Raw genomic sequence first — 115,343 nt, 5'->3', positions numbered from 1 at the left:
GATTTACCGCTGTAGACATTATTAAGCGAGTCGCTCAAATAAACAGGATATTCTTCATCATCAGAATACCTGCCATTGGTTGTATAAATATCATAGAACCTTTGCCTGAATTCATTTTCATATTTACCATTAATGGTATTAACCGTTGGTTTTTGCACCATTCCGATATATGAATTAAAGCTAATACTCCTCGAATTGCCCGAAGCCGCTTTTGAGGTTAACACGATAACACCGTTTACTCCCCTGGGCCCATAGATGGATGATCCTGCCAAATCGCTCAATACCTCTACAGATGCAATGTTATTGAGATCAATTCCGGCAAGGAGATTAGTGGCTGGGCCAATTCTGTTAAAATCGTACTGTTGGATATCGAAGGCAAAAGGGTGCTCTCCGATTAAGGGGATTCCATCCAATACCACCAATGGCTGTACGGCATATACATCTTTCTTTGAAAGCAGTGGCATAGCAGCACCCCTGATGATCATGTTCTGAATAGAACCAGGTTCGCCTGATGGTTCTTGTACGTATAAGCCCGCATAATTACCTTTCAGGCTTTGCTGTAAGGTAATGGCCGGAAACAGTGAAAGATCTTTAACATCTTTCTGTACACCTCCCGATAATTTACGGTAAATTGTTTTGAGTTTAATTTGTTCTAAACTGTCTTTCCTTAAAGAGTCTTTTGGCGATACATACTTAATTTTAGTTGTATCCTGCAGAACAAAAAGATTGGTTGTTAGGCCTTTATGAACTTTTTTGCCTGCCGAAAAAACAGGTAAAACGTTTAATGTAAACGCGGCAAAAAAGACAAGGCACGCCCATAAGTATCGCATAGTTAATGGATCTTTTAATTGGTAAAAAAATGATTTCTAAAACTTATTTTTTCGGAAACGGCATGGTATGTCCCAGGTTAGAGAGACAGGTACTTCGGTAGTAATAGTTAGGGGTTCTCATAAAATTTAGCATTTGGTTAACTCAAATATATACTATACTAAAACGTTTTAATAACAAATTGTCATTTTTATGAAATTTTTATAAAACATCACAATAATATTTAATTCTATTAATTTAATTGTCAAATAGACAGGTAAAAAAGTAAATATTATCAGAATACCTTAAAAAATTAACACCCTATAAAACAGTCTATAAGGGAATTTTTCGCCAACAATAACAATAAATCGCACAATTTTATGTTGCTATTTTCCTAAAGAACTTAAACGTTTTAGTAAAAACACGAAACGCAGATAAGGCAGTAAAGATTAAACCGGCAATAATTGTTTAGGGATGGGAATAGCCACTACCCTATTATACCTTATAAGATTAGCTTCGATACCATGGTATTTTTACACCGTAAAACAGGAGGTTAAAATTAATTTATTTTTCGGTGGCCACCCGATAGGTTGGATCTTCTATAATGTTTACCTCTATTATCTGATCTGCATTTTTCAGTAAGCGTTTACAGTCGTCGCTCAGGTGCTTTAATTGGAGTTTCTTATCAACCAACCGGTAGCGTTCGGTTAGCTTATTGAGCGCATCAATACCCGACATATCAAAAACACGGCTGTGCTTAAAATCAATTATAATATGTTGAGGATCATGAGCCACATCAAAAAGCTCATTAAAATTAGCAATCGATCCAAAAAACAAGGGGCCGAATATTTCGTAGGTCTTTACACCACTGTCGTCGATATGTTTAGTGGCACGTATCCGTTTAGAACTTTCCCAGGCGAAAACAAGTGCCGAAATAATTACGCCTATTAATACCGCAAGCGCAAGGTTATGCAGCCAAACTGTAATCACAGCCACCAGAATCCCAATAATAATATCCTGTGTAGGCATTTTATTAATCACTTTAAAGCTCATCCATTCAAAAGTGCCAATGGCCACCATCATCATTACACCAACCAAGGCGGCCATGGGCACACGATCGATTACCGGAGCGCCTATCAAGATAATAAGCAATATAGTTAAGGCAGCAATAATGCCCGATAACCTCGCCCTCGCACCTGCCGAGAGGTTAACCAGTGTTTGGGCAATCATTGGGCAGCCGCCCATACCCGTAAAAAAGCCATTTGCAATATTGGCAATTCCCTGAGCAATACTTTCCCTGTTCCTATCCCCTTTGGTTTCTGTAATTTCATCAACCAGGTTTAAGGTGAGCAGGCCCTCCGTTAAGCCTACACCTGCCATAATGAGTGAATAAGGAAAAATGATCTTCAGCATATCCAGACTCAACGGCACTTCCGGAATATGAAAGGGAGGAAAACCTCCATTTACTGAAGCAATATCCTTAACCAGTTTGGTATCAATTCCAAAACATAAAACGATAAGAAAAACCACAATAATAGCCACCAGTGAGGATGGAATGGCTTTGGTTATTTTAGGGAGAATGATCACTATTGCAACAGTGAGTAATACCAAAGCCAACATGATATATAAAGGAGTGCCGCTCAACCATTCTACTCTGCCGTTAACAAGGGTTTTGAACTGTTCCAGTTGCGACATGAAAATGATAACTGCCAAACCGTTAACAAAGCCGAACATTACGGGCTGCGGAACCAGTCTGACAAATTTTCCAAGCTTAAACAGCCCCACCATAATCTGAATTACCCCTGCCAAAGCCACTGCTGCAAAAACATATTCTATACCCTGGGTTTTCATTAAGGCGATGAGCACAATTACTGTTGCACCTGCCCCACCAGAAATCAAACCTGGCCTGCCACCTAAAACAGCCGTAACCAAGCCCATAATAAAAGCAGCGTATAAACCTGTTAAAGGAGGAAAACCCGCCAGGATAGCAAATGATAACGATTCGGGGATCATTGTCATAGCCACCGTTAAGCCTGCAAGAATTTCAGTTTTATAATTTATTTTCTTAGAAAAATCGAAAAGTTGCAGGTAGGGCTTCATCAGTTAAATTATTTGCAATTGCAAATATCCAATTTTATTGGAACATTAATTCTATAATAAAAATGAAGACTGAATAAGTCAGCATGAGCAGGCAAAAAATATTTATAAATGGGTTACAAATCCTGATTAATGATAATTCCAGATCTGAAAACTAACTCGGGATAACTTTTTTGCGTTTAAGTTCGTCAAACAGATCAAAAAACATTTTTTCAGTATCGATATACTCGTGGAAGCCCAATCGCCTTGCTTTGGTACCGTCAGAGAAAAAATCGTAATCCCAGGAAAAAACAAAGTCGCCAAAAGCCCAGGAAGATACTTCTTCATAACTGTGTTTGGCTAGGTTATGTTTTTCTTGCATCTGTATCCACAAAGCCTTTTTATCGGCCATTACGGTTTGCAAAGGCATTTGAAGTGGAGGTGCAGTATCCATTTTAAAATAAGCTGCAATTTTAGGCCAAAGATCATTCCAGCGGATCAGATCACCATTGGTGATATTAAAAGCTTGATTGGCACATGCCGGGTTAGTAGCCGCCCATACTGTTGCTTTTGCCAATAATCCAGCATCTGTAATATCTAAAAGCTTATCGTAAGCCCCTACTTTGCCAGGAAAACGCAAAGGCAAAGCCAGTTCTTTCGATAGGGATGCATAAACTGCAATTACGGAAACTAAATTCATCGGATTGCCCAATGCGGTACCCGCAACTACAGATGGCCGAAGCGCAGACCATTTCCATTTTTTACCTTTTTGCTGTGCCTCAAGAAACTGTTGCTGATCTACATTAAATTCTGGAGGCATATGTCCACCGTCGCTTTCTTTTGCTGGTGTTTTAAAAGGACCATAATGCGCCCCGTATACTTTATAGCCCTGCATTAAACTGATGTGCTGTAAGTTTTTTGCAATACTTTCCATAACATTAACCACGTTTACAAGCATCGCCAAATTAGGCGCAACCAGCTCCGCCCATGTAGGTTTATCTTGATACGCGGCATAAAAAATATGTGTTACCGTAGTTAAAGGGCTCAATTGTTCCTTACTGTCTTCTGGGTCGAGCAGGTTTACAGAAATGTACGTGGTTTTATCTGTATCGAGCCCGCCCCGACGCGATAAACCGATAATATCCCAATCGCCAAGACTTTCTAAATGGCTGATTAAATTACTGCCAATTACGCCATTTGCACCCACAACTAATGCTGTTTTACTGTTATTCATCTCTTTTGATTTAAATTGATTCATGTAAAGCAAAGATCCTGACAAACCAGAGATATGTTTTTGTAAAATAGTATGATAGATTTGTATAAATCTATGATGAAGCGATACGTCCAATTTCAACCAATTGTTATTTCAGCATTTGAAGTAAGTAAATGGCAGCACCCTGTACACCAGCACAACCATTACGAACTGATATACATTAAAAATGGATCTGGCCATCATATCATTAACGAAATTCCAATTGTTTACGAAAAAGGGAATCTCTTCCTAATTGGTCCGGATGATGACCATCGTTTCGAAATTGATGAAAAAACACATTTCATTTACATCAAGTTTACTGATCTATACATCCATCAAAAAGAGGTTAACCCAAGGGGCTTGCAATACCTGGAATACCTGATCAAAAGCCGGGAAACACATTTTCTAAGTTTTAACTTTACTGCCGATGATCAGTTGATTGTTGAAAACATCATTGCGCTCATCCTATCACTCAACATAAACATGTTGCAAAATGAAGCTTTAATCTGGACACAGATCTTAATGCTCTCCACTATTATGCAACGCAATATGCCCGAAATTAAAAGCAGTGCACAACGATCAAAAGACATTCAAGCCATTTTCTGTTACCTGCACAAATATATTTACCAGCCTAAAAATTTAAAGGCGAATGTAATGGCAAGACACTTTAATCTTTCAGAAGACTATATAGGGCCCTATTTTAAAAGAAATACAGGCATAACCTTACGCCAGTATATCCACAATTATCGTCAGCATTTAATTCAACAGCGAATAGAAAGCGGAAGATTTGGACTGAAACAAATTGCCATAGAATTTGGCCTTGTTGATGAAAGCCACGTGAGTAAACTGTTGCGAAAATTCTGAAGAGAGGAAAGATGAATTAGTCTGAAGTCGGGAGTCAGAAGTCCGAAGTCTATTGCACGAAAGAAACAAAACATGCCTTGGTACCCTCTGCGCTCATCTTCTAGATCTGCGGGACAAACAAATATTTATAACCGATTGCAAATCCCTGGTGCTTAGGAGACTGTATCATAAATATAGAATTGTCATCCTGTCCAAAGGACTCCTGTGGAGAGCCTGTCGAAGGACCTGTTTAAATATCTAGAAAGGCGTTTCGACTACTTGTCCCGATTCTTCGGGAAGCTCAACGTGACAAATTCGAATGGAATTACAAATATGATATAGCCTCCAATGAGCGGTAATTTTATTTAAAACAAAATTTTAACATTTCCCGAAAAACCTAATTCGATAAAACTTCCTGTCGACCATTTAATTTCGAGTGGACCCCCTGCATCTTTTACGGTTTCTTTACTCACATCCTTCCCGGTTCCATAATTGATCTGCGCAAAGGGATTTTTATCAATATTCAGCACTAAAAGCAACCGGCTACCTTTTTGCAGTTGCTTACTGAATGTTCTCGACCGGTAAAAAGGTATCGTTTCTAACTTCCCAGGCTTAAGCAAATTCCTTTTGCTCATATCATGTGCGTAGCTGGCTCTACCTAAATAATAAGAGAGCTGAAAATATTCACCTGAGGGCGTAACTTCGTACAGGACCAGGCCTACATCCATATCTTTTTTGTTGATGACGGCCTTAAGCTGCCCCTCTAGTGTACCTGATACTGAAATGGCCTGATTAAATGGCTTCGTGATAAAAAACAGCCCATTGGATCTGTCAATTTCTTTTTTAACGATCGGATTAGGGTAATAATCATTGTAGAAGGCAGTTCTATCTGCCAAATCGACCTGCTGATGCATAAAAACTTGTTCAGCTGGCTTTTGCTCCGATAGCAGCATTGTTCCGTTTATACTATCTAAATAAAACCTAACACGGTGATCTTCCATTTTTGACAATGAAGGAGCATGCTTCCACTTATTTGCGCCCATTACCTCATAGTTGATCTTATCTTTTAACAGTGCAGGTTTCTTTCCGCCTTTAAGAATATAATCAAGCCATTGGAAGGTAATTTCGCGGGTATTGATCAGGGCAACTGAATCTACTTCATAACCTCTCAGCTTGGCTACACCACCTATCTGCGATCCAAAATGATCATAAGGGCCTATAATTAAATAATGTTCGGCTGATGGATTATACTTGTAATGTTCGCGCAGGTATTCTAATGCCGAAATTTGCCCATCATCGTAATAACCGGTAATGCTGAGCACGGGAATATTGATGTGTTTAAAATCTTTGCCATAGGGCACCATCGACTGCCAGTAGGCATCGTAATCGGGGTGACTAAGCCATTTCTGCAACATCGGGTTTGGTGTACCATCAATGCTGTCGATCTTATTGTAGGCGGCCCCACTTTCCCACCAGTTATTCCGCATCCTGCGCCAACGGGCATTATCGTTATTCACAGCATCATCGGTGTATTTGTTATTGGTGATGTAAAATGCCCACTGATAATTGGCTGCTAAAAAAACATTATTTTCCATGGGTAAGCCAAGCCCTGGAATTGCCGCTACATAGGGTACAATGGTTTTAAGCGCCGGATGCAGGTATTTGGCCGCTGCCCATTGTGCAAAACCGGAATAACTTCCGCCATACATGCCCACGCTGCCATTACTCCAAGGCTGGCTAATGATCCAATCGATAACCGCATTTACATCCTGCGCTTCATGTTCGTAAGGCGCTGGCTGATCAGGGCTCAGTCGTTTTCCTCTCGCATCGGCCACAATGCCTACGTAGCCATGATCGGCGGCATACTTGGCTTCCATCAGACTTTTATCGGTATTGGAGTAGATAAAATAAAACAATGTGGAAGGCAATTTCTGCTGCACACCTTTTTTCCTCACCACTACAGCTGATAGCGTAATGCCGTATTTTGTTTTAATCATCACGCTATCGTTGATGATATAATTAGTGCTATCGGGTAAGGTTAGTTTTTGCTGTGCAAAGGTTTCAATGCCCATTAAGAGGCATAGCACAGCCATACCCAGTTTTACTAAGTTTATTTTCATAATCAAGAAATTATAGTTTATATTTTAATGAGGCTCCTTAATTTAACAGCCTGCCGTTCTGATATTCTGATTAAATTCCCCGTTTTAAGTTCTACAAACATCCCCTCATCATCTTTTTTTATCGAGCTGATATAGTCGAGGTTAAATAATATACTTCTGCCGGCCCTAAAAAATCTTTCACAATCGGGATTTTCTTCGAGTTTGTTTAAGGAGGTTTTGAGCAACACCTGCTCTTGCCCGAAAAAGAGCCGTGCGTAATTATCTACCGACTCAATCAAGTACACATCTTTCCATTTAATGAGGTGGTATTTGCTCCTATCCTTTACAAAAACAGCTGCGTCATTCGCACCGATCTTTTCTATAGTTTTATCCATTGCACTTTTAAAGCGTTCTTCCCGTACAGGTTTCATGAGGTAATCCAAGGCGCTTACTTCAAAAGCCTGCACCGCATAGCTGTCGAAAGCGGTTACAAAAATCACCTGTGGAACATGTACCAAATTCTCCAACAGGTCGAAACCCGAACGGCCAGGCATCTGTATATCCAAAAAAATCAGGTCAGGTTTTAAAAGTCCGATAAGCTGTTCTGCTTCATCAGCATTGGCAGCCTCACCCAATATCGTAACATCTGGATAGCTTTTTAACATCCTTATCAATTCCTGCCTTGCGCCACGTTCATCATCAATAATCAGCGACCTAATATTTCTCATCTCATTGGGATTTTAATTTCGGCGCAAACCTTTTGCTCCATTTCATACAGACTGAAAGATGCATGATGCTGATAACTCAGGTTGAGCCGTTCTTTCAGGTTCTGCAGTCCTATACCTGCCACCGTTTTATCCTGTTCTAACTTGCCAGGGTTTAAAACACAGATGCTTACCAATCCATGCTGTTCGTGAATGATTACTTCGATCTTTCCACCCTGCTTTTCTAATGCAATGCCATGTTTTACCGCATTTTCGACTAATGTTTGAATGCAAAGGCGTGGCACCATCAATCCAGAGAGCGAAATATCGATATCCAAATCGTATTGTAATCTTTCTTCCATCCTCAACCCTTCCAGCTCCAGGTAATCTCTCACCAGGTCTACTTCTTCATTTAATCTGATCAGCATGGCATTGCCTTTATACAATCCACTGCGCAACAGTTCGCTTAGGAGGTCGATTGCCCTGCCAGCAGCATCGGGGCGGGTGTACACCAAAGACTTTATGTTATTGAGTGCATTGAACAAAAAATGAGGATTTAACTGCGCAGAAAGATTATCCAGTTGCGATTGTTTAAAGCTAAGTTCCAGTCTGGCGTTTTCTACCGATAACCGCATTTCTCTTTTTGCATAATGATAAAGGTGGTAGGCCAAAAGCCATATGGCCATTAAACGGATACCGGTAACAAAAATACCTGTGGCATTTAAACTAAAAAAATCAATAAAGGTCTGTGGTGGATGGCTAAGAAACAACAACCTCACCTGATATAGTTTACTCACAGTAACAATGGTAAAAAAAATACCCATTACCGGAATTACGATCAACATCCTCCAGATCAGTTTCTCGAGTGCCAGGTCTTGCCAACGGTTTTTATTTGCAAAATTACGGTACAAGTGCGTAATGAATATATATATCACCACATCCGTAACAAACTGTACAACAGCCATATCGAGCCTGAAATGGCTAGCAGTAGACCAGCCTTGAAAAGCCCAATACAGCGCAGCCACCGACCAACCAATGAGTTGGCATTTCCAGTAAAGTGATATGTAAGGTTGCTTTTCCAAAATGTTCTGCTTGAAACAAAGCAACGAATACTAATTTTAAGAAAAAAGATAAAGTACAGGAACGTAGGCCTTTGGGGGATGAGTGGTTTTTCTAGTCGGGAGTCCGAAGTCTATCGTGCAAAACAAATAGACACGCCTTTGTGCCTAAAGGATGGAAATAGTCCGGAGTCCGAAGCCTATCGTGCCAAAGAAACAAAATATGTGCCCTCTGCATTCATCTTCTAGATCTGCGGGACAAATAAATAGCTAAAACGGATTGCAAATCCGTAGCGCTTAGGTCTTGATTGCAAAATCTGACCAACAATAGGCCTAACTTTGGGCTCTCTGCGCCCCTCTTAGCGTCCTTTGCGGTTAAAACATCAATTTAGCAACTGCTTTTTAAAGGTATTCGGGCTAACACCCACCTCTTTTTTAAATAAACGTGAGAAGTAAGAGAGGTTCTCAAATCCCAATGCATAAGCAATCTCCGAAACCGACCTATCTTCACCGATCAAACGGTTTTTTGCTTCAGATATCAGGTAAATATGGATATGTTCTAAAGCGGTTTTTCCACTTTCCTGTTTTAAAACATCTGTTAAATAACCTGCCGAAATGTTTAAACGCGCTGCCATATCATGCACTGATGGCAAACCTTTAGTAGCCAGTAATCCATTAGCAACATATTTATTTATTTCTTCATTAAACCTGGTTACTGTTTTGCCCGAAATTTCTGTCCGGTTAAGAAATTGTCTTTTGTAAAAACGTTGACTATACTTTAGCAAAGTATCTACATTGGCCAAAATCAATTCGCGACTATATTCATCCTGGTTGTTTCGGTATTCGGTTTCAATTTTATGATACAGCTCCCATACTGTGCTTTCTTCACTGGGCGAGAGATGCAGCGCTTCGTTGGTTTCGTAATCGAAGTAATGGTATTTTTTGATGGTATCATGCAACATATGTCCATTCAGAAAATCTCCGTGAATAAAAATCAAAAAACCGTCTTCATCCAGCTCCAGGTTTTTCATTTCGATTACCTGATGAGGTTTAAAGAACATCATCGAACCACACTCATGGTCGTATTTTGTACGTCCATAAAGGATATGACCCGCAATAATCTTTTTAAAACCGATCATATAGAAATCGCTCGTAAACTCCCGGTCGCCCATGGTACACATGTGGTCACATTTGTAAATGCTAAACAACGGATTCTCCGGTGGCGGAAATGCATTTTCTCTATGTAATTCGGCCAAGTTCTTATAGTGTTTCATCCCTTTGAACGGTAATTAACCACAAGCTACACAATTACCCCGTACAGCTTGTAGTTAAAGGTTTTAAATGATTTATTAATGACCGTGCGCATTGATCGCCACTTCAGCCCATTCATCAAATTCGGCCAAACGTTCTGCATAAACCTGTTTAACACCTGGGAGAGCCACTTTACCCAACAAGAAGTGTAAAGGAGGTTTAGGACTGTCGATCAATGCCAATACGGCGGATACCGTTGCTTCTGGTTTGCCCCAACTATCGGGTGTTGAAGCATCAAAAAATGCTTTTTTAACTGGAGCATATGCTTCTAACGGCGCTGTTTGGAAAGCTGAAGCACCCGACCAATCGGTAGAAAAACCATTTGGTTCGATTAAACTTACATTAATGCCAAAACCTTTTACTTCCTGTGCCAGCGTTTCACTTAAGCCATTTACAGCATATTTAGATGCGTTGTATAAACCCAGCACAGGAAAACTTACCAAGCCCAGGAAGCTCGAGACCTGGATAATGTGCCCGGCTTGTTGTTCGCGCATTACCGGAACAATAGCCTGTGTTACCCACAATAATCCGAAAAAGTTTGTTTCCATTTGTGCACGGGCCTGTTGCTCGGTGGTTTCCTCTATCGCACCAAACAAACCAAATCCCGCATTATTGATCAATACATCAATGCGGCCAAAGTGTTGCTTAACTTTTTCAACTACGGCAAAACAGGCATCTCTATCGTTTACATCCAATTGAAGCGGAAACACAGCATCGCCATAAGCTTCTACCAAATCATTTAAATCTGCTGTATTTCTTGCAGTTGCAGCTACTTTATCGCCGCGCTCTAAAAGGGCTTTTGCCCAGATTTTACCAAAACCACGTGAGGCACCGGTAATTAAAATTATTTTCGACATTTTTTTCTTTGTTAAATACTGATAACAAAGGTATTGCGGAGCGCTAAAACTGATTTATACAAAACACGGGACTATTAGCACATTTTAAGGTTTAGCTAAATTTGTGCTAATATTTAAGAATAACCAAAGTATTGAGGCATAAGGATTAGGTAATTATTGCATTGCCAAATCAGGATTTTCAATAACCAAGCGCTTAAATTAGCGCATGGCACAAAACTTTCAATATCTTGTAGCGTCTATCGGTATCTTTACGTTTCATGAGAAACCATTAATCTAAAAACCACTCACCTATGAAAAATCTACTTTTTCTTTTTGTAGCCTTTGCACTTGTTTCTTGCAAAAAATCGGAAAGATATGGTCCGCTGAACTTAAAAAACGGACAGGAAGTTGAACTGCTGGTAAGCCCTCGTTATGCTGCAGATAATGATGTGCTTTTGAAGTTGCCAGGCAATGTAGATGCCGGTGCTTCGTTATGGGGTTTTGATCAAAGGGAACCTGGTTATTCTTACCGCGTTAAAGCCAGATTCAACCGCGATAAAGAGCCACTTCAAGACGGACCTGAATACTATTTTATTTTTGAAAATATAATTAGCAAAGAGCAATACAAAGGAACGGAGTCTTTTCCTGTTCAACTGATTACTTCATATGTACCTGGCGGACCAGTAATAAGACTAAGCAAAACAGGAAATGACTATTATCTCATTCCTGATAAATTGCAACTCACTTATGCAAATAGCACGGTTCAGAACGAACTTGAAGAAATCTGGCTAAATGCACAGGAAATCCGTGCAAACTGGCAAAAAGGGCAACAGCCAAAATGGAAGGCCATTAAAGCAACAGTGATACAGGATCCGCAGAAATTTGGGAAGGCCTACCTGGTACAACAGATACAATTCATTGATTAACAGAAAATACAAAAGGAGAATGTTCTAAGCGCATTCTCCTTTTGCTTTTAAGTAAAACCGAAGATTTACATTAGCTAGATATTGTTACTAAAGATTCATTTTCAATTAATTAAACGTGCTGCATTTCACTCCAAAAGGTTAAGGGCGGATCTTTTGCGGCAAGGGCAAATCACTTTCCAATCTTTCGTCCTTACCCCCCACAGAAGATACCAAACCAACTGACTTTAGCTGTGTTCAGTATGCATGTGCCCGTTCGGCTTTTTCATATCACATTTCGTTTAACTTAAATATATTTTTCATCAGCAACCACTTTTCTCCAGGCTTTGCCAAGGGTAATGCCTGCTGATATTTCCACATGAGTTCTTCCCACTCTTTCACCTTAGGGTTAGCAATATCCATAGCTGTCTTTTTTTCAAAACTGAAATTATCATCAGTTTCCATGATCATGAACAAACGGTTTGAAATGCGGTATATCTCCATTTCCAAAACCCCTGATTCGACAATACTCCGCTTAATTTCAGGCCAACCATTAAGGTGATAAGTTTCATACTCCGCTATGAGTTTTGGATCATCAACGAGATCCAGTGCCAAACAATATCTTTTCATCTTTCACTTTAAATGTAAGCGGCTCTCCCTATTTTTTGAATTCTATTTTGAAACCAGTTACCAACCAGGCCGGATAATCTGCGGGTTTGCTAATTACGAGGGCATCATCTTCCTGCACCCACTTTAATTTACTTTTACTGCCCAGCATCGTAACCGAAGTGATGGGCTTTTCCAGGTATTTCGATCTGCGCCCAAGTAAGGTCATTCTAATGCTTTCATTTGGCACATTTAAACAGAAAGCAAAAAGATTGTCCGCCCTTGTGGTATACCTGATGTCTGTCGATTGATATTCACCTGAATCGGTTAAACCACCAAAATGGCCCTTTTTCTGGTTTGATTTAATGGTAGAAGGGCCTTCTCCATATACTTTCCATGGTCTCGATGCATAAATACCTTCTCCATTCAATTTGGTCCAGTCGCCAATTTCTGTAACAATTTTTACAACATCAGGCTCCAGGTCTCCCTCTGGAGTCTGTACAACATTGATCAAAAGATTTCCGTTTTTACTTACAATATCGATCAAAAGCTGGGCGATTTCATTTGCACTTTTATATTTCTGACCGGTTCTATAATACCAATCTCCTATCGAAGTATCGGTTTGCCACGGAAATGGGCTGATCGAATCCAATACGCCGCGTTCTACATCTTGTGCCCATTTACCTTCAGATGGCTCTTTTGGCGTATATACTGCCTCCAGTTTGCCTTTATTTTTGGCCATATCCTCATTGTAATAGTGCGCAACCATTGTACGCCCTATATCTTCAAAAGGAAGTTTACTATCCGAATATAGCAGGTCGGGATGATAATTATCGATCAGTTCGTTAACATTTTCCAACCATTGTTTATGCCAGCCCGGATTATTGGTCAGCCACTCTTTCATATCGGCCGAATCAGCAGGTAGATGATAAAGATCAGCATATTTCGGATCGTGCCCATCATAGGCAATGCCTGCAAATTGCCCTGTTTTGTCTGCGCCATGACTTGGCTGAAACCAGTTAAAACTGGCCGCGAGATGCTCGGAAACGCCAAAACGGAGCCCTTCTTTTTTAGCTGCTTTTTGCCATAAACCCACAATATCTTTTTTTGGCCCCATATTTACCGAGTTCCATTTATGGATTTTGGAGTTCCATAGAAAGAAATTATCATGATGCGAGCCCATGGTTACAAAATATTTGGCACCGGCCTTTTTATATAAGGCCATCAACTGCTCAGGGTTCCATTTCTCTGCTTTCCATAAAGCGATAATATCTTTGTATCCAAATTTAGATGGTGTACCATAGGTTGCCACGTGGTACTTATTCTGCGCACTGCCCTGAACATACATGTTCTTCGCATACCAATCTCCCTGTCTGGGAACTGCCTGAGGCCCCCAATGCGACCAGATTCCAAACTTGGCATCTCTGAACCAGTCTGGATATTTATACTGCTTTAAGGATTCATCTGTAGGTTTAAAAATCCCCTGTTCTACCTTATCCGTTTTTCGTTGTGCCTTGAGGTTTAAACCCAGGGAACACGCCATAAGACCAACTAATACTATTTTTTTCATCTTCCTTATATTTGGTTTTAATCAAAAATAGGTAACTCATCCGCTCAATTCTTGAAATAAATAGACTATTTGTTGTAAAAATCCGACATTTAAGATATGATAAAAAAACATTACAGCGCACCTTTTCCTTGCTGAACTGTAGATTATGAACTCAGCCCCGCCGATTGATTTATTCAGAAATTGCAAATCAAATCCGTCTTTATTCTCTTTCTTAATTTCAAATCCACCCAAGAACACTGACATGTGGCCGCATACCTATAAAACCAACTATATAGGATAACAGATGGGTGGTTAAATGGATGATGGACCTAAAAGGATTACTTAAAAAGATCTCTCCATTTCGTTTCACTTCAGTCGAGATGACGATCAAATACTGCGTTCTTTGCGTTTCACTTCGCTGTCTTTGCGGTTAAAAAACTGATGATATTAAATCTTTTGGTCTGCATAGGCAGCATCATAGAGATGGTTTGGCTTTAAATAGATCACATCATTTTGAAAATCAAAAACCGTATTGAATCTTTTCAGAATATCGGTTCCCAGATAATGAACGTTAACGCCTGGCATGGGTTTATTTTGCTCCATAACCTGAGCTGGAACATTTTTCAATTCAAAATTACCAATCTTCAAACTTTGCAGTTTTACCGTGGTTACCGGTACCTCGTTACCCCTTATACCACGCATAATTACCTTTTTGATCACTTCCATTTTCTCTGTTGGAAAGCGCATTTCCCGCAGCAAATCGTTATCAAGCATGGCCGTACGCTGATAACCTAAATCGAAGAAAAACAGGTTTTTATTTTTGGTTCCGCTTTGCGAAATTTCGCTCTCTATAAAAGGTTTGTTTTTGATATAAGTAATCTTAAACCTGGTGTATTGTTTATCCCGTAAAATCTGCTTGGGCATGGTAGAATGCACCATCATTTTATTCTGATCATAATCCAACGCTAGAATCATACCGTCGAATATATCCCAGCCAAGCAAACCATCGGTCTCATTACCAGCCAATTCAATATCATAAATTTTGCTCTTATAGGTATGACTCCCAATTTTGATATCATAATCAGTGTTATAAAGCTTGGGCTTAGATTTAACTTTTTGCTTAAGTGCAGCGGTAGTAAGATCTACTTCGGTAGCGCCTGAATCGAAGTTCAATAAAAGGGAATCAGTTTTGTTGAAAACCACCGGTAAAAAGTTCGTATTGTATTTATTCACAAAAAAAGGAATTGAATCGTGCACTTCGGGCGAAATTTTGCTGAAGTTTTTTAGCTCAGGACACACAATCTTGGTTCGGCAGGAATCTTTGCCGTTCAACAAAACAATAAATTCTTTTTGCTCCCCAGGTCCTATTCTAAACACGATAGAATCTATATCCGTTTTGAATTTTATGTTTATTGATTTGGTTATTTTACCAGTTGTAAACACATCTAATTTTATCTTGGGATTGATGTACCAGTTCGATGATGCCTTGTACGCTTCGTAGAATTTTGCCTGACCAACTCCGGCTTTAACAACTGGTAATTTCTTTTGAGCGAAAGTATAAAAGGGAAGTAGGATTGTTAAAATGAGTAATATTTGTTTCATGAGCGACTAATAGATTTGGTGGTTTAAGGCTTGCATTTAGTGGTGACCATCGGAAACCGGAACTAAAGATAAAAAGAATTCACATAAGTCGCGTTTAACCCCTTAACTTGTCGTTTTTGCACATTAATACCCAAATAGCTTTGCTATACCTTTGAGTAAACTAAATTAGAAAACAATATGGCAACTCAAATTTTTGTGAACCTGGCTGTTAACGACCTTAATAAGTCGGTGGAGTTTTTCACCAAGCTCGGTTATACTTTTAACCCGCAATTTACCGACGAGAAAGCAACCTGCATGATCATCAGCGATACCATTTATGTCATGCTGCTCACCAGAACCTTTTTCCAGACTTTTACCCAAAAAGAAATCATCGATGCCCACAAAGCAATAGAAACTTCCATTGCCTTATCGGCCGATAGTAAAGATGCGGTTAACGAAATGGTAAATAACGCGGTAGCTGCTGGCGCCACCATACCGAATCCGGCTACCGATTATGGCTTTATGTACCAACATAGTTTCGACGATCTTGATGGCCACCATTGGGAATATGTATGGATGGATCCAAACGGTGCACCTGAGCACCAGGAGTAATTTATATTTAACGTTAATAAAAAGGGCAAGCAACGTTTTTTTGTGCTTGCCCTTACTCTCGACACATGGGGCAATTTACTATTGCAATATCCCAATGCATCAATCTAATCCTGAACAACAGGATGAGTATCCCGTTCAGCAGGCAGCGTAAACATCCTCTGAGAGAACTGTAAGCAGAAACTCAAATTTGTATGCGCTAATATTTGGCCAAATAAATTTACTTTTACTATCGGAAATGGTGGTTTTCTTTTGTAACTAAACCTAAATTTTTGTGCCCTATTTTTTAACGCTTTGGACAGATATGGATACCTATCGCTTCCGTTTTAATAACAGCAAGAAAACCTCAACTATTCTGTTTTGGTTTTTCACCACCTTACTAACGATTACTGTTTCACTAACAATCATCGCTTTACTGCCAGATCCGCATCCACTTTTCCCGGCCTGGCTATTGTTGATCTTCTTGCCATTAATGTTTACGGCTATTTACAAGCTGTTTAAAGCAGCATCCGCAAGGCGGTCGACAGAAACTATTTCACTAAGTAATGAAGGCTTTACCAGTTCTTGTTTCGGTTCTGTTTTGTTTTCGGAGATACGCTCCATCCAGGTTCCGGCCCGAGAAATAGCATTGTTAGGAGGAAAGCAGTATGACTATTATAAACAAACTGATGCCGATCCTCCGACGCTCGTATTTGCAATCACGGTTAGCCACGGCAACACCTTAAACTGGGTATTAGGTGAGTGGGGCAGCCTTTACAATTCAAAAGAAGACTTTTCTGTTTTCTTTAACTTTCTAACAGCGCTGACCGACCAACTGTATCAACTTTATCACGCTGACGAACCACATAACAGCTATTTGAAAATTCTTGACGAAAAAGGTTTTTGGGAAAAGGGAGGTTAAATTAGACTTCTCGCCCAGCCCTAAACGTAAAAAACCCACAACTTTCGTTGCGGGTTTTGGCTCCCTCTGCTGGGCTCGAACCAGCGACCCTCTGATTAACAGTCAGATGCTCTAACCAGCTGAGCTAAGAAGGAATACTGGTCATTCCCTAAAACGAGGTTTGTTTACACTTTGCAGCTCAACACCCTTGTTCGTTTTGGGAGTGCAATATTAGCGCTTTTAAACTATTTATGCAAAAATTAATTTAATTATTATTTAAGAAAACGATCCTCCCTTTATGGCGGAGGGTCGTTTTGCAAATTTTAAACTGAATATCAGATCGTTAACAATTATGGTTTAACAATCCACGGCGCCAGATTAATATCGTCAGTTCCGTTATATTGGCGAAGTAAAGCCTGTTTTAGGTTTTCGCCATTGGTTGTTCTTTCAATATTAGGGTACTGAAAACGCTTAGGAATCCTGTTACTATTACCTACGCCCGGACCTAAATCGAAAGTTGGCACACCTGTTCGGCGGTACTGATAGTAAGCTTCGAAACCCGAATTACGGAAATAAGCCAGGTATTTCTGTGTCAGGATCTGCTTTAAACCATCGGCTGTATTACCGGCATATTTAACCGCAGCCTGCGAATAATAATCGCTTTCGAAAGAGAAATTAACATTAAAATTTTCAAATTCGCCCAGCTTCCCGTCCTTTTTTAAGAAGGTGACCACATTAACACCGTCTTTAATACCATAGAAACCAATAGAAGCCTGAATTCCTTTTTTATACCAGCTTTCGGCATCGCCAGTAGCCCAACCGCGGTTAATGCCCTCTGCTTTGATAAAACAAAGCTCAGGATAAGCAATGATAAAGGTATTTTCTGCTGTATAACCACTATAATAGCGATAACGGCCAATCAGCGAATACAGTCCCTTCTGTACCTTATCCAACATTAGCCCCTGATCTTCACCTGTAGGCGCACCAATAAAATTGCGATAATCGGTAATGGCATAACCGTTAGCTTCTGCTATCCCCCTTGCTGGCTCGGCTACCATATAGGCCCGGGGATCTTTAAGGCTCGAAAGCGTATTTAAATAAGTACCCGCCATATTGTAACGCAAGGCATCATTACCAAAATTATCTTTATTGTTCGGATACTTGTTAAAACTCTCGTTGTACACAAACTGCAGGTTATCGGCCATACTCTCCATAACCGGATATTTGGTCGGGTTGCCCAATACCGCAGCAAATTGTTGTTTTACCTGTAAGTCGGCATCATCCGCTTTTGTGCTCAAATTGATCAAAGTCCGTAATTTAAAAGTATTCACCACCTTTTGCCAGGCTACCAGGTCATTTTTAAGGTAGATATCGCCTTTTAATTCTTTGTTGCCCGCAGTAATTAAAGCCGATAAATCGTTGTTCGATTCTTCTAACCAGGTTAACGATTGTTTAAAAATATCTTTTTGGGTATCGTACTTTGGTGTTAAGTTGGCGAAACCTTTTAAGGCATCTGTCATCGGTAAATCGCCTACTTTCAAACTCATTTTCACAAAATAATACGCTTTAAAGAATTTAGCCAGCGCCAGGTAAGGTTTAGCCACTGCACCGCCTAAACGGTTAGCTTCCTCTTCCATTTTCACCACATTTTTCAAAGTCGTGTAATCTAACGAAGCGCCTGTCCAATCGTAGTTATTGGTTGCGTAATAGAAATAGTTGGCGGCCGTGTACTGGTTCCACCTTTCTGAGCCCGAAAAAGGTGCTTCGTACATATCGAACAAGATGCCGTTCAATAACAAGTTTGGCGGAACGGTTTCGGCCTGGTTCGGATTTTTAAAATTTTCTTCAAATTCTTTCTTACATCCGCCGCACACTGCAACGATGATGAAGAGGAACAGGATTTTATATATTGATTTCATGTTATAGCGATTAAAAAGTAACATTAAGGTTAAAACCTATACTTCTGGTAGTTGGTGTTTGCAGCGTAGAAGTACCTTCTCTGCCTGAGTACTGATCTACATCTACATCGTTATAAGTAGAATTGATAAAGTACAGGAGATTACGCCCTACTACCGAAATATTGGCCGATTTGATAAACGTGCGCTCCAATAATTTCTTAGGCAATTGGTAGCCAAAGGTTACTTCACGCAATTTGGCATAGGTACGACTCATCATGGTGTTTTCTTTGGCACCATAAAAAACGCCCAGATAATCCTGTAATAACTGCGGAGTGGTATTTGGTGCAAAAGTTAGGTCGCCATAATTGGTAATTACACCCGTAACCGGATCGAAATTGAGTTTACCGTTATTGGCAACCACCACACCATCGCCTACCCAGGTGCCTTTATAAGTTGGATCGTTTACACGCAGGTAATCCTGGTATCTGGCTTCACCCATTTTACCCTGGATGGTTTCGATCTGACGACCGCCCTGGAACGATTTTAACCTCACATAATCTTGCATCACCCCACCCACTTTACCATCTAACTGGAAACTGAAAGAGAAATTCTCATACCTGAATTTATTGCCAATGCTCCATACCCAGTTTGGATCGGCATGCCCTAGCAGCTGGTTAACAGGTAACGAAATCGGCGTTCCGCTTGAAGTATGAATCACCTGCCCACTTGGTGTTTTAGCTAAAACAGAACCGTAAATATTATCGATACGATCGCCGGTTTTAAAGAATTGATCAACTGAGGTTTCTCCTGGGGCAAGCTCTTTGTAAATCTGTTTATAGGTAGACCAGTTGATCATTACATCCCAGCCAAATTTATCGGTCATGATTGGTGCGCCTGATAAACTTAATTCCACACCACTATTTTGTGTTTTACGGCCGTTGATGGTATTAGTTTGGTAACCTGTAGCTGCTGAGATATTTTGTCTGATAATTTTCGGTCCATCGATATACCTGAAATACGTAGCTTCGAAACCTAACCTGTTCTTAAGGAACTTCAGATCGATACCACCTTCGTAATTGGTTCTGCTCTGCGCTTTTACCGCGTTCAGGTCGATAAGGTTGTTGGTATAATAGGCACCTGTTTGGTTATTATAGGTTGGCCTGATGCTGTATGGCGAAGAAAGGCCATAACCAGGGCCACCATATGATGAAGTATATTCTGCACCATAACCAATTGGATAAGTTTGCAGTGGTGTTGCACCGATAAATTCCTGTGTGCCCAAACCCGGGTCTTTAACGTTGGCATATGATGCCCTTACTTTTGCAAATGAAATAAAAGCAGGCATTTTTACATAATCGGAAATTACCGAGCTTAATGAAACCGAAGGATAGAAGGCTGAATTATTGCCTGGAGGAAGTGCAGAGTTTTTATCTACACGGCCAGTGGTATTGATATTCAGATACTTTTTAAAGCTCAAATCTACTGAGTAAAACGCACTTAATACCAACATTTTAGAGTTAAAATCGAATGCTTTTACCGGGTTTTTAGAGTTCGAGAAGTTATATACATTCGGAACGTTTAAATAATCAGTTGTGGTAAAGCTCGAGTTGTAACTGAAGTTACGGGCATTACCACCACCAAAAGCACTGATTTCGAATAAATCGCCAACGTTTTTGTTGTATTTCAAAATTAACTGCGTATTGTTTTCGAACATGCTGCGACGGTCTTCCCTGTAATCGCCTAGGCCTTCTTCACGTCCGTATGGGTGAGCAGAAAATGGCATTTTCTCTGTCCTTAACTGATCGTAGGTCGAAATCTGCGTTTTTAACAATACATCCAGTCCTTTGGTTACATTATAGTTTAAAGAGGCATAACCGTTAATATCGTTCTTTTTATGCCCGCGCAGCCATTCGTACGACATAAAATAAGGATTGTGGTAACGTTGGTATTCTGCATAGATAGACTGGATGCCTTCTTTGCCCGGCTGCCAGTAGTTTTTCATGTCATCGATGTTCCAATCGGCACCGCCCCAAAGGGTCATGTTATAAATCACACTGTTCGGTCCATAGTTTACATCCGGAATATTATCAGAAAACTGGCGACTGTAATTAATGTAGGCCTCGGCCCTTAATTTCGGACTGATGTTATACGAACCACTTACATTAAAATTGTTGATATTTAATTGTGTGTTCGGTATAATTCCTTTTTGATAATTATTGGAAATAGAAACCCTTAAATTATACTTATCTGTTGCAGAAGATAAGGCAACGTTGTTTGCAGAAAGCAATCCGGTTTGGATAAAACGCTTTAAGTTATCCTTTCCACGGGCAACCCATGGCGTACCCTGGCGCACGCCGTTTATAACCGGACTATCATATTGAGGAATCAACTGACCGTCGAATTTTGGCCCCCAGATATCATAATCGCCATCATTTAAGCCACCACCTTTTCCATCACCAAAAGCATAGGCACTGTGCTCACCTGGCCCGTACTCATCCTGGCTTTTCGGCAAAGCGATAAAGCCTTTGTTAAACTGCGTGCTCGAATTTAGTTCTACGGTAAAACCTTTATCGCTCAGTTTACCTTTTTTAGTGGTGATTAATAATGCACCATTATAAGCCTGATAACCATAAAGTGCTGCTGCTGCCGGGCCTTTAAGCACGGTATAAGTGTCGATATCGTCGGGATTGATGTTCCAGGTATCCGAATTGATGGGCACCCCATCTACCACGACCAAATTAACATCGTTACCACGAAGGTAAAGCGATGAACGCCCCAAAAGCTCTGAGGATACACCAACAGTTAAACCGGCAACCTTACCCACCAATCCGTTTACCGGATTAGCTTCCCTGGCTTTTACCAGATCTGCTCCTTTTACTTCCTGAATGGCATAACCCAGGTTTCTTTTCTCTTTACGGATACCGAGGGCGGTAACCACTACCTCGTTTAAATTTTTCGAGTCTGTTTTTAAAGTTACGGTCAGGTTTGTGCCCGTAACCTGAACTTCTTGCGGAAGAAATCCGATCGAACTAAAAACAAGTGTTTCGCCTGTTTTGGCATCGAGGGTAAAGCGTCCCGATAAATCGGTAGAAGTAGCTTTTTTAGTTCCCTTTATCAGTACGCTAACGCCCGGGACCGGCTGTTGCGCATCGTCTTTAACCAAACCGGCAATTTTGGTTTGCGCCCAGGTAAAATAAGGCGTGAGGCATAATAGCAGCAAAACTATCATGCACATCTTCATCTTGTAGAGATGTTTCATTTATCTATAATTTTTTTAGGTTTTATAGATGCAATGATAAGATGTACATGTTAGCCTAATGCCAACTTTTAGTTAACAAAAACCATTATTTTTGTTTAGTATTTGTTAACTAAATATTTTCTTAATACTTTCTGCGGCATAACCTGCACTAGCAGTCATTCCTTTGCCACCAATAGCTGTACGTATATGGATGCGATTGTCGAGATCGTATGTTACAATATGTTTTGTTGCATGCTGCGGATAAAATCCAGCCCAGGTACTTTGCAGTTTGCGCACATCGAAATCAACTATCCGGGCGGCTTCTTCGAGCATGAGTTCATTAATGTGGTGATTTAAATCGAAACCAAGATCATCGAAATGGTTTACATCGGCATAGATATGCGAATCGCCAATAATAATTGTATTATCTGCAGCCTTTTTAAACAGGATATGGATACCCCATTTTTTCAGCTCTTCGTAATGCTCAGGCGTTTTAATGCTTTTGAACGAAGGGCAATAGTGCTCAAAACTTTCGTAACGCCTTGTGGTAAGCCCGGTTAAAATATTACCTGCTAAAGCTACTTCTGGCATAGGTATACTGCGCATCATCTGCAGTTTACTAACCACAATACCGCTCTCGCTAAATAGTTCGGGATAAAGCAATTTAAACTCGTAACCGTTACAGATAATGGCTTTCTCTGCCGTAAAAAGCGTGGTATTGTTTCTTAAACCTACTTCAACACCAGTACCTTTGCTTTCGCAGGCAGTAACCGGACTGTTGTATTTAAGCGTGTATTGTGCAAACTTAGCCTGCATATATTCATGCAGACGGTAGATCATCTGATCTGGTGCTACACTAATTTCCTGAGGGAAAAAGATGGCTTCTTTGGCATAAGAAGATTTAATAGCAGGATATTTCTTTAAAACCGCATCCTGATTAAGCAATTCGGTTTCGTAACCGATGGTATCGTAATGTGCTTTCAGCTCATGGATCAAGGTCTGCTCATCGTTATCTGATGCGATGTACACACTGCCGTTTTGCTGCACGGAAATATCGAATTCCTGCTGGATAGATTTATAAATATCTAATCCTGCAACACCGTATTCGAACCATTCGGCTTCCATACCCGAGGGTACCACCTGACCAAAATTGCGCACAGTAGCGCCTACCGGAAAATTGTCTTTTTCGAGCTGCAGTACCGATTTGCCCGAAAGTAAAGCATGATAAGCATGGAATGTTCCTAAAATCCCTCCACCAATTACAATAAGATCGAAATGTTTATTCATTGTTTAATTTTTTTTGTGAGATGCTATTAAAAATCATCTTCGTTAATGTTGTTTTTATCACGTTATCTTCCATTATTCCAATTATTAGAATGGTCGTCATCTCGACTGGAACACAGTGGAATGGAGAGATCTATTGAAGCAGATTTAGCTTCGCTGAGCACTTTGTGGTTCTCGACTGCGTTGCACCCGATAGCTATCGGGTCCGCTCGAAATGACGATGAAGCAAGCCATTTCATTCCCCTGTTAAAACCATTTTTCCCCTTGCCTGCATCTTTTTATTTGTAACCAAAGTCTTTCTTCTAAAATAGATCAACGAAAGTATACTGCACACCCCACCAATTAATGGTATGGCAAACAAACACTGTTTAAAAAAGTGCATCCAACTGGTACCCGTTTCGCCAAACTCATGAAACAGCAGTATCGAAAAACTACCTACGTAGCCAATTGAATCGGCCACATACATAATAAAACCGATATTGCTTTTATAGTGAAAATTGGCAATCATCCGTTCAAAGAAAATGGCGTTATAGGGAATGTAGGCCATATACAGCCCCATCCCCAGTAAAGCCATCCAGCTAACAGGCCCTATGTACCCCCTATCGAAAAAGAATGTACTTACGCCGATCAGCAAACAGCCTGAAATAATCATGATGTGGATTACGGTAAAAGCTTTGAGGTTATCTTTAATCAAGATCAAAAGCCCCATCATCACCAATACCACAACCGAAATCAGGGTATCAATCTGCGTGTAGATATGGTTGTTATGAATACCTAAGCCATTCCAGATTTCTACTTCGAAATTATCGCGCATATCGCGGATACAGGTAAGCAGCACGTAGATGATAATGGTTAAGATGATACCCGGCAAAAATTTGGTGATAAACTTTCTGCGCTGTTTCGCATCCATCGGCACCCGCTTGGTACGTAACTCCTGATCTTCTTTTGAAGGCGGCGGAATAACCTCCAGGCAAAAAACAAACAGGAAAAGCGGAAGCAGAAAAACCAGTCCGGTAAGAAAAGGCATCCAATAATCGCTTACCGAAGCAAACGACATCAGCGTTCGGGCTACCGTTTTAACAAAACCTGAGGCAAATATTAAACTGATCGACATTAATGCACCCATAAATTCGGTTGTTTTCCTTCCTTCCAAATAGCTGAATACCAAACCCCAGATCATCCCCAAAGGGAAACCATTGAGGAAAAGAAATACAATATTGTAAGGAGCAGGTACCAAAGCAAATCCAAGCAGGGCAAGCCAGGAAAAAAGAATCAGAAAAATGATGCTCCGCGCCCGGTTACTTTTCCCCGATTCGGAAATAAAACGGATACCATAAAACTTACTTAATGTGTAACCTACCATTTGTGCAATAACCAACCAGACTTTATAATCGATATGCAGAAATTCCTGGTGCTCAAAAGTAGCAGAGGCAAAAGCTTTACGAAAGGCATAAATGCTGGTATAACAACCAAACGCTGCTATACCACCAAGCATTGTAATTAACCAATAAGGCCAATTGAGTGCTTTTTTGCGGGCAAGATGAAGTAAACTCATCCTAATATCTGCTTAAGTTGTTTATTATACCGAACACCACTAATTTGACTGACATATGTATTTTATCTAAAAACACAATAGTAAACATTGTTTATTATTAGTAAACAATATCAAGATTATCAAATTGTTAAGTTTTATCGCATAGGGCTTGTTTTATTTCGCAAAAGCTTCCAGTACCGGCCTTCCCCTCCAACTCTGCGGTTGTTGCAACCCCATTAACCAGGCTAGTGTTGCGGCGGTATCGTAGGTAACAATCGCATCTTTTAATTCGTGGTTTTTACGAACGCCAGGGCCTGAGATAATCCACGGAATCTGCACTTCATCGAGCGATTTACCACCATGGCCTTTACCTTTACCACCGTGATCGGCAGTAACCAGGATAACAGTTTCATCGGCTATGCCTGCATCGTTAACTGCTTTTAGAATCTTACCGATCCGCTGATCTACCAACTCCAGTTGTTTATAATAAGCCGGTGTACGGTGACCGATTGAATGCCCCGTACCATCAGGTTCGTCTAAATGCAGGAAGGTAAAATAAGGTTTTTCTTTTTTGATAATCGCAACAGTAGTATCCGTGCAAAAATCATCTTTATCGTTTCCGCTAACGATGATGTTTACTGCTTCTTTTTCAAATAAATAACCAATACCGCTCCAGCTATACACAATAGCTGTTTTAGCCTGTTTTTTTTGATCTCTGATTACACTAAATATCCCAGGGAACAAACCATAAGATGTTTTGGTAACAGATGGAATTTCGGGCACTTTACTGTCCCATTCGGTATAACCATGTTCAGTTGGCCCAGCACCCATTAACAGGGAAGCCCAGTTTACAGCACTGGAAGATGGCAATACACAGCGTGCCTGTGTAGTCCACGAGCCGTTGGCCATTAATGCCTTAAGATGAGGCATATTCGCCTCTGGCAAAGCGTAACCACCAAAACCATCACAACCAATTAAGATTACGTGTTTAATTTTTTTAGATTGTGCCTGCGCAAATACACATAAACAAAGTAACAATAAAGTACTTTTCAAAAATCTTTTCATATTCATATTTTCTATTACCAAACCTAAGATTGGTTTATAAAGATGAAAATAAATATTTGTTAAGTATTAATAAACTTTGTTTAACAAAATGTTACTCAAAAAAATAAATTACCAGCATTAGCGCTTTGCTATCGCCAACGTTAACCGGGGTATGTGAAAGCCTTCCATCGAAAAGCATGGAGTCTCCTTTTTCGAGTATAATTTTCTTTTTCGAAAACTGGTACTCTACCTTACCTTCTATCATGTATTTAAATTCGAAAGCTTCGGTTTTCACCATTGGGCGATGCGCATTCACTTCGAGCTCGAGCAACACAAAATCGGCAGTCGAAAATTTAATGTTCTTGGTTAAAATACGCGAGTAGTTAAAGCCTGTGGCCTGTTCCTTTTCGAACTTCTGGTACTGATCTTTTCGTTTCACCAGAACGGGGGCATCTTTTTTATGAAAATTGATATCCTTAAAAAAACTGTTCAGATCTATCTGCAGACTTTTAATAATATCCATTAATACCATTAAAGACGGAATGGTACGGCTATTTTCGATTTGAGAGATCAGTCCTTTACTTACCTCTGCTTTATTCGCAAGCTCCTGAACGGTAATACCCAGTTCTTTACGTCTTTCTTTAATTTTAAGGCTAATCTGTAAAAGAATTTCTTCTTGCATATGCTAAAATCGTGTTAATAACGCTAATGTATTATTTTATTCCTACAATCGAAATCAACAATCGCATTAGTTACCGAATTACATTTTTTAACATGCTTATAAAAACAAATCGCCGCCTTAATAAAGACGGCGATCGCAAAAATTTAACGGTAATGTCCGGGTACCCAATACCGACCGCCATGAGGGCCAATATTATAATGCCCGCGCACCCAATGTGCCCTTGGTGCACGCGCGCTTACCACGCATGCACTAAAATTAACCGCCATAACCAATAAGAGCAATGCATTTACAATCCTTTTCATAACCTAACCTTTTAAATTGAAAAATAAATCAAGCTTTATGCTGTGTGTTTTATTTTGACGCTTGGGTAAAAGAAAAGTTTAATTGGCATTGCTTTTACTCATAAAGTTAACCTCATGCTGAACTTGTTTCAGCATCTTTTTATTTCAAATAAGACCCTGAAATAAATTCAGGGTGACGCTGCACAGAAAAACGGCCTGACCATACTGGCCAGACCGCTTCATTTATATATTTAAAAAAGATTAGAAACTATATCTCAATCCCAATTGCATCTGGTAACGTGAGGCAAAGAAATCTTTTGAATAAGAGGTTACATCTTTCTGTGCAAAAGTATACACCGGATATGTTGTTGGTGTACCTGCAGTTGCCACCTTAATGCCTACACTAGCCATTGAGTTATAGGTATTAGGAGAGAAATACTGAATTCCCCAGTCTTTATTTACCAAATTGGTCAGGTTAATAATATCGTAAGTTAGGGTAAGTACATGTGGGTGCTTTCCTTTTGCCACCTGAATATCCTGAGCGAAACGGAAATCGGCCTGAACATTCCAAGGGGTGCGTGCGCCGTTACGCTCTGTAAAATCACCGCGACGGGTGCTCAGATATTTATCCCCGTTAATATAGTTATCAAATGCAGCAGCCTGCGCAATACCATCAGGTGTACTTGCAAAGAACTTGGCAGTTTCTCCTACAGCCGGAATGTACATCAAACTTACAGTTTGACCAGTTCCATTGATCCTGGTATTTACTAAACCCAATGAATATGGCGAACCCGACTGGCCGCTGAAGAATAAGGAGAAGTTAGACACATATTTACCGTTTTTAGCCCAATCTAACCTGTAATTGATGGTCGAAATAATCCTGTTACGGATATCAAAATTAGAATAAGCCAAGCCTGGGTTATTTGGACTAAGGGCCTGGTTTAACTGCCAGTTAGATTCCATTGAATTACGGATGCCATTGGCAATATCTTTCGATCGTCCGTAGGTATAAGCCACCATCATATCTAAACCCATAGGAAGTGATTTACTTACCTGTGCTGTTAAACTGTATTTGTATCCTTTATCTGTATTTGATAAAAGGTAAGCATTGGTATATAAAGGATTAATTTTAGTACCTGAATAAATCGGCATCTGTTTCTGTGTATCGTAAACCATGTATTTTGGATTATCTACATAGTTGATCTGTTGAAACTGCACATCTTTGATCACCTGGCTAAAAATTCCTTCCAATGTAAATTTCCACTGGTCATCAGTTTTATAATCGAAAGCCAAATTACTTCTCCAGGCTTTAGGCATTTTAAAGTTATTATCAACCAAATCTACCTGCGTAGCGCCACTTGCATCTTTAACATTTATGCCCTGGTTAGTTACATAACCTGCTTCGCCATTACCGGTTAAAGCATCTTTAATCGGATCGGAACCCGCAACCGGTTTCACGATTTTGCTAGGATCAGCATTTGTATAAACATACGATTTATCAAAAGCCCCGTAGTTAACTCCGTTATTGTAATAGGCATAACCTATCCATGCAAAAGGAACACGACTTGTAAATAAACCGGTACCGCCACGCATAACCAAACTTTGGTTACCTAATACATCGAAGTTAAAACCAACACGTGGAGAAATCTGTATTTTGTTCAGGAATTTTCCGGTAATTGATGATGGCTGCGTATAAGTATAAGTTGTACCATAGTTAGGATCAACCGGAGAGTTTGTTGTTTTTGAACTTAATGATGGCATATCAGGCAAGTTTGCCATATCAAAACGCAAACCCGGTGTTAATTTAAAACGATCGCCGATACGGATTTCGTCCTGACCATACACACTGTACATGTTCACATTAAATTCTGCAGTTGGGTTTGCAATGATGTTATCACGGCTGTTATCATCATAGTTATAGCTGGTACGTACCCTATTTGGCTGATTAGCCAGGAAATCGGCAACACTGCTATAAGCCACACGGCCATTCCATGAGTTTACAAAGCCATAATTGATTTTATAAAATTCGTTGTGTGTACCAACGGTAAAAGTATGGTTACCGGTGCTGTACGTAAAGTTATCGGTAAATTCGAAAGTGTTCTGTTTCATATTGAAGATACTTGCCTCACGATCGGTACCTAAAAACAATGTTCCACTGTTCGAAGCAATCTCAATCTGTGGCAAAGCCGGATTAGAAAGCGGATCACGATAATCGTGAACAGTAGAATAACCCACAATTAAGTTATTGGTAGCTGAATTGCCAAAACGGGTTTTCAGATCTGCAACAGTTGAAGTTTGATTGTTGTTCTGTTTAAAATCGATACCGCCAAACCTGAAATTAGACTGATCTCTTTCTAAGTTTGTTGCTTTCGAAATGATGGTGTTATTTCTGATGGTTAACTGGGTGCGCTCACTGATGTTCCAATCTAAGCGGTTAAAGAATTTGTTAGACTGCGAATAGATATTGTAATCGCCAAACGAACCTGCATCAACACCATAAGCTGTTTTCATGCGATCAGAAATCTGCTGTGCCTCAGTTAAGGTAAGCAATTTCATGTCAGACGATCCTGCACCTAAAATTACCGGATCCTGACGGCGGGTAATCTCTTCGTTGGTAAAGAAGAACAATTTATCCTTTATAATCGGGAAACCCACACGGAAACCGGTTTGATAATCGTGAAAAGCTGAAGGTTCTTTGCTGTTATCGCCAATTTTGTTTCTACCGATCAGTGAAGCGTTACGGCCATAACCATAAACCGATCCTACAACCTCATTTGTACCACCACGCGTAACGGCGTTAATACTACCACCTAAAAAGTTACCGACTTTAACATCATAAGGAGAAAGCAAAACAGTAACATCCTGGATCGCATCAAGTGAAACCGGGTTGGTACGTGTACTGCTTCCCGGCATGCCAGAGCTTCCGCTCTGACCACCTAATGAAGGACTAAAACCAATGGCATCATTGTTAATCGCACCATCAATGGTCACGTTGTTATACCTGAAGTTGGTACCGCCAAAGGTATTGTCTTTACTGCCCTGAGGGGTTACGCGGGTAACGTCCTGCAAACTGCGGTTCATAGTTGGCAAAGTTTTAATCTGACCTTCGCCAATACTGGTACCTGCACCAGATTTTGTTCCGCCTTTTTGGCCTTTAACACTTACTTCGGCCAATTGGTTGCCCTGCTCCTGAAGATCGATATCGAGCTTTACGTCGTTACCCAGAGTTAAATAAATATTTTCTTTAACCACCGGACTATAACCCACAAAGGTTATGGTGATTTTGTACGGCCCGCCCGGGTTTAAGTTACCAATGCGGTAAAGGCCGTTCTCATTTGACGAACCTTTAGATACCGTACCTGTTGGAACGTGTATCATTACAATGGTTGCCCCTGGGATGATACCCTTATTATCCTTAATCTTTCCATTAATACTAGATGTTGTAACCTGTGCCTGAGCAAATGCGACCAAGAGCAGCAGAATACTTACTAGGGATAGTATGCGTGATTTCATTTTCTGTTATTTTATTTTTATGCAAAACAACAGTCCTAATGTTAATTAAATATTAACAATAAATTAAGTTTAACATTACGTTAACAATATGAAAATCAGAATAATACAATAAGAAAACAATTCCTTAACAACCAATATTTCAGGCCGGAATATGATGAAGAATAGAAAGCCCAAAGATGAAAACGAAAGATGAAGATTTAATGAAGTTTGGGATAGTCCAAAGTCCAAAGTCGATTAAACGGCCATGCGTTTGGAGCCAGGCGTTTAACAATGATAACCGACTTCAATTAACAATAGAACAAATTTCTTCTCCCTGTTAACTAATGAACTAATGACAAATGAACTAATAAAACCTATATATTATCTTTGCAGGCATGACAATTAGATTAGCCGTAACAGCAGATATTCCGAAAATAATGCACCTGGTAAGTAAAGTTGTACCCTTAATGCGTGCTGCAGGGAATTTCCAGTGGGGAGATGATTATCCGAACCCAGGAGTATTCACCAGCGATATTACCATCGGTCAGTTATGGGTAGCTGAGCTGGAAGAGCAGGTTGTTGGTGTTTCTGCAATTACTACAGATCAAGATCCCGAGTATGCTGATGCAGGTTGGGATATTAACGAAAAAGCCATTGTTACACACCGTTTAGCAGTAGACCCTGATTGCCAGGGCATGGGTATCGCCAGGGCTTTGATGAACCAGGCCGAGGCGGTAGCAAAAGCTTCGGGTATTTCCATCTTAAGGGTGGATACCAATAGCGAAAATATGGCCACCCAGGCGCTTTTCCCGAAGCTCGGCTATCAGTTTAGTGGTGAAATTAGCTTGGCTAAACGACCTGGCCTCCGTTTCTTTTGTTATCAAAAATTATTGTAATTATTAGCTTAAACTTTTAACAAACCACGAAACCCTCTTGCGGCATAATACGATTGTGCGCCATTGTGATACACGAACACATGATCGTAGCGGCGATCACCGAAAAGGGCACCACCTAATTTTCTGATTTCGGGAGGAGTAACAATCCAACTCGATGTTTTGATATCGAATTTTCCAAGTTGCTGCAAAAACCGGTACTGTTCTTCTGTTAAGAGTTCTACACCCATTGCAGCAGCCATATCAACCGCATTATTTTCCGGCTGGTGCTCTTTTCTCGATTCCAGCCCTTCCAAATCATAACAAATACTTCTACGGCCTTTAGGGCTTTCTGCCGAACAATCGTAAAAAATATATTCGCCCGTTTTTTTATCATAATCAACAACATCAGGTTCGCCGCCGGTTATTTCCATTTCATCGAGTATCCATAGTTTTTCGGGCTGGGCAACTAACCTTTCTTCTACTTTAACCCATTCAATACCTTTATGGCGGTCCATGTTTTTCTCAAAACGGGCTTTTAAAGTATGGAGGAGTTCTTCTGCTTGCACTGCCAGCAACTCTTTTTTATTGTTATTTATTTTACTCATCAGTTTATTTTGGTTAAAATCCTTCGACTATAAATAGTTTTGAAGCGCAATGCCTGTATTAAACACTAAGTTTCTTCCCGTTTTCTGCTTTTACGCTTCGCTTCCTCGTACCTCGTTGCTGCAGGGTAACGCTTCAACCGGGGCTAAATGGCTATGGCAGTTTTTCATTTTGGGGCTTGCAGGGCGCACAAACCCTTGCTCCTAAACCGGATTGCAGCGAACACGAAGTGTAACGGAGTAAAGCGAAAAGCCGGACTGAGGGCCTCCAAGAAACACAAACCGCTCATTTCCTAATTTCAAAAAACACTAATCTACCTGGGGCACAATGCCTTTACACTACATTAAAAGATCCTTCGACTACGCTCAGGATGACAAACCAATAGTGATAACATCCGACACCACAAAATAGGGAACGATTAGTCATTCAATCCTTTGCCACTTAATATCTGCGGCAGAAATTTTTCCACCCTTGCCTCACGGGTTTTAGCTTGCTTGGGTACCGAAAAATGAAGCAGATAAGCCCTTTGACGGCCAGGCGTTAAGGCTTCGAATGCCGTTTTTAAATCTGGAATATGATCCAATTTACTTTGAAACTCAGCCGGAATCTTATATTCGGTAGTTTTCTTCAGTTCTACTTTCAAACCAGCTTTTTCCGCTTCAATGGCTTCATAAAGATAAGTCTTCAAAATGGGTTTCAGTTCCACTATTTCGAGAGCGTTGATAAAGCGCGCCTGTCTTGCTGATTGTACATTCTTTGTCTGCTGGATCAAGATCCCTGCGGCATCATTCAATAAAACGCCCTTGAAAAACAAAAATGCGCAGTATTCTTTAAAATCATGTATTAAAACGATGTTGCTGTTGTGCCAGGTATAACAGGGCACTCCCCATTTTAATTCTTCGGTAAGCCCACAATCTAAGGCAATTGCCCGCAGCAGCAACAGTTCTTCCTGCCATTTTTTTGCTTTGTTAAAATAAAAATCAACTTTTGGATTCGTTTTCATATCAGTCGAATTTGTTTATTCCTTTGCCCTGTTCCTTCCTTATGGTTTCAGCGTCTGTATCATAAATATAGAATTGTCATCCTGAGCTTGTCGAAGGACATATTTTAAATGCCTTACAAGGCGTTTCGACAGGCTCAACGTGACAAATTCAATTGAATTACAAATATGATACAGCCTCTTTTCTATCTGAAGGCCTAAAATACCACGACACTATAGTTAACACAAGTAGCAACGTTGGCCCGAAGTATGCAGAAGTACTAGTATCGCCAATTGCAATGTGCGAAAAAACAGCACCAGACATGGCAAAGAAAAAACCTGCATAAGCCCATTCTTTCAATAAAGTAAATTTAGGAATTAACACCGCAACAACGCCCAAAATTTTCCAAATCCCCAATATAGTCAGAAAATAAAGCGGATACCCCAATTGCATAAACAATGCCACTTCTTCTTTCATTTTTATCAGCTGTACTATTCCTGTTGATAACATGCCTAACGATAGCCAAACGGTGGCTATCCAATAGATAATTTTGTTTCTCTTTGTCATAATGTGTTATTTTAATTGATTTACAATGTTTTGCAAACGGTTATGTGCCATATTAATACCCTGAGCAAAAGGCAAGGCGAGTATTTGATTTCTTAATGCTACCGATCTGTAAATCACATGCATAGTAAGTTTACTACGATCATCGGTTAGTTTTTCGAAGGTTAAAAACTCAAGCTGAACGCCAAAAGGTGTCTGCTCCATTTCGAATGTCCGCGTTATTTTTTCATCAGGCAAAAACTCGTGTATCACGCCGGTGGCTACAAACGCTACGTTCCCTTTAGCATCAGCCGTTTCGAACTGGTAACTGCCGTACTTTTTGTTTTCAAGTTTCAACACTTTCGTTCCCATCCATTGTGCTATAATTTCAGGCTCAACATAAGCCTTAAAAAGCAATGCTACAGGTAGATCAAATTCTCTGGTAATGATTATTTCCTGTTTGCCATTTTCGGCATCAATTTTTGTTTTCTGCTCCATGTTACGCTATTTGCTTGGTTTATAGTTTTTCATGATATCTTCTAATTTATTAAACCTGTCGTCCCACATTTTGCGGAACGGCTCAATAAAATCAGCAATTTCTTTCATTTTTTTTGCGTTAGTGTGGTAATGAATTTCTCTGCCGTTTTGTTTTTGCTCTAACAACTCGCACTCGGTAAGGATCTGCAGGTGCTTTGAAACAGTTGGCCTTGCGGTGTCGAAATTGGTAGCTATTGCTCCGGCCGTCATAGACTGCGAGGCCACCAACAACAGTATCGCCCTTCTTGTAGGGTCGGCAATGGCCTGAAATACATCTCTTCTTAAATTCATTATGTAGCTATTTGACTACAAATATAAATGTAGTCATTTAACTACGCAAGTTTTTATAAAAGTTTTTTTTATAAAGCTTTCTTCAACAGACCGTCATAAGTTTGGCTTCTTCCGTCATATCCATTAAAACACCAGGATCCTGCTTGTTAAATTGAATATATTTGAACCAGATGCAGTTTACGCAACAAGCAAACTGCGCATAGAAGATAAAGCCTAAAACGAACCTTAAACGATATGAAAACGTATAAAATATACCAGATAGATGCTTTTACAAAGGAGAGATTTAGCGGAAATCCGGCGGGCGTAGTTGTAGATGCCGATGGGCTGACTGATGCTCAAATGCAACAGATTGCCAAAGAATTAAACAATTCTGAAACAGCCTTTCTTTTTTCTCCCGACGACAATGATTCTGATGGCTTAATCAGGTATTTTACACCAACATCGGAAGTTCCCATTTGTGGCCACGCTACAATTGCCGCGATGTATGCAAAAGCTATTGAATACAATTTAGACGCTTGTATTTTGAAATATAAAACCAAGGTTGGCACACTTCCTTTTGAGATCGTCAAAAAAAATGAGGATTACCAAATTATAATGACCCAAGGTAAATTTGAACTCAGCCCGATATTCGATCCCGCTACCACTCAACAAATATTATCAGCGCTAGGACTTCATTATAACGATATTGATGAAAGATGCCCGGTCCAGATTGCTTCTACAGGACATTCAAAAGTGATGATCGGGATAAAAAGCAGAGAAAAGCTGAACAATCTTACCCCTGATTACAATAATTTGATTGACCGAAGTAAACAGATTAATTGCAATGGCTATTTTGTATTCACATTTGACTCGGATGATGATGACATATTAACCTACGGAAGAATGTTTGCCCCTGCAATCGGAATAAATGAAGATCCGGTTACAGGTAATGCAAACGGACCATTAGGCGGATACCTTATACAAAATAAAATTGTTGATTTTAAGGATAGCCTCTTCGAATTCAATGGTAAACAAGGAGAAAAGATAAACAGGCTCGGAATGATAAGCGTTAGTGTCGGAATTGAAAATGGTCTACCCTCGCTAATTAAGATAAAAGGTGATGCTACGGTTGTTTTTAAAACTGAAATTAAAATATAACAATTAAAGGCTTTAAACATTTCAGCATAAATTTCGCCTACCCCCCCTCTAAACGCAAAAAGCCCACAACTTTCGTTGCGGGCTTTGGCTCCCTCTGCTGGGCTTCCCGGCGAATCGGGATCTACTCCCCAGCGACCCTCTGATTAATCCCGATGTATCGGGACGCTAACCAGCTGAGCTAATTCACTCAAATCATTAATTTCTAAAACATTTTTTTTCAATTATTAATCGGCTCTAGGATTAACGAGAATTATCTAGAAAAAAATAATTGATTAATTTAATTATTGCAAAAATGTTAAAGATTAGAAGTGAGCTTATTATTCTGAAGAATATGAATTAGGTATCTGGTATAAAAACTATTGTTCCACAAAAAATTGAGCGGTCATGAAAGATTAAAAGTCTTTAATAAGTGATTATTGGAGCAAGAACTTTAAACAGTTTTTATTTATAAATTTGATGTATAAATATGCTATAAATGTTCGCGATTTTCCAAAAATACCTTACCGATAAGATAGAGCTTTCCAACGACGAAATGCAATTAATTGAATCCGTTTGCAAAGTAAAAAAGCTCCGCAAAAAACAATTTCTTTTTCAGGAAGGCGATATTTGGCATTACAATGCATTTATCTGTAGAGGATTGGTAAAAACATTTTCTATCGCCGAGAATGGCACAGAATATATCATCAATTTTGCTCCCGAAAATTATTGGACAGGCGATCGCGAAAGCCTTACTAATGGAACTCCGTCTCGCTTAAATATTGATGCAATAGAACCCACCGAATTACTTCTGATCGAAAAGACTGATTTTGAAAAATTATGTTCACAAATTCCACAGCTTAATCAAATGGTGAATCAGATCATTCAGAAAAGTTTTATTGTTTCTCAAAACAGAATTTTGGCTAATATCAGTTTTACCGCAGAGGAAAAATATCAGAATTTCCTTGAAAAATACCCTCATATCGTTAACCGAATTCCTCAGCATATGATTGCTTCTTACATCGGCATTACTCCAGAAACCCTTACCAGACTCCGCAGGAACATGGTGAAGAAATAAAAATCGTCCAATTCATTGACATTTGTTTGCTATTTTTTCAAGCTTTTGTCAATGGAAAACAATCCCCTGTGACTGCATTTTTGTCTTATTAAAATAACAATCAAAATTTAATAAAATGAATAAGACAGTTTTCATCACAGGAACAAGTACAGGATTTGGCAAATTGACTGCAGCTACTCTTGCCAACGCCGGTTATACCGTAATTGCAGGAATGCGTGGCATCAACGAAAAAAATAAAACGGTTGCAAAAGAACTCAGTTCAAAACCTAATATTGAAGTAGTAGAAATAGACGTTACAGATAATTCTTCCGTAACCAACGCTTTTGAGAGAACACTTGAAAAATATGGCAAAATTGATGTATTGGTCAATAATGCAGCCGTTTCCGGATTCGGATTATTGGAAGCTTACAGTTTGGATAAAATCCGCCAGATGTTTGAAGTTAATTTTTATGGAGTGATCAGAACTTATCAGGCAGTTCTACCTTCTATGAGAGAACATAAAAGCGGGTTGATTATTAATATAACTTCTGGAGCAAGTGCACACACTTCACCTTTTATGGTTCCTTATTTTGCTTCAAAATTTGGAGTGGAAAGTATTACAGAAGGTTTACAAGATGAATTAAAACAGTTCAATATTGATAATGTTTCCATCCAGCCAGGCGTTTATCCAACCGAAATGAACACAGGTGAAAAAGCAGGAGTTAATTCAGATAAACCTCAAATTTCTGATGCCTATAATCCGGTTGCAACAGAACAGTTTAATGCTATTGGTGCAGCGTTATTTGGAAAAATGAAAGAATTCAATATGAATCCTCAAACCATTGCAGATGGAATTCTGGAATTGATACAAATGAAAGAAGGTTCTCGTCCATTGCGCTTTCCATTAGATGCTGTTGCTCAGGGAACAGATTTAGAGTTCATCAATGCAAGAGCCGAACTTAAAGCTAAATGGCTTGCAAAATACAGCGAATAATTAGAACTTTAAATAATAACTAAAGGTTGGGATATTTTTATTCCAGCCTTTTTTGATTTTAAAATTTTCTCAATGCTATTTTTTTTAGGAGCTTAATCCCGCTTTCCACTATATCTTTTGATCCGCTTTGCTCCACAAAAGGATGCCGTTGCAATCGGGGCTAGAACAATGCTTAATATTAAAAATCATCCATTTCATTGACATTTGTTTGCTTTTTTTTCAAGCTTTTATCAATGGTAGAAGACATTGAAATGTTAGAAATTTGCTTCATCAAACAACAAAAAAATTAAAAAGATGAACAATTTAAAAAAACAAATCAAAGTAAATCTAACTGCAATTGCAAGCGCTATATTATTGTCAACTTCTGTTTCTCAAGTTAAAGCACAGCAAGATGTGGGAATTCTTGGTGTAGATCACATAGGAATTAATGTTCCGAATATGAATCAGGCGGTGAGATTTTTTAAAGATGTATTGGGATTTTCTCCTGTTACTACTTTAGGGCCAATTGCATTGGATGATGCCTGGAAAAAAATAAATCATATGCAGACTGCAACAGGTCCGGTTACAATAAAAATGGTAAAAGCAGGAACTGGTGCCAACATCGAATTATTCGAATATAAAGATAACAAAGGCAGCAATCTACAACCTGGCGGAGACGATATAGGAGCAAGCCATATCGCTTTTTATACTGATGACATCAAGCAAAGTGTTAATTATTTAAAAAGCAAAGGCGTTCAGTTTTTGGGAGAACCTTTTTTAACACCATCCGGAGATACACAAGGAGAGAGCTGGGTATATTTTACAACACCCTGGGGTTCTAAAATGGAACTGGTTTCATATCCAAACGGAAAAGGCTACGAAAAAAATAATCCCGCAACAATCTTATGGTCTCCTAAAAATCCTTCAGAAAAATCAAATACTTCTAAAAATATGAAAACATTATCAGAATCAGAAATCCGTTCATTAGTCGATTTACACTTGGCAATTTGGAACGAGAGAGACATAACAAAACGTGAAAAATTAATGAAAGAAGTCTATGCAGACAACATCGAAATGGTTGACAGTCATTTTATCGCAGTCGGGCATAAAGAAATCAACGGGTTTGTTGATGATTTGCAAAAGAAAAGTCCAAACTCAAGATTTACTCATATCAAAGCGATAGACGTTAATCATAACATTCCAAGATTGTATTGGCAAAACGGCACTCTTGAAAAGCCAAATGCCGTAACCGGAATGGATCTTTTTGTTTTCGAAAACGGAAAAGCAATTAAACTTTATGTTTTTGTGGACAAATAACCAAATTAAATTACACCTCAAAATAACAATTAACAATTTTTAAAAAATCAATTATGAAAGCTTCAGTAATCAATCAAAATTCAGAGAACGAAAAATTAATCCGTGAGTTATACAGAATCGCAGAAGAACAGGATACACAAGGCTTTGTTGACCTTTTTGCAGGAGACGGATATTTCTGGGATGTATCTGCAGGAACTAAATATTACGGACAAGACATTGGGAAAACAGTAGATATTTATGCAACAGCTTTCCCGGATATGCACAGAGAATTGTATGACTTGTATGTTTTAGAAAATGAAAATACAGTGGTGGTAGAATTATCTTTAAATGGGACTCACAAAGGCCCGCTTCAGTTACCTTCAGGAACGATTCCGGCTACAAACAAAATAATGCAGACACCTTGTTGTGATGTTTTCAAAATCGAAAATGGGAAGATAAAATCGTTCCATTGTTACACTGCAGCAACCATACTTTTGGGTCAGTTAGGAATTCTTTAATTTAAAATAAATCAAGGTAATTGAATATTAACTCCCTTGATTTTAATAAATTATAAATCATGAAAAACATTATAGATCTTTTAAATTGGCGATACGCAGTCAAAAGAATGACAGGCGAAAAAGTTTCGGAAGAGCTGATCAATACGATTTTAGAAGCAGCACATCTCGCCCCATCAGGAATCGGATTACAGCCTTACGAAATTTTCGTCATCAGCAATCCTGAAATCAAAAAGCAGATTCTGCCGATTGCAATGAATCAAGCTCCGGTTGTTGAATCTTCACATCTTTTAGTTTTCACAGTTTGGGACGAATATACAAAGGAAAGGATAGACCACGTTTTTGATCATTTAATTTCAAAACGAAACGCTGAATCTGCATCTTACGAAAGACAAAGGCACTTTGCTAAAGCGTTTTTCGGAAATATGAGCATTGAAGAAAATTTTCATCACGCAGCCAAACAGGCAAATATTGCTTTAGGATTGGCAATGGTTGCTGCCGCATCACAAGGAATTGATACAACGCCAATGGAAGGTTTCGATCCTGCCGGTCTTGATGAGTTTCTTAGCTTACCTTCAAAAGGCCTAAGAAGTTAATGCTTTTGGCAGTCGGTTATCGTGACGACGAAAACGACTGGAATTTGAAGAATGAAAAAGTACGCAAACCGATGGAAGAATTTGTGACTTTTTTTTTATGATAAATTACCACTAATAAAGAGAGCCATTAAAAATGTGTATTTTAGTAAAAGCGTCCACCCTATACCACACTATCCAGTCATCTGGGGCTTTATCTTTTTAGAGCCTTTCCGCTTCAGCGTTATGATCCGGATGCTATGGTTCCAAAGGCTATACGCTCCAAAGCAGCTCTTTTGCTCCTCAAAAAGCCCAGACCACTTCCAAAAGCAGCAGCCAGTTAGTTTATTTCTTTTCTGAACACGCGTTTAAACTCTATAATGGCAGCAAAACCTGCAATCCTATTGAATCTAACAGCATCGGACCCAAAAAAGCCGAGAATATAAATTATAATCTATTCGCTTAGAAGGCATTAGCAAAGCAAGTTTGAGAATTTTAGAGGCTTTGCACAGTATGGGTGCAGACACTGGGCTCGAACCAAAAATCGGCCTTTATTTACAGTATGCAACGATTTGAAAATCAGCTAAAAACAAAAATACCCTTCACGATATCGTGAAGGGCATTGGCTCCCTCTGCTGGGCTCCCTTCGTCTGCACTCAGGATAAACTTCTCGCCCAGTCCTAAATGCAAAAAAGCCCACAACTTTCGTTGCGGGCTTTGCTCCCTCTGCTGGGCTCGAACCAGCGACCCTCTGATTAACAGTCAGATGCTCTAACCAGCTGAGCTAAGAAGGAGTACTGGTCGTTTCCTAAAACGAGGTTCTTTGCACTATACAGCACACATACCCTTGTTCGTTTTGGGAATGCAATATTAGGGCTTTTAAATTATTTATGCAATATTTGCAGTGAAAAATTTTAAAAAAAAATCAACACATAGATATGAGCCTGATAATCATAGGTACTGTAGCTTTTGATGCTATTGAAACTCCTTTCGGAAAAACAGATAAAATTGTAGGTGGAGCAGCAACTTACGCAAGTTTAGCGGCGTCCTACTTTTATAATAAAGCAAAAATTGTAGCAGTAGTAGGTGATGATTTTCATCAATCAGACATTAACACCTTCACCACACACGGTATTGATACCGAAGGACTACAGATTAAAGCAGGTGAAAAATCATTTTTCTGGTCTGGAAAATACCATAACGACATGAATAGCCGCGATACTTTAATTACGGAATTGAATGTACTGGAAAATTTCGACCCGATTATCCCGGAGAGCTATCAAGACTGCGAATACCTGATGTTAGGAAACCTAACCCCACAGGTGCAGCAAACGGTAATTAAACGCCTTAAAAACCGCCCGAAATTAATCGTAATGGACACCATGAACTTCTGGATGGATATTATGATGGATGATTTACTGGAAACCATTAAAATGGTAGATGTACTAACGATCAATGATGCCGAAGCGCGTCAGTTATCGGGCGAATACTCATTGGTTAAAGCTGCTAAAAAAATCCTTGCCATGGGACCAAAATATCTGATCATTAAAAAAGGCGAGCATGGTGCATTGTTATTCCATGAAGATCAGATTTTCTCCGCTCCGGCTTTGCCTTTGGCAGAAGTATTTGATCCAACTGGTGCCGGCGATACTTTTGCAGGAGGCTTTATCGGTTATTTGGCTAAAGTGGGTACAATCAACTTCAATAACATGAAAAACGCGATCATTTATGGCTCTGCACTGGCTTCTTTCTGCGTAGAGAAATTTGGAACGGAAAGGTTATTAAATTTAACCGATGAAGAAGTGGCAGCAAGAATCCAGGAATTTGTAAGCTTAAGTGCTTTCACTATAGAAGTATAGTAAGTTATACGGTTTGCAGTTTTAATTGCAAATAAACGAACCGCAGATTTAGAGGTACATTTCTTTATATCTGCGGTTTTTTATTTACAGGGGATCGTCATTCCCATAAGCGTAATAACGAGCTTTCTATTAATATCTTTCCAATGCAAAGAAGCTGAGAAATCTGTTTAAATAGATTATGCAAACTGAAAATTGCAAATTGAGAACCAACCTAAAACCCAGCCGCTGAAGGTTGTTTATTCCTCAAGTTAATTACTGTTCTACTAATTACGGGTTGCAAAACAATAAGAATAATGCTTAAGAAACACAATACTGCAATCCATTCGTAATAGCTTACACAAAACTGCAGAAAGGTCTGTTTTTGCACAGCCTTATTCAGCAAACCAATTGCCACTTTACCAGCCTCATCGCGTGGCATTCCCCTACTGCTCAAGGCAGATTGGTACATTTTTATTCTTTCAGGCAGGTTAAAATCCACCAATGTAAGTGTATTACGCAAGGCGTCGTTATGTTGCCCTTTGAAATAAAGTTGGTAAAAATTGATGAAAGCTAAACTTAAACTAAAAGTAGAAAAACGCACGAAAACACCTACCGATGATGCAGATTGGCTCATATTCTCTGGCACGGACGACATAATAAACATCACAATCGGCGACATGACCATCCCCGCCCCCACCCCCTGCATAAACAAGGGCAAGTAAAAGTTATCTGTTCCGGCCTCACTGGCAAACAGTTGGCACATCCAGAAGAAAAATACAAAAAGAAATGCAAAACCAGTTATCCACAGTACCCGTAAATGTTTCTGGCGGATAAGAAAGCGGATCGCGATTATTGATCCTACCATTACCCCAGCGATATTAAAGACCATGATTTCATTGGCATGCAGCGAATCCATACTCAAAACGTTAATAAAGTATGAGGAAGTTAAACTGAAAGCTCCACGGATAATATACAGAATAACCAAAAAGACAATCCCGATGGCAAAATTCCGCGACCTGAAAATACTCAGATCAACCGCCGGCCTTTTCAAGGTTTGCTGCCTGGCTATCGAAACCACAAACAAAAACAGAATGGCAAAAATGGAGTACAGAATACTCGAATCATCCAACCAATCGTATTGTTGCCCATAAACAAGTACATAGGCAATTAACACCAGCATTGTTGCGAAGAGTACAAAACTCATCCAGTCTATTTTGTACAAAGGTGTTTTGCGTAAAATATGTACCCTGTTCATGATACTAAAAAGCAGGATGGCACTAGGCAAAAAACAAAATATGATCGCTTTGTACACCACATTATATTCAAAATTCTCGACAATAGGCACGGAGAACAGGGCGGTAACGGGCGATACACACAAAATCATTCCGTAAAAAATGGTATAGCCGGTTTCTTTTGCGTACTCCGATTTTAGCCTGCTAAATAGCAAGTTGAGCGAAATGCTGGTTAGACCGCAGTTTATGATGCCCTGTAAAAACCTTAAGGCAAAAATCAGCCAGATTTCGCGCGTTTGGTAACACCAATAAGCAATCAGGATTTCTAAAATAATACAGATCAAGAGGTAATCTTTAGTAACCACGCGGGCAAAAAAACGTCGCTCTACTACCGCGAAACTGGCCACTGCTGCATAAAACATCAATAACGAAAACTGAATATCAGAAGCACTTGCGCCATAATAACCTGCAGCTGCTGTGCCATCGGCGGTTGACAATGCAAAAAGCAATACCGAAGATAAAAGCACCGCAAAAACGCTCAGTATTACTAGCCACTCGGGTACTCTTGCTTTAAAGATGGTCAAATGATCAGTCATTTTTCCCGTCTCTTTTCACTTTAACGCTTGCACTCATTCCTGCACTCAACAAATCGACATCACGACCCTGTTTATCTAAGCGAATACGCACAGGGATACGTTGCGCAATTTTCACAAAGTTCCCGGTCGCATTATCTGGCGGCAGTAACGAAAACCTCGATCCCGTAGCAGCAGAAAGCGATTCAATTTCGCCCATAAACGATTGTCCCGGAAAAGCATCAACTTCAACATTTACCATTTCGCCAACATGCATTTTCGCAATCTGGGTCTCCTTAAAGTTAGCCACCACCCATTTCCCTGCGCTTCTGTCTACAATATAGGCAATGGTTTGGCCGGTTTGAACCAATTGACCTGCCTGAATGGTTCTTCTACCCATTTTACCATCATAAGGCGCTAAAATAACCGTGTAAGAGGTGTTTAGGTTATTCCTTTTCATAATAGCTTGTCTTCTTTTTATTTCAGATTGCAACACATCACTTTGCGCTTTAATGTCGTTTATCCTCGAAATAGCAGTAGCATAATCTTCTTTAGCCGCCTGGTATTCTGCCTGCGCCACCTGCAACAAACTTTCTATGGTTTCTAGCTGTTGGCGAGTAGCCGATTCAGCATCGAACAGTTTTTTATAACGGTTATACTCGGTCTGCTGTTTCCAGAGTTTGGCTTTGGCGGCAGCAATTTTAGCTTCAGCAACAAGTGCAGTGCTCTGGGCGGTTTTAATGTTGCTCTGCTGCACAGAAACCTGTGCCTGGGCATTTAATAAAGATGCCGAGGCCTCATCCTCCTGAACGGTATAGTCATTATCGTCTATCAAAACCAGCGTATCGCCTTTTTTCACATCCCCATTCTCCTCAAACTTTACATCTTTGATATAACCGCTCACCCTTGCCGTTACCGGATTAATATATTCATCCACCTGAGCATCGTTGGTTTCTTCATATTTAATATAGCCAAAGAGCGTTTTCCCACCCCATATCACCAACACCACCAACACGATGAGCGATATTATGGTGGTGATTCTACTGATGATTTTATCGGCTTTAGTTTGTTTCTGTGTGTTCATTTTATAAGTTTCCTACAGCTTTTTGTAATTGATAATATTGTATTTTGGCATTCACTTTTGCAGTGGTGAGTTCGAACCTCGATTGCAATAATTGGGTTTCGGCATCCAGCAGATCGGTTAAAAGCGCCAACTGATTGAAATAGGTATTCTGCACAATGCGGTAACTTTCGGCAGCCTGTTTAATATTTTCTTCAGCCAGGGCAATACGTTGTACCGATTCTTTGTAAAGGATGTAATTTTTCTGCACTTCCAATCGGATATGATCTTTCACATCTTGATCTTCAACCTCCTGCTGATACACCCTGATCTCCGCTTCTTTTACCTTGTGTTGATTGGTGTACCAGGATGAGATCGGGATTTTAAGTTTCAATCCTACCATACCTGTACCGTAAAGTGAAAGTGCATAAGGGTAAAACTGGATCTGCGGATAAGCAAAAGCGTACTCGCCAAAGAAACCCAGAGAAGGCATAATGTTCGATTTCACATTTTTCAGTTTCAGCTTGGCCAAAGCCTGCTCTTTTTCCGAAATCTGTATTTTATAAGATGATGCTTTGGCATCGTTAAAATATTCGTCAACCTGTTTTAGCGCAATGGCATCTGTTTCATTGTCCAAAATTTGTGGATTCAGCGGTGCATCATCTGTTCTCCCGATCAAGATATTGAGTTTCTGTTTCGCAATTTTAATGCTGTTGTTAATTTCGGTTAATAGCATACGTTGTTTAGAAAGGCGCAACTCAGCCCTTAACACATCACTTTTTAATATCGTACCGTTTTTATAGAGCTGATTGATTTCAGCCAGCTGCTTTTCGCCGTCGCGGATGTCTTGTTCCAATAAAACCTGATAGGAGATATTCCTGAAAACATCATAAAAATAAACCGCTGCAGTATAATGAATTTCCTGCTTGCTCTGCCCCTTTTGTATCCTACTCAATTCACTTTCTACTTTCGATGTATTAATTTCGGCTGTGGTTTTCCCTCCGTTATAAATATTGAAATAGGCATCAGCACCAGCTTTGTAATAAGTGGGCACCACCGGAAACTGGCCAGGTGTATGAAACAATCCGTTTTCGTAAATCGGCAAGGGAAAAACGTGCGCATAAATACCTTCAGCAGCCACCTCTGGTAGTCTCTCTGACTTGCTCACCTTTACATGCATATCAGTTGCCTGCACATTGAAGCCCTGTATTTGAATCTTTTTATTATTGCTATCTGCTAATGCCCAAATCTGGTTGATGGTAAAATTGCTTTGATCTGGAACAGCTTGTGCATGAACAAAAATTGATGATAAAAGAAAAAGTATACACAACCAAAAGCTTCTTTTATTCTTGTTGAAATTCATATCTGTTAATTAATGATGCAAATTTCGATACAGATTTGTTACTTTGTTTTATCTAAACCGACAGATATTTATTCAAACCAGCCAAATGATAAAAGTTAGCAACGAAGACCTTTTATTTGCAATCGACGAAAAACCAGAAACCATGTATGTTTGGCATAGCAGGTTCGAAGACCGATTTCAAGACCATACGCATTTAAAAGGACAGCTCACATATGTAGAGGGTGGCATCATTTTTCTATACACTAAGGAGAAATCTTATTTCCTCCCCGCCCGGCATTACGTTTGGATTCCGGCAGGCGTCGAGCACCATTTACAGCACCGTTACCACGCGGCAATTGTGCGGAATATTTATTTCGATACCCATACAGATGAAGAAAATCCATTTTATAAACAGATTGGGATTTATCCTGTAAATAACCTTTTGCTCGAGATGTTTCTCTTTTCTGAGCGCTGGAACGGCAATATTGTACCACAGACCAAAGAATACGATTTTTTAAATACGCTTAAAAACATTCTACCCGTAGTAAGCGAACACCCACTCCCTATAGCACTCCCAACCACCGATAACCAGCGACTAAGACCTGTATTAAAGCACATTGTAGAAGGGCTAGCCGATGATGGTATGAGTTTAGAAAGTGTGGGCAAGGCCACAGGCTTTAGCGAACGTACATTATCTAGATTATTTCAATCGGCTTTAGATACCTCTTTCTTTCAGTACCTAAAACTGGCCAGAATGATAAAAGCTATGGAAAAATTATTGGAAAGCGATGCCACCATTAGCGAAATTGCCTATCAGGTGGGTTATAACAGCATCTCTTCTTTCAGCAACACATTTTATAAAATGGTGGGCAAAAGGCCCTCGGAGTTTAAAGCGCTAAAGCAATCAACCCTGACTAAAATTAATTTGGTGTAGCCAGTATAGCAATCGGTATAAATTTCTCAAAAACAGCTTCAGTGTGGGGTGCATCGGGCAGTTCGTCTGTTAAATCCTGTCCGGCCCAGTGCTCATAATGTTTACCGTTCCGCCACAGCCTGCTATCGGTCATATCGTAGATTAAACCTTTATAAGCCACCCATATTTGAGGTTTATCCTGTCCGTTGCGTAAAGCGAGTTGCTGTTTGGTATAGCTGGGTAAATCCATTTAATTAATTTCGGGTTGAAGATAATTAAAAAAGATTGTCATTCGACTATGCTCAGGATGACATCCTTTTTACTGAAGCCATTGTCAGTCTGAGCGGAGTCGAAGACCTTTACACTGGAGATTTCAATTTATTATTCCCATTTGGAGCGCAAGGCCTGTAAAAAGCACCAAGTTTCTTCCCGTTTTCCACTTTTACGCTTCGCTGCCTCGTACCTCGTTGCTGCAGGGTAACGCTGTAACCGGGGCTGGGTGGCCACGACAGCATTTCATTTGTACGGCTGCACGGTGCACAAACCCCTGTTCTTAAACCCGATTGGCGCAAACACGAAGTGCAACGGAGTAAAGCATAAAGCGAGACTGCCAGCCTCCAAGAACCACAGCCCAATCATTTTCTAATCTAAAAACATTAATATTATTTGGAGCGCCTGGCCTGTAAAAAACACCAAGTTTCTTCCCGTTTTCCACTTTTACGCTTCGCTGCCTCGTACCTCGTTGCTGCAGGGTAACGCTGCAACTGGGGCCAGGTGGCCACAGCAGTATTTCATTTGTACGGCTGCACGGTGCACAAACCCTTGTTTCTAAACCCGACTGGAGCGAACACGAAGTGCAACGGAGTAAAGCATAAGGCGGGACTGCCAGCCTCCAAGTACCGCAGCCCAATCATTTTCTAATCTAAAACACTAATATTATTTGGAGCGCCTGGCCTGTAAAAAACACCAAGTTTCTTCCCGTTTTCCGCTTTTACGCTTCGCTTCCTCGTGCCTCGTTGCTGCAGGGTAACGCTGCAACCGGGGCTAAGTGGCCACAGCAGTATTTCATTTGTATGGCTGCACGGTGCACAACCCCTTGTTCTTAAACCCGATTGCAATGAAAAGCGGGACTGAACCCTGCCAAGAGCTACTAAACATACGTTCCCCCAAAAAAACAATTTTATTTTAGGCCTGGCTTTTACCACCCTTGCTTTTAAAAACTTCGTACAGGTAAATATTCATCAACAACAAGCCCATTAAATAAAAATGATCTTCGAAAGGGATAGTCCCCACCCTAAAGCCCAAGTTCTGCTGATTGTTGTACAACACAACCGGAATGGAAGTTAAAAATCCATTAACGATATAAAATGGGATAAGTGAAACCAGATAAGCCCTGTAGAACCTGTACATAAACCTGAACTCCACATTTACATACTCTACATAAGCCAGCACCATAAATAAAAAGCCAAAATTGATCAGTGTATACCACCTGTTATAACCAAAAAATAAAATGGCCACGCAAAGCCCCAGGAACAGGTTACTTAATGCAAGGCTATACTTTTGCAGGTCGTTTTTTGGGAAATAGGCATTCAAACATTCGTAAATGAACACACAGGCATAAGGAACCGTTAAAAAGAATAACATCTCTTCTAGAGGCAGCCCCATAAGATTTATACCGATTAGATAATCCGGATTAAAAGACCACACTTTGAGTTTGGTAAACAGGATATCCCAAATTAAAAATACCAGACCTGTAATTAATATCGAAGGCCATACAAACTTCCATTTGCTAAAAAAATGAACCTTTTTATCGAAAGATAAAACCAGGGGAAAGAAAATTACAGCAAGATTGATAAGTAGATAGGTATAATTCATTTAAAGATATTTTGTCAAAATTTTAACTTCAGCTGGCGTACATTTTTTACTATCGATCATAAATTTAGCTACATTTTTAACCAGTTCACGATCGGCTAGACCAAAATTTTCATTTTGATAATGTTTAAGGATCTCTTTTTTATCCTGAGCTAGATCTTTACTAAAGCCGAGAAAAGAAGGCGTATAAAACTCAATAGAAAACCGCATGAAGCGAATCTCCATATTTTCTTTATCCATATCAATCGCTTTTTGCATGGTTTTGAGCGATCGGCCCACATACTTGATCTTGTTATACGGATTCCATGAGTGCTTAGCCTTAAGCGCCTCTAACGTTCCGGTGTAACCAGTAATTAACGCGGTTTTATTGGTCAGCTTGTCTAACTTGGTAAACAATGAGTCGGTTAGCTTCGAGTTTTCTACCGCTTTAACCATATTCGTTTTTAATATCGCAATTTCTTGGGTAGATAACTGGGCGTAAGTAATATGGCTTGCTGCAAATAGCAGAAAAAATATAATTCGTAATTTAATCATGAGTTTGAGCAAAGGTAAGAAAAGCTAAGCTCATTTGCTCCAATTGTCATCCGGAGTGCAACGAAGGATCTCTAACCGATGAAATAAAGAACCTAGACCACCTTACCTTCAAAGCTATAGACTCACTTAAGTAACTGCTTACGAAAAACAGATTCTTCACGGCGTTCAGAATGACAAAACACTTTAGTTAAAATCATAAAAACATTTATTTTTAACAATGGCTCATAATTATTTCGTTTACATCTTAATCAATAAAAACAAAACCGTGGTTTATCCCGGAGTAACAAACGATCTGGAAGCAAGACTTAGACACATATCGAGAATAAAGAAAATAAATTTGCTTTTACTTATAAATACAATTGCCACTACCTGGTTTATTTTGAGCGGTTTGAACACATTGAATATGCTATTGAACGCGAAAAAGAAATAAAAGGCTGGACAAGAGCTAAAAAGAATGCGTTAATTGAATTTGAAAACAAAAATTGGGATTTTCTTAATGATATGATTGTTGAAGAATAAATCATTTGTTGATCTTGGCGCCATAGTGTCATCCTGAGCATAGCGAGGGATCTCCAACTGATGAAATACAGTTACCCAAACTATCGATTGAATCATGCTCCCATAAAGATTACTTCTAACAAAAGAAAATTCTTCACTGCGTTCAGAATAACAAAAAACAAAAACAAAACGCAATAAAATTCCTTTATTTACACCATGGAGAAAAAACCCAGGATTACCATTATCGGTGCTGGCTTTGCAGGTTTGGCTGCAGCAGCTTTATTGGCTAAAGATGGTTGTGATGTTACGGTGATCGAAAAAAACGAAATGGCCGGTGGCAGGGCCAGAACCTGGCAAAAAGACGGTTTCCTTTTCGACATGGGCCCAAGCTGGTACTGGATGCCTGATGTTTTTGAAAGCTATTACAATATCTTTAATAAAACCGCTTCCGATTTTTATGAGCTTAAAAGATTAAGTCCTTCTTACCGCATTTATTTTGGCAAACAGGACACTATTGATGTTCCTGCAACATTAGATGATTTATATGCTTTATTTGAAAAACTAGAGCCAGGAAGCAGCAAAAACCTAAAACATTTTCTTGATCAGGCGAAATACAAGTACGATGTAGGCATGAATGAGTATGTTTTTAAGCCTTCGCACAGTGTGATGGAATATTTCGACCCCAGATTGGCTGTTAGCGGCATCAAACTGCAGCTTTTGGGCAATATGCGGAAACATGTTTACCGGTTATTCAAGAATGAGCGCTTGAGGAAACTTTTAGAGTTCCCGGTTTTATTTTTAGGGGCCACGCCACAAAACACACCTGCTTTATACAGCTTGATGAACTATGCCGACCTGGTTTTAGGCACCTGGTACCCAACGGGGGGTATGCACAAAATTGTAATGGCCATGCAAAAAATTGCAGAAGAGCAGGGTGTAAAATTTATTTTCGATACCGAAGTAACCAAAATAGAAGTTAAAAATAATATTGCAGAGGCTGTAATTACCAATAAAGGCAATTTTAAAAGCGATTTTGTGGTGGGCAATGCCGATTATCACCATATCGATCAACATCTTTTTGATAAACCTTACCGCAATTACAGTAAAAAGTATTGGGACAAAAGAACCATGGCTCCTTCCTGCCTTTTATTTTATATCGGATTAAATAAAAAACTAGACAATATATTACACCACAATTTATTCTTTGATGAGGATTTCGATCAACATGCCGAAGAAATCTACACCAATCCACAATGGCCATCAAAACCCCTATTTTATGCATGTTGTCCTTCCGTAACCGATCCAACCGTAGCACCGGAGGGTTGCGAGAACCTTTTCTTTTTAATTCCGGTAGCACCTGATTTAGCAGATAGCGAAAGTAAAAGGGAAGAATACTTTAATTTATTGATTGAACGCTTTAAAGATTTAACCGGAAACGATATTGGCGAAAATATTTTGTTTAAGCGCAGTTATGCCATGAATGATTTTGTGGAAGATTACCATGCCTTTAAAGGAAATGCGTATGGATTAGCAAACACTTTGAAACAGACGGCTTTTTTAAAACCGAAGATGAAAAGTAAGGTAACAAATTTTTTATACACCGGACAATTAACCGTTCCGGGGCCTGGTGTACCACCTGCAATCATCTCTGGGCAAGTGGTAGCAAAAGAAATAAAAAAAAAGTTAAAAAAAGCTTGACAAATTTAAAATTTCCCTTATCTTTATAACCACAAAACAAAAACACTGCAAAAAAGCTTCAAAACGCATAATCGTTCGGGGTTTGCATTTGTTTCGAAATAAGAGAGAAGGCGAATTGTTGAAAGAAAAAATAAGAATCAACTAACCAAATATATGATAAGCAAAAAGGCCTGAATTTTCAGGCCTTTTGCTTTTTACGGTGTTTTGGAAATAACTTGCTTAGAAAATTTAAAGTATCCTTTCCTCAAATTACGATTTAGATAAAAACACTAATCGTCTCGACTGTAGTGCAGCGAAATGGAGAGATCTATTAAATAGATTTCTCGAACAAAAAAGGCCCAGATAAATCTGAGCCTCTAGTTTTTCGATGGATGTATCTTAAGCCACTTCTGTACTGGCAATTTCTTTAGAATAGGTTTTTAAATATTTTTTAAGAATACCTCTTGCTACGTGGATACGCGTTTTTACTGTTCCAATCGGAATAGCTAACATATCTGCAATTTCGTGGTACTTATACCCTTCAAAATAACGGATAAAAGGCACATAATACTCTTCAGGCAATTGCGAAAGGGCTTTATCAATATCGCCTAACACAAATTTACTCTCTGCCTGATTTTTAGTTGCACTATAAGAAAGATTTGCAGAAGATATATCTTCACTCTGTGTAATTAAAGTATTTGTTTTCACCAGTCGGCGATAGTTGTTAATGAAAGTATTTTTCATGATGGTAAACAACCAGCCTTTTAAATTCGTACCCTCTTTAAACTTATTGTAATAAGTGATCGCTTTCAGCATGGTATCCTGAACCAAATCATTTGCGTCTTCTGCGTCTTTAGTAAAATTTAAAGCATAAGATCTAAGTGATACCGAGTGATGATTAACCAGATGATTGAATTCAAATTTTGTCATGATATTTAGCTTTAGGTAGATAAAAAACAAATAAATTATTGTTCGTTCGCATAAACCTAAACAAACTTAGTACCAAAATTTTCTGGCATGGTGTTAAAAGCGTGCAACTACATAAGGGCAGGCTTTCGTCACAGAATATTTACTTCTTTTTCTAAAGTGACTCCAAAAGTAGACTTTACACTGTCTATAATCTGTTCAGAAAAATTATACACTTCTGTGCCAGTCGCATGTCCGTGGTTAACCAAAACCAAAGCCTGGTTTTTCCAGGTACCTGTTTGGCCAACCACTTTACCCTTCCAGCCACATTGCTCAATTAACCAGCCGGCCGCCAATTTAATTTTATCATCAGCTGTAGGATAGTGTACCACATCGGGGTGTTTCGCCACAATATCAGCAAATTCATATTTTTCGATCACTGGATTTTTAAAGAAACTACCTGCGTTACCAATAGTAGACGGATCGGGCAGTTTGCTTACTCGGATATGTGATACAGCGGCAGAAACATCGGCAATATCCGGGTTTTCGATCCCTCTGTTCAGCAGCTCGGTTTCAATGGCACCATAGGAGGTATTAATTTTCGCTTCCGCCGATAAACGGAAAGTAACGGATGTAATAATATACTGGCCTTTCAACTCACCTTTGAAAATACTTTCGCGGTAACCGAAATGGCAATCATCATAAGTAAAGGTTTTAATTTTCCCGGTTTTGATCTCAAAAGCGCTACAGCTTTCGAAAACATCTTTAAGCTCTACCCCATAAGCACCAATATTCTGTATTGGCGATGCACCCACTGTACCAGGGATCAGGCTTAAATTCTCTACACCAGCAAAATGATGTCCAACGCAGTAGTTCACAAAATCGTTCCATACTTCACCAGCACCGGCTGTTACCAATACTTTATCATCAAACGTTTTGGATTCGATGCCTTTGATGCTGATTTTAACAACCAATCCCTTATAATCCTGAGTAAATAACACATTACTTCCCCCACCAATAACTAAGAGCTTTTGAGATTTTACGATTTCGTTTTTAAACAGCCTGGCTAAATCTGCTTCAGAAAATATCTCGGCAAAGTAGCTTGCCTTAACATCGATACCAAACGAATTATATGGTTTTAACGAAATATTTTCCTGGATTTGAAGCATATTGATTCTGGGTTATGCTGCAAAAGTAAAATAAAAAATAGTTAAGGAACGATTTTGGTTATCCCCTTATCGAAATTAAAGCTTAAAGTGTCCGCTTTTTCTCCCTCAGCTACTACTTTCGAAAGTTTCCAGCCGACAAAAGCTGGTTTGATTTTGGCAACGTCCAATAAACGGTATCTTTCTTTGGTGAGTTTTGCACTAATCAAGCCTACACTATCTGACTCTGTCTGACTTAAATGCTCTATCTCACTCTCGAGGACAGCTAAAGTATCATCTAACTCATTTCCTTTTTTAGACTATCAGCATAAGCCTGAGGAGAAATATTGTAAAGGCTATCTAATTTGGAACTATCAAAATTCAAATCCTGATTACTGTTTTCGTATTTAGCTTCTACAAGTGCAATAGCGCGGTCTTTATCTGTTTTTTTATGGCATGAATATAAGGCTAAGCAAATAATTCCGAAAAGAAGAAACAGATAACAATTTTTCATATCATGTAATTTAGTTTTTTAATACCGTTTTCCTTACAAATAATAGCCCAAAAGCCTTGCCTTCTTCTTTGCCCCTATTTTTATGATGGATCTTATGCGCTTTCCGTACCGCCTGCAAATAAGTGTTGTTGCTTTTAAAAGTTTTAAACCGCCTATGCACAAACCAATCATGCACTATGAAATAGATCATGCCATATAAGGTAATACCTAATCCGATAAAAAATCTATACCCTAAATTATGGCGATCGATATACATTAAATACAGAGACAGGGCAGCAAATAGTACGGCAAACAGATCGTTCCATTCGAAGAATGATTTTGCTTTTTGGTGATGGCTTTTATGCATAAACCATAGTGGTCCATGGAACAAATACTTGTGTATAAACCAGGACAAACACTCCATGCCTATGATGGTAAACAATACAATAAAGATGTTGATTAACGCTGACAAATTTTCTAAACGATTGGTTTGTAAAGATATATAAACAGCGCAAGAATCAAAATTGTGTCATTAAATTGTAAGCTTAATACACTTTTAAACAAACCTTTCATAACAAATCACTTTTTAGCACTATTTTTGACTAAAATATTAAAAAAGTCAGAAAGTAGAAAAGTAAAATGATTGTAGCCGATAAAAAGAGAGAGCAAATTATTGATGGCGCTATAAAACGCTTTATCCATTTTGGTATTGGTAAAACCACAATGAACGATATTGCAGAAGATCTTTCCGTTTCCAAACCATCGCTTTATTATTATTTCCCGGATAAGAAGCATTTAATTATTGGGGTAATAGAAAGGGTATTTAACGACTTTTTTGAGTTGATCAAAAAGAAATACAATCCAGATCAGCCTTTAGAAGACATCCTTTTTAGCATCATAGAAGTGAGGAACACTTTCTTCCAAAAATATTACATGTTAAGGATTACGGAAGGTATTCCTGATTTATTGAACGATGATGTGATTAAAGGCAAATTACAGACGCTTAAAAGCTCGGAAAAAGATTTCTTCGCAGAAATTTTTAGCCAGGCAAAAGGAAAGGGAGAAATTGAGCACGATGATACTGCCCATGTTGCAGAACTTTATCTGGAAAGTTTGATGGGCCTTAGCACCATGTGTATTATGGAAACCGGAAAAGATCTTTTCCCCGATAAAAAAGCATTAAACAAAATGACACTGAAGCAAAAAAACCTCACCACCATATTTGTGAGAGGCTTACGATGTTCAGACTGAAATACGCTGGCCGCAACAAATGATAAACCAATTGTAAAGGGGCCGCAAATTTTAAATACATAAGAACCCAAAAACAAAAAAACAATACATTATGCTTAGAGTAAAAACGGTAAAATTAATGCTCATACTCATTATCGGCTCGGCTTTACCGCAGCTGGTAGTTGCTCAGCAGCAAGTTACCTTAAAAGATGCGCTAACCTATGCGCTCCAAAACAACACCAAGATCCGGAACTCGAAATTGGATATTGAAGGCGGGAGATACAAGGTGGAGGAAGTTAGGGCACAGGCCTTACCTCAAATTACAGGAAATGTTGGTTTAACCTATAATCCTATTATCGGTCAGCTTGTTGCTAATTTCGGCGGGCAGACACAGGCGATTAAATTAGGCCAGAACTGGAATTCGACTGCAGGTGTTCAGCTTTCACAACAATTGTTCAACCAACAGGTTTTTACTGGTTTACAGGCTGCGAGATCAAGTGAGGAATATTACAACCTTACTTCAAAATTAACGGAAGAACAGATTATCGAACTGGTAGCCAACAATTACTACCAGGTTTTGGTAAACAGACAACAGTTAAACGTAATTGATACCAATATTAAAAATGTCAAAATTGTAGAAAAAATTGTTTCAAACCAGTTTAAAAATGGTTTAGCTAGAAAAATCGATGTTGACAGGATCAACGTAAACCTAACGAACCTGAATACACAGCGTGAGCAGGTGATTAATGCCATTACCCAATTGGAGAATCAGTTAAAATTCTCGATGGGTATGCCGGTTTCTACACCGATCAGCTTACCATTTACCGAATTAACAGAGGTAACTACTTTACCTGTATTTACAGACTCTATCGATCTGGCAAACAGAACAGAGGTTAAACTTTTGGATAATCAGGATAAACTTTTATCACTGCAAAGAAAGGCATACGTTGCCGAATATTATCCATCATTGGCTTTAACGGGTAATTATACCTACTCGAGCCAAAGTGATGGTTTCGATTTCCTAAAGTCTAATGCTGCTGCAATCGGATATGGCGCATCGGCAGTTGGTCTGACTTTGAAAGTGCCAATTTTCAACGGTTTTTTAACACGTTCAAAAATCCGCCAGGCAGATGTGGATATCAAGAAAGCAAGAGAGAGCAGAAAAGAATCTGTGAACTCGTTAAATCTGGCTTATGAGAACGCAAAAATCCAATTGCGCAATAACATCAACACCATTAAATCGCAACGTAAAAACGCGGATTTGGCGCAGGAAATTTACAAAAGCACACAAAACAATTATAACAATGGCTTAGCTTCTTTAACCGATCTTCTGGATACAGAAAATGCACTTACTGAGGCGCAGAACAGTTATACACAGGCTTTATTGAATTACAAAATAGCCGAAATACAATTAATCAAATCAAACGGAAATATTAAATCGCTAGTACAATAGAAATGAAAAGAGTAATTACCATAATTATCGTAGTTGTTGTTGCCCTTGGTGCAATAGCTTATGTTTTAAGCAACAATAAAAAGAAGAACGAAGAAAAAACTGCTTTCATTGCTAAAGGTGGTGGCGCTGTTGCCGTTCGTGTTGCTCAGGTAGAGAGAAAAGCTGTGAATTTAGATTTCAGCGCAAACGGAAACTTTATTCCTAAACAAGAACTTAACTTCTTATCAGAAAATGCAGGTCGTGTTACGGCTATTTATGTTGATGAAGGTGACCGCGTAAGCAAAGGTCAGGTTTTAGCCCGCGTTGACGCTGAAATTATCAATACTGATAGAGAAACTGCTGAGGCTAACTACCAGAATGCAGTGAGAGATGAAGCCAGATACCAAAGCTCATTCTCAACTGGTGGTGTTACGCAACAACAGCTAGATCAGGCCAAATTGGCTACAAGAAATGCAAAATTGCGTTTACAGGCCTCGCAACGTAAACTGAGTGATGCAAACATTAAATCGCCAATTAACGGTATTGTAAACAAACGATACATTGAAGTTGGTGCATTTGTAAATACTCAGGGTACACAGATGTTCGAACTTGTTGATGTTTCTAAATTAAAACTGAAAGTAAACGTTAACGAATCGCAAGTTGCCAACCTTAAAATCGGCGATCAGATCGACATTAAATCTTCTGTTTTCCCGACTGATAATTTCTCCGGAAAAGTAACTTTCATCGCTGCTAAAGCCGATGCAACACTAAACTTCCCGATCGAAATTGAAGTAGAGAACAGCCATAAAAATACTTTAAAAGCGGGTATGTACGGAACTGCAATATTTAAGTTCCCTAAACAGGCGCCTAGCATCCTGATTCCACGCACTTCATTTGTAGGTAGTGTAAGCAGCAACCAGGTTTTTGTATTGGATAAAGCTAACAATACCGCTAAAACCCGTAATGTGGTAGCTGGCCGTATTTTAGGAGACAATGTTGAAATTCTTGATGGCTTAAAAGAAGGTGAAACTGTAATCACCAGCGGACAGATTAACTTAACTGAGGGTACTGCCGTTAGTATCGTAAAATAAGTTAGAGAGGGATTTTTTGGCTATAAAACGCGATACGCCAATCGCAAAACGCAATACTTATTAAAATGAAGATAACAGACATATCTATAAAAAGGCCTTCGCTGGTTATTGTGGTGTTTACCGCACTTACTTTGCTTGGGCTACTAAGTTACTTTTCGTTGGGTTATGAATTACTTCCAAAATTCTCTAACAACGTAGTATCTATTTCGACCATCTACCCTGGTGCTTCACCAAATGAGGTTGAAAATACCGTAACCAAAAAAATTGAGGATGCGGTATCATCGATGGAAAACATCAAAAAAATCAACTCTGTATCGTTTGAGAGTTTATCTACAGTTACCATCACCTTAACTGATGCGGCAAACATCGATATTTCCTTAAATGATGCACAAAGAAAGGTAAATGCCATTCTTTCTGATCTGCCTGAGGATGTAAAAACGCCATCATTAAGTAAATTCTCTTTGGATGATTTACCGGTAATTACCATGTCGGCATCAGCCAATATGGATGATATTACCTTTTACGATTTAATCGATAAACGTATTGCCCCCGTAATTTCGAGGGTGAGCGGTATTGCACAGGTTAACCTGGTTGGTGGTTCGGAACGCGAAATTCAGGTTTCGTTAAATGCTGATAAACTACAAGGATACAACCTTTCGGTACCTCAGGTTCAACAACTGATTCTGAGCTCCAATCTTGATTTCCCTACAGGAAGTGTTAAAACCCAAAACCAGGATGTATTAATCCGTTTATCGGGTAAATACAGAAGTATGGAAGAGTTGAGAAACCTCGTTCTAACCACGACCAAAGATGGTGCACAGATCCGTTTAGGTGACGTTGCCGACGTTCAGGATTCGCAAAAAGAAACTGAAAAACTGGCACGTATTGATCGTAAAGCATCTATTGCCATCCAGATCATTAAACAAAGTGATGCAAATGCGGTAGAAGTAAGTAAAGGTGTACACGCCATTATTGCCAAACTTAAAACAGAATACGCAGCAAATAAATTAGACATTAGAATTGTTAACGACAGTTCAATCTTCACCTTAGAATCAGCTGATGCGGTAATCCACGATTTAATCCTGGCGGTTATCCTGGTGGCTTTCGTAATGCTTTTCTTCTTGCACAGTTTACGTAACGCGTTAATTGTAATGGTATCGATTCCGGTTTCGTTAATCGCTACCTTCATCGGGATCAGCTTATTCGGCTTTACCTTAAACTTAATGTCGTTACTGGGTCTATCACTCGTGGTAGGTATCCTGGTAGATGATGCGATTGTGGTACTGGAAAATATCCAGCGACATATGGAGATGGGTAAAAACAAGGTAAGAGCAGCATCTGATGCAACAAGAGAAATTGGTTTTACCGTAGTATCTATTACTTTCGTAATTGTGGTTGTGTTCTTCCCGATTGCGGTAAGTACAGGTCTGGTATCGAACATCTTACGTCAGTTCTGTATTGTGGTAATTATTGCAACCTTACTTTCGTTAGTAGCTTCATTTACCATTGTACCACTTATCTTCTCTCGTTTCGGTAAGTTAGAACGTATTGAAGGTAAAAACCTATTCGGCCGTTTTATTCTTTGGTTCGAAAAACAGTTAAAGAAATTTACGCTTTGGATTACCAGCATTTTAACATGGTCGTTAAACCACAAAGCTTTAACATTAGTTATGGTTGTGGTGATGTTCTTAAGTTCATGCGGTTTACTGGTAGGTGGTTTTATCGGATCGGAATTCTTCCCTAAATCAGATAAAGGTGAATTCCTGGTGCAGTTAGAGCTACCAAAAGATGCTTCTTTAGAGCAAACCAACTTTTTAACACAAAAAGCTGAAGCTTTCTTAGACAAACAACCGGAAATTACACAGTTAATTACCACAGTTGGACAATCGACCGGTGATTTTGGTGGTACACAGGCTACAGCCTATAAATCGGAGATTAATGTTAAGCTTGTTGAACGCGATCAACGTGAAGGTGTTTCTTCAGATATTTTCGCAACGAAAATGAGCCGTGCATTAGCGAAAGAATTAATTGGTGCAAAAGTTAAAACCGTTCCGATCAGTATTTTGGGTATTGCAGAAAACGCACCGATCCAATTGGTGGTAATGGGTTCTGATTTAGACAGCGCATTGAAGTATGCTGAAGGTGCTCAAAAAGTGCTCGCCGCTATCCCTGGTGCAACCGAGATTAAATTATCGGTAGAAAAGGGAACTCCTGAGATTAACGTTCAGGTAGACCGCGATAAGATGTCGGCAGTTGGCTTAACTTTACAAACGGTAGGTTCTACCATGCAAACAGCGTTTGCGGGTAATACTGATGGTAAATACCGTAAAGGTGAGTACGAGTACGATATCAATATCCAGTATCAAAACTTTAACCGCCAGAACATTGATGACGTGCGTAACCTGATTTTTGTAAACAGCGATGGTAAACAGATTAAGTTATCACAGTTTGCAACCATTACAGAAGGTTCGGGCCCAAGTCAGTTGGAGCGTTTAAATAAATCTACTTCAGTATCAGTTAAGGCACAATCAATCGGTAGACCAACAGGAACCGTGGTTGCTGAGTTCCAGGCGAAACTGGAAGAGCTGCAAAAAAATGGCAAACTTAAAGCCCCAATTGGCGTAAGTTATAGCTGGGCGGGTGATCAGGAAAACCAGAGCGAAGGTTTTGGTACCCTGGGTATCGCTTTATTGGCTTCGATCATTTTGGTTTACCTGATTATGGTTGCGCTTTACGATAGTTTTATCTATCCATTGGTGGTAATGTTCTCGCTTCCTTTAGCGGTAATCGGGGCATTGTTAGCTTTAGCTTTAACCAATAACTCAATCGGTATCTTTACCATTTTAGGTTTAATTATGTTAATGGGTCTGGTAGCAAAAAATGCGATTATCCTGGTCGATTTTACCAACCACTTAAAAGCTGAAGGTAAAGAGACTAAAGAAGCGCTTGTATTGGCCAACCACGCACGTTTACGGCCAATCTTAATGACAACTATAGCCATGGTATTCGGTATGCTTCCAATTGCATTGGCAAGCGGTGCTGGTGCCGAATGGAAAAATGGTTTGGCTTGGGTTATTGTAGGTGGATTAACCAGTTCATTATTCTTAACCTTAATTGTGGTACCAGTAGTATACTTAATATTCGATAGAATGTTAGAACGTCTTGGTTTCAACAAAAAAGGAAAAACAATCGATGAGTTAATGGTTGAACCATATAAACACAAAGATGTAAACGAATACGATTTAGATCACGGACATTAATAAACACCCAGATTAACAATCATTTTAGCCCCGATCCCAAATCGGGGCTTTTTTGTGGAGTTTCAAACGTAACGCCGCCATGGTTCATGTCCTCACGAACCATTTCATTTTTCACCAGCCGATACTGATAACTTTTGATGCCCAGATAATTATACAATGTTGTCTTCAAACAAATTATGTTGCAACATTGTATATTAGGGATTATGTTTAAATTCATTTTTAGCCTATTTCTGATCTGCACTACCCTCTTAGTAAAAGCTCAACACCCTCCTGTTTTTCCGGCGATGACTACTGATTCGAGTTTCGTTAAGGTTTACAACTTAGATATCACGCTGGTAAAGTACAGTTACAAACCTAATGGTATTAAATTTTTAGTCGTACATGATAATGAAGATACTGGTGTAAAAGCAGGTTTTGATTATATCCGTTGGAGCGGCGGCGAACTCATCGACAGTCAATATGGCGGCGTAAGAGATTATTATTTCACCTATATGGATGATCAATATCGTATAGACCCCAATGCCATTTATACTGAAGTAGGTGTAAAAACCAGGTTAAAAAAAGACTTTTTCAGCTCTAACGAAGTTGAAAAAGCTATACTTAATGCAGGCAAACAAATTGTCGATTTTTACGATCCAAAAGCCATGGGTTATTTTTTAACCTTGCATAATAATGCCGATGGTGGTTTTGGGATTTCTTCGTATTTACCAGGTTATGATTTAGCTAGCACTGCCGATTCGGTTTACATCAACTTTCAGATGGATGGCGATGATCTTGTTTACGTAACCGAGCCAAGGTTGTTCAGCAGCTTAAAAAAGGCTAATGTGAATGTAATTCTTCAATCTAAATTTGTTTCCAATGATGGTTCGCTTTCGGTTTATGCCATGCAAAATAATATTCCGTATATTAATGTTGAGGTACAGCATGGGCATCAGGACGAAAATTTAAGGTTAATCGAACTGGCTATCGCCGCCCTAAAAGAACATGGATTGGTGAAGAAGGAATAGAATATACAAGCGTCACCCTGAATTTATTTCAGGGTCTTATAACCAGAAAATGCTGACCAGTTAGTAGCTACAAGACAATGGCCAAATGCATACTGATATTCAACCAAGGTTTTTTGCCCCCTGCAACCCGTAAAATGAAATACTGCTATGGCCAACTAGCCCCGGTTGCAGCGTTACCCTGCAGCAACGAGGTACGAGGCAGCGAAGCGTAAAAGCGTAAAACGGGAGGAAACTTCTTGTTTAGTACAGGCTTTCCGCTTCAATTGAAATCGATAGTTTTTTTATAAGGAAAAGAATGGATTGTGGTTCTTGGCGCTTTGCAGTCCCGCCTTACGCTTTACTCCGTTGCACTTCGTGTTCGCTCCAGTCGGGTTTAGAAACAAGGGTTTGTGCACCCTGCAACCCGTAAAATGAAATACTGCTATGGCCAACTAGCCCCGGTTGCAGCGTTACCCTGCAGCAACGAGGTACGAGGAAGCGAAACGTAAAACGGGAAGGAACTTTCCGTTATGTACAGGCGCTACGCTCTAAAGATAAATATATTTTTAACAGCAGATTAGCTCCCTAATATTAGTTTATCGCTTTTATTTTTGTAATCAGGAAAGTAATCAGCAAACCAAACACAGAAATAATCCCGAAAGAATAACGCAGGCTTGATAGTTGCGAAACATAGCCTATTAATGGCGGACCAAATAAAAATGCAAAATAACCAATGCTCGAAACCATAGTTATCGCTTTACCGGCTGGCACTTTTTTATTGTTACCAGCTATGCTGTATACCATTGGTACAATACTCGAAACACCCAGGCCAATAAGCATAAAACCAAAAATAGCGACAATTAGGTTTGGAAATATTACGGCAAGTGCCATCCCTATCGATATAATGGCTCCGCTGATCTGAAGGAGGTTTCTCCGCCCGAATTTACCGATTAAAAACACACCTAAAAATCTTCCGCTTGCCATCATAAACATAAAGGAGGCATAACCTATAATCGCCTTATTATGAGGCAACTTTACTACATCTTCAAAATATATAGCACTCCAATCGAACATTGTTCCTTCAGTGGCCATACTACAAAATGCGATAACACCCAATAACACTAAAATACCCTGCGGCATGGTAAATAACTTCGTTTTCTCCACCACGGCATCTGGTTTATTATAGTTTAGCAACTTTTTCCGGTTAAGCATCACATTACTTAAAGATATCAGGGCAATAATCCAAAAATGGGTATACATCCCTAGTTTAAGGTTAACCAAACCGAGCGCTATTAATGCACCGGTTAAATTCCCAATACTCCAGGCTCCATGAAAAGAACTCATAATGGGCTTGCCGTAATAGTTTTCGCCGGCAACGCCTTGCGTATTTAAGGCGATGTTACAAAGATTACCCGTGATGCCAAATAAAACCAAAAAAGCAGCCAACTGCCAGCCAGTGGTAGCCAATGCTAAAAAAGTTAATGCAATTGCATAAAGCGGTGCAGTTGCTACAAGCATTTTTTTACTACCGAAATGAGTGGTCAGTTTTGCCGAAAAAAACATCGTGATAATCTGTCCTGCAGGTAAAGCAAAAAGAATGGAGCCTAACTCTGCATCATTTAAGCCCATCGAAGCTTTAAAAGTTGGAATCCTACTGGCCCAGCTTGCAAAGCACACCCCTTGCATAAAGTAAAAGGCAGATATGGCAAATCGTACTTGTTTCGGAGAGCTTTGCGCTAATACAGGTTTATCTTCTTGTTTACTTAAAATTTCCTGTCCTTGCGTGCTTTCTTCCAAAATGATGTTTTAAATTATAGATTGAGCTACAAAGTTCTTTAAATCTATTGGAAATACCGACAAGTTTTTAACATTTTATCAAAATATTTAGAGCTTATGAGGTTAAAATCTTAGATTTTCCATTTTTCCAGTCCATATGCACTATCCCAAAACATCCATTCTAAACGGGTTGCCATTTCAAAAACAGCTAACATTTTTTGTTGAGTTACTGCATTAGCCTGCGCTGCCAGTTGGTCGGTAATATCAATCGCTTTTTCTACTGCAGCAGCAAATTCTGGGCCTGCATACATATCGATCCACCTTTTGTATGGATTATTGTCGCCATTTTGCTGTGCAAAAATATAATCGCCCACTGCCTTATAAATCCAAAAGCATGGTAAAACAGCCGCCACTGCAATTTCTACATTGGCGTACGCGGCCTGACTAAGAATATAATTGGTATACAAAAGTGTAGACGGTGTGGGCTGCACTTCGTTAGCTAGACCAAATTCTACAAAATAACTTTCGTGCAAACTACGCTCCGCAAAAATCGCACCTGTAGAAAACCCCGCAAAGGCCATCACTAAATCTGCATCCTGCATACGGCTACTAATGGTGCTTAAAGTTCTGCCAAACTCCAAAAGGTAATAGGCATCTTGTGCCAGATAAAAGATGAACTTTTCTATAGGCAGCGTGCCATTGCTTAATTCGGTATTAAAAGGCATTGCTAAAATCTTGGCATAAATGGGCTGTACCCTTTTCCATGCCTGTGTGCTCCATTTCATTGGATAATTAATTTTAAAGGTTCGAAAAAATGGTTTAATGGGCCGTTGCCCTTACCAGTTTTTACCTCACTACCGGCCTGTAGCGCTTGGCTAATGTAGTTTTTCGCATTTTTAATTGCGATAAGTAAGGTGTTACCCTTGGCCATTTCGGCGGCTATGGCGGATGAAAGTGTACAACCTGTTCCATGTAGATTTTTAGAAGCAATAAAGACACTATCTAATACCACAGGCGCATCGTTCCCAGTGATAAAAACATCGTAAATGATTGGGCCTATTAAGTGTCCTCCTTTTATTAAAACTGCTTTTGCACCTTTTTCGATAATTTTTCTACCCGCAGCAATCATACCATCGAGGTTATGGATCTCTTGCCCTGAAAGGATAATGGCCTCATCAATATTAGGGGTAACCAATGTTACCAAGGGAAATAGTTTTCCAACTAACTGGGTTACGGTATCAGGCTCGATTAATCGATCGCCACTGGTGGCTACCATAACAGGATCTAAAATAACGGGAACATATTGATTATAGGTTTTTAATTGCTTTTCGATTACCTGCACCACTTCAGCACGGTTGATCATGCCGATTTTAATGGCCACAGGCGCTATATCTTCCAATACCACCTCTAACTGATCTTTAATCATTTCTGCTGGAATGCCATGCACTGAACGCACCCCCATTGTATTTTGTGCCGTTACAGCTGTGATTACCGAAGTACCAAAACAGCCCAAGGCAGAAAAGGTTTTTAAATCGGCCTGAATGCCCGCACCGCCGCCGCTATCTGAGCCGGCTATGGTTAACACATTAATATAATTCATTGCTAAAGACTTCATTTTGTTGTATAACTTCAGGAGTCTTCAAATGCAGTATGCATTTTTACGCAATTTTTGCAGACAAACTAATTTCCTACGCCGGCATTATCCGGATCAGGTTCATTTGAGGTTGATGGTTGGAGGGTTTTAAGGCTGAAGGACATTACCCTCTACCTCTTTACCTTCTACCTTTAACCTCAAAATGGGTATGTTCTCAGCCAACTTATTTGAAGGCACCCCTAAAGTTTTATTTTGTAGCGCAATATAGGGCTTAATCTTGAGAAAATAAAAGTATACATTCTTGCGTTAATCGTCATCTCGACTGTAGCGCAGTCCCGAACTTTCGGGAGAGAGATCTTCTAAAGAAGATTGATGTATCGCCCTTCGTAGATTCTCCATTTCGCCACCGATGAAAAACCGGTGAGCTTCAGTCGAAATGACGACAAGAGAAAAAACAAACCCCGATTTTCATCGGGGCTAAAACATAATATTAATAAAGGGATAGAGCGACTATATTTTATCGGGCTGATAGAACCGAACGGTACCATCTGCTTCGTTTGACACAATTAATAAACTTCTTCCATTGGGGCTATCTTTTGGTTTAACAAACAGTAAACCTTCAGGAGCATCGCCTGTAGAGAATAGTTGAACAAATTTTGGTGATGCCGGTATAGTTACATCATAAACAGCAATCATATCAGCGCGTTCCATACCAATAAAAGCTAAAGTTTGTCCATTCACCTGCGCAACGGTTACACTTTCTACCTCTACACCTTTATTGTCAGACCGGTCATCATCATATTTACCTGCATCAATTACATGTTGCTCTAAATCTTTACCAATGTTGGCCACCAAAGCCCCAGTATTTGCATTAAGAATGCTCACACTTCTTCCACCTGTTGAATATAATTCCTGATATACTTTATTGGTACCAGCCATGGTATAACCAGCAGTATTCGTTACCGTAAGTCTTCCTAAATTAGCATCTAACTGTAGCGTTGCTGCATTAGGAAATTTAACCGGGTCTAAAACAAGATCTTTTACACGCACCTCTTCTTTTGCATCTTTTGGTGTATAATCTTGCCTGGTATCGCCTTCATTGGCCAGGGCCAGATAGGCAGTACCACCAGCCGTAAAATATGAGATTGCATCTGGCAGGTAAAAAGCCTTGATTGGCCATGTACCTAAAACTTTTTTACTGTCTTTATCGCATACATCAAAGGCATTGTCGGCCAGGCTGATATCTCTTGTGCCTAAGGGATTAATTTTTGTAATCGTTCCTGCAACAATATCTACCTCGGCAACACCATTGTTCTCCTGTAGGGTAACGTATGCTTTTTTAGAATCACTGCTTATTGCAATATATTCTGGTTCGATATCTTGTGTAAAACTTGCATTTAAACCGTAAATTCTGAAACCACCGGCAAGTAAAGTTGTTTTTTGCGATTCAAAAGCGGCGAAATCCAATGTTTTTACCGAATAGTTATCTTTTATATTGATGATTGAAATGGTTCCTTTAGGGTCAACAGTATATGCAAGGTTTGGTTCACCTTCGTTAGCCGATAAAATATAGTTTCCATCAGGACTGAAAGTTACCATATCGGGCATGGCACCTACGGTAATTTTTTTAACCTCTTCTAAAGTTGACGTTTTTAATACCACTACATCGCCATTTCCCTGTGGATCAGCACCATTTAAAGCGATTGCCAATAAACCATTACTTACTGCAACGCTGTTAATGCCCGCATTATTCGCAAAGGTTAAAGTCTGCAATTTTGTAACGGTTGGATATTTACTCATATCAACAATATCCACTTTGGTGCCACCATCATTGCTCACTACAAACAATCTCTTGGATAAGGGATCATAAGCCGAAATTTCTGAAGCAAATTCGCTTCCTAAATCGATAGAAGCCGTTTCTTTAAAGCTGTCGATTTTTTCAGGAACGATAGCTTCAACCGGAGGATCTACAATCGGGTCATCAGTTGGATCTTTTTTGCAGGCAGTAAATGCCAATGAAGCAATAAGGATTGCACCAAATAAGTTTTTACAGTTCATGGTTTGTTTAATATCTGAACCGCAAAAATAGAAGCACACAACGCTATTTTATAGGCGCTATTTGTTATCATTTTATTAAGAAAATATAAAGACCAAAGCAAAAAGAGTAAAGGAGAAAGAGTAAAGCGAAACCCGTCGTCACCTCAACTGGAACGTAGTCCCGAGCATTCGGGAGAGAGATCTATCTAGGCTGATTTAGCTCCGCTGGGCTTTCGGGTTCTCGACTTCGCTGCACCAGATAGCTATCGGGTCCGCTCAAAATGACGGTAGAAGCGCTAAAACAAAAAATCCCGGCACAAATACCGGGATTTTCTCTACGCGTCTTGCTGAACTTGTTTCAGCATCTTATTCAACAGGCAAATACTAAACCAAGTTCAGTATAACGGCTGTTTAATAATTAAATATGTATGGCTCTATTATCAGTTGCAGCAAGTGCTGCTTCTTTTAGTGCTTCGGTATAAGTTGGGTGTGCATGGCAGGTACGTGCAATATCCTCTGCAGATGCACGGAATTCCATTGCAATAACTGCTTCTGCAATCATATCCGCAGCACGTGGGCCAATCATGTGTACGCCTAAAACTTCATCAGTAGCAGCATCGGCCAAAACTTTAATGAAACCATCGGTATCCATGCTCGCCTTTGCACGTCCACTGGCTTTGAAAGGGAATGAACCTGCTTTATATTTTACGCCTTTTTCTTTTAACTGCTCTTCGGTTAAACCTACAGAAGCAACCTCTGGCCAAGTGTAAACCACACCAGGGATTAAGTTATAATTGATATGTGGTTTCTGACCGGCAATTGTTTCGGCAACATAAGTACCTTCATCCTCTGCTTTGTGTGCTAACATGGCGCCGGTAATTACATCGCCAATAGCATAAACACCTTTAACAGAAGTTTCTAAATGTTCGTTAACCGGGATTTTTTTACCTCTTTCTTCAACAGTAATACCGATTTTATCTAAACCTAAACCTTCGCTATAAGCCGTACGACCAACAGCAACAATACAATAATCGGCTTCTAAAGAGATGGATTCACCTTTAGGGGTATCAGCCGTAACAGTTACCGTTTTACCTTTAGTAGTAGCGCCGGTAACTTTGTGGCCCATGTAAAACTCCATACCTAAAGTTTTCTTTAACACCCGTTGAAGTTCTTTACCCAAACCAGCATCCATAGTACCGATAATAGACGGTAAAAACTCAACAACAGATACTTTTGTACCTAAGCGGGCATATACCGAACCTAACTCTAAACCGATTACGCCACCACCAATTACCACCATCGTTTTTGGCACTTCTTTAATATTTAAAGCCTCGGTTGAGGTTATAATGCGTTTTTTATCGATTGGCAAAAATGGTAAAGCTGTTGGTTTAGAACCCGTAGCAATAATTACGTTTTTAGCAGATAAGGTTTCTGTAGAACCATCGGCTTTCGTTACCAGAATGGTATTTTTATCAACAAAAGAACCAACACCTTCGAAAGAATCGATTTTATTTTTCTTGAACAAATAAGTGATACCAGCTGTATTTTGGGCAACAACATCGTCTTTACGGGCGATCATTTGTTTCATATCAACCTTTAAATCTTTTAAGTTGATACCATGGGTAGTAAACGTGTGAGCAGCGTTGTGAAAATGCTCTGAAGAATCTAATAAAGCCTTAGATGGAATACAACCTACATTTAAGCAAGTACCTCCAAAAGTTTTATATTTTTCAACAACTGCAGTTTTTAAACCTAACTGAGCACAACGGATTGCGCCTACATAACCGCCCGGCCCTGAACCGATAACAACGACATCGTATTGCATAATTTTTTGAGAATTTTGATTAGCCAAATGTAGGGAAAAAAGGCGGAAAGCTGAAAGTCCATTAGGGAATAGAAATCGCCTTATTAGTCTTTGGTTTATAAGTTATTGGCTTATAGCATTGGCTGATGGTTCAATATGAGGCCTAACAGGATAATGCTGCAAAAGTTCAAAAGTCCATAGGTTGATGAGCGTATGAAAACATTTTACTTTAAGACTATAAAATGTTTTGATTTAACTCAAATAAACCTAATGGACTAATGAACCTCAAAGGCCATCATCAATAATCTAATGACCAGTGAACTAACTAACCAACTATAATCCCCAAGATGCTGATGCGCTTAAGATTGCACCGCTAGATGTACCTTCTCTTTTTAATTCTCCATCTACATAGATTTGTGCTTTGAGCGTAGAATTTGCGTTGGCCCCTAAAGCATTTGCAGCAATGTTTATAGAAATGGTTCCTGCTGGCACCGTAATTTCCTGACTTGTCCAGGTAGTTCCACTAAGGCTCGTTGCGGTGGTAATCTGCGAATCGTAGCCGTAAACTACCGTGCTAATGTTGCTGCCTGCCGATGCTTCGAGTTTAAAAACTACCTTGTGTGAAGATTTTGATGGCGACTCGCCCTCATCTTTTTTACACGACATTAAACCTGTAAACAACACTAAGGCAAAAAAAGAAAGTACAAATGTTTTAATTTTGATGTTTTTCATAATTAGATTTAAAAAATAGAATTACAAATAAACAAATGAGCACTTTGCTTTACAATAATCAGATAATACCATTTTTTTCTACCTGATTTCAGGTATATTCTGAGTTTAATTTCTGGTTGAGAAATAAAGCGTGCATTTTTAGTTTAATGAGAAATTATATCCTCTTTCTGGCATTACTGACTTTCTATTCGCTGAATAGCCTAGCGCAGCTGCAACCAGCCGACCAGCAATATACTGACAGTCTAAATCGCATCTTAAATGGAAGCTCGCGCGATAGTATTAAGGCGGAGGCGGGTTTTAAACTAACTGATTTCTGGGTAGATCATGATAGTACCAAAGCAGTATCATATTTGAACAAGGCAAAAACCTGGAGCAAAAAGTATCCTTTGCTTGTGGCCAGGTCACACTGGTACGAGTCTTTGATCTACCAAGACCGGAATTATGCAAAGGCTGAAAAACTACTCATCCACGCCGATTCGTTATTGAGCAAGTTTAATACAAAGGGCGTGTATCGGTTAAGGTCGATGGTATGGCATAACTACGCCTTAATTCAACAGCATAAAGACGATCTTAAAACAACGCTCGATATACTGATCAACCGTGTTTTACCACTTTCTAAAAAGGCTGGCGACAAAGACTTTTTAGGTACAGAATACGTCTCCATCGGAACGATATTTACAAACCTTGGCCAATACGAAAAAGCAACACCTTACCTGCAAGAGGGGCTAAATGCCTTAAAAGCTACTTCTCCTGATAAATATTATCTACTTATCAATGCTTACCTAACTACCGCAGGAAATTATTATCATTTAAAAAACTATAGTCACACCAAAAAATACCTGGATCTGGCTAAAACAATATTGGATAAATCAGCGCATGTGGCTACAGGCTATCCGATGACAATATTTTGGCTCGACTATTACAAAAGCACTACGCGCTATTTTATTAACACCAAACAATATTCGCTTGCCCTGTTAGATGCGGACAAAGCCATTAAACTGGCCGAAAAGCTGAGCGACAATTATTCTTTGCAGGAAGTAATATTTGAGAAATACAGAGTTCTTTTTAAACAGAAAAATTTTGCCCTGGCTAAAAAAATCTTGCTGCAGATTGTCGATCAGCCAGAAATAAATACATTAGCAACGAATAAGCTCAAAATGACCGAAGCGCTTGCAGAAGTAAACTATGCTAATGGCGACATTAAAGAGGCTTATAATTGGATAAAAAAGAGCAAAGCATTAAGCGACAGCCTAAATGAAAGTAAACTCAAAGAAGATATTAATGCATTAGAAATTAAATATAAAAATGCAGAGAACCAAAAAAAAATAGCCAGCTTAAATAAAGAAAAGAAACAAAATGCATTAATTATTAAGAACAATAAAACAACAAATTTTCTATTAATCGCAGCGTCTTTTTTTCTTTTAATCAGTGTTATCCTATTATACTTTTACTTCAGAGGCTATAAAAAGCTTGCAGCGCAAAGAACAATAAATTATAAACAGAAAGTGGCCGAGTTACAACAACAACAGCAATTGGAAATTAGCAAAGCCATGCTCAATGCTGAAGAAAAAGAAAGGAACAGGGTAGCACAGGATTTGCATGATGGTTTGGGGGGAATGTTATCGGGTTTAAAAATTAATTTATCCAACTGGGCAAAACACAGGGAAGTGCAATTGCATGATGTAGAACTACAAAGAATTGTTCATCAGCTGGATAATTCAGTTACCGAATTAAGGCACATTGCCCGGAATATGATGCCACAAACGTTATTAAAATTCGGATTGGAAACGGCATTAAAAGACCTGGCAGAATCGGCGATGAGCAAGCATATGCATATTGATTTTCAAGCACTAAATATTTCTAAACATATTGCACTTGAAGAACAGATAATTATTTACAGAATTGTACAGGAAATACTGACCAATACACTAAAACATGCTCAGGCTTCTGAAGTAGTTTTACAATGCAGCGAAAATAAAAACCGGTTTTACATTACGGTTGAAGATGATGGAATTGGATTTAATACCTCAACCTATAAAAAAGGATTAGGAATAGAAAACATTAAAAATAGAGTAGCCTATCTTAAAGGCACTTTCGAAATCGATTCGCATCCTGGCAATGGTACAACTATAAATATCGAAATCCCAATCAGTTATGAGTAACATCATTAAATTAGCTGTTGTTGATGATCATCCGATCGTTATACAAGGAATCGTTTCCTTAATCAACAACCTCGAAAATATGCATGTAGTAGGTAGTTTCCAGTCGGGCAGCGCATTAATTTCCTTTTTAAATAACCACGAAATAGATATTGTACTGCTCGATATTATGTTACCTGATGGTAATGGTATTGAATTATGCGCGCAGATTAAAAAATTATCGCCAAAAACAGTCGTTATTGCCATTAGCAACCATACCGAAAGAAGTATCATCATGCAGATTCTGCAAAATGGGGCAAGTGGTTACATTTTAAAAAATGCCTCAGTAGAGGAACTAAAAAACGGAATTGAAACTGCGCTTAGAGGAGAACTGGCCTTTAGTAGAGAAGTTATAGAAATTATTGCCAAGCCTTCAGTAAATGATTTAAAAGGACGACCAAAATTCACCAAGCGGGAAAAACAGATCCTTCAATTAATTGCACAGGGAAAAACAACCGCTGGCATAGCAGATGAGCTTTTTCTAAGTCCACTAACAGTAGAAACACACCGTCGTAATATGATGCAGAAATTAGCTGTTAAAAATTCTATTGAATTAATCAATATCGCTACCGAACAGTTGCTAATTTAGTTTAGAGCTGGGGGTTTAGCGTTTGGAGTAGATTACGCTATTAAACAATCAGCCCTTAGCAATGAACCGTAAACTATCAACCATTGACCAACGAACCCCTCTTAACCCTCCTGCCCGAATGTGAGTAAATTGCTATCTGGATCAAGCATTGCGAATTCTTTCTGCCCCCATGGTCTTGTTTGTAAGCTTCCATTGGGATGAATGCTTTTAGTTTCGAGCATAGATTTGTACAGCCCATCAATATCGTTTGTACGGATATAAACCTGGCCGTAGTTTTCTTTTGGATCTAATGTTTCGAACAGAAAAAAGTGAATCTGAACCTGATCCTTTTGTACCATCAGGTAATCTTTAAAATCTGCACTCCCAATGTCTTTAAAGCCTAATTTATTCACATAAAAATCTCTGGTGATTGCTTTATCACGCATGGGAAGTTTTGGGTTAATATCTGTAAGCATATTTTTTTTATTTCAAAAATCGGTATTTTTCCGAAAAGCTCCACTTGATCCAAATCAGGAAATTCAATGATTTGCCCTTACCCTACTCAATGTTTCAGGGGCAATCTTAAGGTATGAAGCGATCATTTTGACTGGAAAAACCTGTACAATGAGTGGTTTGGCATTTTTAATATAATTATATTTTTGTGCCGGACTTAATGCATTGTCGAAAAGGTAAGTCCGGTGATTAGCTTGGTCAAAAATTCTTCCCAGGTTTAAGAAAGACTGCGACCTGGCAATCAGATCATGCAGGTTACTTAAACTCAATTCAACCACTGCCGTATCCTCAAATGCTTTAATCGTTGTACTTGATGGCTTTTGTTCAATCAAACTTGGGTGGTTATACATCCATTCTTTGGGCAGGTGTAGATCGATGATCGTTTCGGCTGTATGATCGGACTGAAACTGAACAAAAGATCCCGAAAGGATGAAATAGACAGATTGACAAATCTCACCTTCGCGCAACAGCATATCATTTTTGCGAAATATTTTTCGCACCGTCTTTTCTTCAAAAAGAAGCAAATCATGAGATGAAAATGATCCGACACTGGCTAAAATTTCCTGGGCTGACATCATAAACTAATTATTGCAAAGGATGTAGGATCAAAATAACTTATTGATTAGCGATTTTTCTGGTGATTAAATAGGCAACAATCAAATTCGGAATCCAGCATAACCATGCGACAACCAGGTACGCTTTTGAAAAATCGCCATAAACCATTGTCAAAATTGGCAGCCAAACCCTCAATGTTACGGCAGCAAAACAAGCCGCATAACTATACACCATCATTTTTTGATGTTTTTCAATTTCACCGTGTTTAATGTATAAATAAGCCTTTAAAGTAGTGTAAAACCAAATGATGCCTAAGCAAATAAATCCAGCGGAAGAAACCCATCCTCCTGTTGCAAAAAAGCCAATATAAATACCTGCTAATGCGCTAAACAGTACAGCGACCACATAAACTTTACCCAGTTTTCGGTGAAGTGCCATGCGCCTATTTCTCATTTTCGTACTAAACTGTGTCCAACCGATAAATAAAGCGATTCCTCCGAAAATGATATGTATATAAAAACCAATGTTCCAGAAAGTATTGGTCAACAACTCAACCGACTTTGAATTTAACAACCCAAATTTCCTATCGATCAAAAAGTAAATCGTTGGGTAGAGTCCAATCAGCAATGCGAAGGTTGCAAATAAAACCCATAATCCTTTTTTTACCATACAAAGTCTTATTTCTTTATACTAAGCTAGTTAATTTTCAAGAACTAAATCAATTCCTTTTGCAGCATAAATTCTTTGGCATTGGCAAAGCTGAGAAACAACTCGTCGGCTATTTTTAATTTTTGATGCGCCCGTACATTGCTCTGAATGGCGTAACAGGTTATGCCCGCAGCCAGAGCAGATTTAACCCCATTTAAAGTATCTTCAAAAACAAGGCACTCATCTTTTTCAAAACCCAATCGCTCAACACAAAGATTATAACTTTCGGGATCAGGCTTAGATTTACTTACATCTGTTCGGGTAATAAACAAACTGAAATACTTAGCCAGACCGTTCCGCTCAAAAACGGCTTCAACATCAATTTTAGGACTAGCCGTAACCACGGCCAGCGTGAGCCCTTTTTCATAAGCAAACTTGATAAACTCTAATGCAAAGGGCATTAACTGAATATCAGTTGTTCTAAAACCATCAAAAGTTATCTTTTCTCTTCTGTTAATAAAACCTTCTAACTCTTCTTCAATTTTATACCTGTCTATTATAGTTTTTGCATTTTTGGGCAAGGGGATTCCAGCGTAATTTGTTAACCAATCCTTAAAATCCAACGTAACATCGTATTCACACAAAAACTTATTCCAACAATCGAAATGAAACTTTTCAGAATCAATTAATGTACCATCCAAATCAAACAGTAATGCTTTTATTTTACTCATTATAAATTTTTAACAGGAACAATTCTTAGGGAATGATCTCAAATAAGAAAAATTGTTGTACCTGAGATTTACCAAAATTATTATCTACACAAAAAATTAACGATTGGTGTCCGTTTGGCAATTTTGGCCCAAAGGTTACGCCTTCAAAATTATCGATATGCCGGTTTAAGGAATCGAAATCGAAAAGCAATTTTTTGGTTAATGGTTTTGGAGGGTTTTGTACAAAAGCGCGATTACCGATTTCATTTTCAGCACCCCCTAAATCAACCAGGTAAAGTTTTAAAAAGGTATGATCATCGTGCCCCTTTGCCCAGGCCCTTTCCATTACCAAAAGCGTATGGTTGTTAATGGCTAGTATTTCGGAAATTCCATTTACATTCCAATCGTTTTCAACGGTAGGCTTAACTGGCATTGCATCCAGATTATAAGCGTATTGGGCAATATTTTTTTTTGTAGCTACATCAAATTTTAAAATCCGTGTTAAGGCTTTATCATATTCAAAAGCAGCCTGAGGTCCATCTTGATAAAGCGGTTCTTCCAAACTTGCATATAATGTTTTGTATTGATCGGCATAAGTTAAACCTTCAAATAAAGCATTTTTGCGCGGCCCACTTTCGGTTTTTGTAAAATGAAAACCCTTAGGCATTGGAATAGTATCGCGGAACTTCCCATCTGTAGAAATGAAGGTTAAGCTAGGCTGAACTATTGTAGTATCCCCATCCTTAAACAACCTTTCTCCCTCACTGCTCCAAAGTAATTTTTGGGTTAAGGGGTTATAACGAACCGATTCGCCATCAGGTTTAACAGTTTTATCCGTACCGTATTTAGGGTATGGTTTCCCATTTTCCTGTAAGATATAAGTAACACCAGTTACCCGAACGGTATCGATCTTATTTTCTTTGATATCAATCTGTGCGGTATAAATCCTCGCCGGACTATGCTGTGATGGATCATCACTGATCATGTAATACTGGTTTTGCTTTACATCGTAATCAATCCCCGATAAACCACCAACAACCGTATTTTGGAAAATCGGGTTTAAGGGCATAATGTATTCATCCAGAAACTTTACAGACGAAATACTGGTTTCATTCTGCTTAACCAAAGCATACTTAGTTGCAGAACAAGATGAAAGCACAATGACAAGAACTGAATAAACAAGGAAGAGCTGCGCTACAGGTTTCAAATCGAAATGTTTAGGCCGTAAAAATATGGATTTTTTTGCTGCAAAAAGTCTATCATCAAGAGATTGAGAACATTAAGAAAGCTATTTTTTCCTGTGGTGTCAGATGTTATCATCTGGCACTATCCGTTCAATTTCTTTCGGATATAAAACAAAAACAGTCGGATGGTAACATCCAACTGCACATCTATTAGAATTATAAGTGGTGTCAGATGTTACCATCTGACACTGATAAATTAAGATTAAAACAACTTACCAATTACGCGGTAAGTAATATTTGTTCCATCTACTATTTCTTCATAATAAACATCATCGGGCGAAACAAAATACTTTTCGTTTTTAATGGTTACCTCTCTGCATCCTTCTGGCAGTTGATTAATAATATCACCTATATTATGTGTATCAACCGGACCATCAGTTGTATTTAAAATACCGTCTTTTCCAGCAACCACATATACGGTTTTACCATCAGCATTTTCTTTTTGGGTATAGTAAACACCTTTGTATTCGTAATAATCAACACCATTAATAGTAACCAAATTAGCATCCGATGGTAAATTCGGAACCTCGGCACCAACTGGCGGGGTTACTACTTCATATTGGCTGTTGTTTTGTTGGTAAAACAATCCGCCCGAATAATAGAACTGATTGGCGCCATAATAAAACGGATAATAACCATAGGGCAATACGCCAATCCTAAAACCTAAAAACGGCCTATAAAAATTATAATAACTATAGTACGGTCTGTAATAAGGCCTTCCATAACCCGGGCGATAACCATAACCTGGCCTACCATACCCTGAACCTGGGCGATAACCTGGTCTGTTATAGCCGTAATTGGGTCTTGGCGGGCGACCGCCATTACTCGGTGCATAACTACCTCTACTTGGCGCATGCATGGATGGTTGTCTGGAAATAGAACCACCACCCCTAGATGGGCTTATCGAACCAGATCTACCACCTCCAGAAGAACCTCCACTCCTACTTGGCCGCTGTGCCGAAACGCTTTCAATACTCAAGGTTGCAATCATCGCTGCTGCAGCGAAAACAACCAGTCCTTTATTTAATAACCTATTCATTATTTTGTGTTTATGTCGATTCTGTATATGACGGTGAAAATTCCCAAAAGATTATCCCTTAACACTATTTAACTAAATTTTGATAAAGTGATGACGAATGCAGGGTTTTAATAACAAAATACATCATATATCTACCATTTTACATCATTACATCTTTGCTAACAAACCTTTTACGGGCTATTTTTTCTAATCAATCACTAATCACCTATATTTAAATTTTATTCCTAAAAACTAGCTTAAATGAACCTTACAAGAATTTTCAGTCTTTTATTTTGTCTGTTTATTTCTAATGAATTAACAGCCCAGCAAACCGATTCGGCATATGTTAGAGAAAACTACACTAAAATAGAACGCCAGATCACCATGCGCGACGGGGTTAAACTCTTCACTTCCATTTATATACCCAAAAATCAAACCAAAAAATATCCATTTTTAATTAACCGCACACCTTATACCGTTGCACCTTATGGCGAAGATAAATATAAGCTGAGTTTGGGTAATTTTCCGGCGATGATGCGTGAGGGATTCATTTTTGTATATCAAGATGTAAGAGGCCGATGGATGAGTGGGGGCACTTTTGCCGATATCCGTCCTCAACTGGTTGGAAAAAAATCTAAAACAGCTATTGATGAAAGTACGGATACTTACGACACCATCGATTGGTTAGTTAAAAATGTGAAAGGCAACAATGGCAATGCCGGAATTTATGGCATTTCGTACCCTGGCTTTTATTCTACTACTTCATTGCCAAATGCACATCCTGCGTTAAAGGCCGTGTCGCCTCAGGCGCCAGTTACCGATTGGTTTATGGGGGATGATTTCCACCACCGTGGTACATTATTCCTAATGGATGCTTTCAGTTTTATGGGCAATTTTGGCGTGCCGAGACCTAAACCGATTACACCAGATAAAGGGCCTAAAGGTTTTCAGTTCCCCATTCAAGACAATTATCGCTTTTATTTAGAAGCCGGATCGGTTAAAAACCTGAAAGACAGATACTTTGCAGACAGCATTAAATTCTGGAACGATTTATTTAAACATCCAAACTTAGATACCTTCTGGAAAGCACGTTTAATTACGCCACATTTAACCAATGTAAAGCCTGCTGTGATGGTGGTGGGCGGCTTTTTCGATGCAGAAGATGCCTATGGAACTTTTGATACCTACAAAGCAATTGAGAAACAAAATCCTGGCGCCAACAATATTCTGGTTGCAGGACCTTGGTTCCATGGCGGCTGGGTACGTAGTGATGGTTCTTATTTTGGCGATATCCCTTTTGGCAAAACCACCAGTATCGACTACCAGGAGCAATACGAGCTGCCTTTCTTTAAACATTATTTAAAAGGTGAAGGCGATTTTAATGCAGCAGAAGCCAATATTTTTGTAACCGGAAGTAACGAATGGAAAAAGTTCAAAACATGGCCACCACAAGAAGTAGAAAATAAAAACCTGTATTTACAGCCCAATGGGAAGCTCAGCTTCGAAAAAGTGGGCAGAACCGATAGCTGGGATGAATATGTGAGCGATCCGAATAATCCTGTACCTTACCAGGATGGCATTCAGGCCAAACGTACCCGCGAGTACATGATCGATGACCAGCGTTTTGCTGCCCGCCGTCCGGATGTAAAAACTTACCAAAGCGACGCTTTAACAGAAGATATTACCTTAACAGGTCCTGTTTTGGCCAACCTGGTGGTTTCGACTACTGGAACAGATGCCGATTATGTAGTTAAACTGATTGATGTTTATCCAGAAGATGCGCCAAATCCAGAACCTAACCCTAAAAACCTGATTATGGGCGGTTACGAAATGCTGGTGCGCGGAGAAATTATGCGTGGAAAATACCGCAACAGTTTCGAAAAACCTGAGCCTTTTGTTCCAGGTGCCATCACAAAAGTAAATTACCCTTTGCCCGATGTGGCGCATACTTTTAAAAAAGGCCATAAAATTATGATTCAGGTTCAAAACTCATGGTTCCCTTTAGCTGATCGCAATCCCCAGAAATTTATGGATATCTATCAGGCAGAACCACATGATTTTCAAAAAGCTACACACAAAATTTATCACGATGTGCACAACAGCTCGTTTATTACAGTTTCGGTGTTGAAATAATAAAATCCGTCATTGCGAGAAGGCTCTTTCAGCCGACAGCCTGCCCCGACTTTCGGGGAAGCAATCTTAAAGGCATGGTATTAAGATTGCTTCGTGCTTCACAATGACGAAAATAATACTATAGTGCCTTTGTTCTTGTCATCACGAACCAAACACATAAATAACTAACTTATTATAATAAAATGAAATACTTAAAACTAATAATTATCCTGCTTTCAGCATCCTCTGCTTTTGCACAAAGTGATGCAGGATATCCAAAAGCCAACTACACCAAAAAAGAAGTTTATATCCCAATGCGCGATGGAACTAAACTTTTTACCGCCATCTACACACCTAAAGATGCAGCCAAGGATAAAAAATACCCAATGATCATGCAACGTACCTGCTATAGCATTGCCCCCTATGGTGAAGATAAATTTCCTGCAAAATTAGGCCCGTCAGAATTGATGATGAAAGAGGGTTATATTATGGTGTATCAGGATGTGCGCGGTCGCTGGAAAAGCGAAGGTACCTGGACCAATATGACCCCGGTTATCGATAACAAAAAAAGCAAAAAAGATGTTGATGAAGGTTCTGATACTTACGATACCATCGATTGGCTGGTTAAAAACGTAGCAAACAACAATGGCAAAGTTGGCCAGTGGGGAATTTCTTATCCGGGCTTTTACACTGCCGCAGGAATTTTGAGCAATCATCCTGCTTTAAAAGCCTCATCGCCACAAGCGCCGATTTCAGATTTCTTTTTTGATGATTTCCACCACAACGGATCATTTTTGCAGAGTTATTTCATGACTTTTCCGGTATTTGGCGTGCAGAAAACCGATACTACTTCCAAAGCCTGGTACAACAACCAGTTAATCCTTCCAAAAACAAAAGATGGTTATCAGTTTGCTTTAGATTTAGGTCCTTTAAGCAATGCAGACAAATATTACAAGGATAATTTTTTCTGGCAAGAAACCGTTAACCACCCAAATTACGATGATTTTTGGCAAAAACGTGGATTGTTGAAACATTACAATACCATTAAACCTGCGGTGATGGTTGTTGGTGGATGGTACGATGCTGAAGATCTTTCAGGCCCACTAAACATTTATAAAACCATCGAAAAGAAAAACCCTAATGCCTACAATACGATTGTAATGGGACCATTTGGGCATGGAAGATGGAGCCGCGAAACTGGTCATACCATGCATAGCAATGTGTATTTCGGTGATAGCATTGCTACCTTCTACCAGAAAGAAATTGAAGCTAAATTCTTCAATCACTTTTTAAAAGGCAATGGTGATAAAAACTCTGGCCTGCCTGAAGCCTATATGTTCGATACCGGTAAAAAACAATGGGAAACTTTTGCCAAATGGCCAACAGAAAAGGCGACTAAACAAAAATTATATCTGGGTGCCGATGGTAAGCTCAGCATGACTGCACCTGCTGCAGCTGGCTCAGTAAATTATATCAGCGATCCATTAAAGCCAGTTCCATATACCGAAGATTTAACTACAACATTGGGCTTTACGCCACACAATTACATGAGTGAAGACCAACGTTTTGCAGGCAGAAGACCAGATGTATTGGTATATCAAACCGATGTATTGGATAACGATATTACCTTAGGAGGCGAAATTATGTCGCACCTTAAAATTGCAACCACGGGTACTGATGCAGATTTTATTGTAAAACTGATCGATGTTTATCCAGCAGACGAACCTAACAACCCGTATATGCCAAACAAGAATATCATTTTGAGCAATTACTGGCAAATGGTACGTTCGGAAGTTATGCCTGCCCGCTTCCGCAATAGTTTCGAAAAACCTGAGGCCTTGTTAGCCAACCAGAAAACGGATGTGAACTTTCAGCTACAGGATGTATTACACACCTTTAAAAAAGGTCACCGGATTATGATCCAGGTGCAGAGCACAGCATTCCCTTTATTTGCACGCAATCCACAGAAATTTGTAGAAAACCCATATAAAGCAACCGAAGCCGATTATATTAAAGCCACGCAAACTGTATTTAACGATAGTTTTATCGAAGTTGATGTGATAAAATAATTTGATAAGCTCACGCTCGTTTCTAACGAGCGTGCAATTACCAATCGTTTTAAACGATCAAGAAAACATAACAAATGAAAAAGTTACTATTCATCCTTTCCATAGCCCTTGGCATTTCAACTGCGCAGGCACAACTACTCGGCAAAAACCAGGTAAACTCAAGGGCCGACAGCCTCCGCGGAACACTTACCCCTTTGCGTACCTGCTACGATATTAATTATTACCACTTAGATGTGAAGATCGATATCGACCAGAAATCAGTTAGCGGAAGCAATGAATTTGCTTTTACCGCAACGCAAGATTTCACCAAATTACAGTTCGATCTTTTTGATAACTTAAAAGTAGATAAAGTGGTATATAAGGGCGCCAATTTACCTTTTACCAGAGAATACAATGCGGTTTTCGTAACCTTTCCTAAAGCAGTTAAAAAAGGAAGCAAAGATAGATTTACCGTTTTCTATTCTGGTAATCCTACTGTAGCAAAAACACCACCCTGGGATGGCGGTTTTATCTTCAAAAAAGATGAAGCCGGCAATCCTTTTGTTTCTGTGGCCTGCCAGGGTTTAGGCGCAAGTGTATGGTGGCCAAATAAAGATCACCAGAGCGATGAGGTAGATAGTATGTTAATCAGCATTAGCGTTCCTAAAAATTTGCAGGAAATATCTAATGGAAGACTGAGAAATACCGTCGATAAAGCTGATGGTTACAAACAATACAATTGGTTTGTCGCTAATCCCATCAACAATTACGATGTAACCTTTTACATTGGCAAATATGCCCACTGGCAAGACAGTTACGATGGTGAAAACGGAAAACTCAGCATCGATTACTGGGCGCTGCAGACCGATAGCGCCAAAGCCCGCCCACATTGGGATGCCGATGTTAAACCTATGCTAAAGTGTTTCGAATATTGGTTTGGCCCTTACCCATGGTACAAAGACGGCTACAAACTGGTTCAGGCACCTCATTTAGGTATGGAACATCAAAGTGCAGTAGCTTATGGCAATCAGTTTAAACCAGGTTATCTAGGTAAAGATTTAAGCGGTACCGGCCATGGCTTAAAGTGGGATTTCATTACCATCCACGAGAGCGGCCACGAATGGTTCGGTAATAACATTACCTCAAAAGATATCGCCGACATGTGGATTCACGAAGGATTCACCAATTATTCAGAGGTATTGTTTACCGAATGTACTGAGAACAAAGCGGCTGCAGACGAGTATGTAATCGGATTACAGAAAATTATCCAAAACGATATTCCGGTTATTGGCCCTTACGGTGTTAACAAAGAAGGCTCGGGCGATATGTACCCAAAAGGTGCAAATTTGATTAGTACCATTCGCCAGTTGATTAATAACGATGAAAAATTCAGACAGATTCTTCGCGGGCTAAGCAAGACATTTTACCATCAAACGGTGACTACTGCGCAGATCGAAAATTACATCACCAAACAAAGCGGGCTTAAACTGGATAAAGTTTTCGATCAGTATTTACGTTTTACCAAAATCCCTGTTTTAGAATATAAAATCAACAATGGCACTTTATCTTATCGCTGGATAACCGATGTTAAAGGTTTTGATATGCCTGTGCGTGTAACATTAAAAACAGGCACTTATACCTTGATTAAGCCTACAAACGATTGGAAAACAGTTAAAGTGGATGCCAGCATAAACGATAATAATTTCAAACACGATCCTTTGTTTTACATTAATACAAAAAAAGAGTAACTAAATCCCAGCGGCTATATCATAAATATAGAATTTGTCATCCTGAGCTTGTTGAAGGACTTAGTTAAATATGCTTTTATGTGTTTCGACAGGCTCAACATGACAAAACCGGAAGAGAAATTACTTTCATGATACAGCTTCATTTTTGAGCATGGCCGAATATCACTGATAAAGAGAATTAAATTTCATCTTATGCAACTTTTCAACAAAACCATCGTCTTATAAGAAAAGCTCATTATTTATCTAAAAAAATAAAATCTATACCCATGAAAAAAGTATTTGCAATATTATTGGCATCCTTAACATTAACCTCTAGTATTAATGTAATTGCTAAAAATCAGATCAGCATCAACACTTCAAAAAATAATGGCGACGACAGAGAGGTAAAAAACTTCAATGGAGTTGCTGCAGCAGGCCCAATAAACGTGATTGTAACGCTGGGCAATAGCGAAAGCTGCCGTTTAGAAGGCGATGCAGATGCATTGGCCTCAATTGTTACCGAGGTAAAAGGCAATGTTTTGGTTATCCGCCCCCAAACCAGTATTACTAGCTGGACTAGAAAATACGAAGGCAAAAAAATCACCGCTTACGTAACAGCAAAAGAGTTGGCCAGCTTAACCGTAAGTGGTGATGGCAGCTTAAGCGTTAACGGAAAAATTAGCACAGGTAGCTTAACCACAACTGTAAGCGGTTCGGGAAGCATTAAAGCAACCGCCGATGTAGACAACTACAATGGTGTAATTAGTGGTTCTGGTGCAATAAACATTACAGGCGGTGCAGATCATGCAAAAGTAGTAATCAGCAGCTCAGGTACCTTTGCCGGTAAATCTTTTTCTACAAAAACTTTAACCAGTACCATCAGTGGTTCAGGAACCGTAAACATCGCCGTAAGCGAAAGCATTAGAGCGGTAATCAGCGGATCAGGAAGCGTAAATTATTCAGGCAACCCAAGTGTCGATAAAACTGTTGTTGGCTCAGGTGGTGTAAGAAAAGTATAAATTAAAGCCTTTTTAATAGAGAAACACCTGCAAGAAATTGCAGGTGTTTTTTTTATGGAATTGGAGCTCATTTTTTAGCACTATCTCCCAATGCGATCGTCATGCTGAACTTGTTTTACTGCGTAGCTTTCCGCTGCGCTACAGATCAGCATCTTTTCTGCAATCATTTCAAGTCCTCAACCCGACTAAGGATCTGACTTTTAATTTTATCGGGTTTATATACATAGGTCGATAGCGTAATAGGGTAGAAAAATCCCTTTTCAGCTTCAAACTATTATATTCGCCTAACAATATCTCAAATAATCCCTTAAGAATCCGCATATGCTTACCGAAACCTTAAAAACACTTTTCAACCGGGATTTAAACAAACTAAAATCCGAAATCGAGTCCTACAAAAACGACGCGAACTTATGGATTTTAGATAAAAGCATTGCAAACTCGGCAGGAAACCTTTGCCTGCATTTAATCGGAAACCTCAATACTTATATCGGTGCAACTTTGGGTGGCAGCCATTATATTCGCAATCGCGAATTGGAATTTTCGTTAAAAGATGTACCAAAACAGCAGCTTATCAACATGATTGAAGCAACTATAATTGTGGTTAACGAAACACTGGGTAAAATAACAGGAGAACAGCTCAATAGCGAATACCCAATGCTGGTATTTCAGGAGAAAACATCAACCGAATTCTTTCTGGTTCACCTTACCACACATTTAGCCTATCACTTAGGGCAGATTAATTATCACCGAAGGTTATTGGATGGCGAACTGTAGCCAGGTGTTATGCGACCAGCGAAAAGCAATCTATGCCAGATCCTCATTGCGAACGGAAGTAGCGCTTTATAAAAACCTGAGAATTGATCTTTATACTGAAAACATCAAACAGAACAAAAAGGCAGAAGATGCTGTAATGCAGTATTTAGCCAAAATAAAAGACAGCAGCTTAGAATGAAAAATTAGATAATAAACATTCTCCGTGTCTTCAGTGGTTCCGTGGCTATTTTTAATCACTAAGCCGAAAGCAATATTCTGCGTTGATCTTTTCAATCTGCGGGAAAATTGTAATGCAGCAACACCAACTGGTCACACCTAAAACAAAAAAGGAGGTCTAAGCCTCCTCTTATATCTTAAAACTGAACCCCGATTAGCCACATATTTTCGATGTAGTTAATCTTCTGACTGGCCTTGTCGTACTCATCCCAGCCAGTGGTATGCACATTGGTTAAATTGGTAGCGCCAAACTTAGTGGTATTTTGTAGGTAAACGTTTTTCCACACATAAAACTTAAGACCAACTTTTGCAGAAACACCATAACCCGAAATACTGAAGTGGTTATTTCTGCCCTGGCCGAACAAACGTACATCTGAACGTGGCACCATTAATCCTCCACCCAAGCCGGTTTCTAAGGTTAAGGAAGTATTGCCGCCCGGAGCCACCCAAATATCATCATAACGCTCAATTTCGATATTTGCATAATTAAAACCATCGGTATGCTCGTAGGTTAACATGCTCTCTTTAACATTAATGCTTTGTCCGTTATAATCTCCTGCCAAATTACCTGTAGGGGTATTGGTTGGAGAAATATTTGGCCCGATGTGACCAGTAATCGTTACTGTTTGTGGGATGTCCATTACGTATTTCATGTGGTCCCAACCGATTGAGATGCTATAGTTATCTTTGATAAAATAACCTGCGCGGATATTGTATTGCGGTACGGTGATAAGTCCAGGGTTTAAATAATCCCAGCTCAATTTCGATTGTCTATCGTGTGCAACTACATCTTTTAAAGTAAAATCGTAGTTCGGGCCTTGAAACCTGATATCACTTTTCCCATACCACGAACTATTGTAGCCCCAATGAAAAAAGAAATCGCCTTTACGCGAAAAATTCCTTTTATGCTCAGGATTAAATAAACTTTTTGAGGTTGGGGTATGATCAGTTGAAGACTTCTGAATCTCTTGAGCCTGCATCCGCTTGCCAAACAAGAGTGCTAAAAATAGGATGGTAAATCTTTTCACGCGGCAAATTGAGCAAAAAGACCAATCATTTACAACAGGTTTAACATTTTGTAAGAGTTGTTGTACAAAAAATGACTTTAAAACATTAAAACCTTGTGTAAACAGCCAGTTGAATAATATTATTTACCGTATTGTTCGAAACGCCATGGGTAGCCTGGTTCATATACCCAGCTTCCAGATCAAACTGTTTCGAAAAACGGTAACCTGCAGCGAGATATAACCTGTTCTGATCGAAAACACTATTGTTAATTTTATCCTTATTCTGAAGATTTAAAAACACCTCATTCTGCAAAGCCAAAAATGGTCCTTTTGTAAATGTTGGCTGAGTTTTTTGCAAAGGTTGAATCAACCTTACGAAATAACGGAAGCGCTGCGAAAACACATCTTCACCTGTTCGGCCAATAAAACGTTGTTCCAACCTCAGCCTGTGACTGGCAAAAACAGATTTTATTTTATGGCTATAAATGTATTGCTCAAATATGCGGTGCTCATGCAACGTAAGATCAGGGCTCCCTGCCGATTCTGTATGTGTAGTTTGCCATAAATACCCTAAGGCTACATTATGTTTATTGTTAATAAAATATTGTAAAGCCGGACGCACCAAAGTATTTCTCAGATAACCCCAATCATCTGCCGAACGTAGTTGAACATCGAACTGAAGCCCCCATTTATCATTAAATTTGGTGTTATTTAAAAACATAAACCAACCCGAATTTTGATGTTGCGTTTGCGCATAAAGCTTTCCAGACACCATGATGAGCAGCATCACAGCAGACAATAATATTTTTTTCATAAGAGGAAACCGGTTTTATCTGTGTGCCGCTAAATTAAAAGAAAAACAGTAAAGTGAAAAAAGAGTTGTTAATTAGTTAGAAAGTCAGGGATCGGAGGTCTGAAGTTTAAGTCCAGCGTTTGAAGTTCATTGTACAATTACCAACAACTGCGCGCCCATGTTTCTCTATGTAAACCCATGTCCGCTGTGGTAAAAAACATAACTGCCTTTGCGTTTCTTTGCGAAAAGCTTTGTGCCCTTTGCGGTTAAATACCTTCATTATTTAAAATTCATTTAACGTTAAGCGATTAAAAATTTATCTTCGTTAAAGATTTGGGCATTACGGTATTTTCAATACCCTTAAAAATTGCGCTCATTTTAACATTACAAAACGTAAAATAGAACAAAAATGATTATCGAACCTAGAATGAGGGGCTTTATCTGTTTAACCGCACACCCTGATGGTTGCGCACAAAACGTAAAGAATCAAATTGAATATGTAAAATCTAAAGGAGCTATAGATGGTCCTAAAAAAGTATTGGTAATTGGTGCATCAACCGGTTTCGGTTTGGCTTCGCGTATTGCTGCTGCTTATGGGTCTGACGCTTCTACAATTGGCGTATTTTTCGAAAAAGCACCTTCTGAAGGCAAAACTGCATCACCAGGCTGGTACAATAGTGCCGCTTTTGAAAAAGAAGCCCATGCTGCTGGTTTATATGCAAAAAGCATTAATGGCGATGCATTCTCTAAAGAAATTAAAGAAAAAACAATTGAATTGATCAAAGCTGATCTTGGCCAGGTTGATTTAGTCATTTATAGCCTGGCATCGCCAGTTAGGAAACATCCTGATACAGAAGTACTTCACCGATCTACCTTAAAACCTATCGGTGGAACTTATACCAATAAAACCGTCGATTTCCACACCGGTAATGTGACCGAAATTTCTATCGAGCCCGCTACCGAAGAAGATATTGCCAATACCGTTGCTGTAATGGGTGGCGAAGATTGGGCCATGTGGATTGATGCCTTAAAAGCAGAAAACCTACTTGCCGAAGGTGCCACAACAGTAGCTTATTCGTACATCGGCCCAGCTTTAACCGAGCCCGTATACCGTAAAGGAACCATTGGCAGAGCTAAAGATGATTTAGAAGCAACTGCTTTTAAAATCAGCGATAAATTAAAAGATATTGATGGCAAAGCTTATGTATCGGTTAACAAAGCATTGGTAACACAGGCAAGTTCTGCAATTCCGGTAATTCCGTTATATATTTCATTGTTGTATAAAGTAATGAAAGCTGAGGGGGTACACGAAGGTACAATTGAGCAGATCCAACGTTTATATGCTGATCGCTTATATACTGGCAGCCCTGTTCCTGTTGATGAGAAAGGCAGAATCAGAATCGACGATTGGGAAATGCGTGAAGATATCCAGGCTAAAGTTGCAGAACTTTGGAAAGAGGCAACAACCGAAACTTTACCTGCAATAGGTGATTTACCTGGTTACAGATCTGATTTCTTAAGCTTATTTGGTTTCGAAATTGATAAAGTTGATTATCAAAAAGATGCCCAGGAAGTAGTAGAAATTGAAGGTTTAGTAGGTTAGTAAGAGCGTCATTTCGATTGAAGTGCAACGCAATGGAGAAATCTATTATCTTGCCTAAATAATACTATTACAATAAAACGGCTGGCCCTATAGCCAGCCGTTTGTACATTCAAGCCATATGAATTTCGATTTACAGCCTACATTAGCCAACGATTTAATTACCGTAGTTCCCTTAAAAGAAGAAAATTTTGAAGCCCTTTTTGCAGTAGCTTCCGATCCTTTGATTTGGGAGCAGCACCCCAACAAAGACCGTTATAAAAGAGCGGTTTTCGAAAATTTCTTTAAAGGGGCAATAGAATCGAAGGGTGCTTTTATCGTTTATGAAAAAGAAAGCAACAAAATTGTGGGCAGTTCCAGATACTACGAATTGGATGAAACAGACCATTCAGTTGCTGTTGGTTACACTTTTATTGCCCGCGAGTTTTGGGGCAAGGGGCATAATAAGGCCTTAAAAACTTTAATGTTTGATTATGCTTTTCAATTTGTAGATAAAGTAGTTTTACATATCGGTGCTACTAATTTCCGTTCACAAAAAGCGGCAGCAAAGTTAGGCGCCCTTAAAATCGCTGAATTAGAGGTAGCCTATTACGGTGAGCCCTTAAAATGGAATTTTGTTTATCAGGTGGATAAAGAAAAGTGGGTTAATAAAGCATCTTAAAGTTTTAACCATTGATTTTTACAGAAAGAGTCTGCCACGGAAACACTGAAACCACGGAAAAGGTATAAACATTCAATCGTCCTCGTTTGTAACGAGGATGGCCGAGATTTGCATTTGTAATGCAATAAGCAGCTAATTTATTAAGTTTTAACCACAGATTTTCACAGATCAACACAGATACTATGCCCTCCTTATCAGTGTGTTCATCCACTTCATCTGTGGTAAAGAAAAAACTAGTGGCAACAAAGACACTTAAATTAGAAAAAAAATTAATTCCGTGTAAATCTGTGCTTCCGTGGCAAACACATTTATAATCACCTGTGGTTCGCATCCAAATGACAAGAGCATAACCGAATAAAATCGTGTTTATGCTTTAGTATTGTTATCTTTGTATAATTCTCCATTCCACTCACCTTTCAAAACAAAACAATTAAATAAAATATGGCTAAATCTCAGGCAACATACAGTAAAAAAGAGAACGAAAAAAAACGATTAAAAAAACAAAAAGACAAACAAGAGAAAAAAGAAGAACGTCAGGCTAATGCAAAAAAAGGTTTAGCGCTTGAAGATATGATGGCTTATGTTGATGAAAACGGAAACATCTCTTCTACTCCACCAGATCCGAAGAAAAAGAAAGTAATTAATACAGAAGATATTCAGATCGGTATTTCAAGACAAGAGGACATCATCGATGAAAATCCTGTTAAAAAAGGAACAGTTACTTTCTTTAACGACAGTAAAGGTTACGGTTTTATTAAAAACACTGAAACACAAGACAGTATTTTTGTTCACGCAAACGGTTTAATCACCCAGATTAAAGAAGGTGATAAAGTTACGTTCGAAGTAGAAATGGGTCAAAAAGGACCAACTGCTGTTAAAGTATCAAAGGTTTAACAACCACAATTCAATTCTTTTTGCAATTCCTAATTGCAAAATATGATTAAAATTCTGCAGAAAACTCTGCTGCGCTAGGTTTTATAACCATATATAATTCCGTCTATTTAAGCATAAAACCTTGCGCATAATTTTACTCTCTTTCTATTTATTTTAGAAAATCAGGTTCCAGTGTGCATGGCCCAATCCGGTCCCGCCATCACTATTAGTCCTCATTCCGCTGCGCTTCCATTCCGGGCTATCCGCTCTGTCGGGTTTAGGTAGCTAGAACAATAGCTTTTATGAACTGATGAAATATCGGAATGAATATTTGTACGATAAAAAGAACAATATTTTTCAGGTTAAACCTTATTCCTGTAGCAATTGCTAACGTTTGACAGATCTTTTTTGATAGCAACATAATCCATTGTTAATAAACCCGATAACAACGGCAGCCCCCTGTTTTTCTTCGGGGCTAAAGTGTATAGCGGGACAGGTTTTGCCATCAACTACTGATGTTCATTTTCAAAAAAAATAAAAAAATGATAATCTCGGTGTGGAATTTGTGCACGGCTTACATCATTACAGTACACACAAAGAAAATACATTATGAAAAAGTTAATAGCACTTGCACTGGTTGCATTTTTAGGATTATCATCAGCGATGGCTCAACAAGTAGATTTACGCAGAAAAATTAATGTTAGCGGAACTGCAGAAACAGAAGTAACACCAGATATTATTTATATCGGTATTTCACTTAAAGAATACTTAAACGGAAAGAAAAAAGTAGACATTACCGAGTTAGAGAAACAATTATTTGCAGCGGTACAAAAAGCAGGCATTGCAAAAGAAAATTTAACCATCAGCAATTTAAGCAGCTGGAACTATGCTACAGAAAAAAAGAAAAACCCCGATTTCTTAGCCAGTAAACAATATCGCTTGAAAGTTAGCGATCTAAATAAATTTAATGCAATATTGGAGTCGATAGATGCCAAAGGAATTGCCAATACGAATATTGAAAGCTACGATTATTCTAAAATTGAAACCTTAAAAAAAGAGCTTAAAATTAAAGCTTTATTAGCAGCGAAAGAGAAAGCAGCTTATATGGTTGAGGCCTTGGGTGATAAATTAGGTGGTGTAATTGAGATACAAGACGGTGGAGACAATGTAATACAACCTGTTTACAGAAATTATGCGATGAAAGCTGAAATGGCCGATGCCGCTGGCGCTCCTGAAATTGATTTCAAGAAAATTAAGCTGAATTTTACAGTAAATGCCATTTTCGAGATCAAATAAGATTTTTAACCGTTAAATCAATAATTTTAAAACCTACCAGAACTTTTTGGTAGGTTTTTTGTTAGGTAGTGGTTGAACACTAAAAAATTAGATATTATGAAAAAATTCATCTACACGTTAGCCTTGGTTTTCTCTTTAGGCATTAGTTTTAATTCAGCTCAGGCAGCTGATAAACCTGCGAAAAACCCAACAGAATTAACTGCCGAACAAGCAGTGAAATTGGAAAGAATTAAAACCCGTGTTGAAGAGATCAGAGACATGGACAAATCGAACTTAACAAGAGCAGAACGTAAAGCTTTACGTAGCGAGTTAAGAGAATTAAAAGGTCAGGCCCGCGCAGTTTCTGGTGGTGTTTATCTTTCAGTTGGTGCAATCATTATCATCATTTTATTGTTGATCCTGATTTTATAATCAATACCGCATCACATCTATCTATATAAAAACAAAAAGCTTTGCAGCAATGCAAAGCTTTTTTTTATGAGAAATATCGTCATTGCGAGAAGGAACGACGAAGCAATCTCACCCTTTATAAAATTCTTAATTTGATGCTTCATCATTGTTCTAGCGCATTAAGATTGCTTCGTACCTCGCAATGACGATTTATCTAAGACTAATCAATAATATCAAAACCAGTATATTTCACTAAAGCCTCCGGAATTTTAATTCCGTTTTCGGTCTGGTAGTTTTCTAAAATAGATGCTACAATACGCGGTAATGCCAATGCGCTTCCATTTAATGAGTGCGCCAGTTGTGCCTTCCCTTCTTTTCCTTTAAAGCGTAATTTTAAACGGTTACTCTGATAAGTTTCGAAATTTGATACAGAAGAAACTTCTAACCAGCGCTCTTGCGCGGCACTCCAAACCTCCATATCGTAAGTCATGGCAGAAGTAAAGCCCATATCGCCACCGCATAAACGTAACACGCGGTAATGTAAGCCCAACTCCTTTAATAAAGACTGAACATATTGGCTCATGTCTTCTAAGGTTTCGTAAGATTTATCAGGATGCGTAATCTGCACCACTTCAACCTTATCAAACTGGTGTAAGCGGTTTAAACCACGTACATGTGCACCATATGAGCCCGCTTCTCTACGGAAACAGGGCGTATAAGCGGTATTTTTAATTGGAAGATCTTCTTCCTTAACAATTACATCACGGTATAAATTGGTTACCGGAACTTCGGCTGTTGGAATTAAATATAAATCATCAACAGTTGAATGATACATCTGTCCTTCTTTATCCGGTAACTGTCCGGTGCCAAAACCCGAGGCCGCATTAACCAAATGAGGTACCTGCATTTCTTTATAACCTGCTTCAGTAGCATGATCTAAAAAGAAATTAATCAAGGCACGTTGTAACTTTGCTCCTTTTCCTTTATAAACCGGAAAACCAGCGCCAGTAATTTTTACACCCAATTCGAAATCGATAATATCATATTTCGCAGCCAATTCCCAGTGCGGCAAAGCCTTATTTGGTAATTTAGCAGGCGCTCCATGCGTTAAAACAACTTCATTTTCTTCTGCTGTAGATCCTGGTTTTACCAAATGGTATGGCAAATTAGGCAATTGAACAATTAAATTATGTTGAGCGGCTTCCAACTCATTCAATTTGTCGCTCAAATTTTTGATATTTTCTTTATGAGAAGCCGTTTGGGCCTTAATCGCTTCGGCTTCTTCTTTTTTACCAGTACGCATTAAATCGCCAATTTGTTTGGCAGCTGCATTCGCCTCAGCAGAAATATTATCCAGGGAAGTTTGTGTAGAACGGCGGTCCTCATCAATTTTAATGATTTCATCTACCAGTTCTGGCTGTTTAAAATTACGGATACTCAAACGTTCTAAAACTTTCTCTCTATTTTCGCGGATATAGTTAACTTGCAGCATTATTTAATTTTTTAAGCAAAGATAATAATTAAGTCGTCATTGCGAACGCAGTGCGGCAATCTCCCAACAAAAAGATTGCTTCATCGTTCCTCTCTGAGAAATCGGAGCCAGCTCTCGCAGTGATGGACACAGAAAAATATGGATGGCAAACTATTTCTCGTACCAACGCCAATAGGCAATTTGGAGGATATGACCTTTAGGGCGATCCGTATATTAAAAGAATGCGATTTAATCCTCGCTGAAGATACCCGTACCAGCGCTCCGATGCTCAAACATTTTGGCATCGATAAAAGAGTTTTCTCGCACCACCAGCACAACGAACATAAGGCCACTTCAGAGATTATTAAGCTTCTAAATGAAGGTCAGAAAATAGCGCTGATATCTGACGCCGGAACACCTGCCATTTCCGATCCGGGTTTTTTCCTGGTACGCGAAGCCATTAAAAATGATATTGCCGTAGAGTGTTTACCAGGAGCAACAGCTTTTGTACCTGCCCTGGTTAACTCGGGCTTACCTGCCGATGCCTTTTGTTTCGAAGGGTTTTTACCGGTAAAAAAAGGGAGACAAACCAAGTTCAAAAAATTGGCCGAAGAAGACCGCACCATTATACTTTATGAAAGTCCGCACCGTTTATTAAAAACTTTAGAGGAGTTTGCACAATATCTGGGCGCCGACAGGCAGGCATCGGTAAGTAGAGAGTTGACCAAAATGTTCGAAGAAACCGTACGCGGAACTTTAGTAGAAATAAAATCACATTTTGAAAACAATACTTTAAAAGGAGAATTTGTAATTTGCATAGCGGGGAAACCCAACATTAAAAGCAAAAACAAATATGAAGATGCTGAAGATTAGCATCAGAAAATAAACAACATACCAATTTTAAAAACATTATGATTAGCATAGATAGATTTCTGAGTGACGAGCAAGACCCAAAAGCGGTTGAAAAAGTTATTGGAAAATTAAACGACCTTTTAACCACAGGTGAAGAACTTTTATACTTAGCTGTACAGAAAAAACCAGCGGTAAACTTGTTGCCAGATAGTATTGCAATTTCGAACAAGCGTATTTTTTATTGCGAGCCAGGTAATTTAGGTTTAACCATGAATTTCAAAGATATTTCGTGGAAAAGCATTAAAGAGGTTTCGTTTAAGGAAGAATTTTTTGGTTCTAAATTTATCTGTGTACCACAACATGGCGAAAATATCGTAACCGAATTTATTCCGAAAGTACAGGCACGTAAATTGCACCAGGCTGCAAACCAGCAATTGGATGAGTATAAGGAAATGCTCCGTCAGCAAAAACTGGAAGAAAACCGTGCAACGGCTTCTCCAATCAATTTAAATGCTCAGCCCATTGCCGAAATTCCTGCTTACGAACCAACTCCAGAACCCGTTCAACCCGTTATTCAGATTGCTGAAGTAGTTGAAGAGCCAGAAGACGAAACCACATTAAAATTACGCAAGCTTAAAACTTTGTACGATAAACACCTGATTACTCAGGAAGAATACGAAGCTAAAAAAGCAAATATTTTAGATAGTTTGTAAAACTAATCCCCTCAAGTTGTCACGTTGAGCTTGTCGAAACGCCAGATTATAATTAATTACCCCTTCGACAGGCTCAGGATGACAATATTGCGCCAGCACTTAAAATGAACAAGAAACAAACTTACCTCCTCGCCCTCTTAAGTGCATTTTTACTTTGGCTAGCCTGGCCACCAATGCCTTTTACCACACCCTTATTGTTAATTGGCCTGGTGCCTTTGTTCATTGCGCTCAATTCTATTTCAGGTAATGCTGAAAAAAAACAGGGAAAAAGAATTTTCTTGACCGCAGGCTTAACTTTTTTAGTATGGAATACGGCATCAATTTATTGGGTGTACAATGCTATAAGTGCTTATAATGGTACAGCAGTAGCCCTCCCAGTTTCTTTAATTCCTTATGGATTAGGTGCGCTTTTAATGACTTTTGCTTTTTGGTTATACTATCGATTGGGCAAATACGTAAATAAAAAGATCGCGTACCTGGGCTTAATTGCCTTTTATATCGCTTTAGAATATTTGCAGCAAACCTGGGATTTAGCCTTCCCTTGGATGACTTTAGGTAATGGTTTAGCAGGGATGCATCAGCTGGCGCAATGGTATGATTATACTGGCGTTTACGGAGGTTCATTGTGGATTTTAGTGAGCAATATCCTAGCTTTTGAAGCCTACAAGAAATTTAAATCACAAACGGGTTATTTAAGATTTAGAACCGCTGGAATCTGGACTTTGGTAGTGATTATTCCCATCGGCATTTCATTAACCAAATACTTTACTGCCGAACAGAAAGGCACACCAAGCAATGTGGTGGTGGTTCAACCGAATATCGATCCCTACCAAAAACTGGAAAGCATACCAGTTTCTGAACAGCTCAAAATTTTAACACACCTTTCCGATTCGGTTGGGCAAAGCAATACCGAATATTTTATCTGGCCAGAAACAGCAATACCGAGTCGTGCCGACGAAGATCGCATCAGATCTAACCCTGATTTTTATACCCTCCAAAGTTTTTTAAGCAAATACAAAAACGGAACACTGATTACCGGAATTGAAAGCATAAAAATCTACCAGACCAAAAAAACACTTTCGGCAAAGTACGATCCGCAAAGCAACCAGTATTGGGATAATTTTAACACGGCCATGCAGGTTGAAAACTCAGCAAATGTGCAGTTTTACCATAAATCCAAACTGGTACCAGGGGTAGAAAAAATGCCTTTCCCTAAAGTGTTTTCATTTTTAGATGGGGTTTTCGCACAACTGGGCGGAGCTGTTGGTGGATGGGGCTGGCAGGAAAAACCTGGTGTACTTTATGCGCAAAGTGGAATTGGCGCTGCCCCTGTTATTTGTTATGAAAGCCTATGGGGCGAATGGGTTGCACAATCGGTTAAAGATGGAGCACAATTTATTGCTATTATCACTAATGATGGCTGGTGGGGAAATACTTCGGGTAAAGACCAGCACATGATGTACGCCAAACTTAGGGCAATTGAAACCCACCGCGATGTGGCCCGCTCTGCAAATACAGGCATTTCTTGCTTCATCAATCAACGTGGCGACGTAACGCAAAGCACCAAATGGTGGACGAGAACTGCAATAAAGGCCAACATTAACCTGAACGACGAGATTACCTTTTATGTAAAAAGCGGCGATATTATTGCAAAAATATTGAGTGTTTTAGCGATTATCTTAGCCTTGATTATTCCGTTTAGAAAATGGATCAAGAAACCAAGCCATGTTTAAACAACAATACGATTTCATTTTATCATCAAGAAATACCCTTTTAGCTTATATAGGGAGTATTTCCGAGCACGATTTCTTAACTAACAACAGTTCATTCGGCAGAGGCTCTATCAGAAACTTGTTGGTTCATATTTGTCAAACCTATTGCGCGTGGATCGGTGAAAAAGCCTTAGGCATTGAACAAGAGTTTTTACCTTTCGAAAACTATCAGACCCTACATCACTGCCAAACCTATTTTAATCAGGTAGATGAGTATATTGGCTTATTTATCGAAAAATTTAAAGGAAATGAGCTGCAGGAAGTTGAATTAGACAGGAATGGAGAGATTTTAAAAATAAATCCATTAAAGTTGTTTACCCATGTTATTACCCACGAGTTTCATCACAAAGGGCAAATCATGTCTTTAAGCAGGCATTTAGGCTATATACCGATTGATGCCGATATTATCAGATAAAAAAATTATGCAAAAAATAAAAAACCTCCGCTGGTCGGTATTGCTCTTGTTATTAACTTTAAACTTTGGATGCGATCAGATTTCCAAAAAAATTGTGCGTACCGAGATTAGCGATTACGAACATATCAGCGTTATCAAAGACCGTTTTACCTTAACCAAAGTAGAAAACAGCGGGGCATTTTTAAGCCTTGGCGATAACATGCCCTATATTTTTAGGCTTATTATTTTAACAGGCTTACCCTTACTGTTCTTGGGTTACGGGTTATATTTCCTCTTTGCCAAACGCAATTTACCAATGAGCATGCAAATTGCTTTGTGTTTTCTGATAGGCGGCGGGATTGGCAACCTATACGATCGGATTGTACACGGATCGGTTACCGATTTTATGCATATGGATTTTTATATCTTCCAAACGGGTGTTTTCAATTTTGCTGATATTTCGATCATGATTGGTGTAGGTATATTGCTTTTCCAGTCGATTAGAAGTAATAGGCTAAAACAACAAATAGATTAGGCAAAAAGCCAGGTTGATGACCGCTAATTAAAAATACAAAAAAACATGTATTAAAAATACACTTTTGTATTTTTTGTATTATATTTATTCATGTAATACTCAATTGCAGCATATTACGATCTAAACCAAAAACCTAAACTATGAAAAACCTATTAACAAAAACTGTGCTGATTGCATTGCTCTCAGTAGTAGTGATCTCGTGCTCGAAGAAAAATGAGATCACGACTGAACCGGAAAACGAAACCGTTCAAAACCAAAAAGTTCTTGCTTACATCAAAAATCTTGGATTTACAGATGCACAGATTGTAGAAAGTGGCAATAATTACGTTGTAGACGGCGATATCGTATTTAGCAAAACCATGGAAGTTCCTGCTGATAATGGGAAACCGATAACCGAACAGTATTACAACGGAAATATTGTAACCAATAGCACTAATATTCGCGTTAAAGTTGACCCTTCTATAAACGGGATGATCAGTGAAATCAATTCTGCAATTAACCAATGGAATACAGTGCCTAATTCTAAAATCAAATTTGTGATTACAACAGGCACTATTTATGACATTCTAATTAAAGTAGATAATACAATAGGAAGTTCTACCTGTGGGCAGGCCTATTTATCAACGTCTAATGGCAAAGCAGGCAATACAGTTTGGATTAACCAGAACCTGATCCAGAACAATTCTTTTGCACAGCGACAAAGAACCATAACACATGAATTTGGACATACCATTTCATTTAAGCACACCAACCAATCTACAACCATTAATGTCCCTGGAGTTGGAGGAACCGACGCATTATCATTAATGAACGGCGGACAATGTGGAAGTGGTGCTACAGTTTTGTCAGCAAAAGACAAGCAGGCTACTGCAGTATTGTACCCTTTATAATTAAAATCAGATAAATAACCTAAAAAGATCGTAATGCAATGGAAGCTGTTTCTTTGAAGCAGCTTCTTTTTTGAAATAAGATTTAGAAATGATTTTAACAAGGATTTCTTAACAAAGAATTACCACCATTAAACAAACATATTTTTATCTTTAGCTGTTAAACAATCTAAAAATAAAATCCAATCATGAAAAGAAATGCAACAGCCGTATGGCAAGGTTCTATTAAAGAAGGTAATGGTAACATCACTACACAAAGTACCACTTTAAATAATACTCAATATTCTTTTAATTCTCGCTTTGCAGAAGGTGTTGGCACAAATCCAGAGGAATTAATCGCTGCTGCGCATGCAGGCTGTTTTACCATGAAATTATCTGCTAACTTAACTGAAGCAGGATTTACAGCGGATAAATTGGAAACTAAATGCGAAATCAACCTGGATCCATCTAAAGGTGAAATTGTAGAATCACACTTAACCCTAACCGCTTCTGTGCCTAATTTAACACAAGAAAAGTTTGATGAATTGGTAGCAGATGCAGAGAAAAACTGCCCAATCTCTAAATTATTAAACACAACGATTACTGTTGATGCAACCTTAGCATAGCCTATTATCATGCTGAAGTATCTCGCCCCTAAAACAGGGCCTTCGTACTTCGGCATGACTACTTATTCGTTGTTTATTACAATATAAAATTAATTGTATAACTTAGCTTTACAAGCTAAGTTAACATGAAAAAATCTCTCCTATTCTTAAGCACTGTTTTATTCTTAAGCAGTTGCGTCTCTTTTAGCAGTAAAAAGGAAAAAACATTTAGCACAGTTGCTGTTACTGAAGGCCCCAATATCAACAATACATCCTCTGAAGACGATTTATTTCATATTGCCAGTTTTGACACTGATGTGGCGGTAAGAAAACTCGCTGTTAGCAGGTTAAATAACGAAGCAAATCTATTTCATATTGTTAGTTTCGATACAGACACAGCAGTAAGGAAGCTTGCCGTTAGCAAACTAAATAATCAAGAATACTTATTTCATATTGCCAGTTTTGATACCGATGTCGCAGTGAAAAAGCTTGCAGTTGCAAACCTAAATAATCAGGCAAGCTTATTTCACATTGCCAGTTTTGATACTAATGCAGATGTGAGAAAACTTGCAGTTGGTAAACTGAACAATCAGGCTAACTTATTTCACATTGCCTGTTTTGATACTAATGTAGCAGTAAGGAAACTTGCAGTTGGTAACTTAAATAATCAGGCAAATTTATTTCACATTGCCTGTTTTGACCAGGACAAAGAAGTAAGAAAACTTGCCGTTGGCAAATTGGATAATCAGGCAAACTTAACCCATATTGCTAATTTCGATTCTGAAGCTGACATAAAGAAGCTAGCACTAGCCAGACTAAAGGCCAATTAAATAGTTTTCGGTTAACAGTTTTCGATTCACAGTTAAAAACAATTTAATTTTTCCAACATTACAACCTTTCAACTTCCAACAAGCTAAGCCATGTATTTTCCAACAATAGGCATTCTTCTGCCCATACCAAATGCTTTTGGCGATACCCTTAAAATAGGTGGTGTTTGATAGCGTTTAAATTCTGCAATGTTTACCATTTTCAGAATCCGCAGCACCAATGCCTCATCAAAACCTTGCGCAATAATGGCTTTAGAACCCTGTTTCTTTTCGATGTGCTGATATAATATTTTATCGAGAATTTCGTATTCAGGCAATGAATCAGAATCTTTTTGATCGGGCCTCAACTCTGCAGATGGTGGTTTGACAATGGTATTGATCGGAATAATTTCCCTTTCTTTATTAATGTACCTTGCCAGCTCAAAAACCTGCATTTTGTATACATCGCCTATTACGCCAATAGCACCACACATATCTCCGTATAAAGTGCCATAACCAACAGCACACTCGCTTTTGTTCGAAGTATTCAATAAAATATAACCAAACTTATTGCTCATGGCCATATTAATAATGCCACGGATACGGGCCTGCACATTTTCTTCAGCAAGATTGAACGGTAGCCCTTTAAAAGCCGGCGCCAGTATATGATCAAAAGCTTCTGCAACTTCTTTAATTGGCACAATTTCGTGCATACAGCCAATATTGTTAACCAAATCTAAAGCATCTTGAACAGAGTGGTCGGAAGAGAATTTAGAAGGCATTAAAACCGCCATAACATGCTCTGGGCCTAACGCGCGACAAGCCAAGGCACAAACCACAGCAGAATCGATCCCGCCAGATAAGCCCAAAACGGCTTTGCTGAAGCCAGATTTTTTAAAATAATCTTTTATGCCTAAAATCAACGCATCGTGAATCTGCTCAATATCGGTCAATCTTTCCGATTGGGGATATTTATTACGCACATTTTCAACCTCTTCCAGGTCGAAAACCTGAAGATCCTCTTCAAAATATTTCATCTCTGCTTTCACGGCTCCATCAGCATCGAAAACCAAAGAACCGCCATCAAAAATAATCTCAGTCTGTGCACCAACCTGGTTTACATAAAATACTGGCAGGTTGTACTTTTTTGCATTATCGCCCAATACTTTAATACGTTCATCATCATGGGTGTAAGAGAAAGGCGACGCCGCAATATTAATCATCACATCTGGCTGCTCCTTAATCAACTCATCCATGGGGTTTGATACATACAATGGATTATCATTGATGTTCCAAAGGTCTTCACAAATGGTTAAAGCAATCTTTTTACCTTTAAAATCGATACAGTTAAATTGTGTGGCAGGTTCGAAATAACGATACTCATCAAATACATCGTAGGTAGGTAAAAGTGCCTTTTTAACCACGGCTTTAACTTTCCCTTCTTCGATAAAATAGGCTGCATTAAACAGATCTTTTCCCTGTAGTACTTCGTTTTTAATAGGTAGCCCCACAATACAGGCAATATCTGTACAATGTTTGGCGATTTCCTGAGCAGCAGTTTCACACAATACAATAAACTCATCAAACTCCAAAAAATCTCTTGGTGGATAGCCACAGATAGCAAGCTCGGCAAAAACAACTAAATCAGCGCCTTTATCTTTCGCCAATTGAATATTTTCGGTTATTTTTTTCGTGTTTGCCTCAAAGTTCCCGATATGGTAATTGAGTTGTGCCAGCGCTATTTTCATGTTTAATGTATCAAGTAGTGAGTATCTAGTAGTGAGTATCAAGTATCAAGACAAATATCCAGATTAAAAGAATACACCGAAATTAAGTGCCAAATAATGATTTCTAACATCCCTGGCTTTATCTGTTACAATATTAGTAAAACCGTTGTTAAAAGTTAAACCAGCTACGATACTGGTATTGCCCGAAATATCAAATTCGCCGCCACCACCGATGATTAATCCGGCACGGTAAAGTTTAATGTTGTCGGATACGTTTAGATTATCGCCAACAACAGTCCCACCTGTTACAGCATCTTGTTTAGCGCTGATGTTGATCGAATTAGACAATCCAAACTGACCATACCAACGTTTTCCATCAGCCTTAACTGTTTTTAGTTTAATGGTTAAAGGCAAGTCTACATATTGTAGTTTATATTTTAAATCGTAAGCTTTCGGGGCAGTGCCACTACTGGCACTATAATAAGGCAGAACATTCGCCTCTGTACTTTTACCATTTATCGAAGTGATGGTTAGCGCCGTAGAAAAACTATAATTCGGGGCAAAATTAAAATCACCAATTAATCCATAAGAAAAGCCCAAAGCTATTCCGTCTGTTTTTCCCTGTTCAGGCTTAATCCAACCAAAAGTTGGAGTAGCAGTTAAACCTAACCTAAAACCGTAAGTGGTTAAAGGAGAATTTTGCGCCCACGCGCCAATACTTAAAAGAGACAAAATTAAAATGGTCGATATTCTTTTCATGCTATAGGTGTTTATATATATTTGTTGTACATGATGTATAACGTAAAACACTGGCAAATTTATCTAATTTTTCTTTTTGCCATCACATTTATTTCCTGTAGGCAAAGCAACAAGCCAGATGTAAGTAATATACAGGTAAACATTAAAATCGAAAGATTTGATAACGAGCTATTTGCCGGAAAAAACAAAAATGTTATTGATATAGATAAACAGCTTGGTTTGAAATATGGTGTGTTTTATGACGATTTTATCCACCGGATTCTGGACAGTAAATACTCAAACACCGAATCGTTGGCCAATTTGTACCGCGACCAGGCTTATACCGATTTAAGCAAAGAGGTTGATAGTGTTTTTCCAAACCTAAAAGTACAGGAAGAAGCATTGACCGAAACTTTTAAATACATTAAATACTATTATCCGAAAGCGAAGATTCCTAAATTTATTTCTTTTGCTTCAGGTTTTGCATACCAAATGCCAGTAGGCGATAACTATTTGGGTATTGGTTTGGATATGTTTTTGGGCAAAGACAGCAAATTTTATAAGGCTATTGTACAAAGTGTGCCCTTATACCTATCGAGAAGATTTACACCTGAATATATTGTGCCCCGTGTGGCCGAAACATACGCCCACGAAGAACTTTTTGCAGAGCCTGATGACAACAGGACCCTGTTGTCTAAAATGATCTTCCAGGGAAAGATTTTATATTTCTTAGATCAGGTTTTACCTGAAAGCTTAAGCGATTCTACCAAAATCGGATATACTCAACAACAATTAGGCTGGGCACAAAATTTCGAAGGAGATATTTGGGCATATTTTTTGGAGAACAATTACCTGTATGAAACCGATTATCAAAAAATCCAGGTATTTTTATCTGAAGGACCTTTTACACCAGGTTTAGGTGAAAATAGAGATTCAGCACCAAAATTGGGTGTATGGATGGGTTGGCAAATTGTAAGAAAATATATGAAAGAACACCCTGATGTTACTTTACAACAATTAATGGCAGATAACGATGCACAGAAAATTTTAAATCAATCGAAGTACAAACCGAAACAACAGAGATAGTTTATCAGTTTGCAGTTTTTAGTTATCAGTTTAAGTCCGCAGGTAAAACAATACAACAATTAAGCAATAAAATCGATCAGTTGAACTTTATAAAGTAATCATCCAAATTAAACCTATGAAAGTTGGCATTGTATTATCAGGTGGAGGCATTAGGGGAATAGCACATTTAGGGGTTTTAAAGGCCTTTAGCAATTTGGGCATAACCTTTAGTCACATTAGCGGAACAAGTGCAGGAGCAATAGCTGGGGCCTTTTTTGCCGCTGGCATAGATCCAGAAGAAGGCTTAAACATTTTTCTTAAAACGAAACTCTGGCGCTTCGTACGCCCTGCAGTGGGTTCTCTGGGTTTAATCAATATCGAAAACACTTCTCTGATTTTAAAGGAATATTTTCCGGAAGATTCAATTGAGAAGCTAAAAATACCTTTAACCATTGCTGCTGTAAATTTTAGCGAAGGCCGATTGGTTTATTTTACAAAAGGACCGCTTATTAGGGCTATCCATGCCTCTAGCTGCATACCTGGTATTTTTAAACCCATTATGATTGATGGCCAGATGTATGTGGATGGCGGCATTTTAAATAATTTTCCGGTTGAACCTTTAATGGATGACTGCGATTTTATTATAGGCTCGTCCTGCAACCACCTTAAGCCAGTTGATAAAATTACCGGTATTACAAATTTAATGGGTCGTGCCGGTATAATGTCTATCAACCACGATATGGAAAGAAAAGCAAAATTCTGTAACGTATTAATCGAACCAAAGGGTTTAGGAGCCATTAGTACATTCGATATGAAACGTGCAGAAGACATTTATTGGCTGGCACACGAAGAAGCCTTGATTACGATTAAAAACAGCCCAACCATTTCTGAATTAATTACAAAATAACAAGTGGCTTCACTTGTGTATTCTTGCCATATGTAATATTTAAACTACAACAAAATAGTTTATATTAAACAAATAAATGAGTGTAAAAAATACACTTATGCAATAAAAATATTACAATTCTCTTGGTGTTGAGATAATATTATTTTACTTTAGGATTATACTTTGCAAATGCAGAGGCAATTAACCTAAATGTCTATCTATGTTTTTCAACCTGATTATTCTTTTTCAAAGAAGAAGAATTCCTGTTTTTACGATCTTCTAACTTGACTTCCAAGTCAAATACAGATCATTAATTTTTACCTAAAAAAAAACCTAAACATGAAATTCTTAAAATTAAATAAAACCCTATTAACGGCCCTGGCGCTAACCACAGTATTATTCGCATGTAAAAAAGAAAGACCAACTGAAACGGCAGATTTAGAAAAACCAGAAATATCAGCTGTTAATCCGCTTGGCAATATCCAGATCTGTACAGAAAGATCATTAGATGGAACTACCCCAAGAGGTGCCGTTCTAAAGTCAACTAAATGGACTCCGGGAACTACAATTAAGGTAAGTTTAAATGGAAGCACAGCAGCCATTAGAGCTAAAGTAATTCAATATGCAAAGGCTTGGGAACAATATGCCAACATCAAATTCAATTTTGTAACAAACGATAATACCGCTAAAATCAGGGTAAGTTTTGTAAGTGGGGATGGATCTTGGTCGTACATTGGAAAATCAACGCCTAGCACCGGTGCGACTATGAACTATGGTTGGTTAACTGCAACTACAGCAGATTCTGAATATAGCCGCGTGGTCATCCACGAATTCGGTCATGCATTAGGATTAATCCATGAGCACCAACATCCATTAGTGGCTATTCCTTGGGATAAACCTGCTGTTTACGCCTATTATGCTGCAGCGCCAAATTACTGGACCCAGGCTGATGTAGACAATAACTTATTTGCAAAATACAGTACCACACAGACCAATTATAGCGCTTATGATAAATATTCGATCATGCACTATTCGGTTCCAAATGAATTAACCATCGGTGATTTCGAGGTGGGATGGAATACCGTATTATCACCTACTGATAAATCATTTATCGCTTCGGTATATCCATTTTAGAAAATAAATTATTACACATAGTGGTTTTAAATGACCACTATGTGTATTTTGATGTGATAAAATAAAAACAGATATGCTGATCGCTTTGCGGATTTCCTTTGTCAAACCATTTTTAGCCTGCTTAACCTTCCTTTTATTCTGCCAAATTGCACCTGCACAAGATAGTCTCCATAAATGGGAGATAAAGCCTTATGCAGGCATTCAACAATCAAGATTTGATTGGTCTATTGCAGGTAATGCGGCGGGAACCAGTCCGAATGTATTATCAGAACTAATCTGGAAAAATCTTAAAGGGCCTAGTTTTGGCTTAGATATTAAATACAATATTACTGAGCGGCTTAGCATTAAAGCCGCTAACCAATACAGCAGCATAACCCAGGGCGAGGCAGAGGATACCGACTATGCAGAAGATAACCGGCAAAGTGCCTTTTATTTCGATCTGCTCAACGCAGATAAGGGTTATTTATACGATGCCAATTTACAGCTCAGTTACCAACTGGTAAAATTTGGTAATTTTAACATCAATCCAATTGCTGGACTTTCGTATAATCAACAAAAATTCCATCTGTTAGAAAGTGCAAATAACCCTGACAGCAAAGGCTTAAACTCTACGTATGTAGCAAGATATAAAGGATTCGATTTTGGGGCAGAACTTGTTTTTAAAATGCAGAAATTCAGTCTAGCCGCTACAGTTTTAGGCGGTTTTTATACTTATTCGGCGAAAGCGAACTGGAATTTAATACCTGATTTTGCAAAACCCGTAAGCTTTACGCATAAGGCAAATTCCTTTTCGTTAAGTGGCGATATCAATCTGGCTGTACCACTGAACAAAAGTTTACGGGTAGAAGTTGACTATAAAATCAATAACATCAACACTTACTCTGGTGTAGATAAAGCCTATTTTAATAGTCGATCAACAGAGGAAACTCAATTTAATGGCGCCAGCTTTAGAAAAAATGCAGTATTGCTGGGATTAAATTTTAGCTTTTAATTTTTTAAAGCCACCAAGCGCTCCCCTTCTAATACCGGAATGGTTTTGCAAAGATTTAGCTGCAAACAGAAAACAACATCTTCTTCTATATTCAACTGAGCCAAACGATGGCTATGTGATGATTTGTGAAGATATTTCCTCAGATCTGCTTTTGCTAAGGTATACAAATCTTCTGCAGCCACACTAGAGTCATCAAAATGTTGGAAATTCTGACGGAGATTATTTACCACAGCACCAGCAAAAAGGGTATCTTCTAAATTGAACTGATCCTTCCAACCCGCGCAGAGCAAAAGCACATTTTTATCCTGGTTTTTCAAATAGCTGCAAAGCGCATCTAAATTCAGGAAAGATCCAATTACAACCTGATAGGCTCTTTTCTGTGCCAAATGTAAGGCCTTGGTTCCGTTGGTAGTAGTTAAAACGACCGTTTTTCCGTTTACTTTTTCATGGGTATAAGAGAATGGCGAGTTACCGAAATCATAGCCTGCAACTACCTCTCCATTTCGTTCTGCTGCCAATAAAAATCCGCTATCGCGATAGTTTAAACAATCTTCTACCTGAGCTACGGGAATAATCGCTTCAGCACCATTATCTATCCCATAGGTAATAGATGAAGTAGCTCTTAAAATGTCGATCACGACCACAATACTCTGCTCGATATCGTATAAGTCGATCAAGGCCGGAGTTAAGCAAACTTCTATTTTTTTTGACATACTCGATATTTTATTCATTTATAATTTCTTTTACCTTTTCTTCTAAGAGTTTTTGATCCGGTAAATAAAGTTGATATTTAGATACAAAGATTTTGTTGGATAGCCCACCGGTTGCATATTTAACCAAAAATTCATTTTTATCTGCAGCAATGATAATTCCTATCGGATCATTATCGCCTTCGGCATTTTCTTCCTCTTTGAAATAGTTTAGGTAAAAATTCATTTGGCCAATATCCTGATGTTTTACCTTTTTTGTTTTTAAATCAATCAATACAAAACACCTGAGTATTCTGTGATAAAATACGATATCGACAAACATGTGTTCATTATCGACAGTTATTTTAAACTGCCTCGCGACAAATGAAAAACCCTTACCAAGCTCCAGTAGAAATTTCTGAAGATTATCAATAAGTCTTTTCTCTAGTCCTGATTCTTTAATGATACTGCCTGAAGGGATGTTTAAAAACTCAAAAACATAAGGATCTCTGATTAGATCATCAGAGCTATTGATTATTTGACCTTTCTCGGCTAAAGTTAATACACCTTCTTTATCTTTGCTTAGTGCTAGTCTTTGAAATAAGGCTGAATCAATTTGGCGTTTCATTTCTCTAAAACTCCAATTTTCTTTTATAGCCTGTGCTTCATAAAAGCTTCTGGCGAGTTGATCAGAGATGGTTAAGAGTTCTGCATAATGGCTCCAGCTAAGAAAAATGCCAGACAGTGTTTGGCTTTTTGAGAATTCGCCAGACACTGTCTGGCGAATTAAATCTTCGTCTGCTAAGGATTGAAATTTGGGATAGTTTATATAAAACAAACGCATAAGCTGCAAACTTGACCGGCTAAATCCTTTGCCAAATTTTAACTTCAAATCTGCAGAAAGCGTTACCAGCAATTCCTTACCGTACTCGGCTCTCTGTTTGCCGCGTTGTTCAAAATCAACAATATATCTTCCAATTTTCCAATTGGCAATAATCAGTTCAACATTAATTGCTTTTATCGCATTCTGCTTCGCCGTTTGTAAAGTTGACCCAATGTGGTAAAGCAGCTCGCTATATTTATTTTCTTCCAGTTCCATCACTTCAAAAAATATTGCTGCCTTAGCTATAAATATTATTTGTAAAAAGGAAACTTAACCACTTTAGCTTTAATTGGCGTATTGCGGATTAAAATAAAAACTTCAGTTCCTTCTTTAGTGAAGTCTTTTGTAATGTAGCCCATACCTATTGCTTTTTGCAAAGAAGGTGCCTGGGTACCAGAAGTTACTTTACCGATAATATTTCCTTCGGCATCGGCAATTTCATAATCATGACGTGGAATACCACGATCGATCATTTCGAAACCAACCAATTTCTTTTGAATACCAGCTTCTTTTTGTGCCAATAATGCCTCCGAATTGGTAAAAGATTTAGAAAATTTAGTAATCCAGCCTAAACCAGCCTCAATAGGCGAGGTTGTATCATCAATATCATTTCCGTATAAACAGAAACCCATTTCTAAACGCAAAGTATCGCGGGCACCTAGGCCAATTGGCTGAATGTTGTATGTTGCACCTGCTTTAAAAATAGCATCCCAAATCTGATCAGCATATTGGTTTTCGAAATAAATTTCGAAACCACCAGCACCAGTATAACCTGTTGCAGAAATAACTACGTTATCAACACCAGCAAAGGTACCTTTAACGAAAGTGTAATACTCCATTGATGCCAAATCAACATCAGTTAATGTTTGTAAAGCATCTGCTGCTTTTGGGCCCTGAATGGCTAAAAGAGAGGTTTGATCTGAAATATTGTGCATTTCTACATCTTTCGAATTGAATTGTTGAATCCAGTTCCAATCTTTTTCAATGTTTGATGCGTTAACCACCAACATATAGGTTTTATCATCTATTTTGTAAACCAAAAGGTCATCTACAATACCACCATCTTTATTTGGCAGGCAGGAATACTGAACTTTTCCATCATATAGTTTAGACGCATCGTTACTGGTTACACGTTGAATAAGATCTAACGCGTTTTCACCCTTAAGAATAAATTCGCCCATGTGGCTTACATCAAAAACACCTACACCGTTACGAACAGTTGCATGTTCGGCATTAATACCTTCGTAAGTAACAGGCATATTATAACCTGCAAATGGAACCATTTTAGCGCCTAAAGCGATGTGTTTTTCTGTTAATGCGGTGTTTTTCATCCGTAAATTTTATTTTTTTATGATAATGAAGCCAGTATAGCTGATATGCTGTGAATTATGACGGCTTTATTCGTTATTCTTCTTGGGGTGCAAAAGTACTAAGAAAAAGACAAAACTTTGGCGTTAATTAAGGAGTTTTTAGATGATTTTTCTATTCATCCTTCATGCTAAACTTGTTTCAGCATCTATTAAAAGATCTGTCCTCAGATAACACAGCATCAACTAACTTTCATTAAAACTTAACACTAATATCAAATAAATAATTATAATTTACGCACCAAATCACTTGGGTATAAATAAAAGCATATGAAAAAAATTAATAGTTATTTCACCTGGAAAAACTTTGCAGACAACTTCCAAAACGAAGTAACAGGAGCAAGGGATGTACACACAAATATGTTAAAAAGTGGAGTTAAAGAAAATAGTTATACTAAAATGGATTTTACCTTTATTTCTGACAAAAAGGAAAACCTTATCAATCTAGGTGATTTCATAAAATCGCATTACCCATACACCCTATCAGAAATAAACAGTTATGAAGGCTTATCGGAAATTAGCGGAGAAACTAATGAAATCCCAATTACCTCAGAAAACCTTCTTTACTGGGTAATCGATATGTATAAAAGAGGTTACGAATTCGACGCTAAACTTGATGCTTATGGTGGCTTGTACGACCCTAACGAGCAAAGTTTTCCTGATCTATCAAGCGAAAAAGAAAGCTTTTATTTCGACAAAGCGCTGGTATGTTATGAAAATGGTGATTTAAGCGGTTCGATTATCAATTGGTCGTTAACTTTAAATATAAACCCGAGGAAAGTTGATTCTCTTTACTCAAGAGCAATTGTAAAAAATGAATTATATAGATGGAAAGCTGCACTAGGAGATTACAATAGTGCAATCACAATAGCTCCGGATTTTACAGCCGCACTGCTTAATAGAGGAGGATTAAAGGATGAAAATGGAGATTATCAAGGTGCTATTGCTGATTATGAAAAAATCCTCTCTTTTGATCATACAGATTCAGAAGATAAACAAAGCGCTTATTATAATCTCGGTAACACAATGCTTAACTTAAAAAATAAAGAGCTTGCTTGCCATAACTGGAATAAAGCACTAGAATTTGGCGCAGATTATGCTAAAGATAGAATAAACAAACATTGTGTTTAAGCCGAAGACTCTTAGCGATGAAAAGCAAAATCATATTTTTTATTTCCTTTGCTGGAATCTCTATTATTTTTAGATTTTTCTGTGGTGTTTATGTTCACGATGAGTTTGGGGATAAAGAGTTGTTCATCAAACATCGCCCTATATGGAAATGGAAATTTTATTCTCCGATCGGTATGTCTGATATGAAATTTGAAGATTTATCCACTGAAGAGAAAATTGAACAAAAATATTTTAATGAATTTGTAAGAGAAAGGGGTCTGAGCCGATAAGTTCACGACCTATTATACACGCACCAATTCTTCGTAAATCTTCAGCATTTTACTGGAGATTAAATGAACACCATGGTCGTTTTCTACTGTTTTGCGGGCGTTCTCTCCTATTTCTACCCATCGTTTAGGGTTAATGATACACTGTAAAATCGATCGGTAAAATTCATCTGCAGAATCGGCAATTAAAATATCGTGCCCATGCCTGCAGTTAATTCCCTCTGCGGCAGTAGTGGTGGCAATAATGCATTTTTTCATGGCCATGCCTTCAATAATCTTTACCCGCATCCCGGTGCCAGAAATTAAAGGAACAATCATAATTGCTTTGGAATTCATAAATTCTACCGCATCAAAAACTTCTCCTTCTACAATCAGATTTTCTGAGTCGTATTCGAAGAAATGTTTCTGCATGTTTTTTCCTGCGATATAAAAACGGAGGTCTTTATTTAGTTTTTCAATATCGGGCCAGATATCATCCAAAAACCATTCTAGCCCTTCCTGATTTGGCCGCCAATCCATTGCGCCCAAATGAAAAAGTGTAGGAAAACTGGTTTTACTTTTATCTACTTTATATTTTTCTAAATCGATGGCAACGGGAAAAACCGACATTGGAATTTCGCAGCCGAACATTAATATACTTTGGCGGTCGGGCTCCGAAATGGCAAAAATATGGTGGAAACGGTTAATCTGATCGGTTTCATACGCTTTAAGCCGCTGAGCCAAAAAAGCCAGATATTTACGCCTGATTAAAAACTTTTCTGAATGAGAAAGACGTTCCCAAAGGGTAAATTCGATATTGTGTGCCCTATAAATGAGCTTTGCATTGCTATTTGCCTTAACCACATCCAGATAAGGAACAACAAAAAGCCCCTCAAACTGAATAATATCGAACACATTTTCTCGTAGGAGATTTTCTAACTGCCGGGCAGCATCTTCGCTATAGTACCTGGAAACATTGTACGATTCGTTAGTGAAAATATTAAAAAAAGCCGACCATACATTTACATCGGTATCTAAATCGTAGGTATGATATTTAATCTGTTCAAAAATAGGGTCGTAGATATCCTCGATATCAATCCGTCCTTTTGTGGGGTTGAGGCTAAACAAAGTAATATCTGCGCCAAGCTGCAGCAAACCTTTTATGGTATTATAAACCACGATAGGATAACCACTATTTGGCGGAAAGGGAACCCGCTTAGTAATCAACAGAATTTTCACAATGTTGTGAAAATACGAAATTTTAGGCGTTTTTTGAAAACAGTTCTAACTGAGGGTCGCTCACATTAAAAGTTCTGCGGTGAAAAGGCGATAAGCCGATTTCGATTACAGCCTTACGGTGTGCAATAGTTGGGTATCCTTTATTCTGCTGCCAATTGTAATGCGGAAAATCGACGTGCAGATTGGTCATATATTCATCGCGGTGGGTTTTGGCCAATATAGAAGCTGCAGCGATATTTAAATACTTACCATCGCCCTTAACAATGCAGCTGTGTGGAATTTGCGGATAGGTTTTGAATCGGTTGCCATCAATTACCAGGTATTGTGGTTGGGTATGTAATTTTTCAATCGCCCTGTGCATGGCTAAAAAAGAAGCATTTAAAATGTTAATGCGGTCGATTTCTTCATGATCACAAGAAGCTACTGCCCAGGCTAAAGCTTCCTGTTCTATTATGGGTCTCAGAAAGGCTCTTTGCTCATGCGATAACTGCTTAGAATCATTTAATCCTTCCAACACAAAACCTTTTGGCAATATTACTGCCGCAGCAAAAACAGGACCAGCGAGGCAACCTCTTCCAGCTTCATCACATCCGGCCTCTAATAATTCTTCCTGATAGCAGTTTAACAACATGTTGCAAATCTACTGAATTAGAGATACTAAGGAAATTATTTTGTTCAACATCTTTTAAACATTAATTTTAAACCACAATATAACCTCGCTGATCCAAGCTAATGAAATATAACGAAACCTTAGCCCTTCGTGTAGCCGAACGTTTAATGCATCTACAAGATGTAGAGGAAAAAGAAATGTTTAGTGGGCTTATTTTTATGGTAAACGGCAAAATGTGTATTGGTGTTTCTAAGAGCAGCATGATGGTGAGACTCGACCCGAATACTTTAGAAAATTTATCAGATAAAGATGGCTGGCAGCAGATGGTGATGGGCGGTAGACCAATGAAGGGCTACATTTCGGTATCAGAAGATGTTTTGGGCCGGAATGATGAGCTTGATTTCTGGGTTAACCTCGCGCTGGCCTTCAATCCTTTTGCCAAAGCATCTAAAAAGAAATAATCAAATACACAATCTATTGTCCTATCGCCCCGTCTTCAAACACTAGCAAGAGCCATATTTTTTGATTAATTTTGTGTTTCTAATCAAATTTTATGAAAAAACTTGCTGCAATGGCAGTACTTCTGTCATGTATTTCAATTACCGTTTTTGCGCAGGTTAAAAGAACGGCTACACCAACAAGTCCAATTAAAGAAACTGCTCCGGCACAACTAAAAACTGCAAGTCCTCAGGGTCATTATTGTGATTACTGTAAACTCAATTACCCCGAATCGCATTTCCCTTGCATTATGAAATCCATTAAAGGCAAACTGGATGTAACTACAGGCGAAGTAAGTTTTTTGGCCGGGCAACCTATTGGCGGAATTGTGGTAAAATGCGGCAAAAACCCTGGAGACGATACGGTTACACTAGTGACCAACCAAAATGGCGAAATAGAATTTAACAATGCCAGCGCAGGGAATTATAAATTTATCATTTTAGTGCCTTCCACTAACCCAAAATCGCGGGTAGCGGGCACACCAATCGGGGGGATAATTGTAAAAGGTGGTAAAAATCCTGGTGGAAGTTTAATTACTGTAATTACGAACGAAATCGGAGAAATCGAACTCAATAACCTCCCTGTGGGCACTTATAAATTCACCGCAATGGGGGCTTCTGCAACGGAGAAAAGTAATCCTTTATACAAATCGAGTTATTCGGAAAAAGTAAATCCATTATATAAAAACTAAAATCGTTAAATTTACGCTGCCTTCCATTTTTTGGCACTATTATGGAATCTTTCAAGTCTGTGCATCTTTAAATTGTTACACATTTAAAACACACATTATGAAACGTTTAAATTTAATATTGAGCCTTGCCTTTCTTTTGCTCGGTTTTCAATCTTTTGCCCAAACCAATAAAGAAACTACAGTAAAAATTGTAGCGGATAAAAATTATACTTTTGTTGCCAATACCGCCATGCCGATGTCGAACAACGATATCAGTAGAGTATTAGCAATGATGCCAGGCAGTCAAGGTGGTGGTTCTATAAACCTGACGGGTTCGCAGTACGATGTTAAGGTTACCAAAGACAGTATTGTTGCTTACCTACCTTATTATGGAAGATCGTTCTCTGCTCCGATGGATCCTACTCAAGGCGGCATTAAATTTACCTCTAAAGACTTTACCTACACAGAATCGAAGAATAAAAAAGGATCGTACACCATCCAGATCAATACAAAGGATGTGAAAAGAGAAAATTATCGGTTTACCATTAACATCTCAACTAATGGATATGCCTCATTAACAGCGAGCAGCATGAATAAACAACCTATTATTTTTAACGGTTATTTAGACGAGCCGAAGAAAAAAGATTAAAAGTTTGTCATCCTGAGCCTGTCGAAGGACCTATCTAAATTAATATTAAGGCATTTCGACAAGCTCAATGTGACATATCGATAAATTAAACTACTTTTTAACCAATTCGATCTGAAAAATATGTGGCCACTTTTTACCGGCTACAAAAAGTCTTTTGGTTGCTTTATCGTAAGCGATACCGTTTAGCACATTATTAGCCTTTGCATCTTCAGTTTTAAAGTAATCGGCTGGCAACAAACCTGATAAATCGATCTTGCTTTCTACAGCACCAGTTGCTGGGTTAATAATCAGGATATCATTGGTGGTGTAAACATTTGCATAAATTTTACCGTCGATGATTTCCAGTTCGTTTAGATTTTGAATGGGCCCTTTATTATCAAAAACATCAATCGAACCGGTTTTTTGATAAGTATCTTTATTTAAGAAAAAGATGGTGTTCGAACCATCCGTATTCAATACTTTCTCACCATCAAAAGCCAGGCCCCAGCCTTCTCTGCCAATAGTGTACGAAAATTCAGCTAGTTTTTTAAAGGTAGCTTTATCATATACAAAGCCAACTTTTTCGCGGTAAGTTAACTGAATAATTTTGTTTCCGATTACGGTTATGCCTTCACCAAAATACTGTTTATCTAAATCCGCTTTCTGGAGGATTTTCCCTGTAGAAGGATCCACTTTACGTAAACTGGAATGACCATAATCGCCAGCACTTTCGTAAAAAAAGCCATCATGATATTCTAAGCCCTCCACATACGAAGAGGTGTCGTGAGGCAAGGTTTTAATCACTTTATAGGTATATTCCGTTGGCGCCTGAGCTGCCAGGACATTAATGTTCGAGGTTAAATCTTCAGATTTTCCGGCACCAAATATTTTGGCTGTTACCAGATGGTTACCT

General features: G+C 38.8%; 108 protein-coding genes and 2 tRNA genes (2 of these 110 cut by a window edge). 50 read left to right on the top strand and 60 right to left on the bottom strand.

The window, feature by feature from the left end:
* From AC07VK_RS14170 to AC07VK_RS14160, 3 genes are all read right to left on the bottom strand, one after another.
* Positions 1–830, bottom strand: partial view of a SusC/RagA family TonB-linked outer membrane protein gene (locus AC07VK_RS14170; protein WP_492961224.1) — the start only. Its footprint begins 2,185 nt before the window's first position; only the first 830 of its 3,015 coding nucleotides appear in the window; its start codon is at positions 828–830; the stop codon falls past the left edge of the window.
* A 541-nt stretch (positions 831–1,371) separates the two neighbouring features.
* Positions 1,372–2,907, bottom strand: a complete 1,536-nt coding sequence (locus AC07VK_RS14165) for a SulP family inorganic anion transporter (protein ID WP_492952717.1) — start codon at positions 2,905–2,907, stop codon at positions 1,372–1,374.
* A 151-nt stretch (positions 2,908–3,058) separates the two neighbouring features.
* Entirely contained in the window at positions 3,059–4,117 is a 1,059-nt protein-coding gene (locus AC07VK_RS14160) for an SDR family oxidoreductase (RefSeq protein ID WP_492961222.1), read from the bottom strand.
* Positions 4,118–4,210: 93 nt separating this feature from the next.
* Between AC07VK_RS14160 and AC07VK_RS14155 the strand changes: the two genes are divergently transcribed.
* On the top strand, positions 4,211–4,999 hold the full coding sequence (locus AC07VK_RS14155) for an AraC family transcriptional regulator (protein WP_492961220.1): 789 nt from the start codon (positions 4,211–4,213) through the stop codon (positions 4,997–4,999).
* A 344-nt stretch (positions 5,000–5,343) separates the two neighbouring features.
* Here AC07VK_RS14155 and AC07VK_RS14150 read toward each other — a convergent pair whose 3' ends face one another.
* The 5 genes from AC07VK_RS14150 to AC07VK_RS14130 all read right to left on the bottom strand — a co-directional run bounded on the left by AC07VK_RS14150 (position 5,344) and on the right by AC07VK_RS14130 (position 11,007).
* A complete protein-coding gene (locus AC07VK_RS14150; RefSeq protein ID WP_492961218.1) occupies positions 5,344–7,098 on the bottom strand; it encodes a CocE/NonD family hydrolase in 1,755 nt (584 codons plus the stop codon).
* 17 nt (positions 7,099–7,115) lie between these two features.
* Positions 7,116–7,805 (bottom strand): LytR/AlgR family response regulator transcription factor, encoded by a 690-nt coding sequence (locus AC07VK_RS14145; protein ID WP_492961216.1) that lies wholly within the window; start codon positions 7,803–7,805, stop codon positions 7,116–7,118.
* On the bottom strand, positions 7,802–8,863 hold the full coding sequence (locus AC07VK_RS14140) for a sensor histidine kinase (RefSeq protein ID WP_492961214.1): 1,062 nt from the start codon (positions 8,861–8,863) through the stop codon (positions 7,802–7,804). Before AC07VK_RS14140 ends, AC07VK_RS14145 begins: the two co-directional genes overlap by 4 nt.
* 359 nt (positions 8,864–9,222) lie before the next feature.
* Complete coding sequence (locus AC07VK_RS14135) at positions 9,223–10,113, bottom strand: helix-turn-helix domain-containing protein (RefSeq protein WP_492961212.1); 891 nt, start codon at positions 10,111–10,113, stop codon at positions 9,223–9,225.
* A gap of 75 nt (positions 10,114–10,188) precedes the next feature.
* Positions 10,189–11,007 (bottom strand): SDR family NAD(P)-dependent oxidoreductase, encoded by an 819-nt coding sequence (locus AC07VK_RS14130; RefSeq protein ID WP_492961210.1) that lies wholly within the window; start codon positions 11,005–11,007, stop codon positions 10,189–10,191.
* Positions 11,008–11,297: 290 nt separating this feature from the next.
* On the opposite strand from AC07VK_RS14130, the gene AC07VK_RS14125 reads away from it, so the two are divergent.
* Positions 11,298–11,912, top strand: coding sequence for a hypothetical protein (locus tag AC07VK_RS14125; RefSeq protein WP_492952709.1), 615 nt, complete (start codon positions 11,298–11,300; stop codon positions 11,910–11,912).
* A gap of 267 nt (positions 11,913–12,179) precedes the next feature.
* Here the strand turns inward: AC07VK_RS14125 and AC07VK_RS14120 are convergent, their stop codons facing one another.
* The 3 genes from AC07VK_RS14120 to AC07VK_RS14110 all read right to left on the bottom strand — a co-directional run bounded on the left by AC07VK_RS14120 (position 12,180) and on the right by AC07VK_RS14110 (position 15,645).
* Complete coding sequence (locus AC07VK_RS14120; RefSeq protein ID WP_492952708.1) at positions 12,180–12,518, bottom strand: L-rhamnose mutarotase; 339 nt, start codon at positions 12,516–12,518, stop codon at positions 12,180–12,182.
* Positions 12,519–12,546: 28 nt separating this feature from the next.
* Positions 12,547–14,064 (bottom strand): alpha-L-fucosidase, encoded by a 1,518-nt coding sequence (locus AC07VK_RS14115; RefSeq protein WP_492961208.1) that lies wholly within the window; start codon positions 14,062–14,064, stop codon positions 12,547–12,549.
* A gap of 426 nt (positions 14,065–14,490) precedes the next feature.
* Positions 14,491–15,645, bottom strand: a complete 1,155-nt coding sequence (locus AC07VK_RS14110) for an aspartyl protease family protein (protein ID WP_492961206.1) — start codon at positions 15,643–15,645, stop codon at positions 14,491–14,493.
* A 177-nt stretch (positions 15,646–15,822) separates the two neighbouring features.
* Here AC07VK_RS14110 and AC07VK_RS14105 point away from each other — a divergent pair, with 177 nt between their 5' ends.
* Together AC07VK_RS14105 and AC07VK_RS14100 are read left to right on the top strand one after the other, a co-directional pair.
* A complete protein-coding gene (locus AC07VK_RS14105) occupies positions 15,823–16,236 on the top strand; it encodes a VOC family protein (protein ID WP_492961204.1) in 414 nt (137 codons plus the stop codon).
* A 301-nt stretch (positions 16,237–16,537) separates the two neighbouring features.
* Complete coding sequence (locus AC07VK_RS14100; RefSeq protein ID WP_492952704.1) at positions 16,538–17,134, top strand: hypothetical protein; 597 nt, start codon at positions 16,538–16,540, stop codon at positions 17,132–17,134.
* A 57-nt stretch (positions 17,135–17,191) separates the two neighbouring features.
* On the opposite strand, the gene AC07VK_RS14095 is transcribed toward AC07VK_RS14100, so the two are convergent.
* The 9 genes from AC07VK_RS14095 to AC07VK_RS14055 form a co-directional block, all read right to left on the bottom strand.
* Positions 17,192–17,268, bottom strand: a tRNA-Asn gene (locus AC07VK_RS14095).
* A 195-nt stretch (positions 17,269–17,463) separates the two neighbouring features.
* Positions 17,464–19,032: a SusD/RagB family nutrient-binding outer membrane lipoprotein gene (locus AC07VK_RS14090; protein ID WP_492961202.1), complete on the bottom strand. Its 1,569-nt coding sequence runs from the start codon at positions 19,030–19,032 to the stop codon at positions 17,464–17,466.
* A 10-nt stretch (positions 19,033–19,042) separates the two neighbouring features.
* Positions 19,043–22,270 carry a SusC/RagA family TonB-linked outer membrane protein gene (locus AC07VK_RS14085; protein WP_492961200.1) on the bottom strand — a complete coding sequence of 1,076 codons (3,228 nt, stop codon included), beginning with the start codon at positions 22,268–22,270 and terminating at the stop codon, positions 19,043–19,045.
* 105 nt (positions 22,271–22,375) lie between these two features.
* A complete protein-coding gene (locus tag AC07VK_RS14080; protein WP_492961199.1) occupies positions 22,376–23,536 on the bottom strand; it encodes a TIGR03364 family FAD-dependent oxidoreductase in 1,161 nt (386 codons plus the stop codon).
* A 232-nt stretch (positions 23,537–23,768) separates the two neighbouring features.
* Positions 23,769–25,088: a DUF5690 family protein gene (locus tag AC07VK_RS14075; RefSeq protein ID WP_492961197.1), complete on the bottom strand. Its 1,320-nt coding sequence runs from the start codon at positions 25,086–25,088 to the stop codon at positions 23,769–23,771.
* Between the two features lie 153 nt (positions 25,089–25,241).
* The gene (locus AC07VK_RS14070) at positions 25,242–26,132 is read right to left on the bottom strand and encodes an alkaline phosphatase family protein (RefSeq protein WP_492961195.1); all 891 of its coding nucleotides are present in this window, start codon (positions 26,130–26,132) and stop codon (positions 25,242–25,244) included.
* Positions 26,133–26,223: 91 nt separating this feature from the next.
* A complete protein-coding gene (locus tag AC07VK_RS14065; RefSeq protein WP_057931281.1) occupies positions 26,224–26,793 on the bottom strand; it encodes a helix-turn-helix domain-containing protein in 570 nt (189 codons plus the stop codon).
* A 143-nt stretch (positions 26,794–26,936) separates the two neighbouring features.
* A complete protein-coding gene (locus tag AC07VK_RS14060) occupies positions 26,937–27,095 on the bottom strand; it encodes a hypothetical protein (RefSeq protein ID WP_167346157.1) in 159 nt (52 codons plus the stop codon).
* Positions 27,096–27,335: 240 nt separating this feature from the next.
* Positions 27,336–30,587 carry a TonB-dependent receptor gene (locus AC07VK_RS14055; RefSeq protein ID WP_492961193.1) on the bottom strand — a complete coding sequence of 1,084 codons (3,252 nt, stop codon included), beginning with the start codon at positions 30,585–30,587 and terminating at the stop codon, positions 27,336–27,338.
* A 374-nt stretch (positions 30,588–30,961) separates the two neighbouring features.
* Between AC07VK_RS14055 and AC07VK_RS14050 the strand changes: the two genes are divergently transcribed.
* A complete protein-coding gene (locus AC07VK_RS14050; protein WP_492961191.1) occupies positions 30,962–31,462 on the top strand; it encodes a GNAT family N-acetyltransferase in 501 nt (166 codons plus the stop codon).
* Between the two features lie 8 nt (positions 31,463–31,470).
* Here AC07VK_RS14050 and AC07VK_RS14045 read toward each other — a convergent pair whose 3' ends face one another.
* The 5 genes from AC07VK_RS14045 to AC07VK_RS14025 form a co-directional block, all read right to left on the bottom strand.
* Complete coding sequence (locus AC07VK_RS14045) at positions 31,471–32,046, bottom strand: DUF4256 domain-containing protein (RefSeq protein ID WP_492961189.1); 576 nt, start codon at positions 32,044–32,046, stop codon at positions 31,471–31,473.
* A gap of 416 nt (positions 32,047–32,462) precedes the next feature.
* On the bottom strand, positions 32,463–33,047 hold the full coding sequence (locus tag AC07VK_RS14040) for a YdeI/OmpD-associated family protein (RefSeq protein ID WP_492961187.1): 585 nt from the start codon (positions 33,045–33,047) through the stop codon (positions 32,463–32,465).
* A gap of 157 nt (positions 33,048–33,204) precedes the next feature.
* Positions 33,205–33,591, bottom strand: a complete 387-nt coding sequence (locus AC07VK_RS14035; protein ID WP_492961185.1) for a DoxX family protein — start codon at positions 33,589–33,591, stop codon at positions 33,205–33,207.
* Positions 33,592–33,597: 6 nt separating this feature from the next.
* A complete protein-coding gene (locus tag AC07VK_RS14030) occupies positions 33,598–34,065 on the bottom strand; it encodes an SRPBCC domain-containing protein (RefSeq protein WP_492961183.1) in 468 nt (155 codons plus the stop codon).
* 6 nt (positions 34,066–34,071) lie between these two features.
* Entirely contained in the window at positions 34,072–34,395 is a 324-nt protein-coding gene (locus AC07VK_RS14025; RefSeq protein WP_057931288.1) for an ArsR/SmtB family transcription factor, read from the bottom strand.
* Positions 34,396–34,629: 234 nt separating this feature from the next.
* On the opposite strand from AC07VK_RS14025, the gene AC07VK_RS14020 reads away from it, so the two are divergent.
* The 6 genes from AC07VK_RS14020 (at position 34,630) to AC07VK_RS13995 (ending at position 39,945) form a co-directional block, all read left to right on the top strand.
* On the top strand, positions 34,630–35,532 hold the full coding sequence (locus tag AC07VK_RS14020) for a PhzF family isomerase (protein WP_492961181.1): 903 nt from the start codon (positions 34,630–34,632) through the stop codon (positions 35,530–35,532).
* Between the two features lie 475 nt (positions 35,533–36,007).
* Positions 36,008–36,586, top strand: coding sequence for a Crp/Fnr family transcriptional regulator (locus tag AC07VK_RS14015; protein ID WP_492961179.1), 579 nt, complete (start codon positions 36,008–36,010; stop codon positions 36,584–36,586).
* 115 nt (positions 36,587–36,701) lie between these two features.
* On the top strand, positions 36,702–37,559 hold the full coding sequence (locus AC07VK_RS14010) for an SDR family oxidoreductase (protein WP_492961177.1): 858 nt from the start codon (positions 36,702–36,704) through the stop codon (positions 37,557–37,559).
* A 294-nt stretch (positions 37,560–37,853) separates the two neighbouring features.
* Positions 37,854–38,855, top strand: a complete 1,002-nt coding sequence (locus tag AC07VK_RS14005; protein WP_492961175.1) for a VOC family protein — start codon at positions 37,854–37,856, stop codon at positions 38,853–38,855.
* 53 nt (positions 38,856–38,908) lie between these two features.
* Positions 38,909–39,352 carry a nuclear transport factor 2 family protein gene (locus AC07VK_RS14000; protein WP_492961173.1) on the top strand — a complete coding sequence of 148 codons (444 nt, stop codon included), beginning with the start codon at positions 38,909–38,911 and terminating at the stop codon, positions 39,350–39,352.
* 59 nt (positions 39,353–39,411) lie between these two features.
* The gene (locus tag AC07VK_RS13995; RefSeq protein WP_492961171.1) at positions 39,412–39,945 is read left to right on the top strand and encodes a nitroreductase family protein; all 534 of its coding nucleotides are present in this window, start codon (positions 39,412–39,414) and stop codon (positions 39,943–39,945) included.
* Positions 39,946–40,641: 696 nt separating this feature from the next.
* Here the strand turns inward: AC07VK_RS13995 and AC07VK_RS13990 are convergent.
* Positions 40,642–40,715 (bottom strand) — tRNA-Asn (locus tag AC07VK_RS13990).
* 144 nt (positions 40,716–40,859) lie between these two features.
* Between AC07VK_RS13990 and AC07VK_RS13985 the strand changes: the two genes are divergently transcribed.
* Positions 40,860–41,780 (top strand): PfkB family carbohydrate kinase, encoded by a 921-nt coding sequence (locus AC07VK_RS13985; protein ID WP_057931291.1) that lies wholly within the window; start codon positions 40,860–40,862, stop codon positions 41,778–41,780.
* Positions 41,781–41,991: 211 nt separating this feature from the next.
* Here AC07VK_RS13985 and AC07VK_RS13980 read toward each other — a convergent pair whose 3' ends face one another.
* From AC07VK_RS13980 to AC07VK_RS13970, 3 genes are read right to left on the bottom strand one after another with little or no spacing between them, the layout of a single operon-like run.
* Positions 41,992–43,587 carry an MFS transporter gene (locus AC07VK_RS13980; RefSeq protein ID WP_492961169.1) on the bottom strand — a complete coding sequence of 532 codons (1,596 nt, stop codon included), beginning with the start codon at positions 43,585–43,587 and terminating at the stop codon, positions 41,992–41,994.
* The gene (locus AC07VK_RS13975) at positions 43,580–44,647 is read right to left on the bottom strand and encodes an HlyD family secretion protein (RefSeq protein ID WP_492961167.1); all 1,068 of its coding nucleotides are present in this window, start codon (positions 44,645–44,647) and stop codon (positions 43,580–43,582) included. Before AC07VK_RS13975 ends, AC07VK_RS13980 begins: the two co-directional genes overlap by 8 nt.
* A gap of 1 nt (position 44,648) precedes the next feature.
* A complete protein-coding gene (locus AC07VK_RS13970) occupies positions 44,649–45,986 on the bottom strand; it encodes a TolC family protein (protein ID WP_492961165.1) in 1,338 nt (445 codons plus the stop codon).
* A gap of 85 nt (positions 45,987–46,071) precedes the next feature.
* On the opposite strand from AC07VK_RS13970, the gene AC07VK_RS13965 reads away from it, so the two are divergent.
* Complete coding sequence (locus AC07VK_RS13965) at positions 46,072–46,899, top strand: helix-turn-helix domain-containing protein (protein WP_492961163.1); 828 nt, start codon at positions 46,072–46,074, stop codon at positions 46,897–46,899.
* Here AC07VK_RS13965 and AC07VK_RS13960 read toward each other — a convergent pair.
* The 3 genes from AC07VK_RS13960 to AC07VK_RS13950 all read right to left on the bottom strand — a co-directional run bounded on the left by AC07VK_RS13960 (position 46,886) and on the right by AC07VK_RS13950 (position 49,284).
* Positions 46,886–47,128, bottom strand: a complete 243-nt coding sequence (locus AC07VK_RS13960) for a cytochrome b5 domain-containing protein (protein ID WP_426327404.1) — start codon at positions 47,126–47,128, stop codon at positions 46,886–46,888. The two genes, AC07VK_RS13965 and AC07VK_RS13960, sit on opposite strands and share 14 nt — an antisense overlap.
* 935 nt (positions 47,129–48,063) lie before the next feature.
* Positions 48,064–48,753: a lycopene cyclase domain-containing protein gene (locus AC07VK_RS13955; protein ID WP_492961161.1), complete on the bottom strand. Its 690-nt coding sequence runs from the start codon at positions 48,751–48,753 to the stop codon at positions 48,064–48,066.
* Entirely contained in the window at positions 48,754–49,284 is a 531-nt protein-coding gene (locus AC07VK_RS13950) for a hypothetical protein (protein ID WP_492961159.1), read from the bottom strand.
* A 217-nt stretch (positions 49,285–49,501) separates the two neighbouring features.
* Between AC07VK_RS13950 and AC07VK_RS13945 the strand changes: the two genes are divergently transcribed.
* Positions 49,502–49,714 carry a GIY-YIG nuclease family protein gene (locus AC07VK_RS13945; protein ID WP_492961158.1) on the top strand — a complete coding sequence of 71 codons (213 nt, stop codon included), beginning with the start codon at positions 49,502–49,504 and terminating at the stop codon, positions 49,712–49,714.
* Between the two features lie 284 nt (positions 49,715–49,998).
* Positions 49,999–51,480 carry a bifunctional phytoene desaturase/3,4-desaturase gene (gene crtID / locus AC07VK_RS13940; protein ID WP_492961156.1) on the top strand — a complete coding sequence of 494 codons (1,482 nt, stop codon included), beginning with the start codon at positions 49,999–50,001 and terminating at the stop codon, positions 51,478–51,480.
* A gap of 378 nt (positions 51,481–51,858) precedes the next feature.
* Here crtID and AC07VK_RS13935 read toward each other — a convergent pair whose 3' ends face one another.
* The 5 genes from AC07VK_RS13935 to AC07VK_RS13915 all read right to left on the bottom strand — a co-directional run bounded on the left by AC07VK_RS13935 (position 51,859) and on the right by AC07VK_RS13915 (position 54,445).
* Complete coding sequence (locus AC07VK_RS13935; protein ID WP_492952681.1) at positions 51,859–52,389, bottom strand: RNA polymerase sigma factor; 531 nt, start codon at positions 52,387–52,389, stop codon at positions 51,859–51,861.
* A gap of 128 nt (positions 52,390–52,517) precedes the next feature.
* Positions 52,518–53,534 (bottom strand): UDP-N-acetylmuramate dehydrogenase, encoded by a 1,017-nt coding sequence (gene murB, locus AC07VK_RS13930; protein ID WP_492961154.1) that lies wholly within the window; start codon positions 53,532–53,534, stop codon positions 52,518–52,520.
* Between the two features lie 41 nt (positions 53,535–53,575).
* Positions 53,576–53,740, bottom strand: coding sequence for a hypothetical protein (locus AC07VK_RS13925; RefSeq protein WP_492961152.1), 165 nt, complete (start codon positions 53,738–53,740; stop codon positions 53,576–53,578).
* Between the two features lie 68 nt (positions 53,741–53,808).
* On the bottom strand, positions 53,809–54,024 hold the full coding sequence (locus AC07VK_RS13920; protein ID WP_492961150.1) for a hypothetical protein: 216 nt from the start codon (positions 54,022–54,024) through the stop codon (positions 53,809–53,811).
* Positions 54,025–54,034: 10 nt separating this feature from the next.
* Positions 54,035–54,445 carry a sterol desaturase family protein gene (locus AC07VK_RS13915; RefSeq protein ID WP_492961464.1) on the bottom strand — a complete coding sequence of 137 codons (411 nt, stop codon included), beginning with the start codon at positions 54,443–54,445 and terminating at the stop codon, positions 54,035–54,037.
* Between the two features lie 197 nt (positions 54,446–54,642).
* Between AC07VK_RS13915 and AC07VK_RS13910 the strand changes: the two genes are divergently transcribed.
* From AC07VK_RS13910 to AC07VK_RS13890, 5 genes are all read left to right on the top strand, one after another.
* Positions 54,643–55,254, top strand: a complete 612-nt coding sequence (locus AC07VK_RS13910) for a TetR/AcrR family transcriptional regulator (protein ID WP_492952677.1) — start codon at positions 54,643–54,645, stop codon at positions 55,252–55,254.
* Between the two features lie 91 nt (positions 55,255–55,345).
* Positions 55,346–56,686 carry a TolC family protein gene (locus AC07VK_RS13905; protein WP_492952676.1) on the top strand — a complete coding sequence of 447 codons (1,341 nt, stop codon included), beginning with the start codon at positions 55,346–55,348 and terminating at the stop codon, positions 56,684–56,686.
* 2 nt (positions 56,687–56,688) lie between these two features.
* Positions 56,689–57,756, top strand: coding sequence for an efflux RND transporter periplasmic adaptor subunit (locus tag AC07VK_RS13900; protein WP_492952675.1), 1,068 nt, complete (start codon positions 56,689–56,691; stop codon positions 57,754–57,756).
* Positions 57,757–57,821: 65 nt separating this feature from the next.
* Positions 57,822–61,016, top strand: a complete 3,195-nt coding sequence (locus tag AC07VK_RS13895; protein ID WP_492961148.1) for an efflux RND transporter permease subunit — start codon at positions 57,822–57,824, stop codon at positions 61,014–61,016.
* Positions 61,017–61,219: 203 nt separating this feature from the next.
* A complete protein-coding gene (locus tag AC07VK_RS13890) occupies positions 61,220–62,023 on the top strand; it encodes a hypothetical protein (RefSeq protein ID WP_492952674.1) in 804 nt (267 codons plus the stop codon).
* A gap of 570 nt (positions 62,024–62,593) precedes the next feature.
* On the opposite strand, the gene AC07VK_RS13885 is transcribed toward AC07VK_RS13890, so the two are convergent.
* The 6 genes from AC07VK_RS13885 to AC07VK_RS13860 form a co-directional block, all read right to left on the bottom strand.
* Positions 62,594–63,799: an MFS transporter gene (locus tag AC07VK_RS13885; protein WP_492961146.1), complete on the bottom strand. Its 1,206-nt coding sequence runs from the start codon at positions 63,797–63,799 to the stop codon at positions 62,594–62,596.
* Between the two features lie 110 nt (positions 63,800–63,909).
* The gene (locus AC07VK_RS13880) at positions 63,910–64,563 is read right to left on the bottom strand and encodes a TenA family protein (protein WP_492961145.1); all 654 of its coding nucleotides are present in this window, start codon (positions 64,561–64,563) and stop codon (positions 63,910–63,912) included.
* Entirely contained in the window at positions 64,560–65,378 is an 819-nt protein-coding gene (thiD, locus tag AC07VK_RS13875) for a bifunctional hydroxymethylpyrimidine kinase/phosphomethylpyrimidine kinase (protein WP_492961143.1), read from the bottom strand. Before thiD ends, AC07VK_RS13880 begins: the two co-directional genes overlap by 4 nt.
* Before the next feature lie 504 nt (positions 65,379–65,882).
* A complete protein-coding gene (locus AC07VK_RS13870) occupies positions 65,883–67,430 on the bottom strand; it encodes a choice-of-anchor I family protein (protein WP_492961141.1) in 1,548 nt (515 codons plus the stop codon).
* 397 nt (positions 67,431–67,827) lie between these two features.
* Positions 67,828–69,234 carry a dihydrolipoyl dehydrogenase gene (gene lpdA / locus AC07VK_RS13865; protein WP_086548980.1) on the bottom strand — a complete coding sequence of 469 codons (1,407 nt, stop codon included), beginning with the start codon at positions 69,232–69,234 and terminating at the stop codon, positions 67,828–67,830.
* A 312-nt stretch (positions 69,235–69,546) separates the two neighbouring features.
* Entirely contained in the window at positions 69,547–69,945 is a 399-nt protein-coding gene (locus AC07VK_RS13860; RefSeq protein ID WP_492952669.1) for a hypothetical protein, read from the bottom strand.
* Positions 69,946–70,091: 146 nt separating this feature from the next.
* Here AC07VK_RS13860 and AC07VK_RS13855 point away from each other — a divergent pair, with 146 nt between their 5' ends.
* Positions 70,092–72,107 (top strand): ATP-binding protein, encoded by a 2,016-nt coding sequence (locus AC07VK_RS13855; protein WP_492961139.1) that lies wholly within the window; start codon positions 70,092–70,094, stop codon positions 72,105–72,107.
* Complete coding sequence (locus AC07VK_RS13850; protein ID WP_492961137.1) at positions 72,100–72,732, top strand: response regulator; 633 nt, start codon at positions 72,100–72,102, stop codon at positions 72,730–72,732. The genes AC07VK_RS13855 and AC07VK_RS13850 overlap by 8 nt, the downstream gene beginning before the upstream one ends.
* Before the next feature lie 101 nt (positions 72,733–72,833).
* Here AC07VK_RS13850 and AC07VK_RS13845 read toward each other — a convergent pair whose 3' ends face one another.
* The 6 genes from AC07VK_RS13845 to AC07VK_RS13820 form a co-directional block, all read right to left on the bottom strand.
* The gene (locus AC07VK_RS13845) at positions 72,834–73,187 is read right to left on the bottom strand and encodes a bleomycin resistance protein (RefSeq protein ID WP_492961135.1); all 354 of its coding nucleotides are present in this window, start codon (positions 73,185–73,187) and stop codon (positions 72,834–72,836) included.
* A 63-nt stretch (positions 73,188–73,250) separates the two neighbouring features.
* Positions 73,251–73,802, bottom strand: a complete 552-nt coding sequence (locus AC07VK_RS13840; protein ID WP_492961133.1) for a Crp/Fnr family transcriptional regulator — start codon at positions 73,800–73,802, stop codon at positions 73,251–73,253.
* Positions 73,803–73,839: 37 nt separating this feature from the next.
* Entirely contained in the window at positions 73,840–74,448 is a 609-nt protein-coding gene (locus AC07VK_RS13835) for a DUF2306 domain-containing protein (RefSeq protein ID WP_492961131.1), read from the bottom strand.
* Between the two features lie 44 nt (positions 74,449–74,492).
* The gene (locus AC07VK_RS13830) at positions 74,493–75,158 is read right to left on the bottom strand and encodes an HAD family hydrolase (protein ID WP_492961129.1); all 666 of its coding nucleotides are present in this window, start codon (positions 75,156–75,158) and stop codon (positions 74,493–74,495) included.
* Positions 75,159–75,183: 25 nt separating this feature from the next.
* Positions 75,184–76,344 (bottom strand): esterase-like activity of phytase family protein, encoded by a 1,161-nt coding sequence (locus AC07VK_RS13825; protein ID WP_492961127.1) that lies wholly within the window; start codon positions 76,342–76,344, stop codon positions 75,184–75,186.
* A 239-nt stretch (positions 76,345–76,583) separates the two neighbouring features.
* Positions 76,584–77,420 (bottom strand): DUF6515 family protein, encoded by an 837-nt coding sequence (locus AC07VK_RS13820; protein WP_492952661.1) that lies wholly within the window; start codon positions 77,418–77,420, stop codon positions 76,584–76,586.
* Positions 77,421–77,660: 240 nt separating this feature from the next.
* Here AC07VK_RS13820 and AC07VK_RS13815 point away from each other — a divergent pair, with 240 nt between their 5' ends.
* From AC07VK_RS13815 to AC07VK_RS13790, 6 genes are all read left to right on the top strand, one after another.
* Complete coding sequence (locus AC07VK_RS13815; RefSeq protein ID WP_492961125.1) at positions 77,661–79,532, top strand: CocE/NonD family hydrolase; 1,872 nt, start codon at positions 77,661–77,663, stop codon at positions 79,530–79,532.
* 182 nt (positions 79,533–79,714) lie between these two features.
* Complete coding sequence (locus tag AC07VK_RS13810) at positions 79,715–81,580, top strand: CocE/NonD family hydrolase (RefSeq protein WP_492961123.1); 1,866 nt, start codon at positions 79,715–79,717, stop codon at positions 81,578–81,580.
* Positions 81,581–81,654: 74 nt separating this feature from the next.
* On the top strand, positions 81,655–83,307 hold the full coding sequence (locus AC07VK_RS13805) for a M1 family metallopeptidase (RefSeq protein ID WP_492961121.1): 1,653 nt from the start codon (positions 81,655–81,657) through the stop codon (positions 83,305–83,307).
* 266 nt (positions 83,308–83,573) lie between these two features.
* Positions 83,574–84,305 carry a head GIN domain-containing protein gene (locus tag AC07VK_RS13800; protein ID WP_492952657.1) on the top strand — a complete coding sequence of 244 codons (732 nt, stop codon included), beginning with the start codon at positions 83,574–83,576 and terminating at the stop codon, positions 84,303–84,305.
* Positions 84,306–84,626: 321 nt separating this feature from the next.
* A complete protein-coding gene (locus tag AC07VK_RS13795; RefSeq protein WP_492961119.1) occupies positions 84,627–85,079 on the top strand; it encodes a DUF1572 family protein in 453 nt (150 codons plus the stop codon).
* Positions 85,066–85,257 carry a hypothetical protein gene (locus tag AC07VK_RS13790; protein ID WP_492961117.1) on the top strand — a complete coding sequence of 64 codons (192 nt, stop codon included), beginning with the start codon at positions 85,066–85,068 and terminating at the stop codon, positions 85,255–85,257. Before AC07VK_RS13795 ends, AC07VK_RS13790 begins: the two co-directional genes overlap by 14 nt.
* Before the next feature lie 175 nt (positions 85,258–85,432).
* On the opposite strand, the gene AC07VK_RS13785 is transcribed toward AC07VK_RS13790, so the two are convergent.
* Positions 85,433–86,323: a hypothetical protein gene (locus AC07VK_RS13785; protein ID WP_492952653.1), complete on the bottom strand. Its 891-nt coding sequence runs from the start codon at positions 86,321–86,323 to the stop codon at positions 85,433–85,435.
* Between the two features lie 85 nt (positions 86,324–86,408).
* Positions 86,409–87,116: a DUF2490 domain-containing protein gene (locus AC07VK_RS13780; RefSeq protein ID WP_492961115.1), complete on the bottom strand. Its 708-nt coding sequence runs from the start codon at positions 87,114–87,116 to the stop codon at positions 86,409–86,411.
* Between the two features lie 388 nt (positions 87,117–87,504).
* Here AC07VK_RS13780 and fabV point away from each other — a divergent pair, with 388 nt between their 5' ends.
* From fabV to AC07VK_RS13755, 5 genes are all read left to right on the top strand, one after another.
* Positions 87,505–88,698: an enoyl-ACP reductase FabV gene (gene fabV, locus AC07VK_RS13775; protein WP_492961113.1), complete on the top strand. Its 1,194-nt coding sequence runs from the start codon at positions 87,505–87,507 to the stop codon at positions 88,696–88,698.
* A 118-nt stretch (positions 88,699–88,816) separates the two neighbouring features.
* Entirely contained in the window at positions 88,817–89,356 is a 540-nt protein-coding gene (locus AC07VK_RS13770; RefSeq protein WP_492952650.1) for a GNAT family N-acetyltransferase, read from the top strand.
* Between the two features lie 441 nt (positions 89,357–89,797).
* Entirely contained in the window at positions 89,798–90,250 is a 453-nt protein-coding gene (locus AC07VK_RS13765; RefSeq protein ID WP_029277369.1) for a cold-shock protein, read from the top strand.
* Positions 90,251–90,838: 588 nt separating this feature from the next.
* Positions 90,839–91,525 carry an SIMPL domain-containing protein gene (locus AC07VK_RS13760; RefSeq protein ID WP_477607859.1) on the top strand — a complete coding sequence of 229 codons (687 nt, stop codon included), beginning with the start codon at positions 90,839–90,841 and terminating at the stop codon, positions 91,523–91,525.
* 96 nt (positions 91,526–91,621) lie between these two features.
* Complete coding sequence (locus AC07VK_RS13755; protein ID WP_029277363.1) at positions 91,622–91,936, top strand: seryl-tRNA synthetase; 315 nt, start codon at positions 91,622–91,624, stop codon at positions 91,934–91,936.
* Positions 91,937–92,135: 199 nt separating this feature from the next.
* Here the strand turns inward: AC07VK_RS13755 and serS are convergent, their stop codons facing one another.
* Positions 92,136–93,407 carry a serine--tRNA ligase gene (gene serS, locus AC07VK_RS13750; protein ID WP_492961111.1) on the bottom strand — a complete coding sequence of 424 codons (1,272 nt, stop codon included), beginning with the start codon at positions 93,405–93,407 and terminating at the stop codon, positions 92,136–92,138.
* 138 nt (positions 93,408–93,545) lie between these two features.
* Here serS and rsmI point away from each other — a divergent pair, with 138 nt between their 5' ends.
* The 8 genes from rsmI to AC07VK_RS13710 all read left to right on the top strand — a co-directional run bounded on the left by rsmI (position 93,546) and on the right by AC07VK_RS13710 (position 99,953).
* Complete coding sequence (rsmI, locus tag AC07VK_RS13745) at positions 93,546–94,259, top strand: 16S rRNA (cytidine(1402)-2'-O)-methyltransferase (RefSeq protein ID WP_492961109.1); 714 nt, start codon at positions 93,546–93,548, stop codon at positions 94,257–94,259.
* A gap of 38 nt (positions 94,260–94,297) precedes the next feature.
* The gene (locus tag AC07VK_RS13740; RefSeq protein WP_492952648.1) at positions 94,298–94,951 is read left to right on the top strand and encodes a PH domain-containing protein; all 654 of its coding nucleotides are present in this window, start codon (positions 94,298–94,300) and stop codon (positions 94,949–94,951) included.
* Between the two features lie 104 nt (positions 94,952–95,055).
* Positions 95,056–96,684 carry an apolipoprotein N-acyltransferase gene (gene lnt, locus AC07VK_RS13735; protein WP_492961107.1) on the top strand — a complete coding sequence of 543 codons (1,629 nt, stop codon included), beginning with the start codon at positions 95,056–95,058 and terminating at the stop codon, positions 96,682–96,684.
* Entirely contained in the window at positions 96,677–97,138 is a 462-nt protein-coding gene (locus tag AC07VK_RS13730) for a DinB family protein (RefSeq protein ID WP_492952646.1), read from the top strand. The genes lnt and AC07VK_RS13730 overlap by 8 nt, the downstream gene beginning before the upstream one ends.
* A 7-nt stretch (positions 97,139–97,145) precedes the next feature.
* On the top strand, positions 97,146–97,652 hold the full coding sequence (gene lspA, locus AC07VK_RS13725; protein WP_492952645.1) for a signal peptidase II: 507 nt from the start codon (positions 97,146–97,148) through the stop codon (positions 97,650–97,652).
* Between the two features lie 140 nt (positions 97,653–97,792).
* Positions 97,793–98,542: a M57 family metalloprotease gene (locus AC07VK_RS13720; RefSeq protein ID WP_492952644.1), complete on the top strand. Its 750-nt coding sequence runs from the start codon at positions 97,793–97,795 to the stop codon at positions 98,540–98,542.
* 185 nt (positions 98,543–98,727) lie between these two features.
* Positions 98,728–99,144 carry an OsmC family protein gene (locus AC07VK_RS13715; RefSeq protein WP_086548955.1) on the top strand — a complete coding sequence of 139 codons (417 nt, stop codon included), beginning with the start codon at positions 98,728–98,730 and terminating at the stop codon, positions 99,142–99,144.
* 125 nt (positions 99,145–99,269) lie between these two features.
* Positions 99,270–99,953, top strand: a complete 684-nt coding sequence (locus tag AC07VK_RS13710; RefSeq protein WP_492961105.1) for a hypothetical protein — start codon at positions 99,270–99,272, stop codon at positions 99,951–99,953.
* Positions 99,954–100,036: 83 nt separating this feature from the next.
* On the opposite strand, the gene AC07VK_RS13705 is transcribed toward AC07VK_RS13710, so the two are convergent.
* A complete protein-coding gene (locus AC07VK_RS13705) occupies positions 100,037–101,677 on the bottom strand; it encodes an NAD+ synthase (protein WP_492961103.1) in 1,641 nt (546 codons plus the stop codon).
* A 63-nt stretch (positions 101,678–101,740) separates the two neighbouring features.
* Positions 101,741–102,415 (bottom strand): porin family protein, encoded by a 675-nt coding sequence (locus AC07VK_RS13700; protein WP_492961101.1) that lies wholly within the window; start codon positions 102,413–102,415, stop codon positions 101,741–101,743.
* A gap of 30 nt (positions 102,416–102,445) precedes the next feature.
* Between AC07VK_RS13700 and gldB the strand changes: the two genes are divergently transcribed.
* From gldB to AC07VK_RS13680, 4 genes are all read left to right on the top strand, one after another.
* On the top strand, positions 102,446–103,480 hold the full coding sequence (gene gldB / locus AC07VK_RS13695; RefSeq protein ID WP_492961099.1) for a gliding motility lipoprotein GldB: 1,035 nt from the start codon (positions 102,446–102,448) through the stop codon (positions 103,478–103,480).
* Between the two features lie 115 nt (positions 103,481–103,595).
* Complete coding sequence (locus AC07VK_RS13690) at positions 103,596–104,366, top strand: patatin-like phospholipase family protein (protein WP_057931344.1); 771 nt, start codon at positions 103,596–103,598, stop codon at positions 104,364–104,366.
* A gap of 318 nt (positions 104,367–104,684) precedes the next feature.
* Positions 104,685–105,479: a M12 family metallopeptidase gene (locus AC07VK_RS13685; RefSeq protein ID WP_492961097.1), complete on the top strand. Its 795-nt coding sequence runs from the start codon at positions 104,685–104,687 to the stop codon at positions 105,477–105,479.
* Between the two features lie 73 nt (positions 105,480–105,552).
* Positions 105,553–106,470: a hypothetical protein gene (locus AC07VK_RS13680; RefSeq protein ID WP_492961095.1), complete on the top strand. Its 918-nt coding sequence runs from the start codon at positions 105,553–105,555 to the stop codon at positions 106,468–106,470.
* Here AC07VK_RS13680 and AC07VK_RS13675 read toward each other — a convergent pair.
* The 3 genes from AC07VK_RS13675 to gcvT are packed head-to-tail and all read right to left on the bottom strand — an operon-like array spanning position 106,467 to position 109,373.
* Positions 106,467–107,183 carry a 2-phosphosulfolactate phosphatase gene (locus AC07VK_RS13675; RefSeq protein WP_492961093.1) on the bottom strand — a complete coding sequence of 239 codons (717 nt, stop codon included), beginning with the start codon at positions 107,181–107,183 and terminating at the stop codon, positions 106,467–106,469. The genes AC07VK_RS13680 and AC07VK_RS13675 overlap by 4 nt on opposite strands.
* 10 nt (positions 107,184–107,193) lie before the next feature.
* Positions 107,194–108,258, bottom strand: coding sequence for a PDDEXK nuclease domain-containing protein (locus AC07VK_RS13670; protein WP_492961091.1), 1,065 nt, complete (start codon positions 108,256–108,258; stop codon positions 107,194–107,196).
* 35 nt (positions 108,259–108,293) lie between these two features.
* Positions 108,294–109,373, bottom strand: a complete 1,080-nt coding sequence (gene gcvT / locus AC07VK_RS13665; RefSeq protein ID WP_492961089.1) for a glycine cleavage system aminomethyltransferase GcvT — start codon at positions 109,371–109,373, stop codon at positions 108,294–108,296.
* Between the two features lie 306 nt (positions 109,374–109,679).
* Here gcvT and AC07VK_RS13660 point away from each other — a divergent pair, with 306 nt between their 5' ends.
* Both AC07VK_RS13660 and AC07VK_RS13655 read left to right on the top strand, forming a co-directional pair.
* A complete protein-coding gene (locus AC07VK_RS13660) occupies positions 109,680–110,540 on the top strand; it encodes a tetratricopeptide repeat protein (protein ID WP_492961087.1) in 861 nt (286 codons plus the stop codon).
* Between the two features lie 17 nt (positions 110,541–110,557).
* Positions 110,558–110,809: a hypothetical protein gene (locus tag AC07VK_RS13655; RefSeq protein ID WP_492961085.1), complete on the top strand. Its 252-nt coding sequence runs from the start codon at positions 110,558–110,560 to the stop codon at positions 110,807–110,809.
* 12 nt (positions 110,810–110,821) lie between these two features.
* Here the strand turns inward: AC07VK_RS13655 and AC07VK_RS13650 are convergent, their stop codons facing one another.
* Together AC07VK_RS13650 and rnhB are read right to left on the bottom strand one after the other, a co-directional pair.
* A complete protein-coding gene (locus tag AC07VK_RS13650) occupies positions 110,822–112,024 on the bottom strand; it encodes a glycosyltransferase family 4 protein (protein WP_492952632.1) in 1,203 nt (400 codons plus the stop codon).
* Between the two features lie 22 nt (positions 112,025–112,046).
* A complete protein-coding gene (rnhB, locus tag AC07VK_RS13645; RefSeq protein ID WP_492961083.1) occupies positions 112,047–112,655 on the bottom strand; it encodes a ribonuclease HII in 609 nt (202 codons plus the stop codon).
* A gap of 101 nt (positions 112,656–112,756) precedes the next feature.
* Here rnhB and AC07VK_RS13640 point away from each other — a divergent pair, with 101 nt between their 5' ends.
* From AC07VK_RS13640 to AC07VK_RS13630, 3 genes are all read left to right on the top strand, one after another.
* On the top strand, positions 112,757–113,095 hold the full coding sequence (locus AC07VK_RS13640) for a TfoX/Sxy family protein (RefSeq protein WP_492961081.1): 339 nt from the start codon (positions 112,757–112,759) through the stop codon (positions 113,093–113,095).
* A 92-nt stretch (positions 113,096–113,187) separates the two neighbouring features.
* A complete protein-coding gene (locus AC07VK_RS13635) occupies positions 113,188–113,823 on the top strand; it encodes a hypothetical protein (protein ID WP_492961079.1) in 636 nt (211 codons plus the stop codon).
* Between the two features lie 97 nt (positions 113,824–113,920).
* Complete coding sequence (locus AC07VK_RS13630; RefSeq protein ID WP_492961077.1) at positions 113,921–114,451, top strand: DUF4251 domain-containing protein; 531 nt, start codon at positions 113,921–113,923, stop codon at positions 114,449–114,451.
* A 90-nt stretch (positions 114,452–114,541) separates the two neighbouring features.
* Here AC07VK_RS13630 and AC07VK_RS13625 read toward each other — a convergent pair whose 3' ends face one another.
* Positions 114,542–115,343, bottom strand: partial view of a glutaminyl-peptide cyclotransferase gene (locus tag AC07VK_RS13625; protein WP_492961075.1) — the 3' portion only. Its footprint extends 281 nt past the window's final position; 802 of the gene's 1,083 nt are visible here — the last part of the coding sequence; the start codon falls outside the window, past its right edge; the stop codon is at positions 114,542–114,544.

Source organism: Pedobacter sp. GW821-FHT01D05, assembly GCF_059422505.1.
The sequence above is the reverse complement of the archived record's forward strand: the minus strand, read 5'-3'. Positions and strand labels throughout refer to the sequence as shown.

What these genes read in the sequence shown, in the direction of transcription:
- AC07VK_RS14165 (WP_492952717.1), bottom strand. Translation starts at nt 2,907, where the DNA reads ATGAAGCCCTACCTGCAACTTTTCGATTTTTCTAAGAAAATAAATTAT.
- AC07VK_RS14160 (WP_492961222.1), bottom strand. Translation starts at nt 4,117, where the DNA reads ATGAATAACAGTAAAACAGCATTAGTTGTGGGTGCAAATGGCGTAATT.
- AC07VK_RS14155 (WP_492961220.1), top strand. Translation starts at nt 4,211, where the DNA reads ATGATGAAGCGATACGTCCAATTTCAACCAATTGTTATTTCAGCATTT.
- AC07VK_RS14150 (WP_492961218.1), bottom strand. Translation starts at nt 7,098, where the DNA reads ATGAAAATAAACTTAGTAAAACTGGGTATGGCTGTGCTATGCCTCTTA.
- AC07VK_RS14145 (WP_492961216.1), bottom strand. Translation starts at nt 7,805, where the DNA reads ATGAGAAATATTAGGTCGCTGATTATTGATGATGAACGTGGCGCAAGG.
- AC07VK_RS14135 (WP_492961212.1), bottom strand. Translation starts at nt 10,113, where the DNA reads ATGAAACACTATAAGAACTTGGCCGAATTACATAGAGAAAATGCATTT.
- AC07VK_RS14130 (WP_492961210.1), bottom strand. Translation starts at nt 11,007, where the DNA reads ATGTCGAAAATAATTTTAATTACCGGTGCCTCACGTGGTTTTGGTAAA.
- AC07VK_RS14125 (WP_492952709.1), top strand. Translation starts at nt 11,298, where the DNA reads ATGAAAAATCTACTTTTTCTTTTTGTAGCCTTTGCACTTGTTTCTTGC.
- AC07VK_RS14120 (WP_492952708.1), bottom strand. Translation starts at nt 12,518, where the DNA reads ATGAAAAGATATTGTTTGGCACTGGATCTCGTTGATGATCCAAAACTC.
- AC07VK_RS14115 (WP_492961208.1), bottom strand. Translation starts at nt 14,064, where the DNA reads ATGAAAAAAATAGTATTAGTTGGTCTTATGGCGTGTTCCCTGGGTTTA.
- AC07VK_RS14110 (WP_492961206.1), bottom strand. Translation starts at nt 15,645, where the DNA reads ATGAAACAAATATTACTCATTTTAACAATCCTACTTCCCTTTTATACT.
- AC07VK_RS14105 (WP_492961204.1), top strand. Translation starts at nt 15,823, where the DNA reads ATGGCAACTCAAATTTTTGTGAACCTGGCTGTTAACGACCTTAATAAG.
- AC07VK_RS14100 (WP_492952704.1), top strand. Translation starts at nt 16,538, where the DNA reads ATGGATACCTATCGCTTCCGTTTTAATAACAGCAAGAAAACCTCAACT.
- AC07VK_RS14090 (WP_492961202.1), bottom strand. Translation starts at nt 19,032, where the DNA reads ATGAAATCAATATATAAAATCCTGTTCCTCTTCATCATCGTTGCAGTG.
- AC07VK_RS14085 (WP_492961200.1), bottom strand. Translation starts at nt 22,270, where the DNA reads ATGAAACATCTCTACAAGATGAAGATGTGCATGATAGTTTTGCTGCTA.
- AC07VK_RS14080 (WP_492961199.1), bottom strand. Translation starts at nt 23,536, where the DNA reads ATGAATAAACATTTCGATCTTATTGTAATTGGTGGAGGGATTTTAGGA.
- AC07VK_RS14075 (WP_492961197.1), bottom strand. Translation starts at nt 25,088, where the DNA reads ATGAGTTTACTTCATCTTGCCCGCAAAAAAGCACTCAATTGGCCTTAT.
- AC07VK_RS14070 (WP_492961195.1), bottom strand. Translation starts at nt 26,132, where the DNA reads ATGAAAAGATTTTTGAAAAGTACTTTATTGTTACTTTGTTTATGTGTA.
- AC07VK_RS14065 (WP_057931281.1), bottom strand. Translation starts at nt 26,793, where the DNA reads ATGCAAGAAGAAATTCTTTTACAGATTAGCCTTAAAATTAAAGAAAGA.
- AC07VK_RS14060 (WP_167346157.1), bottom strand. Translation starts at nt 27,095, where the DNA reads ATGAAAAGGATTGTAAATGCATTGCTCTTATTGGTTATGGCGGTTAAT.
- AC07VK_RS14055 (WP_492961193.1), bottom strand. Translation starts at nt 30,587, where the DNA reads ATGAAATCACGCATACTATCCCTAGTAAGTATTCTGCTGCTCTTGGTC.
- AC07VK_RS14050 (WP_492961191.1), top strand. Translation starts at nt 30,962, where the DNA reads ATGACAATTAGATTAGCCGTAACAGCAGATATTCCGAAAATAATGCAC.
- AC07VK_RS14045 (WP_492961189.1), bottom strand. Translation starts at nt 32,046, where the DNA reads ATGAGTAAAATAAATAACAATAAAAAAGAGTTGCTGGCAGTGCAAGCA.
- AC07VK_RS14040 (WP_492961187.1), bottom strand. Translation starts at nt 33,047, where the DNA reads ATGAAAACGAATCCAAAAGTTGATTTTTATTTTAACAAAGCAAAAAAA.
- AC07VK_RS14035 (WP_492961185.1), bottom strand. Translation starts at nt 33,591, where the DNA reads ATGACAAAGAGAAACAAAATTATCTATTGGATAGCCACCGTTTGGCTA.
- AC07VK_RS14030 (WP_492961183.1), bottom strand. Translation starts at nt 34,065, where the DNA reads ATGGAGCAGAAAACAAAAATTGATGCCGAAAATGGCAAACAGGAAATA.
- AC07VK_RS14025 (WP_057931288.1), bottom strand. Translation starts at nt 34,395, where the DNA reads ATGAATTTAAGAAGAGATGTATTTCAGGCCATTGCCGACCCTACAAGA.
- AC07VK_RS14020 (WP_492961181.1), top strand. Translation starts at nt 34,630, where the DNA reads ATGAAAACGTATAAAATATACCAGATAGATGCTTTTACAAAGGAGAGA.
- AC07VK_RS14015 (WP_492961179.1), top strand. Translation starts at nt 36,008, where the DNA reads ATGTTCGCGATTTTCCAAAAATACCTTACCGATAAGATAGAGCTTTCC.
- AC07VK_RS14010 (WP_492961177.1), top strand. Translation starts at nt 36,702, where the DNA reads ATGAATAAGACAGTTTTCATCACAGGAACAAGTACAGGATTTGGCAAA.
- AC07VK_RS14005 (WP_492961175.1), top strand. Translation starts at nt 37,854, where the DNA reads ATGAACAATTTAAAAAAACAAATCAAAGTAAATCTAACTGCAATTGCA.
- AC07VK_RS14000 (WP_492961173.1), top strand. Translation starts at nt 38,909, where the DNA reads ATGAAAGCTTCAGTAATCAATCAAAATTCAGAGAACGAAAAATTAATC.
- AC07VK_RS13995 (WP_492961171.1), top strand. Translation starts at nt 39,412, where the DNA reads ATGAAAAACATTATAGATCTTTTAAATTGGCGATACGCAGTCAAAAGA.
- AC07VK_RS13985 (WP_057931291.1), top strand. Translation starts at nt 40,860, where the DNA reads ATGAGCCTGATAATCATAGGTACTGTAGCTTTTGATGCTATTGAAACT.
- AC07VK_RS13980 (WP_492961169.1), bottom strand. Translation starts at nt 43,587, where the DNA reads ATGACTGATCATTTGACCATCTTTAAAGCAAGAGTACCCGAGTGGCTA.
- AC07VK_RS13975 (WP_492961167.1), bottom strand. Translation starts at nt 44,647, where the DNA reads ATGAACACACAGAAACAAACTAAAGCCGATAAAATCATCAGTAGAATC.
- AC07VK_RS13970 (WP_492961165.1), bottom strand. Translation starts at nt 45,986, where the DNA reads ATGAATTTCAACAAGAATAAAAGAAGCTTTTGGTTGTGTATACTTTTT.
- AC07VK_RS13965 (WP_492961163.1), top strand. Translation starts at nt 46,072, where the DNA reads ATGATAAAAGTTAGCAACGAAGACCTTTTATTTGCAATCGACGAAAAA.
- AC07VK_RS13960 (WP_426327404.1), bottom strand. Translation starts at nt 47,128, where the DNA reads ATGGATTTACCCAGCTATACCAAACAGCAACTCGCTTTACGCAACGGA.
- AC07VK_RS13955 (WP_492961161.1), bottom strand. Translation starts at nt 48,753, where the DNA reads ATGAATTATACCTATCTACTTATCAATCTTGCTGTAATTTTCTTTCCC.
- AC07VK_RS13950 (WP_492961159.1), bottom strand. Translation starts at nt 49,284, where the DNA reads ATGATTAAATTACGAATTATATTTTTTCTGCTATTTGCAGCAAGCCAT.
- AC07VK_RS13945 (WP_492961158.1), top strand. Translation starts at nt 49,502, where the DNA reads ATGGCTCATAATTATTTCGTTTACATCTTAATCAATAAAAACAAAACC.
- crtID (WP_492961156.1), top strand. Translation starts at nt 49,999, where the DNA reads ATGGAGAAAAAACCCAGGATTACCATTATCGGTGCTGGCTTTGCAGGT.
- AC07VK_RS13935 (WP_492952681.1), bottom strand. Translation starts at nt 52,389, where the DNA reads ATGACAAAATTTGAATTCAATCATCTGGTTAATCATCACTCGGTATCA.
- murB (WP_492961154.1), bottom strand. Translation starts at nt 53,534, where the DNA reads ATGCTTCAAATCCAGGAAAATATTTCGTTAAAACCATATAATTCGTTT.
- AC07VK_RS13920 (WP_492961150.1), bottom strand. Translation starts at nt 54,024, where the DNA reads ATGAAAAATTGTTATCTGTTTCTTCTTTTCGGAATTATTTGCTTAGCC.
- AC07VK_RS13910 (WP_492952677.1), top strand. Translation starts at nt 54,643, where the DNA reads ATGATTGTAGCCGATAAAAAGAGAGAGCAAATTATTGATGGCGCTATA.
- AC07VK_RS13905 (WP_492952676.1), top strand. Translation starts at nt 55,346, where the DNA reads ATGCTTAGAGTAAAAACGGTAAAATTAATGCTCATACTCATTATCGGC.
- AC07VK_RS13900 (WP_492952675.1), top strand. Translation starts at nt 56,689, where the DNA reads ATGAAAAGAGTAATTACCATAATTATCGTAGTTGTTGTTGCCCTTGGT.
- AC07VK_RS13895 (WP_492961148.1), top strand. Translation starts at nt 57,822, where the DNA reads ATGAAGATAACAGACATATCTATAAAAAGGCCTTCGCTGGTTATTGTG.
- AC07VK_RS13890 (WP_492952674.1), top strand. Translation starts at nt 61,220, where the DNA reads ATGTTTAAATTCATTTTTAGCCTATTTCTGATCTGCACTACCCTCTTA.
- AC07VK_RS13880 (WP_492961145.1), bottom strand. Translation starts at nt 64,563, where the DNA reads ATGAAATGGAGCACACAGGCATGGAAAAGGGTACAGCCCATTTATGCC.
- thiD (WP_492961143.1), bottom strand. Translation starts at nt 65,378, where the DNA reads ATGAATTATATTAATGTGTTAACCATAGCCGGCTCAGATAGCGGCGGC.
- AC07VK_RS13870 (WP_492961141.1), bottom strand. Translation starts at nt 67,430, where the DNA reads ATGAACTGTAAAAACTTATTTGGTGCAATCCTTATTGCTTCATTGGCA.
- lpdA (WP_086548980.1), bottom strand. Translation starts at nt 69,234, where the DNA reads ATGCAATACGATGTCGTTGTTATCGGTTCAGGGCCGGGCGGTTATGTA.
- AC07VK_RS13860 (WP_492952669.1), bottom strand. Translation starts at nt 69,945, where the DNA reads ATGAAAAACATCAAAATTAAAACATTTGTACTTTCTTTTTTTGCCTTA.
- AC07VK_RS13855 (WP_492961139.1), top strand. Translation starts at nt 70,092, where the DNA reads ATGAGAAATTATATCCTCTTTCTGGCATTACTGACTTTCTATTCGCTG.
- AC07VK_RS13850 (WP_492961137.1), top strand. Translation starts at nt 72,100, where the DNA reads ATGAGTAACATCATTAAATTAGCTGTTGTTGATGATCATCCGATCGTT.
- AC07VK_RS13845 (WP_492961135.1), bottom strand. Translation starts at nt 73,187, where the DNA reads ATGCTTACAGATATTAACCCAAAACTTCCCATGCGTGATAAAGCAATC.
- AC07VK_RS13840 (WP_492961133.1), bottom strand. Translation starts at nt 73,802, where the DNA reads ATGATGTCAGCCCAGGAAATTTTAGCCAGTGTCGGATCATTTTCATCT.
- AC07VK_RS13835 (WP_492961131.1), bottom strand. Translation starts at nt 74,448, where the DNA reads ATGGTAAAAAAAGGATTATGGGTTTTATTTGCAACCTTCGCATTGCTG.
- AC07VK_RS13830 (WP_492961129.1), bottom strand. Translation starts at nt 75,158, where the DNA reads ATGAGTAAAATAAAAGCATTACTGTTTGATTTGGATGGTACATTAATT.
- AC07VK_RS13820 (WP_492952661.1), bottom strand. Translation starts at nt 77,420, where the DNA reads ATGAATAGGTTATTAAATAAAGGACTGGTTGTTTTCGCTGCAGCAGCG.
- AC07VK_RS13815 (WP_492961125.1), top strand. Translation starts at nt 77,661, where the DNA reads ATGAACCTTACAAGAATTTTCAGTCTTTTATTTTGTCTGTTTATTTCT.
- AC07VK_RS13810 (WP_492961123.1), top strand. Translation starts at nt 79,715, where the DNA reads ATGAAATACTTAAAACTAATAATTATCCTGCTTTCAGCATCCTCTGCT.
- AC07VK_RS13805 (WP_492961121.1), top strand. Translation starts at nt 81,655, where the DNA reads ATGAAAAAGTTACTATTCATCCTTTCCATAGCCCTTGGCATTTCAACT.
- AC07VK_RS13800 (WP_492952657.1), top strand. Translation starts at nt 83,574, where the DNA reads ATGAAAAAAGTATTTGCAATATTATTGGCATCCTTAACATTAACCTCT.
- AC07VK_RS13795 (WP_492961119.1), top strand. Translation starts at nt 84,627, where the DNA reads ATGCTTACCGAAACCTTAAAAACACTTTTCAACCGGGATTTAAACAAA.
- AC07VK_RS13790 (WP_492961117.1), top strand. Translation starts at nt 85,066, where the DNA reads ATGGCGAACTGTAGCCAGGTGTTATGCGACCAGCGAAAAGCAATCTAT.
- AC07VK_RS13780 (WP_492961115.1), bottom strand. Translation starts at nt 87,116, where the DNA reads ATGAAAAAAATATTATTGTCTGCTGTGATGCTGCTCATCATGGTGTCT.
- fabV (WP_492961113.1), top strand. Translation starts at nt 87,505, where the DNA reads ATGATTATCGAACCTAGAATGAGGGGCTTTATCTGTTTAACCGCACAC.
- AC07VK_RS13770 (WP_492952650.1), top strand. Translation starts at nt 88,817, where the DNA reads ATGAATTTCGATTTACAGCCTACATTAGCCAACGATTTAATTACCGTA.
- AC07VK_RS13765 (WP_029277369.1), top strand. Translation starts at nt 89,798, where the DNA reads ATGGCTAAATCTCAGGCAACATACAGTAAAAAAGAGAACGAAAAAAAA.
- AC07VK_RS13760 (WP_477607859.1), top strand. Translation starts at nt 90,839, where the DNA reads ATGAAAAAGTTAATAGCACTTGCACTGGTTGCATTTTTAGGATTATCA.
- AC07VK_RS13755 (WP_029277363.1), top strand. Translation starts at nt 91,622, where the DNA reads ATGAAAAAATTCATCTACACGTTAGCCTTGGTTTTCTCTTTAGGCATT.
- serS (WP_492961111.1), bottom strand. Translation starts at nt 93,407, where the DNA reads ATGCTGCAAGTTAACTATATCCGCGAAAATAGAGAGAAAGTTTTAGAA.
- rsmI (WP_492961109.1), top strand. Translation starts at nt 93,546, where the DNA reads ATGGATGGCAAACTATTTCTCGTACCAACGCCAATAGGCAATTTGGAG.
- AC07VK_RS13740 (WP_492952648.1), top strand. Translation starts at nt 94,298, where the DNA reads ATGATTAGCATAGATAGATTTCTGAGTGACGAGCAAGACCCAAAAGCG.
- lnt (WP_492961107.1), top strand. Translation starts at nt 95,056, where the DNA reads ATGAACAAGAAACAAACTTACCTCCTCGCCCTCTTAAGTGCATTTTTA.
- AC07VK_RS13730 (WP_492952646.1), top strand. Translation starts at nt 96,677, where the DNA reads ATGTTTAAACAACAATACGATTTCATTTTATCATCAAGAAATACCCTT.
- lspA (WP_492952645.1), top strand. Translation starts at nt 97,146, where the DNA reads ATGCAAAAAATAAAAAACCTCCGCTGGTCGGTATTGCTCTTGTTATTA.
- AC07VK_RS13720 (WP_492952644.1), top strand. Translation starts at nt 97,793, where the DNA reads ATGAAAAACCTATTAACAAAAACTGTGCTGATTGCATTGCTCTCAGTA.
- AC07VK_RS13715 (WP_086548955.1), top strand. Translation starts at nt 98,728, where the DNA reads ATGAAAAGAAATGCAACAGCCGTATGGCAAGGTTCTATTAAAGAAGGT.
- AC07VK_RS13710 (WP_492961105.1), top strand. Translation starts at nt 99,270, where the DNA reads ATGAAAAAATCTCTCCTATTCTTAAGCACTGTTTTATTCTTAAGCAGT.
- AC07VK_RS13705 (WP_492961103.1), bottom strand. Translation starts at nt 101,677, where the DNA reads ATGAAAATAGCGCTGGCACAACTCAATTACCATATCGGGAACTTTGAG.
- AC07VK_RS13700 (WP_492961101.1), bottom strand. Translation starts at nt 102,415, where the DNA reads ATGAAAAGAATATCGACCATTTTAATTTTGTCTCTTTTAAGTATTGGC.
- gldB (WP_492961099.1), top strand. Translation starts at nt 102,446, where the DNA reads ATGATGTATAACGTAAAACACTGGCAAATTTATCTAATTTTTCTTTTT.
- AC07VK_RS13690 (WP_057931344.1), top strand. Translation starts at nt 103,596, where the DNA reads ATGAAAGTTGGCATTGTATTATCAGGTGGAGGCATTAGGGGAATAGCA.
- AC07VK_RS13685 (WP_492961097.1), top strand. Translation starts at nt 104,685, where the DNA reads ATGAAATTCTTAAAATTAAATAAAACCCTATTAACGGCCCTGGCGCTA.
- AC07VK_RS13680 (WP_492961095.1), top strand. Translation starts at nt 105,553, where the DNA reads ATGCTGATCGCTTTGCGGATTTCCTTTGTCAAACCATTTTTAGCCTGC.
- AC07VK_RS13675 (WP_492961093.1), bottom strand. Translation starts at nt 107,183, where the DNA reads ATGTCAAAAAAAATAGAAGTTTGCTTAACTCCGGCCTTGATCGACTTA.
- AC07VK_RS13670 (WP_492961091.1), bottom strand. Translation starts at nt 108,258, where the DNA reads ATGGAACTGGAAGAAAATAAATATAGCGAGCTGCTTTACCACATTGGG.
- gcvT (WP_492961089.1), bottom strand. Translation starts at nt 109,373, where the DNA reads ATGAAAAACACCGCATTAACAGAAAAACACATCGCTTTAGGCGCTAAA.
- AC07VK_RS13660 (WP_492961087.1), top strand. Translation starts at nt 109,680, where the DNA reads ATGAAAAAAATTAATAGTTATTTCACCTGGAAAAACTTTGCAGACAAC.
- AC07VK_RS13655 (WP_492961085.1), top strand. Translation starts at nt 110,558, where the DNA reads ATGAAAAGCAAAATCATATTTTTTATTTCCTTTGCTGGAATCTCTATT.
- rnhB (WP_492961083.1), bottom strand. Translation starts at nt 112,655, where the DNA reads ATGTTGTTAAACTGCTATCAGGAAGAATTATTAGAGGCCGGATGTGAT.
- AC07VK_RS13640 (WP_492961081.1), top strand. Translation starts at nt 112,757, where the DNA reads ATGAAATATAACGAAACCTTAGCCCTTCGTGTAGCCGAACGTTTAATG.
- AC07VK_RS13635 (WP_492961079.1), top strand. Translation starts at nt 113,188, where the DNA reads ATGAAAAAACTTGCTGCAATGGCAGTACTTCTGTCATGTATTTCAATT.
- AC07VK_RS13630 (WP_492961077.1), top strand. Translation starts at nt 113,921, where the DNA reads ATGAAACGTTTAAATTTAATATTGAGCCTTGCCTTTCTTTTGCTCGGT.